Genomic DNA, 115,343 nt, shown 5'->3' with positions numbered 1-115,343 from the left:
GACGGCCGCATCAACACCGTCATGCAGGCCATCCGCGCCGGCGCCACCCCGGAGGAGGTCTTCGACGCCACGAAGATCGACCCCTGGTTCGTCGACCAGCTCTTCCTGATCAAGGAGATCGCCGACGAGCTGGCCGCCGCCGAGAAGCTCCACCCGGAGATCCTCGCCGAGGCCAAGCGCCACGGCTTCTCCGACGCCCAGATCGCCGAGATCCGCGGTCTGCGCGAGGACGTCGTCCGCGAGGTCCGGCACGCCCTGGGCGTCCGCCCGGTCTACAAGACGGTCGACACCTGCGCCGCCGAGTTCGCCGCCAAGACCCCGTACTTCTACTCCTCGTACGACGAGGAGACCGAGGTCGCGCCCCGCACCAAGCCCGCGGTGATCATCCTGGGCTCCGGCCCGAACCGCATCGGCCAGGGCATCGAGTTCGACTACTCCTGCGTCCACGCCTCCTTCGCCCTGAGCGACGCCGGCTACGAGACCGTGATGGTCAACTGCAACCCGGAGACCGTGTCCACGGACTACGACACCTCCGACCGCCTGTACTTCGAGCCGCTGACGCTCGAGGACGTGCTTGAGATCGTCCACGCGGAGACGCTGGCCGGCCCCGTCGCCGGTGTCGTCGTCCAGCTCGGCGGCCAGACCCCGCTGGGCCTGTCGCAGGCGCTCAAGGACAACGGCGTGCCGGTCGTCGGCACCTCCCCGGAGGCCATCCACGCCGCCGAGGACCGCGGCGCCTTCGGCCAGGTCCTCGCCGAGGCCGGCCTGCCCGCCCCCAAGCACGGCACCGCCACCACCTTCGCCGGCGCCAAGGCCATCGCCGACGAGATCGGCTACCCCGTCCTCGTACGCCCCTCGTACGTGCTCGGCGGGCGCGGCATGGAGATCGTGTACGACGAGGACCGGCTGTCCTCCTACATCGCCGAGTCCACCGAGATCAGCCCCACCCGGCCGGTCCTGGTCGACCGCTTCCTCGACGACGCCATCGAGATCGACGTCGACGCCCTCTACGACGGCACCGAGCTCTACCTCGGCGGCGTCATGGAGCACATCGAGGAGGCCGGCATCCACTCCGGCGACTCGGCCTGCGCCCTGCCCCCGATCACCCTCGGCGGCTACGACATCAAGCGGCTGCGCGCCTCCACCGAGGCCATCGCCAAGGGCGTCGGCGTGCGCGGTCTGATCAACATCCAGTTCGCGATGGCCGGCGACATCCTCTACGTCCTGGAGGCCAACCCGCGCGCCTCCCGGACCGTCCCCTTCACCTCGAAGGCGACCGCCGTCCCGCTCGCGAAGGCCGCCGCGCGCATCTCGCTCGGCGCCACCATCGCCGAGCTGCGCACCGAGGGCCTGCTGCCGAGGACCGGCGACGGCGGCACCCTGCCGCTCGACGCGCCGATCTCCGTCAAGGAGGCCGTGATGCCGTGGTCGCGCTTCCGCGACGTGCACGGCCGCGGCGTCGACACCGTCCTCGGCCCGGAGATGCGCTCCACCGGCGAGGTCATGGGCATCGACGCGGTCTTCGGCACGGCCTACGCCAAGTCGCAGGCCGGCGCCTACGGCCCGCTGCCCACCAAGGGCCGCGCGTTCATCTCGGTCGCCAACCGCGACAAGCGCTCGATGATCTTCCCGGCCCGCGAGCTCGTCGCCCACGGCTTCGAGCTGCTCGCCACCTCCGGCACCGCCGAGGTCCTCAAGCGCAACGGCATCAACGCCACGGTCGTCCGCAAGCTGAGCGAGGGCGAGGGCCCCAACGGCGAGAAGACGATCGTCCAGCTCATCCACGACGGCCAGGTCGACCTGATCGTCAACACCCCGTACGGCACCGGTGGCCGCCTCGACGGCTACGAGATCCGTACCGCCGCGGTGGCGCGCAGCGTCCCCTGCCTCACCACGGTCCAGGCGCTCGCCGCGGCCGTCCAGGGCATCGACGCGCTCAACCGGGGCGACGTGGGCGTCCGCTCGCTCCAGGAGCACGCGGAGCACCTGACCGCGGCCCGCGACTAGCAGCCCGTACGGAGAGGGGGGACACCGGCAGGATCTGCGGTGTCCCCCTCTTCATGACCTGGAGCCACTCAGCATGTACAAGTTCTTCTTCAACCTGGTCTTCAAGCGGATGGACCCCGAGAAGGCCCACTACCTGGCCTTCCGCTGGATCCGCCTCGCCGCCCGGACCCCCGTCCTGCGGACCTTCGTCGCCGCCGTCCTCGCGCCCCGGTACAAGGAGCTGCGCACCGAGGCCCTCGGCCTGCGCATGCACGGTCCCTTCGGGCTCGCCGCCGGCTTCGACAAGAACGCCGTCGCCATCGACGGCATGTCGATGCTCGGCTTCGACCACGTCGAGATCGGCACGGTCACCGGCGAGGCCCAGCCCGGCAACCCCAGGAAGCGCCTCTTCCGGCTGATCCCGGACCGCGCCCTGATCAACCGCATGGGCTTCAACAACGAGGGCTCCGCCGCCGTCGCGGAGCGTCTCGGCGCCCGCGAGGCGGTCTTCAGGACCACCGTCGGCGTCAACATCGGCAAGACCAAGGTCGTCCCCGAGGCCGAGGCCGCCGCCGACTACGTGAAGTCCACCGAGCGTCTCGCCGCGCACGCCGACTACCTGGTCGTGAACGTCTCCTCGCCGAACACCCCGGGGCTGCGCAACCTCCAGGCCACCGAGTCCCTGCGCCCGCTCCTCACGGCCGTACGGGAGGCCGCCGACCGCACGGTCACCGACCGCCGGGTCCCGCTGCTCGTCAAGATCGCCCCCGACCTGGCCGACGAGGACGTCGACGCGGTCGCCGACCTGGCCCTGGAGCTCGGTCTCGACGGCATCATCGCCACCAACACCACCATCGCGCGCGAGGGCCTCGGCCTGAAGTCCGACCCGGCGCTGGTCAAGGAGACCGGCGGGCTGTCCGGCGCGCCCGTCAAGGAGCGCTCCCTCGCGGTCCTCAGGCGGCTCCACGCGCGCGTGGGCGACCGCCTGGTCCTGGTGGGCGTCGGCGGCATCGAGAACGCCGAGGACGCCTGGCAGCGCATCCTCGCCGGTGCCACCCTGATCCAGGGGTACAGCGCCTTCATCTACGAGGGCCCGTTCTACGCCCGCGCGATCCACAAGGGCCTCGCCGCGCGCCTCGCCGCCTCCCCGTACGCCACCCTCGCCGAGGCCGTCGGCGCCGACAACCGAAAGGCCGCCAAGTGACCGCCCTCCCGTCGCCCGGCCACCGCCCCTCATCGACGCCCTCCGGGCGGCCCCTGGCCTTCGGCACCCGCCTGCGCTCCGCCATGGACGAACGCGGCCCGCTCTGTGTCGGCATCGACCCGCACGCCGCCCTGCTCGACTCCTGGGGTCTGGCCGGCGACATCGCCGGCCTGGAGCGGTTCACCTTCACGGTCGTGGAGGCGCTCGCCGAGACCGTCGCCGTCTTCAAGCCGCAGTCCGCCTTCTTCGAGCGCTTCGGCTCGCGGGGCATCGCCGTCCTGGAGCGCGCCACCGCCGATCTGCGCGCGGCCGGCGGCCTGGTCGTCATGGACGCCAAGCGCGGCGACATCGGCTCCACCATGGCCGCCTACGCGGAGACCTTCCTGCGCAAGGACTCCCCGCTCTTCTCCGACGCGCTCACGGTCTCCCCGTACCTCGGCTACGGCTCCCTGAAGCCGGCCGTCGACCTGGCCCGTGAGTCCGGCGCCGGGCTCTTCGTGCTGGCCCTCACCTCCAACCCGGAGGGCGCGGAGGTCCAGCGGGCGGTGCGTGAGGACGGGCGCACCATCGGCGCGACCATGCTCGCCCACCTCGCGGAGGAGAACGCGGGGGAGACCCCGATGGGCTCCTTCGGCGCGGTCGTGGGCGCCACCCTCGGCGACCTGTCCTCGTTCGACCTGGACATCAACGGCCCGCTCCTCGCCCCCGGCATCGGCGCGCAGGGCGCGACCCCGGCCGACCTCCCCGCCGTCTTCGGCGAAGCGGTCCGCAACGTCGTCCCGAACGTCAGTCGGGGAGTCCTGCGGCACGGTCCGGACACGGCCGCTCTGCGGGACTCCGCCCTCCGGTACGCGGACGAGATCCGCGTCGCGGTCGGCGGCTGAGCGACGTCCGCCCGGGTCCGCGGTCAATCCGCAGGTCGGAGCGGACGGGGTGTGATTTCCGAGGTGTTTCGGCCCGGTGAGACGAACCGTCCCACCGGGCCGTCTCACTCCTTGACGAAAACTTGGCCCAAAACCGGGTCGATTTGCCGGAAAAGTCCTGGTCGGTCGATGCTGACCAGGACTTTTCCGCTGTTCTCGCTGACTGGAGCGGCCTCGGCCGCTAGTCTCCGGGGCAGAGCAGGCGTTCAACGGCCACTCCGTTGAACGTTGCTCCACTGGTGTGGGGCGCTGGGTTCCTCACCGGTCCGTATCCGACAGATCGACATCCGAGGTGACGTAGGCGTGGCTCTTCCGCCCCTTACCCCTGAACAGCGCGCAGCCGCGCTCGAAAAGGCCGCCGCGGCTCGCCGGGAGCGGGCCGAGATCAAGAATCGACTCAAGCACTCCGGCGCCTCTCTCCACGAGGTCATCAAGACCGGACAGGAGAACGACGTCATCGGCAAGATGAAGGTCTCCGCACTGCTGGAGTCGCTGCCCGGCGTGGGCAAGGTCCGCGCCAAGCAGATCATGGAGCGCCTCGGCATCTCCGAGAGCCGCCGTGTGCGCGGTCTCGGTTCCAACCAGATCGCCTCCCTGGAGCGCGAGTTCGGCAGCACCGGCGCCTGATCCGGTGCCGGTCCGGCCGCCGGATCCGGGACACGCGTCCCGGGCACCCCGGTGAAGCTGGAATAATCGCTGCATGGCAGCAGAGGCACGTCCGCGGCTGACCGTGCTCTCCGGCCCCTCAGGGGTCGGCAAGAGCACGGTCGTCGCTCATATGCGCAAGGTCCACCCCGAGGTCTGGCTCTCGGTGTCGGCGACGACACGGAAGCCCCGCCCCGGCGAGAAGCACGGCGTCCACTACTTCTTCGTGACGGACGACGAGTTCGACAAGCTGATCGCCAACGGTGAGCTCCTCGAATGGGCCGAGTTCGCGGGCAACCGTTACGGCACCCCGCGCGGCGCGGTCCTCGACCGCCTGGACTCCGGGGAGCCGGTCCTCCTGGAGATCGACCTCCAGGGCGCCCGCCAGGTGAAGGACTCGATGCCCGAGTCCCAGCTGGTCTTCCTGGCCCCGCCGAGCTGGGACGAGCTGGTCCGCCGGCTCACCGGCCGCGGCACCGAGTCGCCCGAGGTCATCGAGCGCCGTCTCGCCGCCGCGAAGGTCGAGCTGGCCGCCGAGTCGGAGTTCGACACCACGCTTGTCAACACCTCCGTCGAGGACGTCGCACGTGAGCTGCTAACGTTGATGAACGTAGTCTGATTCTTTTTCCATCTTCGGAAGGTAGAGCGTGTCCTCTTCGATGACCGCGCCCGAGGGCATCATCAACCCGCCGATCGACGAGCTGCTCGAGGCCACGGACTCGAAGTACAGCCTCGTGATCTACGCCGCCAAGCGCGCCCGCCAGATCAACGCGTACTACTCCCAGCTGGGCGAGGGCCTCCTGGAGTACGTGGGCCCGCTCGTCGACACCCACGTCCACGAGAAGCCGCTCTCGATCGCGCTGCGCGAGATCAACGCGGGTCTGCTGACGTCGGAGGCCATCGAGGGCCCGGCTCAGTAAGCACGTCAACGTTCATCACCACAGGCCCGGCGGAACATCCGCCGGGCCTGTGGTGTCTCATGGAAGTCGTACGCATCCGAGCGCGGGGAGCAGCAGTGGGCGCAGCAGCCAAGCCGAAGGTCGTCCTGGGGGTCAGCGGGGGCATCGCCGCCTACAAGGCGTGCGAGCTGCTGCGCCGGCTCACCGAGTCGGGCCACGACGTCCGGGTCGTGCCCACCGACTCCGCCCTCCACTTCGTCGGCGCGGCCACCTGGTCCGCGCTCTCGGGACACCCCGTGTCGACCGAGGTGTGGGACTCCGTCCACGAGGTCCCACACGTCCGCATCGGCCAGGACGCCGACCTCGTCGTCGTCGCCCCCGCCACCGCCGACATGCTCGCCAAGGCCGCCCACGGCCTCGCCGACGACCTGCTCACCAACACGCTGCTCACCGCCCGCTGTCCCGTCGTCTTCGCCCCCGCCATGCACACCGAGATGTGGGAGCACCCGGCGACCCAGGAGAACGTGGCGACCCTGCGCCGCCGCGGCGCCGTCGTCATCGAGCCGGCCGTCGGCCGGCTCACCGGCGTCGACACCGGCAAGGGCCGGCTGCCCGACCCGGGCGAGATCTTCGAGGTCTGCCGACGGGTGCTGACCCGGGGCGCCGCCGCCCCCGACCTCGCCGGCCGCCATGTCGTGGTCAGCGCCGGAGGCACCCGCGAACCCCTCGACCCGGTCCGCTACCTGGGCAACCGTTCCTCGGGGAAGCAGGGGTACGCCCTCGCCAGGGCCGCCGCCGCCCGGGGCGCCCGGGTCACCCTCGTCGAGGCGAACACCGGCATCCCCGACCCGGCCGGCGTCGACGTCGTCCACGTCGGCACCGCCCTCCAGCTCCGCGAGGCCGTGCTCAAGGCCGTCGCCGACGCCGACGCGGTCGTGATGGCCGCCGCCGTCGCCGACTTCCGGCCCGCCGTCTACGCCTCGGGGAAGATCAAGAAGAAGGACGACGGCGGCGCGCCCACCGTCGAACTGGTCCGCAACCCCGACATCCTCGCCGAGCTGGCCGCCGAGCGCGCCCTGCCCGGACAGGTGGTCGTCGGCTTCGCCGCCGAGACCGACGACGTCCTCGCCAACGGACGCGAGAAGCTCCGCCGCAAGGGCTGCGACCTGCTCGTCGTCAACGAGGTGGGGGAGCGCAAGACCTTCGGCTCCGAGGAGAACGAGGCCGTGGTCCTCGCCTCGGACGGCGCCGAGACCCCCGTACCGTACGGTCCGAAGGAAGCCCTGGCCGAGACGGTCTGGGACCTGGTCCTGCCGCGGCTGCGCGCCACGACCTCCTGACACAGCGCGCTCCCCGGGGAGCGGTAACCCGGAGGGGCGCGTGTGATGTGCGCCCCATCGGGGGACGGACATCCTGTGACGGGGCGGGATTCACCCTCGCGGGGCATTCGCCAGGCGAGACACCTGGTCCATCCCCCGACCACGACCGATAGACTGTTCGTTGGAACGTCTTGGGGCGCAGCCCCCTGCCGGTCCGCTCAACGAATAGCCAGCAGCCGCTGCAACCCCAGGGAGCGTTGTGTCCCGTCGTCTGTTCACCTCGGAATCCGTCACCGAGGGACACCCCGACAAGATCGCTGACCAGATCAGCGACACCATCCTCGACGCACTGCTGCGGGAGGACCCCACCTCGCGCGTCGCCGTCGAGACGCTGATCACCACCGGCCTCGTGCACGTCGCCGGTGAGGTGACCACCAAGGCGTGGGCGGACATCCCGACCCTCGTCCGGAACAAGATCCTCGAGATCGGCTACGACTCCTCGAAGAAGGGCTTCGACGGCGCCTCCTGCGGCGTGTCGGTGTCCATCGGATCTCAGTCCCCGGACATCGCCCAGGGTGTGGACACCGCGTACGAGAAGCGGGTCGAGGGCGATGAGGACGAGCTCGACAAGCAGGGTGCCGGCGACCAGGGCCTGATGTTCGGCTACGCGTCGGACGAGACCCCCGAGCTGATGCCGCTGCCGATCCACATCGCGCACCGGCTCTCCCGCCGGCTCACCGAGGTCCGCAAGAACGGGACCATCCCGTACCTGCGCCCCGACGGCAAGACCCAGGTCACCATCGAGTACGACGGCGACAAGGCCGTCCGTCTCGACACGGTCGTCGTCTCCTCGCAGCACGCCTCCGACATCGACCTGGAGTCGCTGCTCGCGCCCGACATCCGCGAGTTCGTCGTCGAGCACGTGCTCAATCAGCTCGTCGAGGACGGCATCAAGCTCGACACCGACGGCTACCGCCTCCTGGTGAACCCGACCGGCCGCTTCGAGATCGGCGGCCCGATGGGCGACGCCGGCCTCACCGGCCGCAAGATCATCATCGACACCTACGGCGGCATGGCCCGCCACGGTGGCGGCGCCTTCTCCGGCAAGGACCCGTCCAAGGTCGACCGCTCGGCCGCCTACGCCATGCGCTGGGTCGCCAAGAACGTCGTCGCCGCGGGCCTCGCCTCGCGCTGCGAGGTCCAGGTCGCCTACGCGATCGGCAAGGCCGAGCCCGTCGGACTCTTCGTCGAGACCTTCGGCACCAACACCGTCGAGAACGAGAAGATCGAGAACGCCATCGCCGAGGTCTTCGACCTCCGCCCGGCCGCGATCATCCGCGACCTCGACCTGCTCCGCCCGATCTACTCCCAGACCGCCGCCTACGGCCACTTCGGCCGCGAGCTGCCGGACTTCACCTGGGAGCGCACCGACCGCGTCGACGCCCTCAGGCAGGCGGCCGGTCTGTAATCGCCCGTACACGACCGAAGCCCGGCATCCCGCGAGGGGGTGCCGGGCTTCGGCCGTGCCCGGCTGTCGGTGGCGTCTGGTAGGTATGGGGCTGTGAGCAGCGAGAACGAGAATGGCGACGCGCCCGAGGAGCCCGAGCAGCTCGCGCTCATCCGGGAGACCGTGCGCAAGGCGAAGGTGCCGCGGGCCAAGCCGCGCACCTGGCGGGGGGCCGCGCTGGCCAAGGAGCTGCCCGTGGCGCGGGTCGTCGTGAACAAGGGGGCGCTCCACCTCGACCAGTTCTTCGACTACGCCGTACCCGAGGAGCTGGACGCCGCCGCGCAGCCAGGGGTGCGTGTCCGGGTGCGCTTCGGCGCCGGATCGCACCAGGTCAAGAACGGGCGGCGGGAGGGCGGCCGGCTCATCGACGGGTTCCTCGTCGAGCGCCTGGCCGCCTCCGACTACTCCGGGCCGCTGGCCGCCCTCGCCGACGTCGTCTCACCCGAACCCGTACTCGGCCCCGAGCTGCTCGGGCTCGCCCGCGCCGTCGCCGACCGGTACGCCGGAAGCCTCGCCGACGTCCTCCAGCTCGCCGTCCCGCCGCGCAGCGCCCGCGCCGAGGGCCGCTCCTCGCCCGCACCGCTGCCGCCGCCCGCCGCGCCGGAGCCGGGGACCTGGACACGGTACGAGCGGGGGCCGGCCTTCCTGGACTCACTCGCGCGCGGCGGCGCCCCCCGGGCCGTGTGGAACGCGCTGCCCGGGCCGCACTGGGCCGAGGAGATCGCCCGCGCCGTCGCCGCGACCCTCGCCTCGGGCCGGGGCGCGCTCGTCGTCGTACCGGACGGACGGGCGGCGGGCCGGGTCGACGCCGCCCTCACCACCGTCCTCGGCGAGGGGCGGCACGCGCTGCTCACCGCCGAGGCGGGCCCCGAGAAGCGGTACGCCCAGTGGCTCGCGGTGCGGCGCGGGGCGGTGCGGGCCGTCGTCGGCACCCGCGCCGCGATGTTCGCACCCGTCCGCGACCTCGGGCTCGCCGTCATCTGGGACGACGGCGACGGCAGCCACAGCGAACCGCACGCCCCGCAGCCCCACGCGCGCGACGTGCTGCTGCTCCGCGCCGCCCACGACCGGTGCGCCTTCCTCCTCGGCAGCACCAGCTGCACCGTCGAGGCCGCCCAGCTCGTCGAGTCCGGCTGGGCCGGGCCGATCGGCGCCGGACGCGAGCAGGTCCGCAGGGCCGCCCCGCTGATCCGGACCGTCGGCGACGGCGAACTCGCCCGCGACGAGGCCGCGCGTGCCGCCCGGCTGCCCTCCCTCGCCTGGCAGGCCGTCCGTGAAGGCCTCAGGACAGGGCCGGTCCTGGTGCAGGTGCCCCGCCGGGGATACGTACCGAGGCTGGCCTGCGAGCGCTGCCGGACGCCCGCCCGCTGCCGCCACTGCGCCGGTCCCCTGGAGGCCCCCGAACAGCAGGAACTGCGGTGCGGCTGGTGCGGACGCGGCGCCCCCGACTGGACGTGCGTGGAATGCGGCTCGAACCGGCTGCGTGCCCAGGTGGTCGGCGCCCGGCGGACGGCGGAGGAACTGGGCCGGGCGTTCCCCGCCGTGCCGGTCCGCACCTCGGGCCGCGACCACGTCCTGGACAGCGTGCCAGGACGGCCCGCGCTCGTCGTGTCCACGCCCGGCGCCGAACCCGTCGCCGAGGGCGGCTACGCGGCGGCGCTGCTCCTCGACGGCTGGGCCATGCTCGGCCGGCCCGATCTGCGGGCGGGCGAGGAGGCGCTGCGCCGCTGGATCGACGCGGCCTCGCTGGTGCGGGGCCAGCCCGAGGGCGGCACGGTCGTCGTGGTGGCCGAGCCGACGCTCCGGCCGGTCCAGGCGCTGGTCCGCTGGGACCCGGTCGGACACGCCCAGCGGGAACTGGCCGAGCGGGCCGAACTGGGCTTCCCACCGGTCTCCCGGATGGCCGCGGTGACGGGCCCTCCGGAGGCCGTCGAAGGCTTCCTCGCGGGGGCCGGACTACCCGGCGACGCGGAGATCCTCGGTCCGGTGCCGCTGCCTGTCGTCCGCCCCGGCGGCCCGCGCAGACCCGGTGACCCGCCGCCCGGCGAGCAGTGGGACCGGGCCCTGGTCCGGGTCCCGCCGGGCAGCGGCGCGGCGCTGGCGGCGGCCCTCAAGCAGGCGCGTGCGGGGCGGCTCGCGCGGGGCGGCGGGGACCCGGTGCGGATCAGGGTCGATCCGCCGGACATCGGCTGAGGGGGTTCGCGCACATGAGGACCGCCCGCCCCGGGGAGGGGCGGGCGGTCTCGGGTTTCCGTCTCGGCTCTCTGTACGTCCCCGGAGGGCGGGCGGTCTTCGGAGTCCCGGACGGTCAGCCGTTGCGCGGGCCCGGGAAGGCCGTCGGGCGGGTCTCCTCGCGCAGGGAGGCGCTGCCCGAGGTGGGCTGCGGGGGCATCGAACGGGCGGCGGGAACGGTGGGGAGCGTACGGGTCGTGCCCGGCTCCACGATCGGTTCCTGGTCGGCGGCGACGCCCGGCTGGGGTGCGCGCCGGGAGCCGTAGCGGCGGTGGACGGCCTGCTTGGTGACACCGAGCGCGGAGCCCACGGCGTCCCAGGAGAAGCCGAGCGAACGGTCGAAGTCGACCGCGGCGGTCACCAGGGTCTCGACGCTGTCCCGCAGCTCCTGCGCGAGACGTACGGTCGGGGCGGGGGCCCGCCCGTAGACGACGAAGCCCGTCGAAGGACCGGAGCGGCGAGGGCGGTAGACATTGCCCAGCTGGGCCGTGAGCGTGCGCAGTGCGTCCACCTGCCGCCGGACCCGCTCGATGTCCCGCACCAACAGGTGCAGACTCGCCCGAGCCTGGGCGTCGTGGGTTGCGTGGTCGGCCATGTGAAAGCCTCTCGAACCGGCGTTTAAGGGGAAGGGCCGCTGGGGGGAACAGCGACCCGATTCGGTCAATCTCTCTTGACCAACGCGCCACCGGGAGTTGGGTCACGCTGCGGGGGCGTACACGCATATGCGCGGGGCGCTCGTCCTCCCGTACGCCCCCTCCGCGCGGGGCGCCTAGACTGGTGCGCTGCCCGCAAAGCCCCCGGAGAGACAGGCAGTCGCCACCCATGAAGCTCGTCTTCGCAGGCACCCCCGAGGTCGCCGTTCCCGCTCTGGACGCCCTGCTCGCCTCCGGGCGGCACGAGGTGGCCGCCGTGGTCACCCGGCCGGACGCGCCCGCGGGACGCGGCCGGCGGCTCGTCGCCAGCCCGGTGGCCCAGCGGGCGGAGGAGGCCGGGATCGAGATCCTCCGGCCGGCCAGGCCGCGGGACGAGGACTTCCTCGCCCGGCTGCGGGAGATCGCCCCGGACTGCTGCCCGGTCGTCGCGTACGGCGCGCTGCTGCCCAAGGCCGCCCTCGACATCCCCGCCCGGGGCTGGGTCAACCTGCACTTCTCGCTGCTGCCGGCCTGGCGGGGCGCGGCGCCCGTGCAGCACTCCCTGATGGCGGGCGACCAGGTGACGGGCGCGTCCACCTTCCTGATCGAGGAGGGCCTCGACTCGGGTCCGGTCTACGGCGTCGTCACCGAGGACGTCCGGCCGACGGACACCAGCGGCGACCTGCTCACCCGGCTCGCGTTCGCGGGCGCCGGGCTGCTCGCCGCGACCATGGACGGCATCGAGGACGGCGCCCTCCAGGCCGTCCCGCAGCCCGTCGAGGGCATCACCCTCGCCCCGAAGATCCAGGTCGAGGACGCCCACGTCGACTTCGCCGCCCCCGCCCTCCGGGTGGACCGGGTGGTACGCGGCTGCACCCCGGCCCCCGGCGCCTGGACCCTCTTCCGCGGCGAGCGCCTCAAGCTGATCCAGGTCACCCCGCTGCCCGACCACGACGACCTGACCCCCGGCGAGCTCGCGGCCGGCAAGAACAACGTCTACGCGGGCACCGGCTCGCACGCCGTGGAACTCCTCTGGGTCCAGCCCCAGGGCAAGAAGCCGATGAAGGCCGCGGACTGGGCCCGGGGCGTACGCATCGCGCCCGGGGAGCGGCTCGGCGCGTAGGCAGGACGGCCCCGGACGGGCCCGGGAACGGGTGGGGGCGCGGCGGACGTACGCTTGGGGGGTTCTACCTCTTCATTTCGTCACGCGGAGCACCTTTGAGCGAGCAGGCACGTCGTCGTCCCCACAAGCCCTACCGGCGGCCCCAGAAGGACCCCGTCCGGATGCTCGCCTTCGAGGCGCTAAGGGCGGTGGACGAGCGGGACGCCTACGCGAACCTGGTGCTCCCCCCGCTGCTCAAGAAGGCCCGCGAGAAGGGCGACTTCGACGGGCGTGACGCGGCCCTCGCGACCGAACTCGTCTACGGGACCCTGCGCCGCCAGGGCACGTACGACGCGATCATCTCCGCCTGCATCGACCGGCCGCTGCGCGAGGTCGACCCGCCCGTGCTCGATGTGCTCGCGCTCGGCGCGCACCAGCTGCTCGGGACCCGCATCCCCACCCACGCCGCCGTCTCCGCCAGCGTCGAGCTTGCCCGGGTGGTGCTGGGCGACGGGCGGGCCAAGTTCGTGAACGCCGTCCTGCGGAAGATCTCGGCGCAGGACCTCGACGCCTGGGTGGCGCAGGTCGCCCCGCCGTACGACAAGGACCCCGAGGACCACCTCGCCGTCGTCCACTCGCACCCCCGCTGGGTCGTCTCGGCGCTCTGGGACTCCCTCGGCGGCGGCCGGGCCGGCATCGAGGACCTCCTGGAGGCCGACAACGAGCGCCCCGAGGTCACCCTCGTCGCCCGCCCCGGCCGCTCCACCACCGACGAGCTCGCCGACGCCACCGAGAGCCTGCCGGGCCGCTGGTCGCCGTACGCCGTCCGGATGGCCGAGGGCGGCGAGCCCGGCGCCATCGAGGCCGTGAAGGACGGCCGGGCGGGCGTCCAGGACGAGGGCAGCCAGCTCGTCGCGATCGCCCTGGCCAACGCGCCGCTCGACGGCCCCGACACCCGCTGGCTGGACGGCTGCGCCGGCCCCGGCGGCAAGGCCGCGCTGCTCGCCGCCCTCGCCTCCCAGCGCGGCGCCGCCCTCCTCGCCTCCGAGAAGCAGCCGCACCGCGCCCGCCTGGTCGAGCGCGCCCTCGCCGGCAACCCCGGCCCGTACCAGGTGATCGCCGCCGACGGCACCCGCCCGCCGTGGCGCCCCGGCTCCTTCGACCGGGTCCTGATGGACGTGCCCTGCTCCGGCCTCGGCGCCCTGCGCCGTCGCCCCGAGGCCCGCTGGCGCCGTCGCCCCGAGGACCTGGACGGCTTCGCGCCGCTCCAGCGCGCCCTGCTGACGGAGGCGCTGAGCGCCGTCCGCGTCGGCGGGATCGTGGGGTACGCGACCTGCTCGCCGCACCTGGCCGAGACCCGGGTGGTCGTGGACGACGTCCTGAAGAAGGTGGGCGGCGCCGAGCTGATCGACGCCCGCCCGCTGCTGCCGGGCGTCCCCGCGATCGGCGAAGGCCCCGACGTCCAGCTGTGGCCGCATCTGCACGGTACGGACGCCATGTACCTGGCGCTGCTCCGCCGGACCGCGTGACCTTCGGGATCCCGGTCCCTTCGATCATCTGACCGCAATCTCCCGGTCCGTCCAGGTCCCGGGCTCGTCGGTTCGTACCGAAATTGGTCTGGACCGGATCCGAAACCGCTGAGCGGCAAAGAAGTGCCCAAGAACGTGGGAGGCTTGGCACATGGCGCAGATCAATCCCAGCATCCTGTCCGCGGACTTCGCCCGGCTCGCCGATGAGGCGAAGGCCGTCGACGGTGCCGACTGGCTGCACGTCGACGTGATGGACAACCACTTCGTGCCCAACCTGACCCTGGGCGTGCCGATCGTGGAGTCGCTCGCCCGGGCGACGGACACCCCCCTCGACTGCCATCTGATGATCGAGGACCCCGACCGCTGGGCGCCCCAGTACGTCGAGGCCGGTGCCGGGTCGGTCACCTTCCACATCGAGGCGGCCGCGGCGCCCGTCCGCCTCGCGCGGGAGATCCGGGCCAAGGGCGCGCGGGCCTCGATGGCCCTCAAGCCGGCCACCCCGATCGAGCCGTACGAGGACCTGCTCCCCGAGCTCGACATGCTGCTGATCATGACCGTCGAGCCCGGCTTCGGCGGCCAGGCCTTCCTCGACATCATGCTCCCCAAGATCCGCCGCACCCGTGAGCTGATCTCCAAGCACGGTCTGGAGCTCTGGCTCCAGGTCGACGGCGGGGTCGCCGAGTCCACGATCGAGCGGTGCGCGGAGGCCGGCGCCGATGTCTTCGTCGCGGGCTCCGCGGTCTACGGCGCGGCCGACCCGGCCGCCGCCGTCGCCTCGCTCAGGGCCCGCGCGGAGGCCGCCGCGGCGTCCGCCCCCTGGGCGTGTGGCCACTGAGCCTCCGGCGGATGAACGCGGTCCGTCGGGCCGCCGACAGGACTGATCAAGGCCCGCCGGATCTGACAGGATGAACGGCGAGTCCAGAGTGTGAACGACACCGGGTACGAGACACCGGTACGTGAACAGCGACAGCGGTACGTGAACGGCAGTGAGGAGATCGCGGTGGCGGGTATGTCGGCGGGACGATCAGCCCTGCGGATGGGCCCCGCGGAGCTGGTGCAGGCGGCGGCCATGGCCCGCCGCTTCTACCTGGAGGGCAAGTCCAAGATCCAGATCGCCGAGGAGTTCGGCGTGAGCCGCTTCAAGGTGGCCCGGGTCCTGGAGACCGCCCTGGAGCGCGACCTCGTACGGATCGAGATCCGCGTGCCGGCCGAGCTGGACGCCGAGCGCTCCGACGCGCTCCGCGCCCGCTACGGGCTCCGCCACGCCGTCGTCGTCGAGTCCCCGGCGGAGGGCGAGGACGAGTCGCCCGACCCGGAGAACCTCGGCGAGGTCGCGGCCGACCTGCTCGGCGAGCTGGTCACCGAGGGAGACGTGCTGGGCCTGGCCTGGGGCCGCTCCACCATCCACATGGCGGCCGCCCTCGACCGGCTGCCCCCGTGCACCGTCGTCCAGCTCACCGGGGTGTACGACGCGGGCACCGCCGAGCGCGGCTCCGTCGAGGCGGTCCGCCGCGCGGCCCAGGTCTCCGGCGGCGAGGCCCACCCGATCTACGCGCCCATGCTGCTGCCCGACCCGGCGACGGCCGCCGCGCTGCGCAGCCAGACCGGCATCGCGCGGGCCTTCGAGTACTTCGACAAGGTGACCGTCGCCTGCGTCTCCATCGGTTCCTGGGAGCCGGGCATCTCCACGGTCCACGACATGCTCTCGGACGAGGAGCGCGCCCACTACGCCTCGCTCGGCGTCGCCGCCGAGATGTCCGCGCACCTCTTCGACGCCGAGGGGCGCCGGGTCGGCCGTGACCTGGGCGAGCGCTGCATCACCGTCGAGGCGGACCGGCTGCGCCGGATCCCCGAGGTCGTGGCCATCGCCGGCGGCCAGCGCAAGGCGGCGGCGATCGGCGCGGTGCTCCGCTCCGGCCTCGTCACCAGCCTGGTCACCGACCGCGCCGCCGCGGACTACCTGCTCACCGATTCCAGCCCGGGTACGCACCCGGCGCTCGACCGGGCGGACCCGGACGGCAGCTGAACGCAGCCGCCGTCGCCGTCGGTCCACGCGACCGACACCATCGAGGGGCCGGAGCCATCCCGTAACGGTATGTTCGGGGCATGCTGCTCCGGCCCCTGCGCGTGCTCCTCGCGCTCGTCCTCTCCTTCTTCCTGGCCGGGTCCCTCGCCGGTTGTTCCACGGCGGGCGGCGACGCCCAGCCCGGACCCACGCGCGGAGCCACCCGTTCCGCCGCCGCGCCCACCGGCACCCCCGGCGTCCCCACCGGCACCTCGGGCCTTCCCGTCGTCCGGGCCGCCGACCTGCCGCCCGAGGCCCGGAAGACCCTCGGCCTGATCGCGCGCGGCGGGCCCTACCCGTACGCCAAGGACGGCACGGTCTTCTCGAACTTCGAGCGGGTCCTTCCACGGAAGGAGCGCGGCTACTACCACGAGTACACGGTGAAGACCCCCGGCGAACGCGACCGGGGCGCCCGCCGGATCGTCACCGGGCGCAGCGGTGAGGCCTACTGGACCGACGACCACTACGAGACCTTCCGGGAGGTGGTCGCGGATGGGCATTGACGACTCCGTCGTCCTCGATCTGAGCGGCGTCACCGACAAGGCCGCCCTGATGGACCGGTGCGCCGCCGCGCTCGCCCTGCCCTCGTGGTTCGGCCGCAACTGGGACGCCCTCGCCGACTCCCTCACCGACCTGCCCGAGCCGGTCGCCCTCGTGGTCACCGGCTGGCAGGAGTACGCGCGGGCCCGCCCGCGGGAGTGGCGTACCGCCCAGGAGGTCTTCGCCACGGCCGTCGACGAGCGCCCCACACGGCTCGCCGTCCTCCTCTCCCTCGGGGCATCTTCGGAGGATCCGACAAAGCACCTGTCGCGAGCCTCGGAGGATTAGCCCGGGACTGGTATTCGTACACCCGTGTGACAATGAACTACGTGCTTTTTCCCCTGGCTGAAATGCCTAGGGGCCGATCCGAACGACTGGGATGTCAGCACGTGCGTTTCCTCAATGACGTCAAGCCGCCCTACGACCTGACGTACGACGATGTGTTCATGGTGCCGAGTCGCTCGGCCGTCGGTTCCCGCCAGGCGGTGGACCTCTCCTCACCGGACGGGACCGGGACCACGATCCCGCTGGTCGTGGCCAACATGACCGCCGTCGCCGGCCGCCGCATGGCCGAGACCGTCGCCCGTCGCGGCGGAATGGTCGTCATTCCGCAGGACATCCCGATCGAGGTCGTCACCGACGTCATCGCCTGGGTCAAGAGCCGCCACCACGTGCTCGACACCCCGATCGTCCTGGAGCCCCACCAGACCGTCGCCGACGCGCTCTCCCTGCTGCCGAAGCGGGCCCACGACGCCGGTGTCGTCGTCGACGAGAACCGGCGCCCGATCGGTGTCGTCACCGACGCCGACCTGTCCGGTGTGGACCGCTTCACCCAGCTCTCCGAGATCATGTCCAAGGACCTGCTGCTCCTGGACGCGGACATCGACCCGCGCGAGGCGTTCAACACGCTCGACTCCGCCAACCGCCGTTACGCCCCCGCGGTCGACGCCGACGGCAAGCTGGTCGGCATCCTGACCCGCAAGGGCGCGCTGCGCGCGACCCTCTACACCCCCGCCGTCGACGCCAAGGGGCAGCTGCGCATCGCGGCCGCCGTCGGCATCAACGGCGATGTCGCGGGCAAGGCCAAGCAGCTGCTCGACGCGGGCGTGGACACGCTCGTCATCGACACCGCGCACGGCCACCAGGAGTCGATGATCAGCGCGATCCGGACCGTTCGGGGGCTCGACCCGCAGGTCCCGATCGTCGCGGGCAACATCGTCGCCGCCGAGGGCGTCAAGGACCTCGTCGAGGCGGGCGCCGACATCATCAAGGTCGGCGTCGGCCCCGGCGCCATGTGCACCACCCGCATGATGACCGGCGTCGGCCGCCCGCAGTTCTCGGCCGTCCTGGAGTGCGCCGCCGAGGCGAAGAAGTACGGCAAGCACGTCTGGGCCGACGGTGGCGTCCGCCACCCGCGCGACGTCGCCATGGCGCTCGCCGCCGGTGCCTCGAACGTGATGATCGGCTCCTGGTTCGCCGGTACGTACGAGTCCCCGGGCGACCTCCAGCAGGACGCCAAGGGGCGTGCGTACAAGGAGTCCTTCGGCATGGCCTCGGCCCGCGCCGTCCGCAACCGCACGAGCGACGAGTCCTCCTACGACCGCGCCCGCAAGGCGCTGTTCGAGGAGGGCATCTCCACCTCGCGCATGTTCCTCGACCCGGCCCGTCCGGGCGTCGAGGACCTGATCGACTCGATCATCGCGGGCGTCCGCTCCTCCTGCACCTACGCCGGTGCCGGCTCGCTCGCCGAGTTCGAGGAGAAGTCCGTCGTCGGCATCCAGTCCGCCGCGGGCTACGCCGAGGGCAAGCCGCTGCACGCCAGCTGGAGCTAGTCCCGTCACGTGGTGACGCCGTGGGCCCCCGGGAGAACCCTTTCCCGGGGGCCCACGGCGTTCCCGTACGTCGCCGCGTGGACCGTGGAGACCGTACGGGGATCAGGCCCGTCAGGTCCCTGACGGCGCCGGCCGGCCGGCGGGCACGTACGGCCGCAGGGCCTCCGCCACCGCCGTCGCGATCCTGGCGTGCCCCCGGTCGTCCGGGTGCAGCCCGTCCGCCAGGTGCTCCGGGCCCAGCAGCGGCCGTCCCGGGAGGACGTGGAGGCCCGTGTCGCCCTCGGCGGCCAGGTCCCGCCCCGCGCGCTCCATCGCCCCGCGCAGGTCCGTCAGGGTCGCGCCGAGGGCGTTGCGGGTGTGCTCCGCCTCCGGGCGCAGGACGGGCGAGACGATCAGCAGGGGCGTGTCCGGGTGGCCCCGGCGGACCAGGCCGACGAAGGCCCGGACGGTGGCGTACAGCCAGTCCGCCGTCGCGGGCACCGTGGACCAGCAGTTGGTGCCGAAGGCGAGGGTGATGAGCTCGCCGGAGAGCCGCGCCAGCTGCTCGGCGAGCGGGAGTTCGCCGCGTGCCCCGCCCGCGTACCCGAGGTTGACCGGGTCGAGGCCGAGGAGCCGTCCCGCCGTCGCGGGCCAGGAGTGGGCGGGCCTGGTCGACCACCAGCCCTCGGTGATCGAGTCGCCGTGGACGAGCCAGCGGGGCCGGGCCGGAGCGGGCGAGAGCGCCCCGCCGAGGGCCCGCAGGGCGAGCGGGACGGGCGCCTGGCCCTCCGGGAGGTGGACGGTGAAGACGCCGCCGCCCGGGGGCAGCGGGAGGGTGACGGTGGCCTCCGCCGCGGGGGCGGCGCAGGTCTCGCCCACGAGCCGGGTGCCGTTCCAGAGGGCGAAGCAGTGGCGCAGCCCGGCCAGCGGGTCGCCGGGTCCGGGAAGGTCCGCCCGGTAGCGCAGCAGTACCGCGCGCGTGCCGGGGGCCGCCGTGAACTCGACGCGTACGCCGATGGGCAGCGCGGCGCGCGCGGCGATGTCCCGGGGGAGCCGTTCCAGATCGGCGGGGTCGGCGCGCACGGGGCGGTTCCCGTGGAGCCAGGCCGTGCCGCGCAGGAAGGGTGCGGGGTCGAGCCAGCCCACCCGGGCCTCCGTTCGTGGGGTCGTCTCGTCGGGCGTCGAGGGCTCGCAGCGTGGGTCATGGGACACGAGGAGTCAATGCGCGCGCGTGGACCCGTTCACACCCCCAATGTGTGGATTCATGCGGGGGAGCGCAATGTTTCCCCGTCTGTGCGGCAAGTGCGCAATGATCATCCGGCACTGCGCAACAACCCTGCATTACGAGTGCGAACCCCCGCCCCTTAGGCTCATGCCCCGTACCAGGAGTGGCGGTGACCGCCTGCTCGGCGGTTCCCCCCATTCCCGCGTGGGCTGACTTGTCATGCCCGCGTACCGCCGCGGTCCCCGCTCCGCCTACAGGCAGCGATAAGGAGCCTCCGCAGTGCTGGATCACGGCGCAGCCCCACCGGTCGACGACACGGCCGCCCGCACGACCTCCCCCCTCGGCGCACTCACCCGGCGCAAGCCGGTGGAACGGCTGGTCACAGAGGGCGGGCAGGGCGAAGGCGGCAGCCTCCGTCGCTCGCTCTCCATGTGGCAGCTGACCATGATCAGCATCGGCGCCACGCTCGGCACCGGCATCTTCGTGGTCCTCGGCGACGCCGTCCCGAAGGCCGGCCCCGCGGTCACCATCGCCTTTGTGATCGCCGGCCTCACGGCCCTCTTCTCCGCCCTCTCGTACGCCGAACTGGCCGGCTCCATACCGGTCGCCGGCTCCTCGTACTCGTATGCGTACGCAACGATGGGTGAACTCGTCGCCTGGGTCTGCGGCTGGTGTCTGGTCCTGGAGTACGGCGTCTCCGTCGCCGCCGTGGCCGTCGGCTGGGGCGAGTACCTCAACGAACTGCTCGACGGGACCATCGGCGTCACCATCCCCGAGGTGCTGTCGTCGGCGCCCGGCGAGGGCGGGGTCATCAACCTGCCCGGCCTGATCGTCGTGATGCTCGCCATGGTGTTCCTGCTCGGCGGCGCCCGCGAGTCCGCCGTCGTCAACACGATCATGGTCGCGGTGAAGATCGTCACCCTCGTGATCTTCTGCGCGATCGGTTTCATGGGGTTCAAGTCCGGCAACTACAAGGACTTCATGCCGCTCGGCATGACCGGTGTCGGCGCCGCGAGCGCCACCCTCTTCTTCTCCTACATCGGATTCGACGCCGCCTCCACGGCCGGCGAGGAGGCGAAGAACCCCAAGCGCGACCTGCCCCGCGCGATCATGCTCTCGCTGCTCATCGTCACCGTCCTCTACGTCCTGGTCGCCGCCGTCGCGGTCGGGGCGTGGGACTGGAAGGCGTTCGAGGGCTCCGAGGCCACGCTCGCGGCGATCATGAACGACGTCACCGGGCAGACCTTCTGGGGCACCATGCTCGCCGCCGGTGCGGTCATCTCCATCGCCAGCGTCGTCCTCACCGTCCTCTACGGCCAGACCCGGGTGCTCTTCGCGATGTCCCGCGACGGCCTCGTGCCCAAGGTCTTCGGCAGGGTCAGCCGCAAGACCGGCACCCCGCGCGTGAACACCGTCATCGTGTCGCTCTTCTGCGGCCTGCTCGCCTCGCTCATCCCGCTGGGCAAGCTCGTCGACGCCACCAGCATCGGCACCCTCTTCGCCTTCGGCCTGGTGAACATCGCGGTCATCGTGCTCCGCTACACCCGCCCCGACCTGCCGCGCACCTTCAAGGTGGCGCTCGGGCCGGTCTTCCCGGTCCTCGGCTTCATCTTCTGCGCCTACAACATGTTCAGCCTCGACGCCATCACCTGGGTGGTCTTCGGTTGCTGGATGGCCGCCGGGCTCGTGTTCTACTTCCTGTACGGAATGCGCCGCTCCCGACTGGCCACGGCGGCGCCCGCGGAACCAGCGGTATCGACAGAGAAGTGATCCACCCGTAGTGCGACTCAACGACCTCGACGAACGCATCGTCCACGCCCTCGCGGAGGACGCCCGCCGCAGCTACGCCGACATCGGCTCGCTCGTCGGACTCTCCGCGCCCGCCGTGAAACGGCGCGTGGACCGGCTCCGGGCCGAGGGCGCCATCACCGGATTCACCGTACGGGTGGACCCGGCGGCGCTCGGCTGGGAGACCGAGGGCTTCGTCGAGATCTACTGCCGCCACAACACCTCGCCGGACGACATCCGGCGGGGTCTGGAGCGGTACCCCGAGGTGGTGTCCGCGTCGACCGTCACCGGTGACGCGGACGCCGTCGTCCAGGTCTTCGCCTCGGACATGCGCCACTTCGAACGCGTCCTGGAGCGGATCGCGGGCGAGCCGTTCGTGGAGCGCACCAAGTCCGTCCTGGTGCTCTCGCCGCTGCTGCGGCGTTTCTCCTCGGGCTCGCCCGCGTAAGCCCTCACAGGGGCCGTGGGCCGGGGCGGTGCGGGCCGTGGTTCCCGCACCGCCCTTCGCCCGCCCACCCCCGTGGGGCGGTCTGTCCGGGACTATTCGGTCGGGTACTCCAGCTTCCACGGCAGCACGTGGAAGTCGCCCGTTCCGGCCTGCACCTGCTCGAAGGGGGCGGAGCTGAGGCACGGCGGAACCTCCAGGTTCGTATCGCGCCCGACCCAGCTGTAGCCGAGACGGTCCCGCTTGCCGTCGTCGTGCACGGAGATCCCGACCCGCTTGTTCCGGAAGGCGTCCACGTCGGTCTCGGTGACGACACCCGTCACCACCGCCACCTTGCCCCCCGTGGTGAGGCAGTCGACCTTCGCCACCGCGTAGCCGCCCTTCCCGTCCTTGTAGTGGCTGAACCGGAAGGTGCCGGTCGCGGCCTGCGGATCCTTGTTGTCCTTCGCCGCCAGATGAGCGTCGAAGCTGAACGTGATGTCGTCCCCGGCCGGGCGGTACAGCTTGGCCGTCCCGGTCAGCGCGGCGGCCTCCCGGACCCCGCCGTCCCCGTGCCCGGTGTCTCCCCCCGCCGCGGCGGCGATGCCCCCGGCCCCCAGGGTCAGCAGCACGGCGGCGGCGACGGCGACGGTCTTCGTACGACGGTTCATCGTGGTCCCTTTCGGCAGGTCGTCCGGCAGGTCTTCCGGACGAGGACCACTCTTCCGCGCGGCCCCCGCCGGGTCGTCGCGCCGGAGAACGGTCCTCGTCTCCGCCGCGCGGCGGGGGAGCCGTACACCCCCGGGCGGAGCCCCGCGCAACGAATCGCCGCCGTCCCGGCCGATCGCGCAACGGTTCGACGGTCGGTCCGCAACGCTGCCTCCTTGTCCCGAAGGAGTGCGAAACCGTACCGTTTTTGACGTCTTCCCCCTCCGCTCCGACCTCCGAGGACCGCTCATGCCCGCGCTGCGCACCGCCCTGCTCCAGAGCTCCGGTGAGCTCGGTGACGTGGCCGCCAACCTCAAGATCCTCGACGAGGCCGCCGCCCGCGCCGCCGCCGCCGGAGCGGGCCTGCTGCTCGCCCCCGAGCTCTTCCTCACCGGATACGCCATCGGCGACGACATGGCCCGCCTGGCCGAGCCCGCCGACGGCCCCTCCGCCCGCGCCGTCGCGGCCGTCGCCGTGCGCCACGGCCTGGCCGTCGGCTACGGCTACCCGGAGCGGAACACCGAGCGCCACGGGGTCCTCCACAACTCCGCCCAGCTCATCGGCGCCGACGGCGTCCCGCTGGCGAACTACCGCAAGACCCACCTCTTCGGGGACTTCGAGTCGAAGTGGTTCACCCCCGGTGACCGGGCGGTCGTCCAGGCGGAGATCGAGGGCCTCACCGTCGGCATGATGATCTGCTACGACGTCGAGTTCCCCGAGAACGTGCGGGCCCACGCGCTGGCCGGCACGGAACTCCTCCTCGTACCGACCGCGCTCATGCACCCCGCCGAGATCGTGCCGCTGTCCGTGGTGCCGGTCCGCGCCTTCGAGAACCAGCTCTACATCGCGTACGCCAACCGCACCGGCCCCGAGGGCGGCTTCGAGTTCGTCGGCCTCTCCACCCTGGCCGGGCCCGACGGCACCGCCCGCGCCCGCGCCGGTCGCGGCGACGACCTGGTCCTCGGCGATGTCGACACGGCCTTCCTCGCCGCCTCCCGCGCGGAGAACCCCTACCTCCGCGACCGGCGGCCCGCCCTCTACGGCCCCCTCGTCTGAGCCGTCTCCCGAGCCTTCCCGACCTGCCTCTCTCTTTTTTGCGTGCAAGGAGTCCGTACCCCATGACGTCCACGGTGCCCACGACCGCCGTCCCCCACAGCGACGGCCAGCCGCCGATCACCATGTTCGGTCCGGACTTCCCGTACGCCTACGACGACTTCCTGGCCCACCCGGCCGGACTCGGCCAGATACCGGCCACCGAGCACGGCACCGAGGTCGCCGTCATCGGCGGCGGGCTCTCCGGCATCATCGCCGCGTACGAGCTGATGAAGATGGGCCTCAAGCCCGTCGTCTACGAGGCCGACCAGATCGGCGGCCGGCTGCGCACCGTCGGCTTCGAGGGCACCGCCGCCGAGGGCCTCACCGCCGAGATGGGCGCCATGCGCTTCCCGCCCTCGTCGACCGCCCTCCAGCACTACATCGACCTGGTCGGCCTGGAGACCACGCCGTTCCCGAACCCGCTGGCCGAGTCGACCCCGTCGACCGTCGTCGACCTCAAGGGCGAGTCGCACTACGCCACCACCGTCGACGACCTCCCGCAGGTCTACCGCGATGTGATGAACGCCTGGAACGCCTGTCTGGACGAGGGCGCCGACTTCTCCGACATGAATCAGGCCATGCGCGAGCGCGACGTCCCGCGCATCCGCGAGATCTGGGCGAAGCTCGTCGAGAAGCTCGACAACCAGACCTTCTACGGCTTCCTCTGCGAGTCGGAGTCCTTCAAGTCCTTCCGGCACCGCGAGATCTTCGGCCAGGTCGGCTTCGGCACCGGCGGCTGGGACACCGACTTCCCCAACTCCATCCTGGAGATCCTCCGCGTCGTCTACACCGAGGCGGACGACCACCACCGCGGCATCGTCGGCGGCTCGCAGCAGCTGCCGGTACGCCTCTGGGAGCGCGAGCCGGAGAAGATCGTCCACTGGGCGCAGGGCACCTCCCTCAGCTCCCTCCACGAGGGCGCCCCGAGGCCGGCCGTGACCCGGCTCAACCGGACCGCCGGCAACCGGATCACCGTCACGGACGCCTCCGGCGACATCCGTACCTTCCCGGCGGCGATCTTCACCGCGCAGTCCTGGATGCTGCTCTCCAAGATCGCCTGTGACGACTCGCTCTTCCCGATCGACCACTGGACGGCGATCGAGCGGACCCACTACATGGAGTCGTCGAAGCTGTTCGTGCCCGTCGACCGGCCGTTCTGGCTGGACGAGGCCGTCGACGACAGGGGAAATCCGACCGGCCGGGACGTCATGTCGATGACGCTCACCGACCGGATGACCCGCGGCACCTACCTCCTGGACGACGGCCCGGACAAGCCGGCCACGATCTGCCTCTCGTACACCTGGTGCGACGACAGCCTGAAGTGGCTGCCGCTGTCCGCGAACGAGCGGATGGAGGTCATGCTGAAGTCGCTCGGCGAGATCTACCCGAAGGTCGACATCCGGAAGCACATCATCGGCAACCCGGTGACGGTCTCCTGGGAGAACGAGCCCTACTTCATGGGCGCCTTCAAGGCGAACCTGCCCGGTCACTACCGCTACCAGCGGCGCCTGTTCACCCACTTCATGCAGGACCGGCTGCCCGAGGACAAGCGGGGCATCTTCCTCGCGGGCGACGACATCTCCTGGACGGCCGGCTGGGCCGAGGGCGCGGTGCAGACGGCGCTCAACGCGGTCTGGGGCGTGATGCACCACTTCGGCGGCGGCACCGACGCCACCAACCCGGGCCCGGGCGACCTGTACGACGAGATCGCCCCGGTCGAGCTGCCGGAGGACTGATCCCGGCCACCGGCTCCCGGCCGCTGCCGGGAGCCGAGCGGTATCAGGGCCTGGTCAGGGGTGTGAGCAGCATCCGCCCCACCAGGCCCACCGACCGGTCGAGGCGTTCCGTGAACTCCTCGGCCAGTTCGGGAAGCCCGCGCAGCTGCCACAGCGAGCGCGCCGCGAGCCAGGCCCCGTCCCTGGCCCGGTCCAGGCTCCAGCAGCCGAGCAGATGGGTGAGCGGGTCCGCGATCTCCAGGAGGTCCGGGCCCGGCATCAGTTCCTCCCGGATGCGCTCCTCCAGGAGGACCAGGATGTCGCCGACCCGGTCGAACTCGTCCTCCAGGGCGGCGGGCGCGCACTCCAGGTCGTGACAGGCGTCGACGACCGCGAGCGCCAGGTCGTGGCCGATGTGGGCGTTGATCCCGGCGAGCGCGAACTGCAGCGGCCGTACGCCGGGGTGGCGCCGGTAGCGGAAGAGGGGCCGCCAGCAGGCGGGGGCGGGGCCGCCGCTCGCGACGGCGTCGACCGCGGACAGGTAGCGCTGGGCGAACCGTACGTCCAGGGTGGTGGCGGCCCGCCGGTCGGCGAAGCCGCCCGCCTCGATGGCGTGGCCGATCTCCTCGGTCACGGTCAGATAGACCCGGTTGAAGACGGCGACCCCGTCGGCCGGATGCCAGGCGGAGCGCAGCGCCCGCAACCGGTCCACGACGGGGTCGACCGCCAGGAACGGCCCGAGCTGCTGCCCGATCCGCTCGTTCCTCGCGAGCCGCTGTCCGATCTGCTGGGTCTGCGCCATGGGGGCAGGCTCCCAGCAGCCGGGCCACCGGGGGAACGTTCCGGGTCCGGCTTCCCCAGAACGGGCGAATCACTCAGTTCTTCGACGCCGGGTCCTCGCCGGACGTGCTCTCGTACGAGCTGGTGCCGGAGTCGAGCAGCGGCTCCTGCTGCTTGAGGTGGGCCGGGGCGAAGGCGCGCAGCACGTGGTAGCCGGTGATGACGACGATCGTGCCGAGGGCGATGCCGCCCAGCTCGAAGCTGTCGGTGAAGGTCAGCTTCACCCCGCCGACGCCGATGATGATGCCCGCGGCGGCCGGGACCAGGTTGAGCGGGTTGCGCAGGTCGACCTTGGCGGTGATCCAGATCTGGGCGCCCAGCAGGCCGATCATGCCGTAGAGGATCACGGTGATGCCGCCCAGGACACCGCCGGGGATGGCGGCGACGACCGCGCCGAACTTCGGGCAGAGGCCGAAGAGCAGGGCGAAGCCTGCGGCGGCCCAGTAGGCGGCCGTCGAGTAGACACGGGTGGCGGCCATGACGCCGATGTTCTCGGAGTACGTGGTGTTCGGCGGGCCGCCGACGGCCGTCGACAGCATCGAGGCGGCCCCGTCGGCGGCGATGGCGGTGCCGAGCTGGTCGTCCAGGTTGTCACCGGTCATCTCGCCGACGGCCTTCACGTGCCCGGCGTTCTCGGCGATCAGGGCGATGACGACGGGCAGCGCGACCAGGATCGCGGACCACTCGAAGCTCGGGCCGTGGAACGACGGCAGACCTATCCAGTCGGCCTTGGACACACCGGAGAGGTCGAGCCGCCAGTGGTCGGTGACCTGGCCGCCCGGGGACACCGAGTGGATCTTGCCGAAGACGAGGTCGAACACCCAGGAGATGCCGTAGCCGAAGACCAGGCCGAGGAAGATCGCGATCCGCGACCAGAAGCCGCGCAGACAGACGACGGCGAGACCCGTGAACAGCATCACGAGGAGGGCCGTCCACTGGTCCTGCGGCCAGTACGTCGACGCGGTGACCGGGGCCAGGTTGAAGCCGATCAGCATGACCACGGCGCCGGTCACCACCGGCGGCATCGCCGCGTGGATGATCCGCGCGCCGAACTTCCGTACCGCGAAACCGGCGAGGAAGAGCACCGCGCCGACGACGAGGACCGCGCCGGTCACGGTGGCGCTGGTGCCGCCGGAGGCGCGGATCGCGGCGGCGACGCCGACGAAGGAGAGCGAGCAGCCCAGATAGGAGGGGACGGTGCCACGGGTCGCGAGAAGGAAGATCGCGGTCGCGACGCCCGACATCATGATCGCCAGGTTCGGGTCAAGGCCCATGAGGACCGGGGCGACGAAGGACGCCCCGAACATCGCGACCACGTGCTGGGCGCCGAGGCCGACCGTACGGGGCCAGGTGAGCCGTTCGTCCGGGCGGACGACGGCTCCGGGAGCGGGTGTCTTCCCGTCGCCGTGCAAGGTCCAGCGCACGCCGAGGTTCATGAGGTCGCTCCCGTTCTACGGTTCCGGCGGCCGTGTCATGACCGCAAAAGATCAGCCATATGGTATGCGCCGCCGGAGGGTGCGCGGACGCGACCGCCTCCCCCCTCGGTCTACGCGACCGGACCCGAGGCCTTCTCGGGCGCGGGCGCCGTCGGCGACGTCTCCCGCCCGCCGGACCTGAGCACCCCCGCGCCGAGCACCAGCCCCAGGGTGAGCAGCGTGACCAGGCCGAACGAGAGGACCAGGGAGGTCGCGTCGGCGATGCCGCCGATCGCCGAGGGCGCGATGAGTCCCGAGGTGTACGTGATGGTGGCGACGCCCGCGATGGCCTGGCTGGGGTTCGGGCCGCTGCGCCCGGCCGCGGCGAAGGCGAGCGGGACGACGACCGCGACCCCGAGCCCGATCAGACCGAATCCGGCCATGGCGACGGCGGCGTGCGGGGCGAGGACGACCATGACCCCGCCGAGGGTGGCGACGGCGCCCCCGACCCGTACGGTACGGACCGCGCCGAAGCGGTCCACCACCCGGTCGCCGGCCAGCCGCGCCACGGTCATCGTCAGCGCGAAGGCGGTCGTGGAGGCGGCCGCGACACCGGCGGAGCCGCCCAGCTCGTCCCGGAGGTAGACAGCGGACCAGTCGAGGCTGGCGCCCTCGGCGAACACCGCGCAGAAGCCGACCGCGCCGATGATCAGCGCGGACTTCGGCGGCAGCGAGAAGCGCGGCGGCGGCTCCTCGTCGGGGGTGCTGTGGATGTCGAGCACGCCCTGGCAGAAGAGCAGTCCGAGCGCGGTGAGGACCAGGGCGGCGATCAGGTGGTGGATACGGGCGTCGCCGCCGAGGTGGGCGGCGACCGTGCCGGCGGCGGAGCCGATGAGGGCGCCCGCGCTCCACATGCCGTGCAGGCTGGACATGATGGACCTGCCGAGCCGGTTCTCGGTCTCGACCCCGAGGGCGTTCATCGCGACGTCGGACATGCCCGCGGTGGCGCCGTACACGAAGAGCGCGCCGCACAGGCCCCAGATGTTCGGGGCGAGCGAGGGCAGGGTCAGTGCGAGCGTCCACAGGGCGAGCAGTCCGCGCAGCGCCGTGCGGGCGCCGAAGCGGTGGGAGACGGCCCCGGCGAGCGGCATCGCCAGGGAGGCGCCGAGCGCGGGGAAGGCGAGCGCGAGCCCGAGCTGTCCGGCGCTGACGCCCGCGTGCTCCTGGATCCAGGGGATGCGGGTGGCGAAGCTGCCGGTGACCGCGCCGTGGACGCAGAAGACGGCGGCGACGGCGAAGCGCGCCCGCCGCAGGCGTTCGGTGCTGGTGACGGTCTCCGCCGCCATGGGGCCTCCCCGGGTCGTGGTGTGGCGCGTAAACTATCAGGAACCCTGCCTGATAAATAGCCCATAGGGTGGGGCCCCCGCCGGGACGCGTCTGAGAGGATCGCCGCATGGCCGCATCCCCGAGCACCGCACGAGCCATCAACGACCGGTTCGCCCTGCGACTGCTCCAGGACGAGGGCCCGTTGACGGCCACTCAGCTCAAGACCCTCACCGGACTCTCCCGCCCCACCGTCGCCGATCTCGTCGAACGGCTCCAGGGCTCCGGGCTCGTCCATGTCGTCGGGGAGTCCGGAGCCGAGCGGCGCGGCCCCAACGCCAAGCTGTACGGGCTCGTCGCCGACCGCGCGCACCTCGCCGCCGTCGACGTCCGTACCCGCTCGGTCTCCGTCACCGTCGCCGATCTGCTGGGCACCACCCTCGCCGAGGCCTCCGTGCCCGTCGGGGACGGCAGCGGCACCGGAGCCGCCGTCGAGAAAGCGGTCACCCTTCTGGAGCGGACCGTCAAGGAGGCCGGCGCCGACCGGCTGCACAGCGTCGCCGTCGGCGCGCCCGGCCTCATCGACCCGGCCACCGGCGAACTGCGCGACTCCTCGGGGCTGCCCGCCTGGCACCGACGCCTCGTCGGCGTCCTCCAGGAACGGCTGCCCGCCCACGTCCTCGTCGAGAACGAGACCAACCTCGCCGCCGTCGCCGAACTGCGCGAGGGCGCGGCCCGCGACCGCGAGGACTTCGTCCTGCTCTGGCTCGGCCAGGGCGTCGGCGCCGCCGTGGTCCTCGACGGGCGGCTCCGCCGCGGCGCCTCGGGCGGCGCGGGCGAGATCGGCTTCCTGCCGGTCCCCGGCACCTCGGGGCTGCCCTCGGCCACCGGCTGCGACGGCGGCTTCCACGAGCTGGCCTGTTCGGCCGCCGTCCACGCCCTCGCCGCCGCGCACGGCCTCGACCCGGCCGGGGCGCTCGCCTCGGGCCACGGCCCCTTCCTCGACGCGCTCGCCCACCGCCTCGCCGTCGGCACGGCCGCGGTCGTCTCCGTCCTGGACCCCGGCTGCGTGGTCCTCGGCGGCGAGACCGGCCACCAGGGCGGCGCCGAACTCGCCGCCCGCGTCGAGTCGGCACTCGCGAGCCTGTCGCCGCTCCGCACCCAGGTCCGGGCGACCGAGCTCGGCGACGCGGCGGTCCGGCGCGGCGCACTGCTGCGCGCCAGGGACGCGGCACAGGAGGCGCTGTTCCCGTAGGCCATGTTCACGCCGTGCACGGTGACCACCCGGCCCTGGCCGTCGGTGAGCCAGCGGCCCGCGTGTCCCGGTTCGGCCGCCGTCTCCTCCGCCCGGCCGAGCCGCTACGCGCCCGCCGTCTTCTCCGGCCCGCCGAACCGGCGTGCCAGGAACTCGTCGAAGGTCACCCGGCCCACCGCGCGGTCCGGTGCCAGGTGCCCGCCGCGCCGCAGCCCCCGGTACGCCCCGCCCGGCAGCGGCACCTCCACGAGGCGGCGCCGGCGTCCGCTCGCCCGCAGATAGGAGCGGGCCAGCTCGGCGAAGGTGCGGATCTCCGGGCCGCCCATGTCCTCCACCCGGCCCGCCGGAGGCCGCGCGGCCAGCTCGGCGAGGCGCGCTGCCGCCTCCGTCACCTCCAGCGGCTGGTCCCGGACGTCCCTGGGGAGCAGCATGACGGGCGGCTTGGCGAGGCCCTGGAGCAGCCGCAGGACCAGGTTGTGGAACTGGGTGGTCCGCAGCAGCGTCCAGCCGATGCCCGAACCCTGGATCATGCGCTCCACGGCGTACTTGGTCCGGTAGTGGCCGAGCGGCACCCGGTCGACGCCGACGATCGAGATGTACAGCAGGTGCGGCACGTCGGCCCGCCGGGCGGCCTCGATCAGGAGGCGGGCGGCCTCCTTGTCCCCGCGCGGGATGTTGCTGCAGTGGACGACCGCGTCCACCCCGTCGACGGCCCGGTCCAGGAGCGGTCCGCCGCGGCGCAGGTCGACCGCGTACGGCGGTGAGTGCCTGCTGAGGACCCGTACCTCGTGGCCGTCCGCGCGCAGCAGCTCGCAGACGGGCCGGCCGAGGGTGCCGGTGCCACCGGTCACCAGGATCGTCCCCATGCCTCCAGCCTGCCGCCACGGGCGCGGGAACGCGACCGCGCCGCGCCCCGGACAGGGAAGCGCGGCGCGGCGGGGGCCCGGCGGCGGCAAGGGCCGTGAGTGTCCGCCGCCGGGGGTCTTCATCGGGGGTGCGTCAGCGTGTCCCGGTGGTCGCTCAGCAGGTGCCGAGGTCCTTCCAGACGCCCCAGTCGCCGGTCGTGCCCGGCTCCTCGTTCTGCGTCCACCACTGGGCCTTCCACTTGTGGCCCTTGTGGGAGACCTCGTTGCCCGCGTTGTAGACCGAGCCGGCCACGTACGCCGGTGCGGTGCAGCCCGTGGGCGGCGTCGTCGGAGGCGTGGTCGGGGGAGTCGTCGGCGGGGTCGTGGGCGGGGTGGTCGGAGGCGTCGTCGGCGGGGTGGTCGGCGGGGTCGTGGAGCCCGGCTCCACCACCGTCGTGCCGCGCGCCAGGTCACCGGCGAGGGCGTACGCCGTGCCGTTGATGTTCACCGTCCAGTTGGAGGGGGTGGACACCGGCAGGTAGTAGTTGAACGCCAGGTCGACCGTCGCGCCCGGGGCCAGCGACTGCCAGGCCGGGAGCTTCAGGGAGACGCGGTGGAAGTCGCCCTTCAGTCCGCCCACGTTGCTGCCCGTGTGGTCGCTGCTGATCACTTTGGTGCCGAAGCCCGACTGGTCGGAGGCGTTCGCCGGGGCCGAGGTCCCGTAGTCGAACTGGAACTCCGTGCCGCCCGGCAGCGCCGTCGCCGTGTTGTTGGTGATCTTGATCTTCGGGGTGATCGGGTAGTTCGAGTCGCCCAGCTTGAACTCGGTGAACTGGGCGTCGATCTTCACGGCCTGCGTCGGCAGCGTCGCGTTGGACTTCTTCGCGCCGTACGGGGTGGCCGCCTTGAACTTGTCGTACATCAGCGAGGTGAGCGTCGAGCCCATCTCGTACTGGCCCTTGGCGGCGTTCCAGGCGTAGTCACCGGCCATCTCCCAGACCATGGTGCCGCCGATTCCCTTGTTCACCACGTAGTCGGCCTTGGCGGCCACCGACTGCTCGTCCTCGGTGGAGAGGAAGACCTTCTTCTGCGCGTTCCACAGCCACGGCGCGACCAGCGTCGAGTCGTACTTGCGGGCGTAGGTGCCGGTCAGGGTGGTGTTCGCCGGGAAGCCGTACCGCGTGACGTAGTCGCCGACGATCCCCTTCTCGAGGTTCTTGGCGTGCCACATCGGGTTGGAGCCGGCGGGCGACTCGACACCGTTGGTGTCGCTGTCGTGCCAGAGGTTGTCGATGCCGGTGGCGCCGTCACCGCACTTGGTCAGGCCCGCGCCGGCGGGGCAGGTGGTCGCGGAGGCCTTGCCCCACAGGCCGTCGGTGCCGCCCTGCACGTTCTTGTGACCGCGGGTGTAGTACGGCAGGCCGATGTTGATACGGCCGGCCGGCATCGAGCCGCGGAAGTAGTGGTAGGCCCAGTCGGTGTTGAGGTAACCGATGTTGCCGTACTGCGCCGATCCGTAGACGTTGGCCGCGGCGAGCTCGCCGTCCTTGCCGTCGTCGAAGAGGGAGGCGTTGGGACCGACGTACTCGTTCCAGGCGCCGTGCAGGTCGTAGGACATGATGTTGACGTAGTCCAGATACTTCTGCATCTGGAAGGTCTCCATGCCCCGCAGCAGGTAGCCGGAGGAGGGGGCGGCGACGGTCAGCAGGTAGTGCTTGCCGTCGGCGGCGCCGGCCACGTCCAGCTTCTCGCGCAGCGACTTCATGAGGGCGGCGTAGCCCTGGACGAGTCCGGCCCGGCGCGCGTTGGCGAGCTGCCAGTCGAGCGGGTTTCCGGCGTCCTTCATGGTCGTCGGGTACTCGTAGTCGATGTCGACGCCGTTGAAGCCGTACTTGCGGATGAAGTCGACGGACGACGCGGCGAAGGTGTCGATCCCGGCCTGGTTGACCGAACCGTCGGCGTTGGTGGCCATCGAGTAGAAGCCGCCGGAGTTCACCCGGTCACCGTTGTCCGCGAAGTAGCCGCCGGTCTCGGCCCAGCCGCCGACCGAGATCAGCGTCTTCACGTTCGGGTGCTGCTTCTTGAACTTGTTGAGCAGGTTGAAGTGGCCCTTGTAGGCGTACGAGGGGTCCATCTCGGCGCCCGCGACACCGGGCCAGGTCATCCCGGTGGCGGCGTTGTCCGGGCCGTCCGTGCCGACGGAGAGCTTGTTGTCGGAGCCGATGTGGCCGAAGGCGTAGTTGATGTGGGTGATCTTCTCCCACGGGATGTCCTTGGCCAGGTACGCGGGCTGGCCGTTCTTGCCGTCGCGCCAGCCGGTGAAGTAGCCGATGACCCGGCGCTGGTGGTCCGCGCCCATCTTCTCGCGGCCCTCGGTGTCGTAGACCGAGCAGTAGGGGACGTCGACGCCCGGGGTCTTGTAGAGCCCGTCGGGGCGACAGGACTCGTTGTCGGCGGCGTACGAGACGCCGCCGGCGAGCGAGCTGAGGAGCAGTCCGGCGACGGCCGCGCCGGACGCGAGCAGCGAGGCTCTTTTCGTGGTGGGGGACAACACGATCGGGTCCTCCTGGGGAGGTCGTAATACACAACGAACAAGGGGGTGGGTCGTGTTGGGCCCGTGGAGTGCGCACCCCGCCGGACCGTTCCTCGGAGGTGACACGGAGATTAAGAGGACTAGACCAGTGCGTCAATAGGTCTGGACCAAAGAGGAATCCTGTGCGAGCCTGTGAGCCAGGCCACAGGAACTCGGTCACGTCGCCCCACGCGGGCCGTGGCACACTGGCCCTGTATCAGCAGCAGCGCACTCCGGGGTCGGTGTAATTCCGAACCGGCGGTATAGTCCGCGACCCGTCCGCAAGCCAGCGGCCGGTTGACCAGGTGAGATTCCTGGACCGACGGTGAAAGTCCGGATGGGAGGCAGTGCGCGGCGGGCGACCCCAGTCAGGGGTGTGCCGGCCGTACGTCCGCTGGTCCGCCGTATCGACCCTTCGATCGGCGTACCCGGAGGACGCGGCCTCGGCGCACCCTGCGCGAGGCGTCTTCCCGCTCTCTGTCGTCATCGACAGGCCCCGGAGTCCGTGCCCGAAGAGGCAGGAGGACCCGGTGGCCCAGCAGGCCGACATCACCGCCATGCGACGCGCCGTCGAACTCGCCGCACGCGGTCTCGGCGCCACCAGCCCCAACCCCGTCGTCGGATGCGTCATCACCGACGCCTCGGGCCACCCGGTCGGCGAAGGCTTCCACCGGCGCGCCGGCGGCCCGCACGCCGAGGTCCACGCCCTGCGCGAGGCCGGTGTCCTCGCCCGCGGCGGCACCGCCTACGTCACCCTCGAACCCTGCAACCACACCGGCCGCACCGGCCCCTGTGCCCAAGCCCTGATCGAGGCCGGGGTCAGCCGGGTGGTCTACGCGGTCGGGGACCCGAACCCGCAGGCCACCGGCGGCGCCGACACCCTGCGCGCGGCCGGCGTCACCGTCGGGCAGGGCCTCCTGGCGGACGAGGCCGAGGCGGTCAACATCGCCTGGCTCACCTCCGTACGCCACGGCCGCCCCTTCGTCCGCTGGAAGTACGCCGCCACCCTCGACGGCCGGATCGCCGCCGCCGACGGCACCTCCCGCTGGATCACCTCCGCCGAGTCCCGCGCCGACGTCCACCGGCTGCGCGCCGAGGCCGACGCCGTCGTCGTGGGCTCCGGCACCGCCCGCACCGACGACCCTCACCTGGCCGTACGCGGGATCGAAGGCGTCGTGCAGCCGCTGCGCGTCGTCGTCGACACCGAAGCGACCGCCGTGAAGCCCGGCGCCCGGGTCCTTGACGACGCCGCGCCCACCCTGATCGCCGTCGCCGAGGACGCCGAGACCACCCTCACGGACGTCGTACGCCTCCCCAGGGCCGAGCGCGGCCTCTCCGTACCCGCCCTCCTGGACGCCCTCCACGCGCGCGGTGTCCGCTCCCTACTCCTCGAAGGCGGCCCCACCCTCGCGGGCGCCTTCGTCGCCGCGGGCGCCGTCGACCAGGTCGTCGGCTACCTCGCCCCCGTCCTCCTGGGCGCGGGCCCCGCGGCCCTCGTCGACGCGGGAATCAGCACCATCACCGACGCGTTGCGGCTCGACATCACCGAGACCACCCGCATCGGAACCGACCTCCGCATCACCGCCACCCTCAAGGGAGCCTGACCGTGTTCACCGGAATCGTCGAAGAACTGGGCGAGGTCGTCGCCGTCGAGCAGCTGGAGGACGCCTCCCGCTTCCGGCTGCGCGGCCCCCTGGTCACGGAAGGCGCCCAGCACGGCGACTCCATCGCCGTCAACGGTGTCTGTCTCACGGTCGTCGAGTTCGGCGACGGCGAGTTCACCGCCGACGTCATGGCCGAGACCCTCAAGCGGTCCAGCCTCGGCGCCCTCGGAGTCGGCTCCCGCGTCAACCTGGAGCGGCCCATGGCCCTCGGCGGCCGGCTCGGCGGACACATCGTCCAGGGCCACGTCGACGGCACCGGCACCATCCTGGAGCGGACCCCGTCCGAGCACTGGGAACTGGTCAGGGTCGGCCTGCCCGCCCACCTCTCCCGGTATGTCGTCGAGAAGGGCTCGATCACGGTCGACGGCGTCAGCCTCACCGTCGTCGAGGTCGCCGACGACTGGTTCACCATCAGCCTCATCCCCACCACGCTCGACCTGACCACGCTCGGCATCAAGCAGTCCGGCGACCCGGTCAACCTCGAAGTGGACGTCATCGCCAAGTACGTCGAGCGACTGCTCGGCACCGACGCGGGCCCCACCGCCGGCACCGACGCCAAGGAGAACGAGAAGTGAACTGGCTCAACTCCGAGGCGTTCACCGTCTTCGACCAGCACATCAAGTGGTCCGACATGATCGGCAACACGATCGGGCTGCTCGCCCTCGCGCTCGGCTGGCGCCGGTCCATATGGACCTGGCCCGCCCAGTTCCTCTCGGGCGTCATCCTCTTCGTCGCCTTCGCCGCCGGACACCTCACGGGAAGCGCCGGCAAGCAGGTCGTCGTCATGCTCGTCGCCTCCTGGGGCTGGTGGCAGTGGAACCGCGGCCGTCAGAACGCCCAGGACGGCTCCATCGCGGTCCGCTTCGCCACCTGGCGCGAGCGCGGCCTCCTGGTCGGCGCCGCCGCCCTCGGCACCGTCGCCGTCGCGCTGCTCTTCACCGCCTTCCCGGAGCTGTCCTGGGACCCGTGGCCCGACGCGTACATCTTCGTCGGCACCGTCGTCGCGATGTACGCCCAGTCGCGCGGCATGGTCGAGTTCTGGTTCGCCTGGCTGCTCGTCGACCTGGTCGGCGTCCCGCTGAACTTCGCCAACGGCTACGCCTTCTCCGGCTTCGTGTACGTCATCTACGGCGCGCTCGTCCTGTGGGGCATGCGCGACTGGTGGCTGCGCTCCCGCGCCACCACCGTCCTGGAAGGAGCCCACGCATGAACGCGCATCCCCTCTGGGACGCCACCGACCTCGCCCTCGACCCCGTCGAACAGGCCGTCAGGGACATCGCGGCCGGCCGCCCCGTCGTCGTCGTCGACGACGAGGACCGCGAGAACGAGGGCGACCTCGTCATCGCCGCCGAGAAGGCCACCCCCGAGGTCGTCGCCTTCATGATGAGCGAGTGCCGCGGCCTGATCTGCGCCCCCATGGAGGGCGAGGAACTGGAGCGCCTCCAGCTCCCGCAGATGGTCGAGCACAACACCGAGTCGATGCGCACGGCCTTCACCGTCTCCGTCGACGCGGCCCCCTCCCACGGTGTCACCACCGGCATCTCCGCCGCCGACCGCGCCACCACCCTGCGGATGCTGGCGAGCGGCCGCCACGAGCCCGCCGACTTCGTCCGCCCCGGCCACATCTTCCCGCTCCGCGCCAAGACCGGCGGCGTCCTCGTCCGCCCCGGCCACACCGAGGCCGCCGTCGACCTCGCCCGCCTCGCGGGCCTCCGCCCGGCCGGCGCGATCGTCGAGATCGCCGGCGAGGACGGCGTCATGCTGCGCCTGCCCGAACTGGTCCCCTTCGCCCGCAAGCACGGCCTCACGATCATCTCCATCGAGGACCTGATCGCCTACCGGCGCTCCGCCGAACCGACCGTCCGCCGCGAGGCCGAGGTCCACCTGCCCACCGCGCACGGAGACTTCACCGCGTACGGCTACCGCTCCACCGTCGACGGCGTCGAGCACGTCGCCCTTGTCCACGGCGAGGTCGGCGACGGCGACGACGTCCTGGTCCGGGTCCACTCCGAGTGCCTCACCGGCGACATCTTCCACTCGCTGCGCTGCGACTGCGGCCCCCAGCTCCAGGCCTCCATGGACCGGATCACCGAGGCCGGCCGCGGCGTCGTCGTCTACCTCCGGGGCCACGAGGGCCGCGGCATCGGTCTGCTGTCCAAGCTCCGCGCGTACGAGCTCCAGGAGCAGGGCCGCGACACCCTCGACGCCAACCTGGAACTCGGGCTCCCCGCCGACGCCCGCGACTACGCGGCCGGCGCGCAGATCCTCGTCGACCTCGGCGTCCGCAGCCTGCGCCTGATGACCAACAACCCCGACAAGATCGACGCCCTGACCCGGCACGGCCTGACGGTCGAGGGCCGCGAGCCCATGCCGGTCACCGCCGGCGAGCACAACCTCCGCTATCTGCGCACCAAGCGGGACCGGATGGGCCACGACCTGCCCTGGCTCGACGGCTCCCCGGCCTCCACCTGCGGCAACCAGTAATCCCGTACGTACGAATCGTCTAGGAGAGACATGAGCGGCAAGGGCGCACCCGTCCTCAGCGTGAAGAACTGCGGCGACCTCCGGGTCGCGGTCATCGCGTCGCAGTGGCACGAGAAGATCATGGACGGCCTCGTCGACGGCGCCCTGCGCGCCCTGAGCGAGCTGGGCATCGACGAGCCGACCCTGCTCCGCGTCCCCGGCAGCTTCGAGCTCCCGGTCGTGGCGAAGGTCCTCGCCGGGCGCGGCTACGATGCCATCGTGGCCCTCGGCGTCGTCATCCGCGGCGGAACCCCGCACTTCGAGTACGTGTGCCAGGGCGTCACCCACGGCCTCACCCAGGTCTCGATCGACACCGGCGTACCCGTCGGATTCGGCGTCCTCACCGTCGACAACGAGGAACAGGCCCTCGACCGGGCCGGCCTCGAAGGCTCCTCCGAGGACAAGGGCCACGAGGCCGTCACCGCCGCCGTCGCCACCGCCACCACGCTGCGCACGGTCAGCGAACCCTGGCGCTAGGCCCACCCGTCGCCCGACCACCACCCCTCATACGAGGCGCTGCGCGCCCGCCTTTTTGCACCCCGTACTCTTAGGACCATCATGGCGAACAAACCCTCAAAGAGTTTCGAAGAGCTCTTCGCCGAGCTCAAGCTCAAGGCCGAGACCGGCGACCCGGCCACCTCCCGCACCGCGGAACTGGTGGACAAGGGCGTCCATGCCATCGGCAAGAAGGTCGTCGAAGAGGCCGCCGAGGTCTGGATGGCCGCCGAGTACGAGGGCAAGGAAGCCGCCGCCGAGGAGATCTCGCAGCTGCTGTACCACGTCCAGGTGATGATGGTCGCCCGCGGGATCTCGCTCGACGACGTCTACGCCCACCTCTGAGCACGACTTCTCGTCTCCCCACCACTCCCAGGCAAAGGAAGCTCACCCCATGCTGCGCATCGCCGTCCCCAACAAGGGTTCCCTCTCCGGACCTGCGTCGGCAATGCTCCATGAGGCCGGCTACCGGCAGCGCAAGGAGTCCAAGGAACTGGTGGTCATCGACCCCGACAACGAGGTCGAGTTCTTCTACCTGCGCCCCAAGGACATCGCGATCTACGTCGCCTCCGGGAAGCTGGACATCGGCATCACCGGCCGTGACCTGCTCCTGGACTCCGGCGCCAGCGCCGAGGAGATCCTCGCGCTGAACTTCGGCCGCTCCACCTTCCGCTACGCCACCCGGCCCGGCACCGCGAACGGCCCCGAGGACTTCGGCGGCATGACGATCGCCACCTCCTACGAGGGCATCGTCGCCAAGCACCTCGCCGACCAGGGCATCGACGCCTCCGTCGTCCACCTCGACGGCGCCGTCGAGACCGCGATCCAGCTGGGCGTCGCCCAGGTCATCGCGGACGTCGTCGAGACCGGCACCAGCCTGCGCAACGCCGGCCTCGAAGTCATCGGCGAGCCGATCCTGACCTCCGAGGCCGTCGTCGTCCGCCGCCACGGCGCCCCGGACGACCACCCGCAGGTCCAGCAGTTCCTGCGCCGCCTGCAGGGCGTCCTCGTGGCCCGCTCGTACGTGATGATGGACTACGACTGCCGCGCCGAGCACCTGGAGCAGGCCGTCGCCCTCACCCCGGGCCTGGAGTCGCCGACCGTCTCCCCGCTGCACAACGAGGGCTGGGTCGCCGTCCGCGCGATGGTCCCCGCCAAGGAGGCGCAGCGGATCATGGACGACCTGTACGAGATCGGCGCCCGCGCCATCCTCACCACCGCCATCCACGCCTGCCGCCTCTGACGGCACGGTCCGCACGCCCCGAGGCCCCGAGGAACCCTGATGTCCACCGCACAGCCCCCCGCCCTTCCGGTCACCTTCCGTCCCGGGCGCACCCGGGCGATCCTGCTGACCATGGGCACCGCGATGTTCGTCGTCATCACAGCCGTGGCGCTGATGCTGGAGCGGCTCGGACCGGGGGAGCGCGTCAGCTTCGTCTTCACCGCCGCGCTGCTCTCCGGGGTCCTCGTCCTCCTGAGCCGACCCAAGGTCGTCGCCGACGACGAGGGCGTCACGGTCGTCAACATCACCCGGACGCGACGGCTGGCCTGGGCGGAGATCCTCAAGGTCAACCTGCGCCCCGGCGACCCCTGGGTCTTCCTCGACCTGAGCGACGGCACCAGCCTGCCGGTGCTCGGCATCCAGCCCGGCATCGCCAAGGAGTCGGCCATCCGGGACGCCCGCGCCCTGCGGGCCCTGGCCGACAGCCGCGGGACGGGCGCGGAGGACTGAACCCGGAGCTTCGGAGTGCGGGACCCGGCCGGGAGAACCCCGATCCGTCCCCCATCCGGGGCCGACCCCCTGCCCTTCGGGGCGTTCGCGTGACTACTCTGGAGACGGTGGTGCCGAGCGGCACCACCGTCTCGCGTGTGCAGGGCCGCAGCCGCGGCCCGCGAGACCACCCTTCGACCCGAGGAGTGACTCCCTCCAGCAATGGACGGATCGTCCGGTAGTACCTGCGCCGCCCCCTCCCAGGAGGCGGCGGCATGATCGTCTCCCTTCTGCTGCTCTTCGCGGCTTTCGTCCTCATCCTCGCCAACGGCTTCTTCGTGGCCGCCGAGTTCGGTCTCGTGACCGTCGAGCGCGCTGAGGCCGAGCGGGCCGCCGCCGCCGGCGACCGGCGCGCCCGCACTGTCGTCACCGCCCTGCGCGAGCTGTCCTTCCAGCTCTCCGGCACCCAGCTCGGCATCACCATCACCTCGCTCGTCGTCGGCATGCTCGCCGAGCCCGCGCTCGCCGGACTGCTGCACGGACCGCTCACCGCGACCGGACTGCCCGAAGGGGCCGTCTCCGGGATCGCCGTGGTGATCGGGATGCTGCTCGCCTCCGCCGTCCAGATGGTGGTCGGCGAACTCGTGCCGAAGAACTGGGCGGTCTCCCGGCCGCTCCAGGTCGCCCGCTTCGTGGCCACCCCGCAGCGCCGCTTCTCCGCCGCCTTCCGGCCGGTGATCGCCGTGCTCAACCGGGTCGCCAACCGACTCGTCCGGCTCCTGGGCGTCGAGCCCACCGACGAGCTGGACTCGGTCCGCACCCCCGGCGAGCTGGTCTCCCTGGCCCGCCACTCGGCCCTGGCCGGCGCGCTCGAACAGGACACCGCCGACCTCTTCGTACGGACCCTGTCCCTCGGCGGCCTCACCGCCGAGCAGGTCATGACCCCGCGCGTGAAGGTCAGCGCCCTCCAGTGGGACGCCACCGCGGCCGACGTCCTCAATCTCACCCGGGCCACCGGCCTCTCGCGCTTCCCGGTCTACCGCGACCGCATCGACGAGATCGTCGGGATGGTCCACCTCAAGGACGCCCTGGCCGTCGCCCCGCACGCCCGGCTGCGCACCCCCGTCGGCCGGATCGCGGTCCCTCCGCTCCTGGTGCCCGAGACGCTGCCCGCCCAGACCCTTCTGGAGCGACTGCGCAGGGAGCAGCCGATCGCGGTGGTCGTCGACGAGTACGGCGGCACGGCCGGGGTCGTCACCCTGGAGGACATCGTCGAGGAACTCGTCGGCGAGGTCCGCGACGAGCACGACACGGTGGCCGACGGCCGCCCCGAGCTGGCCGCCGCCCCCGCCGAGGACGGCCGCCCCGCCTGGGAGGCCGACGGCTCCTGCCGGGTCCACACCCTGCGCCGGATAGGCCTCGACGTGCCCGACGGGCCGTACGAGACCGTGGCCGGGCTCGTCGCCGACCTCCTCGGGCGCATCCCCGCCCCCGGCGACCGGGCCGAGCTGCCCGGCTGGCGGCTCTCGGTGCGACAGGTCGACCGCTACCGCGCCGAGCGCGTCCGGATCGTACGGAAGGACCCGGCCGATCAGGCTTCGGGCCCGAGCCCGGACCACGCGGCGGACCAGGGCGCGTTCCGGGCCGCGGGCGAGGCCCCCGGCCAGGCCGTCGTCCCCGTACCCGTGGCGGCGGAGGCGGCCCGATGAGCACCCTTCCCCTTCTCTTCGCCGTCCTCCTCGTGCTGGCGAACGGCTTCTTCGTCGGGGCCGAGTTCGCGCTCGTCTCCGTCCGCCGCAGCCAGATCGAGCCGCTGGGCGGCGCCCGTGCCAAGCAGGTCCTGCACGGCCTGGAGAACCTGCCGCAGATGATGGCGGCCGCGCAGTTCGGCATCACGATCTGCTCGCTGACGCTCGGCGCGGTCGCCGAGCCGACCGTCGCGCATCTCCTCGAACCCGTCTTCCACGCGGTCGGGGTCCCGGACGGCCTGATCCATCCGCTCGGCTATGTCATCGCCCTCGCCGCGGTCGTCTTCCTCCACCTCGTCATCGGCGAGATGGTCCCGAAGAACCTCGCGATGGCCGCGCCCGAGCGGACCGCGCTCTGGCTCGCCCCCGGCCTGGTCGGCTTCGCCCGGCTCTGCCGGCCGGTGACGGCCGCGCTCGGCGCCTGCGCCCGGCTGGTCCTGCGGGCGTTCAAGGTCGAGCCTAAGGACGAGGTGGAGGCGGTCTTCACCAGCGCCCAGCTCGGCCGGCTCGTCGAGGACGCGGGCCAGGCCGGACTGCTCGACCCGGCCGAGCAGGAGCGCCTGGAGGACGCCCTCGAACTGGGCACCCGCCCGGTCACGGACGTCCTCATCGCCCCCGCCTCCCTGGTCACGGTCCCGTCGACGGTCACGCCGCGCGAGATCGAGGAGCTGACCGTACGCACCGGGTACTCGCGCTTCCCGGTCCGCGCCGAGGAGGGCGCCGCCTTCACGGGCTTCGTGCACGTGAAGGACGTCCTCGATCTGGAGGAGCGGGAGCGGGCGGTGCCCCAGCGGCTGTGGCGGCCGATGGCGACGGTCCGCGCCGAACTGCCCCTCGACGACGCCCTGACCGTGATGCGCCGGGCCGCGACCCATCTGGCGCAGGTCGCGGACGGCTCTGGCCGGGTGCTCGGCCTGGTCGCCCTGGAAGACGTACTGGAGATGCTGGTGGGCGAGGTCCGGGACCCCGCGCACCGCATGCCGACGACGCCGGTCGGGGCAGCCCGGCCGACGGCGGGCCGGGGCGTGTCCTAGTACCCCGGAGGCTCCTGCTGGGGGCCGCGGTCGACCGGACCGCGGCCCGACAGGACCTCGCCGTACGCCTGCATGAGGTCGGCGAGCCGGAGGGTCGCGAGGTCCTCGCGGGTCGGAGTGTCCGGGTAGCCCGAGAGCCGCAGATCGCGATACGCGCAGGACTTCTCGTACAGGGTGCGCAGGAAGCGGCCGTTGCCCAGTTCGTCGATCCACCCCTGCTCGACGACGTGCCCGCTGATCGAGCCCAGCTCCTCGCGCGCCTCCTCGTCCCAGCCGTCCCCGTTGGCCGCCGCGAGCACCTCGCCGATGGCGGTCAGTTCCAGCGGCCGGTACGAGGGGAAGTCGACCCGGGTGGTGAACCGGGAGGACAGCCCGGGGTTGGTGCTGAGCAGCCGGTCCATGCCCTCGGGGTACCCGGCGAGGATGACTACGAGGTGGTCGCGGTTGTCCTCGGCCCGCTTGAGGAGCACCTGGAGGGCCTCGTCGCCGTAGGCGTCCCCCTTGCTGTAGCCGGTGTTCGAGAGCGCGTACGCCTCGTCGACGAAGAGCACCCCGCCGACCGCCGAGTCGATCAGCTCGTTGGCCTTGACCGCCGTCTGCCCGAGGAACTCGCCCACCATGTCGGCCCGTTGGGCCTCCACCAGATGGTCGCCGCCGAGCAGCCCGAGGGCGTAGAACACCCGGCCGAGGATCCGGGCGACGGTGGTCTTCCCGGTGCCCGAAGGCCCGGAGAAGACGAAGTGGCGTTTGGGCGGCTGGACCGGAAGCCCCTGCCCGGCGCGCAGCCGGGCCATCTCCAGCTGCGCCGACAGCGCCTTGACCTGGCGCTTCACCGGCTCCAGGCCGACCATGCCCTCCAGCTCGGCGAGCGCCTCCGCGAGCAGCAGCGGATCGGTGGGACCCGCGGGGAAGCGCGGGGGCGCCGGCTGGGACGGCAGCGGGGCCTTCTGCCGTACGGTCTCCGGCGGCGGGGCCGCGACCGGGGGTACGGGTTCGGGCGCGAGCCGCAAGCCGTCGCCGAGCGGACCGCCGGCGTCGGCCTCGGTGCCCGGCGCGGTGTCCACCGCGTCCTGGCCGAGGCCTCCGCCGAGCGTGCCGAGGGCGACCGTCGCGAGTCCGGTCGGGTCGTCCAGGCCGTCGTACCCCTCGAACCCGTCGTACTCGGTGATCGCCGCGAGCCGCGCGGCCGTGTCCATGAACGTCGGGTCGACCCGGTGCACGGCCCGGTAGAGGGGCAGGGCGGCGGCGCTGCGCCCGGTGCCCTCGTGGGCGCGGGCCAGCCAGTAGCGCAGCTCCTTGCGCTGGGGCTGTTCGCTGCGGCACCGCATCAGCGAGGCCGAGAGCAGCGGCTCGGCCTGCCCGTACATCTCCAGGCGGACCCGGGCCATGCCGCCGAAGAGCCCGGCCTCGATGCCGAGCAGCGGATCGTCGACGAGGGTCTCGGTGTGCCGGACGAGCTGGTCCCAGTCCTTGACGAGATAGGCGCGGCAGGCGTGCAGGAAGCGCACCTGGGGGTCGGTGTCGACCGGGGGGAGCCCGGCGAGGGCCCGGTCGAGCTCCGGTACGTGGCGGCCGTCGAGCCAGTGGGAGGCGTGCGCGAGCAGCAGGTCGCGCGGGCTCTCCAGGACGGGCTGCACCCACCAGCCCAGCCAGTACCAGGAGTTGAGGGTGCGCCGGTACCGGGAGCGCTGCTCGCCGAAGCGGTCGCGGTTGCGGTACATGCGCAGCAGCGCGGTCGTGGTGTCGACCCTGAGCGCGTGCAGCCCGAGCCAGGCGTCCGCCATTCCGGGGTCGATCCGTACCGCCGTCCGGAACTCGTCCTCCGCCTGCGGATAGGCGCCCATCGTGTAGGCGTCGACTCCGCGCAGCCAGGCGAGTTCGGCGGGGGCCTGCGCGCCCTGCGTGCCGATGTCCATCGGGTCCCCCACAACCGTCTTCGCATGGACGGGATTTGACCGCACCTGGGGGCATCGTACCTGCGCAGGGGGTGCGGGCTTAAGGAGAAGCGCATGATCCGGAAGCGGTGACCCTGGGTAAGCGTGAAGGGTCGCGAAGGGGGCGCGAAGGGGTCGCGAAAGGCCCCGGAGGAGGCCCTCGGGGGCAGAACGAAGCCCCCGATCACGGGGGAACAACCGGGGGCTTCGCGTCTGCGGCGACTCCGAAAAGCCGCACAATCAGAACGTAAGACCTGTACGGCCCTTGGGTCAAGCGGAGTTGAGGCACTTGCGGAAGCGGATGAGGGGCCCCTCAGTTCACGGACATGAAGTCGTCACGGTGTGTGATTATCTGGTCCGCGACCGCTGTCACAGCGGGCCCGGGAAGGCAGTCGTAACCCTTCTGACACTCGCGTACCAGGGTGTCCGCGAAGGCTCGCGAGGGGTCCTCGGCGAAATGGCGAGTCTCCGCCACGGTCCATCCGTCCCAGAACGCGGCCTGCTCCGGCCCGTCCCGGTGCCGGCCCCGCGCCCACGACTCCTCCGGCCCTCGCTCCATCCACAGCAGCCACGACAGGAACGGCCGCACCTCCCGCCGGCCCGCCCCGACGCCCTCGACGAGCACCACGGGGGCCGACGGCAGCGCCCTCGGCTCTCCGAAGCGCCGGAGCCGCCAGTCGTACGGGCGGTAGGAGGCGTCCGCGCCGCTCGCGAGCGGCTCCAGGACCTGTTCGCGCAGCCGGCCGGTCCACGCGAACAGCTCCTCGTGCGTGGCGAGGTCGTCGAGGTGCAGCACGGGGGCGTCGCCGAGTGCGGCCGAGAGGCGGGCCGCGAGGGTGGACTTGCCGGAGCCCGCGTGGCCGTCGACCGCGACCAGCCGGACCGGTCCGCAGGAGGGCGGCAGCCGGAGCAGCGCGTGCGCGGCGCGGTCGAGGTCGTTCATGGCCCCAGGGTAGGGGAACGGGGGACCGCCGCAGGTCAACGAGGTACCGGCGCCAGTGGTCGAGACCAATATTGGTGCGGCGACGCGAGGCGAAGTGCTGGCGGAGGGCCGGAGGGACCGGCGATAGTGGGCGCGCGGCCCTGGCGGTACGGGGGCGGGGCCGCGTACCAGGGCCCGTACGTCAGGGTCCGCGTACCAGGGCCCGTACGTCATGGGTCCGCGTACCAGGGCCCGTACGCCAGCGGGTCCGCCCGCAGGTCCCTGGAGCCCGCCCGCACGCCCACCGTTCTCGACTGGGGGTCACGTCCATGACCAGCTCCACCCCGCGCAGAACCGTCCTCACCGCCGCCCTCGCCGCCGCCGCGGGAACGGCGGCCGCCGCGGCGCCCGCCACCGCGGCCCCGGCCGCCGCGTGCGCCGCCGACTGCCCCCCTGCGCCCGCGCCCGCCGCCGCAGCGGACGACGGAGACGGACGGGGCCACGCGCCCACCGCCCCCGGGCTCGTCGACAACCGGTTCTGGTCCTCCTACACGGACTGGCGGTGCGGCAGTGCGGCCGGGACGAAGGCGGTCGCGGGCCGCCGCCCCGGCCTGGAGATCGCCACCGCCGCCGGCCGTACCGACTACACGGACCCGCACACCGGCCGTACCAGTACCTGGGAGTACGCGAGCTGGACCTCGCCGACGCACACCCCGGCCGTGCCCGCGACCGAGGTGATCGCCTCCTGGAACGCCCACACCCCGCCCGGCACCTGGCTCCAGGTCGAACTGTCCGGCGGTTACGGCGACGGCGCGGCGACCCCCTGGTACGTCATGGGCCGCTGGGCCGCCGGTGACGCCGACATCCGGCGCACCTCGGTCGACGACCAGACCGACGGCCGGAGCACGGTGTGGACGGACACCTTCGCGATCGACGACGCGGCGAGCGGGCTGCGGCTGACCTCGTACCGGCTGCGCCTCACCCTGTACCGCACGCCGGGGAGCGGCCTCACGCCCACGGTGTGGCGGCTCGGCGCGATGGCCTCGGACATCCCGGACCGCTTCACGGTCCCGGCCTCCGCGCCGGACGTCGCCCGTGAACTGACCGTCCCCCGCTACTCGCAGAACACCCACGTCGGCCAGTACCCGGAGTACGACAACGGCGGCGAGGCCTGGTGCAGCCCGACCTCCTCCCAGATGATCGTCGAGTACTGGGGGCGGAGGCCCTCGGCCGAGGCGCTGTCCTGGGTGAACCCGGACTTCGCGGACCCCCAGGTCTGCCACGCGGCCCGCTTCACCTACGACCACCAGTACGAGGGCTGCGGCAACTGGCCCTTCAACGCCGCCTACGCCGCCACGTACCCCGGCATGAACGCCGTGGTCACCCGGCTGCGCTCGCTGACCGAACTGGAGACCCTGATCGGCGCCGGAATCCCGGCCATAACGTCCCAGTCGTTCCTGAAGGGCGAACTGACCGGCGCCGGATACGGCACCTCGGGCCACCTGATGACCGTCATCGGCTTCACCCCGGAAGGCGACGTCATCGCCAACGACCCCGCCTCCCCGAACAACGAGGCCGTCCGCCACGTCTACCGCAGACGCGAGTGGGAGAACATCTGGCTCCGCACGAAGCGCTACGACGCGAACGGCAAGGTCAGGGGCGGTACGGGCGGGGTCTGCTACCTCTACTGGCCCATGGAACCGACCCCGGGTCAGCACCGGGTGCTGCGGTCGCTCGGTCTGGTGTGAGCATGTACGGCCCCACGGCCGTCTCGACGACCTGACGGCAGCGATCCTGCCCGTCCTGCGCGAGGCGGCCGTCCCGGTCCACCGTGACCTTGGCCGAACGATGTCCGAGCCGGCGGAACGCCTCGTGAACGGGCACACCATTCGGCCGGGCCGCCGTGATCCGGCCCAAGTAACCGAACCGGCCGGCACCGTGATCAAGGGGCGGGAACGGCCTGGACGGTCGCCCCCTCACGCCAGTCAGAACTCCCGTTGCCGGATCGTGACCGCACGGGAGGGGCTTGTCCAGAAAGCCTGTACGAACGACCCGGCTCGCGAGCTACCGTCGGTAACGCAGGGGGCCGGGGGTCGTTGGACGACTCGTGCTCCGGGGACGTCCGGCGGTACGGGGGCTCTTTGATGACTGTCCAGCGCGTGGTCCGCGGCCGGACGGGCGTGACCATCATCCTGGCCATGGTGCTCACCATGTCCGGGCTGACCTCGCCCGGGCTGCTGCGCAGCGCCGCCGCGACGGTGCCGGACGCCGGGTCGGCGGTCACCGGGCCGGAGGGGCCGGAGGGCACGTCGTTCAACCCGAACCAGATCAAGGACATCAAGGCGGCCGACCCCGGCTCCGGGGTGAACCTGGTCGAGGCGCCCTCGGCGAACAGCAGCGGTGACGCGCGACTGTCGTACCCGCTGGAGGTGCCCAAGGGCCGCGCGGGCCTGGAGCCGAATCTGGCCGTCACCTACAACTCGTCGGGGACGAACGGGTGGCTCGGCGTCGGGTGGGACCTCGCCACCCCGATGGTCACGGTCGACACACGGTGGGGTGTGCCGCGCTACGACGCCGGACTGGAGACCGAGACCTACCAGCTCAACGGTGAGCAGTTGACCCCGGTGGCGCACCGGAGCGCGTTGCAGGCGCGCACTGCGGAGAAGGTGTTCCACTCCCGGGTGGAGGGCGGCCGGTTCGACCGGATCGTGCGCCACGGCGACAGCCCCACGAACTACTGGTGGGAGGTCACCGACAAGCAGGGTGTCCGCACGCTCTTCGGCGGCACGGCCGACAGCACGCTGGCCGACGGCAAGGGTCGCGTCGCCACCTGGGCGGCGCGGGAGGTCCGCGACGGCAACGACAACGTCCTGCGCTTCCGGTACGCCAAGGTGGCTGACGGCGGCACGGCGGGCTCCGCGGTGCCGGGCAGCGACCTGTACCCGCAGAAGATCACCTACACCGGCCGCGGCGACACCGACGGCAGGTACTCGGTGACGTTCATCCGGGACCGTGAGCGCGGCGAGCCCCGCCGGTCGGACGTGCGGATCGACGCCAAGTACGGGTTCAAGAAGGTCACCGCCGACCTGCTGCGGCGCGTCGAGGTCAAACTGGACGACCAGCTGATCCGAGCCTACGAGCTGAACTACCGGACCGGCGCGTTCGCCAAGACGCTGCTCACCTCGGTGTCGCAGTTCGGCGAGAACAACCAGCTGTTCAACACCCACACGTTCGACTACTTCGACGATGTGCGCGACCAGTCGGGCGACTACAACGCCTTCGCCACCGCCGCGGGTTGGGCGGTGCCGGATGACGACCTGGGGGTGAACATCCGCGAAGGCGAGGCCAGCGCGATCTCGGCGAACACGTCGGCCGGCTTCGGCGCGCACCTGTTCGCGGGCTACAACCTGCAGGGGCTGACGACCAAGGAGGGTGCCGTCGGGTTGAAGGTCGGGTTCAGCGCGGGCCAGTCCGACGGCCTGTCGACACTGACCGATGTGAACGGCGACAACCTGCCGGACAAGGTGTTCCGCAAGAACAACGACGTGTTCTACCGGCCCAATCTGGCCAGACCAGGGGGTGAGCCGAAGTTCGGCGACACGCCGATCAAGCTCACCGATCTTCCGGGAATCTCGACCGAGCGCACGCTGTCCGGCACCATCGGCGTCGAGTCGTACGTCCTCACCACCTCGGCCCAGCTGGACTTCGTGGGCACCACGACCACCTCGGACCGGTTCTTCAGCGACGTCAACGGCGACGGCATAGCCGACCTGGTGAACAACGGCGGCGTGCTGTTCGGTTACCTGGACGCGAAGGGGCAACCCGCCTACAGCGCGGACTCCACCCGCACCCCGGTGCCGATCGGGGGCGGCGCGGTGACCGGCGAGATCGTCGGCGATCAGACCGCGCAGTTCAACCAGCAGGTGGACAACTCGCCACTGCTGGACACGGTGCGCCGCTGGGTCGCGCCGTTCGACGGCAACGTCCGCGTGGACGGCCGCGTCCAGCTGACCCAGGATCCCTCCCCGGCGCGGGCTGCCTACACCAAGGCCGACGGCGTGCGGGTCACCATCCAGCACAAGGACGCCGAACTCTGGGCGCAGCGGATCGGCCCCGATGACCACACCGAGTTCACTCCGGGCAATGTGGCGTCGATTCCGGTGAAGAAGGGCGACGCACTCTACTTCCGCACCCAGTCCGTTCTGGACGGCAAGTACGACACCGTGGCGTGGGACCCGGCGATCACCTACACCAACCTGCCGGCCGGCACGGACGCGAACGGGCTGGCGGACACCGTCTTCCGCGCGTCGGCCGACTTCAGCTTCGGTGGCAGGCCGTCCTTGGTGACCGTGCCGGTGAACGGCACGTTGCGGCTGACCGGTGACGTGGTCAAGTCCAAGGCGACCTCGGACGACGTGACCGTCGTGATCGAGAAGGGCAACGGCGTCCACCCCGGCACGGAGGTGTTCCGCAAGGTCCTGCCCGCCGGGTCGACCGGCACCACCGCGATCGACGTGAGCATTCCGGTCAGCACGTTCGAGAAGATGTCGTGGAAGCTGAAGACCGACTCCCCGATCGACGCCTCGGCGGTGAGCTGGGCGCCGAAGGCGCACTACACGGCCGCCCAGGGGGTCGAGTCGGTCGTCGACGCCGCCGGCGATCCCACGATGGTGATCACCCCGCCGTACGACATGACCATGTACCCGGCGGACACCCTCACCGCGCCGCAGCAGTCCTACAAGGCCACCACGACCGGCCAGTTGAAGGTGCGGCCGAAGATCTCCCTCAACTTCGGGCTCCTCGGTGACGCCAAGATCGCGTTCACGGTGAAGAAGCGCGGCGGGCAGCTGCTCGGCAAACGGATCTTCCAGGCCAAGGACACCTTCTTCGGCGGCCCGAACCTGGACCTGACCGTGCCGGTCACCGCCGGCGACGAGCTCTACATCGACTACTCCACGACGGAGACCGGACTGCTCGCCATGCTCACCGGGCAGTCCGCGTCGGTCACCTACGACGTGACCTCCAGCTGGCCGGCCTTCACCCCGGCGCCCAGCGCCATGCACGGCTCCGTCGGGCAGGGCGCCTTCGCCCAGCCCTACCGCGGCTGGGGTGTGATCGGCTACCAGGGCAACCGCGACCGCGCCACCCAACCGCTCAAGCAGGCCGAACTCACGCTGGACCAGAGCTTCAAGGACGCGCTTCCCAAGGAGCCCAAGGAAGCGGACGTCGCGCCCTTCGCCGCGAATCCCCGGCTCACCATGCCGCGGCTCGCGGTGTTCGCCCCCGTACCCGCCAAGGGCGGCTGGGCCGCTCAGGACGAGTCCTCCTGGGTCACCGCCGCGATGGCGACCAGTTCCCGCCTCGGCGCGGACACCATCGACATCGTCACCGACGCCGACGTGGCGGGTGACCGGGCGGTGATGCGCCGCGGTGTCACCGGCCAGGTGTCGGCCACCCTCGCGGCGGGCCCGTTCGGCGGCACCGTGGTCGGCGGGATCACCGCGGGTTCGGTCGACTACCTCGACCTCAACGGCGACGGCTATCCCGACGTCGTGGGCGCCAAGGAGATCCAGTTCTCCGACATGACCGGCGCGCTCGGCGCCACGCGCGGCACCCTCGGCGGCAACGTCCGCGAGGCGGACAACGTCTCCGGCAACGTGTCGCTCTCCGCGGGCAGCGAGACCGCCACCATCGCCAGCGCACTGGGCATGGCCGCGCCCGACGCGGGCACCAGCGCCAACACCGCCACCACCGGCGCGGTCCAACCGTCGCTGGGCATCGGCGGCAGCCTCGGCGGCGGCGAGTCCGACGTCCGTCTCGACCTGATCGACATCAACGGGGACGGGCTGCCGGACAAGGTGTTCGGCAACGGCGACGTCCAGTTGAACCTCGGCTACTCCTTCGCCGCCCGCGAACCCTGGTCGGCCGGACCGATCAACGACGCGTCCAGCCGCAACGTCGGCGTCAACCTCGGGTTCAACGTCGACCGCTACGGCTTCGCGGGCGGTGTCTCCGCCGAGCTGGGAACCTCGTTCACCAACGCGAGCATGACGGACGTCAACGGCGACGGCCTCACCGACCGGGTCTTCACCGACGGGGCCAACCCGATCAAGGTCGCGGTCAACACCGGCACCGGCTTCACCGCGCCCGCCCCTTTCCGCGGCAGCTTCCCCGAGATCGCCGTCGACAAGAACGCCAGTCTCGGCGCGGGCGTCTACTTCACCGTCGGCCTGCCCACTCCCGTCGGCGTCTTCGTCTTCAACCCCGGCGTCAACGCGTCCACCGGCATCAGCCGGGCCGAAACCAGCCTGCGGGACGTGAACGGCGACGGCCTGGCCGACCACGTCAAGTCCACCCGGGACAACGAACTCCTGGTCGCGGTCAACAAGACCGGTCGCACCAACCTGCTCCGCTCGGTCAGCCGGCCGATGGGCGCCCGTATCGACCTGGACTACACCCGATCGGGCAACACCGCTGACATGCAGGAGAGCCGCTGGGTGCTGTCCCGCACCTCGGTGTTCGACGGGCTCGCGGGTGATGGTGCCGACACGCGTCTGACCACCTTCCGCTACGAACAGGGCCGCTACGACCGGCTGGAGCGAGAGTTCCTCGGCTTCGGCCGCGTGGTCACCGAGGACCGCGGCACCGGCACGGACGACCCCGTTCGCCGCACGCTGACCGACGAGTACCGCACCGACGGATACGTGAGCCGCGGCCTGCTCACCCGCACGCTGACCGAGGACGGCGCCGGCCACCCGTACCGCGAGACACTCAACACCTACCGGCTGCTCGACACCTCCACGGGCCAGGAGGCCGACCCGAAGAGCCGGACCGCCACCGTCTTCCCTCAGCTCACCCGTATCGAGGAAAAGCACTACGAAGGCGCGGCCGCCGCGGAGAAGTCCACATTCACCGACCTTTCCTACGACGAGTACGGCAACGTCATCCGCACCTTCGACGCGGGTGACGAGGGCACCGCGGACGACCTGGAGACCGTCTTCGCCTACAGCGGCTCCGACACGCAGTGCCGCGACCGGTACCTCGTCGGCATCGCCCACGTGATCCGGCAGAAGGCCGCGGCCACCGGCGCACTCCTGCGCCACCGCGAATCCACCGTCGACTGCGTGACCGGCGTAGTGCGCCAGACACGCGAGTACCTCGACGACGACACCCCGGCCGTCTCCGACCTGACGTACCACCTGGACGGGAACCTGAAATCGGTGACCGGTCCGGCGAACGCGAAGGGGCAGCGCTACAAGCTGGAGTACGGCTACGACACCACCGTCGGCGTACACGTCGAGTCCGTCGAGGACAGCTTCGGCTACCGCTCGTCCACGGCGTACAACCTCAAGTACGGGCAGCCCGAGAGGAACACCGACCACAACGGCCAGCCGCTCCGGATGTCCTACGACAGCGTCGGCCGACTCGACACGGTGACCGGGCCCTACGAGAAGGACGGCGACCGGGCCACGATCACCTTCGGCTATCACCCCGAGGCGACCGTCCCGTACGCCACGACCAAACACCTCGACCGTGCCTCCTCGGGCGTACGCGACGACACCATCGACACCGTCACCTTCAGCGACGGCCTCAAGCGTGTCCTGCAGACCAAGAAGGACGCCTCGGTGTCCGCCTCGCCGGGGGCCACGCCCACCCAGGTGATGACGGTCTCCGGCCGGCTGAAGTTCGACTCCCTCGGCCGCGCCGTGGAGAAGTACTACCCGGTGACCGAGGACAAGGGAGCCGCGAACACCGCGTTCAACCTCTCCTTCGACTCCGTGGCACCCACGAAGGAAACCTTCGACGTCCTGGACCGGTCGGTCAGGACCGTCCAGCCGGACGGCGTCACCACCAGCACCGGATACGGCTTCGGCAAGGACCGGGCGGGCACGACCCGCTTCGAGCGGACGGTGACCGACGGCAACGGCAAGGAGCGCCGCACCTACACCGACCTTCGAGGTGCCGTCACCTCGGTGAAGGAGTTCGACGGCTCCTCGGAGATCTGGACCAGCTACGCGTACGACCCCACCGGCCAGGTCACGACGATCACCGACGACAAGAACAACGTCACGCGCGCCGGCTACGACGCGCTGGGACGCCGCACTTCGTTCGACAGCCCGGACGCCGGGCGCTCCGAGACCCGCTACGACCTCGCCGGGAACGTCACGTCGAAGATCACCGCGAACCTGCGGGCAGCGGACAAGGCCGTCGAGTACGACTACGAGTACTCGCGGCTGAAGGCCATCCGCTACCCGACGTTCCCGGGCAACAACGTCTCCTACGAGTACGGAGCCCCCGGCGCACCGGACAACGCGGCCTCGCGCGTCACCGAGGTCCACGACGCGGCGGGAACGGTGAAGCGCACCTACGGGGCGCTGGGCGAGGTGATCCAGGAGACCCGCACGATCACCGCGGTCCGCGACGCCCCGCGCACCTACACCACCGCCTGGCGCTACGACGCCTTCAACCGTGTGCTGCAGATGACCTATCCCGACGGCGAGGTCCTGACCTACGACTACGACTCGGGTGGCCAGGTCGGCCGGGCCACCGGATCCAAGAACGGCACCGGCTACACGTACCTGGACCGGATCGACTACGACAAGTTCGGGCAGAAGATCCTCCAGCAGACCGGCAACGGGGTGCGTACCACCTATGCCTACGACGCCGAGGACCGCCGACTCGGAGCACTGAAGTCCGTGGCGCCGGGCGGGACCGCGTTCCAGAACCTGGGCTACACGTACGACAAGATCGGCAACATCACCTCGCTGGTGAACAGCGCGCCGCAGGGCGGCGACATCGGCGGTCCGAGCAGCCAGACCTACGGATACGACGACCAGTACCGGCTCACCTCCGCGTCCGGCCAGTACACGGACAAGAACAACGCGGTCAACAAGTACACACTGAGCCTGGGCTACGACTCGATCCACAACACCACGAGCAAGTCGCAGACCCACGAGGTCACCGGCGGCACCCCGGCCTTCCCGGTCGGAGGCGGCGGGGCCGGGCCGATCGAACCGGTCGAGGACCCGTCCAACCCGGGCGACGTCCAGGACCGGACCACCTACGACTACACGTACGCCTACGACGGCGCCAAGCCGCATGCCCCGAACAAGGTCGGTCCGATCAGCCATGCCTACGACGCCAACGGCAACCTGACAGGCACGGTCAACACCGCCGTCGCCGACAAGCGCCGGCAGTACGTGTGGGACGAGGAGAACCGCCTCGTCTGCAACCAGGACACGGCGACCGGCACCCTCACGCAGGACCCGAGCGGCTGCGCCGGCGCCACCGTCTCCTACGTCTACGACGACAAGGGCGACCGCCTCGTCAAGCGGAGCGAGGACGGGCTCTCGCTGTACCCGAACCGCTACTACAGCGAACGCGACACCACCGGCTACAAGCACGTCTTCGTCGGCGACAGCCGCGTGACGACCAAAACCGTCGAGACCACCGGTCCCGAGGACGCCCAGCAGTTCTTCCACGCCGACCACATCGGCTCCTCCGGCTATGTCACCGACAAGCAGGGCAGGGTCATCGAGCACCTGGAGTACTTCCCGTACGGGGAGACCTGGGTGGAGGAACGGACCGGACAGGCGGACACGCCCTACCAGTTCACCGGCAAGGAACTCGACGCGGAGACCGGCCTCTACTACTACGGAGCCCGCTACTACAACCCACGGACACAGCTCTGGGCGAGCACCGACCCGGCGCTGCCCGACTACCTCGACGGGGACATGGCGGGCGGCATCGCCGAGCCGCGCAACCTCGCCGCCTACACCTACACCCACAACAACCCGGTCAAGCTCACCGACCCGACCGGCAAGTGGCCGAGGATGCCGTCGTGGAAGACGATCGGCCACACCACCCTCGACGTCGTCGGCATGGTCCCGGTCGTCGGTGAGGTCGGCGACCTGGCCAACGCGGGCTGGTACGCCGCGGAAGGCGACTACGTCAACGCCGGCCTCTCCGCCGCCTCGGCCATCCCGGGCGCGGGCTACGCGGCGAACGCCGCCAAGTACGGCAACAAGGCACTCGACGCCGCACAGGCCGCCAAGACCGCCAACAACGCCGCCGACGCGGCGAAGACCGCCAAAGCGGCCGACACCGCACCCGTCCCGAAGGCGGCGGACAGCCCTCCCGCACCGAAACCGGCCGACACCGGGGCAGGGGGCTGTGGCACCGGCAACAGCTTCACCCCGGACACCATGGTCGTGATGGCCGACGGCAGCAACAAGGCCATAGAGCAGGTGCGTGTCGGCGACAAGGTCACCGCCACCGACCCGGTGACCGGAGAAACCGGCCCTCGCACGGTCACCGCGCTCATCACCGGTGAGGGCCAGAAGAACCTGGTCGAGATCACCGTCACCAACCCCGTCGGAAATTCGGGCAAGGTCGTCGCGACGGACAATCACCCGTTCTGGGCGCCCGAACTCGGCAAGTGGGTGTACGCCAAGGAAATCGTCCCCGGAATGCTGCTGCGGACCGGCAACGGCTCTTACACCCAGGTGAGCGCCGTGCGCGCGTGGACCCAGCACAAGCGGGTCCACAACCTCACGGTCGATGACCTGCACACGTACTATGTGCTGGCGGGGGCCACGCCGGTCCTGGTTCACAATGCAACGCCAGGCCAGAAGTGCGATCTGACGCTGGGCGCCGGCCCGAACGCCCGAGAGGGAGTAGCCCTGGAGAATGGCGATATCGAGGCAGCCGGTGTTCGAGATCTGATCAATGACTCAGGAAATGCGCATGGCTGCCACACTTGTGGTGCCACAACGCCTGGCACCAAGGACGGGGACTGGATTCCGGACCACCAGCCGCCGTCTAGTCTCGTCGGTCCCGGGTCTCCTCAGACGGCGTATCCTCACTGTCTGCCTTGCGCCAGGAGGCAGGGTGGAGTCGTCTCACAACTTTCACAAGGAAGGAGCGAGAAGGAATGGTAGCTGATAGCCCTGTGGTTTCATTCCTGGCAAAAATCGAGCACGGATGCCTGATCTTGCGAGATGCGGGAAGTGACGATGACGTCAGCGACTGGGATCCGGCGTCGAACAGCTGGTATCAAGAGGGCAGTTCACTCATCTTCGGCGTTCAGGCCAGTGTCGATGGTCCTGTTGAATGCGAGGTATGGAAGTCGATTCCACCTGTGATGCTTCCTGCGAGCCTCTTCGTGACGTCACTCCCATGTTCGTCCGGGTGGCTCGTATTGCACGACCCGAACGAATACGCCCGCATGCAATTCACGGGATTCCGTGGCTCTGTGGCCTGTTCGGTAATGGTCGATGATCTGCAATTTCCGTCAAAAATTCAGATCTTGCTGAGGGCGGAAGCTAATTAGCTTCTTGATGCTTGCAGGGCCGTGCGAGGCTCCAATCGGGGGTCCCGCCTGCTTCTCGCATGCGGCGTCCTTCTGCGATCCGCTCGACGCCCGCGTGATGCCCCGTACCCGAACGGGCATACTCCCCGCGACCCGCGCGCGGCACGTCCGCGCCCGGCAGGGAGGAGCGTCCCGCCATGGATGACACCACCGCCGACGGCGTGGAACGTCGGCTGCCCACCGACGAGGCTCGTGAGCTGCTCGCCCTGACGCGGGACATCGCCCGGCGGGAGATCGCTCCCCGCGCCGCCGAGGAGGAGACCGCCGGGACCTTTCCCCGTGAGCTGTTCGCCCTGCTCTCGCGCTCCGGGCTGCTCGGACTGCCGTACGACCCCCAGTACGGCGGGGGCGGCCAGCCCTACGAGGTGTACCTCCAGGTGCTGGAAGAACTCGCCGCCGCCCGGCTCACCGTGGGCCTCGGGGTGAGCGTCCACAGTCTCTCCTGCCACGCGCTCGCCCGCTACGGGACCGAGGAACAGCGGGCCGCCCACCTGCCCGCCATGCTCGGCGGCGGCCTCCTCGGCGCGTACTGCCTCTCCGAACCCTCCGCCGGGTCGGACGCGGCGGCGCTGCGCACCCGCGCCGTCCGGCAGACGGCGGACGGTGCGGACACCGGGGGCGGCGACTGGGTCATCGACGGCACCAAGGCCTGGATCACCCACGGCGGTATCGCCGACTTCTGCACCGTGCTGGCCCGTACCGGCGGCCCCGGCGCCCGTGGCATCACCGCCTTCCTCGTCCCCGGCGACGCGCCCGGACTGACCGCGGCCGCTCCCGAGCGGAAGATGGGGATGAAGGGCTCGCCGACGGCGCAGCTCCACTTCGACGGGGTACGGGTCTCCGACGCGCGCCGCCTCGGCGCGGAGGGGCAGGGCTTCGCCATCGCGCTCGACGCCCTCGACTCGGGGCGCCTGGGCATCGCCGCCTGCGCGGTGGGCCTCGCTCAGGCGGCCCTGGACGTGGCCGTGTCCTACGCGAGGGAGCGGCGGCAGTTCGGCCGGCCCATCGCCGACTTCCAGGGGCTCCGCTTCCTCCTCGCGGACATGGCGACCCTGATCGAGGCGGGCAGGGCGCTGTACCTGGAGGCGGCGCGCCTCCGGGACGAGGGGCGGGCGTTCGGCTGGTGCGCGGCGATGGCCAAACTCTTCTGCACGGACGCCGCCATGCAGGTCACGACGGACGCGGTGCAGGTCCTCGGCGGGTACGGCTACACGGCGGACTTCCCCGTGGAGCGGTATCTGCGCGAGGCCAAGATGCTGCAGATCGTCGAGGGGACCAATCAGATCCAGCGCGTGGTCATCGCCCGTCACCTGGTCGGACCAGAGTCCCGCTGACCCGTACCGTCCGGTCCGCCCAGACCGGTCCGGCCGCCAGCCTCGCCCACTCCTGGTCGCGGTGGCCCGGCAGAGCACGGCCCTGGCTCGCCCAGAGGGACAGCACGGCCTTGTAGATGGGTGGGTCCTGGGGCAGGTGGGGGTTGGGATGGGGGTGGGGGTGGACTTGCGGGTGGGGCTGGCCGTGGGCCGTCGCCGGTGCGGGGACAGGTGCGGGGACAGGTGCGGGAGCGGAGACGCTCTTCGGTACGGGGGCCGGCACCGCCACGGGCACGGGCACGGGCGCTGAGACCGTCGTCGGCGCAGGCGTGGCCACCGACATGGTCCCCAGCCGTGGGGCCGCGACCGATACCGGTACCGCGACCGGGACCGGGACCGACTCCGACACCGGCATCTGCGCCGGCAGTGCCGTCTGCCCGGGGGACTGAGGCCGCGACGAGGCCTGCGTCTCCGCCCGCGTCAGGTGGTGAACCGATTCTTCAACGGGCGGTTCCGTCTGCCGGTGCCGGCCGACTCCGCTGGGGGTGGTGTACAGCGTGGTCATGCCTGGACCAACGCGCTTCGGCGGCCGTGGTCACCCCCGAACGGATTCGAGCGGCAGTTCGCCCGGTACCCGCTGCACGACTCTGGCCCCTCGGCGCCGAACTGACGTACCGTCAGCTTCCCGCGTGGAAGCGCTCGCCGACCAGGAGGTCAGCCATGTCCGTGCACCGGAACGACGACCGGCCCGTCGCCCTCGACGAATACCCCGTGCACCAGGCGCCGCTCTCCATGAAGCACCACGTCAGCGGCGACCGGAACGCCTACGACCGGTGCATCTTCCACGTCTTCGACCACACCGGCCGCGCCCTGCTCATCGCCGGCCTCGGCGTCTACCCCAACACCGGCGTCATCGACGCCTACGCCACCCTCCACGTCGGCGACCGCCTGCACGCCGTGCGGGCCTCCGACGCGCTCGGCGACGACCGCATGAACCTCTCCGTCGGCCCGTTCACCCTCACCGTCGACGAACCCCTCAAGCGCCTCACCCTGCGCTGCGCTGCCGACCCCGACGACCCCGAGGGGCTCTCGTACGACCTCAGCTGGACCGGCGACTTCCCCGCAGTCTGGGAACCCCACCACACCCAGCGCCACGGCGGCCGGCTCACGCTCGAAGGCCGCCGTTTCGTCCAGGCCGGGCACTGCGCGGGCACGATCACGGCCGGTGGCGAGGAGTTCACCGTCACGCCGGGGGAGTGGACCGGCACCCGCGACCGCAGCTGGGGAGTCCGTCCCATCCCCGGCGAGGAGCCAGGCAGGGCCGCCGAGTTCCGGCCCGAGGGCTTCCACTGGCTCTGGATCCCGATGCGCTTCGAGGACCGCTTCCTCATGGTCATCGCCCAGGAGGACGCGGACGGCTACCGCACCCTCAACGAGGCCCTGCTGGTACGGAACGGCCACCGTGACGGCCAACTCGGCTGGCCGCGCACCGAGATCACGTACCGCACGGGCACCCGCCACCCCGAACGGGCCGTCGTCCACCTCACCGACCCGACCGGGAAGCCCCTGGAGGTCGGGGTCGAGATCCTCGCCTCCTCGCCGCTGGCCGTCGGCGCCGGCTACCCGCCCGCCACCGACTGGCAGCACGGTACCTGGCAGGGCCGCAACTGGACCGACCGACGGGTCTACGACCTCTCCGACCCGGCCGCCCACCCCATGGCGGCCTACGGCGTCACCGACCACGCCGCCCGCTTCACCCTCGACGGCCACACCGGCTACGGCATCTTCGAGCACGGCTCCTTCGGCCGCCACGACCCCAGCGGCTTCGCCGACCACACGTCAACGGCCCTCTGAGGAGGCCCGCCGACCACACGTCAACGGCCCTCTGAGGAGGCCCCCTTGGCCACCGCGCCCCGCCCCCGCACCAGCACCCGCGACCCCGAGGAGCTGGGCAGACGGCTCACCGCCTGGCTGGACCGGCACCTGCCCGGGGCCCGCGTCACCGGTCTCGCCGTCCCCGGCTCCAACGGCATGTCCAGCGAGACCCTGCTCTTCGACCTCGACCACCCGGACGCCCCGGTCCGCGGCTGCGCCCTGCGGCTCGCCGCCGACCCCGACGCGTACACCGTCTTCCCCGTCTACGACATGGCACGGCAGTACCGGGTCATGGAACTGGTCGGCGCGCACACCGACGTACCCGTGCCGCGCGTGCTGTGGCTGGAGGAGGACCCGGGGCCGCTGGGCGCCCCGTTCTTCGTGATGACCCGCGCCGAGGGGCGCGTACCGCCGGACGTCATGCCCTACACGTACGAGGGAAACTGGCTCCACGCCGCCACCGACGCCGAACGCGCCCTCCTGGAGGCCGAGTCCGTCTCCGTACTCGCCCGGCTGCACGACCAGTTCCCGGCGAAGGAGGCCGAGTTCCTGCTGCCGGACGCCGCCGGGACCCCGCTGCGCCGCCATGTCGACGCCCAACGCGCCTACTACGCCTGGGTGGTGGAGGGCCTCGCCCCCTCGCCGCTCATCGAGTCGGCCTTCGACTGGCTGGAGGCGCACTGGCCCGCCGACGAGGGGCCGGCCGTCCTCGGCTGGGGCGACGCGCGCATCGGGAACATCGTCTACGACGGCTTCACCCCCGCCGCCGTCCTCGACTGGGAGATGGCGGCCTGCGTCCCGCGCGAGGTCGACCTCGGCTGGACGGTCTACCTCCACCGCTTCTTCCAGGACCTGACCGTGGGCTTCGGCCAGCCCGGACTGCCGGACCTCCTGCGCCGCGACGCGATCGAGCGGCGCTACGCCGAGCTGACCGGACACACCCCGCGCGCCATGGAGTTCCACACCCTGTACGCGGCACTGCGGCACGCGATCGTGATGCTGAGGATCGCGTACCGGCAGGCCCACTTCGGCGAGGTCGAGGTACCCGCGGACCCCGACGGCCTGATCCTGCATCACGCCACGCTCGCGGCGATGGTGCGGGGAAGCTACTGGTGAGCGGGGAGGCTCAGGCCGCGCGCCGCATCTGAGGCACCCGGATCGGGCGCGAGCCCGGACCGCCGACGTGCGAGAACGGCTGCGTGCGCCAGTCGAGACCCTGGGGGAGCGTCAGGAGCAGTGCCGTGTCCTGCTCCTGGACCTCCAGGGTGTCGTCGGCCGGACGGGCCGCGGACGCCGACAGGCCCGTACCCGGGCAGACCGTCAGGACGAAGGGGTTCCACGGCGTGGGGCAGAGCGCGTGCTCCGGCAGCACGTCCTCGTCCGCGAGCAGCGCGATGGGCTGCACGCACTCCGGGCAGACGACCCGGAACATCTCAAAGGTGTCGTACGCGTCGAGCTCGTCGGACGTGTCGACCGAATCAACAGGCTCCTGCATGGAGAATCTCCCCCTCGGGTGGGTCGGCCGGATCTGTGCGGCCTCGACCACAGCAAGCACTTCCCATGCGGTCGTCCGCATAACCGTGTGGCAGTACCTCAGGGCAGACGCAAACCTGTGGCGTTCGTCACATGCCCGTCGCAGGTGCCCCGTGGCGGCCCATACCCCCCGATAGCGGTCGACCCCGTCGCTGCCGCGCGCGTCCGGGAGCAATAGGGTCACCGCATGGAGGAGCTGGATCGTCAGATCGTCGAGTTGCTCGTCAAGGACGGGCGCATGAGCTACACCGACCTGGGCAAGGCCACCGGCCTGTCCACGTCGGCGGTGCATCAGCGCGTCCGCCGCCTCGAGCAGCGCGGAGTCATCCGCGGCTACGCCGCAGTGGTCGACCCGGAGGCCGTGGGGCTGCCCCTGACCGCCTTCATCTCGGTCAAACCCTTCGACCCCAGCTCCCCCGACGACACCCCGGACCGGCTCGCCGACATCCCGGAGATCGAGGCCTGCCACAGCGTCGCGGGTGACGAGAACTACATCCTCAAGGTCCGCGTCGCCACACCGCTGGAGCTGGAGCACCTGCTCAGCCGCATCCGCTCGCAGGCCGGCGTCTCCAGCCGCACCACCGTCGTCCTGTCCACCCCGTACGAGGCCAGACCGCCCCGCGTGTGACGCCGGGCGACCGGGCGGGTGCCCGTGACCCGGCCGGAATCCGGCGCCGGCCGACCCGGCCTGTGACGCGGCCGACCCCGCCGAGGGGGACCTGCCGGACAAACCGGGTCCCGGCAGGTCCTAGCCTGGTCGCATGAGTGAGTCCATGCCTGCCGCATCTCCCGCCGAACACCGCACCGTGCTGCTGCGCGGCGGGGAAGTCCACAGCCCCGCCGACCCCTTCGCCACCGCCATGGTCGTGGAGCGCGGGCACGTCGCCTGGGTGGGCTCGGAGGGCGCGGCCGACGCGTTCGCCTCCGGCGTGGACGAGGTGGTCGACCTGGAGGGCGCGCTCGTCACCCCGGCGTTCGTCGACGCGCACGTGCACACCACCGCCACCGGTTTCGCCCTCACCGGGCTCGACCTGTCCTCGGCCGCCTCGCTCACCGAGGCGGCGGAGATGATCCGCGCCCACGCCGCCGCCCGCCCCGAGGACCGCATTCTCGTCGGCCACGGCTGGGACGCCTCCCGGTGGCCCGAGCGCCGACCTCTCACCCGTACCGAACTCGACGGACTCGCCGGCGGCCGGCCGCTCTATCTCACCCGGATCGACGTCCACTCGGCCGTCGTCACCACCGCCCTCCTCGACCTGGTCCCCGGCGTCCGCGACCTCGACGGCTTCCACGACGGAGAGCGGCCGCTGACCGGGGACGCCCACCACGCCGTGCGCGCCGCGGCCTTCGGCGCCGTCTCCGCCCGCCAGCGCACCGAGGCCCAGCGCGCCGCCCGAGGCCGCGCCGCCTCCCTGGGCATCGGCACCCTGCACGAGTGCGGCGGCCCGCAGATCTCCTCCGAGGAGGACTTCACCGGCCTCCTGGACCTGGCCCGCGAGGAGGCCGGGCCCCGCGTCGTCGGCTACTGGGCCGACCTCGACGTCGAGCGGGCGCGCGCCCTCGGGGCCCTCGGCGCCGCCGGGGACCTGTTCGCCGACGGCTCCCTCGGCTCCCACACGGCCTGCCTCCACGAGCCGTACGCGGACCACGCCGACGCCGCCCACACGGGCGCCGCCCATCTGGACGCGACCGCCGTCGCCCTCCATGTCGTGGCCTGCACCGAGGCCGGCCTCCAGGCGGGCTTCCACGCCATCGGGGACGCCGCCGTGACCGCCGTCGTCGAGGGCGTCAGGGCCGCCGCGGAGAAGCTCGGCCTGGCCAGGATCCGGGCGGCCCGGCACCGCGTCGAGCACGTCGAGATGCTCACCCCGGAGACGATCGCCGCCTTCGCCGAGCTGGGTCTCACCGCCTCGGTGCAGCCCGCCTTCGACGCGCTCTGGGGCGGCGACGAGGGCATGTACGCCGACCGGCTCGGCGTCGAGCGGGCCCGCACCCTCAACCCGTACGCGGCCCTGCTGCGCGCCGGTGTGCCGCTGGCCTTCGGCTCCGACAGCCCGGTGACCCCGCTCGACCCCTGGGGCACCGTCCGGGCCGCCGCCTTCCACCGCACCCCCGAGCACCGGATCTCCGCCCGGGCCGCCTTCACCGCCCACACCAGGGGCGGCTGGCGGGCGGTGGGCCGGGACGACGCCGGGACGCTGGTCCCCGGCGCCCCCGCCGACTACGCGGTCTGGCGCACCGAGGAACTCGTCGTCCAGGCACCCGACGACCGGGTGGCCCGCTGGTCCACCGACCCGCGCTCCGGTACGCCCGGTCTGCCCGATCTGTCGCCCGGCGCCGATCTCCCGGTCTGCCTCCGCACGGTCGTGCACGGGCAGACGGTGTTCGTACGGCCGAACGAGTGATGTAGGGATATGTCCCACCCGTGACGCCTGTTCCGCACGCTTGTCCCCGACCTGCGGATCTTCCCCTCCGGCCTGGGGTTTTGCTACGTATCCGCAGGTCAAGCGGGTGTTGACAGTCGCCCGTCAGGGGCGGGTAGGTTCTCCGCGTCCACCAAAGGACGTCCGACCGGACCGCACTCCCCGCACAGTCGCCGTACGCCGCCCGCGCCTCGGCCGCGAGGGAAGGTTTCTCCGGAGGAAGGTGCGACCCGGGTGGGGCCCGGACGTTCAGTAGACAACGGCTCTCGGTCGACCCGCAGCCAGCGGATCCCAGGTCGGACCGAAGGACGACGGGCCCCGCACCGCACGCGATCTGTCCCTGTGGTCCGTTCCGCCCCACCGTGTCACCCGTCCCACCCGACCCGCCGCGCCGGAGCACGCCGAGGACCTCGCTATGGTGGGGGCCCTGTGTATGTATCCGAAGGGGCAGTAGTGAACGACGGTGGCCAGAGGCGTTACGGCCCGCTCGGCAAGGCCTTGGTGATCATTCCGACCTACAACGAGGCGGAGAACATCAAGCCGATCGTCGCGCGGGTACGGGAATCCGTACCCGAGGCGCACGTTCTCGTCGCCGACGACAACAGCCCCGACGGCACGGGCAAGTTCGCGGACGAGATCGCGTCCGAGGACGACCATGTGCACGTCCTGCACCGCAAGGGCAAGGAGGGGCTCGGCGCGGCCTACCTCGCCGGCTTCCGCTGGGGCATCGAGCACGGCTACGGCGTGCTCGTCGAGATGGACGCCGACGGCTCCCACCAGCCCGAGGAGCTGCCGCGGCTGCTCACCGCCCTCAAGGGCGCGGACCTCGTCCTCGGCTCCCGCTGGGTGCCGGGCGGGCGGATCGTGAACTGGCCGAAGTCCCGCCAGTTCATCTCCCGCGGCGGCAGCCTCTACTCGCGCGTGATGCTCGACGTGCCGATCCGCGACGTCACCGGCGGCTACCGGGCCTTCCGCAAGGAGACCCTGGAGGGCCTGGGCCTGGACGACGTGGCATCGGCCGGCTACTGCTTCCAGGTCGACCTGGCCCGCCGCGCGATCGGCGCCGGCTTCCATGTCGTCGAGGTCCCGATCACCTTCGTGGAGCGGGAGATCGGCGACTCGAAGATGAGCCGGAACATCGTCGTCGAGGCGCTGTGGCGGGTCACCGGCTGGGGTCTGACGGCGCGCGCGGAGAAGGTCGGCAAGCTGCTCGGCCGCAAGTCCTCCTGAGCCCCTTCTGATCTTCCCTTTACGACGTTCCGGCGGGGCGCCAGGCACACTGGGCAGCATGACGACCGGCGCACCGCCTCCCCTCGCCCCCAAGCGCTCACGCGCGCGCAAGTACCTTCCGCTCGGCATCGCCGCCTGGCTGGTCCTGGAGATCTGGCTGCTCACGGTGGTGGCGAACGCGGCGGGCGGGCTCACCGTCCTCGCCCTGCTCGTCGGCGGCGCCGTACTCGGTGCCGCCGTCGTCAAGCGGGCCGGCCGGCGTGCCTTCGCCAACCTCACCTCGACCTTCCAGCAGGCCCAGGCCGCGGCGCAGACGGGCGCGATGCCCGGCGCACCGGAGCGCACCGGCGCCGAGGACCGCAACGGCTTCCTGATGCTCGGCGGTCTGCTCCTGATGATCCCCGGGCTGCTCTCGGACGCGGTCGGTCTGCTCCTGCTCGTCCCGCCGGTCCGCTCCTTCCTCGGGCGGTACGCCGAGAGGGCCGTCGAGCGCCGGATGAGCGCCGCGCCGCCCGGCAGCCTCCAGGACGCCTTTCAGCAGGCCCGGATGCACCGGCCGGACGGAAAGGTCGTGCAGGGCGAGGTCGTTCGCGAGGACGGCGCCCAGGGCCCCCGCCGGGCCGACGAGCCCCGGCCGCCGCTGATGCCCTGATGCCCTGATGTTCTGAACTTCCGAGGTTCACTGCCACGGTGCCCCTGCTCCTCCCCGGGAGCGGGGGCACCGTGGCGTCGTGGTGGCGCACGAACGCCGCGGGGCCCGGTACACAGATCGTGTACCGGGCCCCGCGGCGTTGTTCGTGCCGGGTCCGCTAGGCGGACTTGCGGCTGTCTCGCGGATGCACGGCGATGTTCATGGCGCCGGAACGCAGGACGGCCAGCCTTTCGGCGAGGACCTCCTCCAGCTCCTCGCGGGTGCGTCGCTCCATGAGCATGTCCCAGTGCGTACGCGCAGGCTTGCCCTTCTTCTCCTCAGGTCCGTCCCCGTCCACCAGGAGTGCCTGGATTCCGCAGACCTTGCATTCCCACTCCGGCGGAATTTCCGCTTCCACCGAGAAGGGCATCTCAAAACGATGGCCCTTCTCGCATGCGTACTCCACGGCCTGGCGCGGGGCCAGATCGATGCCGCGGTCGGTCTCGTAGCTCGTCACCACGAGGCGCGTGCCGCGAAGAGCTCGCTCACTCATGAATCGTGCCTCCCGGGCTTGTCGCCCACAGGACAGATGTCGCTGTCGTCGTTATCCGGTCAACGTCCGGTCGGCGGTAAAGATTCCCGTGCCGGGTCATGCGTCGCCCGTCGTGCCGCCCCTTGTTGTACCCACCAGTGCCCGTTTTGTCACATCTGACGGCAGAAGTAACCCGGTGTCTTCACCAAAGCAGCACGCAGTAACGGTCCGCCTGGCAGGCCAAACGCGTACACTACCGCCCTTTCGGTTCCACGTCTAAAAACGGTCCGGTATCGGGTTCCCCGCGGCCTCCACCGCGCGCCGCACCGGGACCCGGGCGAGCAGGACGAAGCCGACCACGAAGAAGATCACCAGGGAGATGATCGCATCCCGGTAGCTCCCGGTCAGCTGATACGCGAGACCGAACACGAGCGGCCCCAGCCAGCTGAGCCCCCGATCGCTCATCTCGTACGCCGAGAAGTACTCCGCCTCCTTGCCGCGCGGCACCAGATGCGAGAACAGCGAACGCGACAACGCCTGGCTCCCGCCGAGCACCAGGCCGATCGCGGCCGCCAGACAGTAGAAGAACACCGGCGCGTCGGCGGGCAGGGAGTACCCCGCCACCAGGATCAGCGTCCACACCGCGAGCGATCCCAGAATCGTCCGCTTGGCGCCGTACGACCGGGCGAGTCGTCCCATCCCGAGCGCCCCCGCCACCGCCAGCACCTGGACCAGCAGGACCGCCGTGATGAGCGTCGTCTGGTCGAGGCCCAGCTCCTCCGAGCCGAACACCGAGGCCTGCGAGATCACCGTCTGCACGCCGTCGTTGTAGACCAGATAGGCGAGCAGGAACGACAGCGTCAGCGGATGCCGGCGCATGTCCTTCAGGGTCTCCCGGAGCTGGCGCCAGCCGCTGCCGACCGAGCCCCCTCCGGACCGCTCCCGGCCCTCCGGGCCGATCCGCCGGTCACGCAGCCGCCGCAGCGGCACCAGGGTGAAGGCGCCCCACCACACACCGGCCGAGGCCAGGCAGATCCGCACCGCCTCGCCCTCCGTGAGGCCGAAGGAGTCGTGGCCCGTGTAGAGCACCAGGTTCAGTACGAGGACGAGGGCGCCGGACGTGTAGCCGAAGGCCCAGCCGCGCGAGGACACCGCGTCCCGTTCGTCCGGCTCGGAGATCTGCGGCAGATAGGCGTTGTAGAGCACCATCGAGACCGACAGTGAGGCGTTCGCCACGATGAGCAGGAAGGCGCCGAGCAGATACCGGTCGCCGTCCAGGAAGAACATCCCCACCGTGGCCGTCGCGCCCAGGTACGCCGACGCGGCGAGCAGCGGCTTCTTCCGTCCCGTACGGTCGGCCACCGCGCCCACCAGCGGCATCACCAGCACCGCGACCACGATCGAGGCCGACACGGCGTACGCGAAGAGCGAGCCCGCCCGCACCGGGATCCCCAGCGGGTGCACGAAGCCCTCGGCGTCGGCCGCCGCCCGCGCCACCGAGGTCAGGTACGGCCCCAGGAACACGGTCAGCACGCTCGTCGAGTACACCGAGCACGCGAAGTCGTAGAAGTACCAGCCCCGCTGCTCCCGCCGGCGCTCGGCGGGCCCGATGGCGTACTCCTCCGGTTCTGTGGTCTCTGCGGTCAAGGCCGCCCCCTCGTTCATCCCCGTGGACCGGCCCGGTGATCCCGGAACGGTGTCACCGGCACGCGCGCTCAGACCCACACACCCCGCTCGGTCAGCACCGAGCGCAGCGTCTCCAGTTGATCGGTCATGATGCCATCCACGCCCAGGTCGAGGAGAGAGTGCATCCGGGCCGGATCGTTGACCGTCCACACATGGACCTGGAGCCCGCGCGCGTGCGCCTCCCGGACGAACCGCCGGTCCACGACCGGGATGCCGCCCTGCCGCTCCGGCACCTGCGCCGCCACGGCCCCGGCCCGCAGCGCCGCCGGGATGCCGAGCGAACGCAGCCGCAGCCCGATCACCCCGCGCACCCCGTACGAGGTGGCGAGCCGGGGGCCGGCGAGGCGCTGAGCCCGCGCCACCCGGGCCTCGGTGAAGGAGCCCACGCAGACCCGGTCCCAGGCGTTGGTCCTCCGGATCAGGTCGATCAGCGGGAGCAGGGCCGACTCGGCCTTGAGGTCCACGTTCCAGCGGGCCTCGGGGAACTCCTCCAGGAGGTCCGCGAAGAGCGGCAGCGGTTCCTCACCCGCCACACGGGCCTCCCGCACCGCGTCCCAGGGCAGGTCGCGGATCCGGCCCGAGACGTCCGTCACGCGGTCGAGGGTCGCGTCGTGGAAGGCCACGAGCGCCCCGTCCGAGGTCGTGTGCACATCGGTCTCGAAGTAGCGGTAGCCCGCGGCGGCGGCCCGGCGGAAGGCGGCCGCGGTGTTCTCCAGGCCGTTCGCCGTGCCGCCGCGGTGGGCGAACGGGAGGGGTGAGGGATGGTCGAGATAGGGGTGGCGTACGCGAGTCACGGCCGCAGTATGGCCTGTTCCGGTGTCCCCGGGGCGACGGCGGTGCTGCCGGAGTCCGGCTCGGGCACGGCGAACCGGCGCAGGAAGAACTGGGCGAGCGGCCCGATGGCCAGGGCGTACAGCACCGTGCCGACGCCGACCGAGCCGCCGAGCAGGAAGCCGGTGGCGACCACCGCCACCTCGATCGCCGTCCGCACCAGACGGATGGACCAGCCGGTCAGCCGGTGCAGCCCGGTCATGAGGCCGTCGCGCGGGCCGGGGCCGAAGCGGGCCGCGATGTACAGACCGGTCGCGACCCCGTTGAGGACGATCCCGGCGGCGAGCAGCGGGATCCGCCCGGCCAGGGGGTGGACGTCCGGCACCAGGGCCAGGGTGCCGTCCATCGCCAGGCCGACCACGAACACGTTGGAGACGGTCCCCAGACCGGGGCGCTGCCGGATCGGTATCCACAGCAGCAGCACCGCCGCCCCCACGATGATCGACACCACGCCGATGGTCAGACCGGTCCGCTCGGCCAGGCCCTCGTGGAGGACGTTCCAGGGTTCGAGGCCGAGACCGCTGCGCACCAGCAGTGCCGAGCTGACCCCGTACAGCGTCAGCCCGACGTAGAGCTGGACGAGCCGGCGGCCCAGGTGCCGGCCGTGGCGGCCGGAGGCGATGGACAAGGAACTTTCCCCCAGGGTGGTGTCGGTGGACTGGCTCATGACACTCTGTGGCGGTGGAACGGGTGCCAACCATGGCCAATTCGCGGAAGGTGGACTGATTTCGATGGCCCAGTGGACTTCGGCGGTAGGACCGGCTCAGCTCGCCCGGCAGCTCCAGGCACAGCAGCCCAGGCCCGCCGGACCCGGCGCCCGCAAGCCCCCCGCCTACCGGGCCCTCGCCGACGGCATCCGTCTGCTCGTCCTGGAGGGCCGGGTCCCGGTCGCCGCCCGGCTGCCCGCCGAGCGGGAACTTGCCGTCGCCCTCACGGTCAGCCGTACGACGGTGGCCGCCGCCTACGAGGCGCTCCGCTCCGAGGGCTTCCTGGAGTCACGGCGGGGAGCCGGCAGCTGGACCGCCGTCCCGGCCGGGAACCCGCTTCCCGCGCGCGGACTCGAACCGCTGCCCCCGGAGGCCCTCGGCTCGATGATCGACCTGGGCTGCGCCGCGCTGCCCGCGCCCGAACCCTGGCTCACCCGGGGCGTCCAGGGCGCCCTGGAGGAGCTGCCGCCCTACGCCCACACGCACGGGGACTACCCGGCGGGACTGCCCGCGCTGCGGCAGATGCTCGCCGACCGCTACACGGCGCGGGGCATCCCCACCATGCCCGAGCAGATCATGGTCACGACCGGGGCGATGGGCGCCATGGACGCCATCTGTCATCTCTTCGCCGGACGCGGTGAGCGGATCGCCGTCGAGTCCCCCTCGTACGCGAACATCCTCCAGCTGATGCGGGAGGCCGGTGCCCGGCTCGTCCCCGTCGCCATGTCCGAGGGCCTCGGGAGCTGGGACCTGGGCCGCTGGCGCCAGGTGCTGCGGGACGCGGCACCCCGCCTCGCGTACGTGGTGGCCGACTTCCACAACCCGACCGGCGCGCTCGCCGACGAGGACCAGCGCCGGCAGCTGGTGGAGGCGGCCCGCTCGGCCGGGACGGTCCTCGTCGTCGACGAGACCATGACCGAGCTGCATCTCGACGACGACGTGGACATGCCCCGCCCGGTCTGCGCCTTCGACCCGGCGGGCTCCACCGTCCTGACGGTCGGCTCGGCCAGCAAGGCCTTCTGGGCCGGCATGCGCATCGGCTGGGTCAGGGCGGCGCCCGACGTGATCCGTTCCCTGGTGGCCGCGCGCGCGTACGCGGACCTCGGCACCCCCGTCCTGGAGCAGCTGGGCGTGAACTGGCTGATGCGGACGGGCGGCTGGGAGGAGGCGGTGGCCCTCCGCCGCGACCAGGCGAGGGAGAACCGGGACGCGCTCGTCACGGCGGTGCGCAGGGAGCTGCCCGAGTGGGAGTTCTCGGTGCCGCGCGGCGGTCTGACCCTCTGGGTCCGCACCGGCGGCCTCTCCGGCTCCCGGCTGGCCGAGGCGGGGGAGCGGGTCGGCGTCCGTGTCCCCTCGGGCCCGCGCTTCGGCGTGGACGGGGCCTTCGAGGGCTTCGTGCGGCTGCCCTTCACGGTCGGCGGCCCGGTCGCGGACGAGGCCGCCGCCCGACTGGCCGCAGCGGCCCGGCTGGTCGAGTCGGGCGCGGGCGGTGGGGCCGAACCGCCTCGGTCCTTCGTGGCGTAGGCGCAGGGCGTGATGCGCGCGTGGGCGTTCCCACGCGCGCGTGGAGCGGCCCGTACGCGCGCGTGGAGCCGCCCGTACGCGAAGAGGCCGGTAGGGACCTGGGGTCCGTACCGGCCTCTTCGGGTTCTCCGGGGCTCAGCCCTCCGCCGGGACCGGCGTGTGGAGCGGCGCCGGGCCGGGGTCCGGCTCGGTGCGCGGGGCCGGAGCCGGTTCGATGGCCGAGCCGGGGACGGTCTCGACCGCCTTGGTGGTGACCGTCCGGCGCTCCGGGAGCAGTTCGAGCACGGCCTTGCGGTGGGCCTCGCTGGTCGCGTCGTCGTACGGGTCGGGCGTGGCCGGCACCTGGAGCCGCAGGACGGGGCCGGTGCCCAGGCGCGCGTACCCGCGGCCGGCGGGGACCTCCGGCGTGGGGGTGGTGTGCGGCGCGGCGCCCAGGACCGCCGCGATCTGCTCCGGCGCGGCCGGACCGAGCACGATGCGGGCCCTGGTGTGGGCGCGTACCGCCTCGCTCAGCGTGTCCGCGCTGTCGAACTGCTCGGCGACCACCACGGTGACCTGCGCGGCGCGCCCGTGCCGCAGCGGGACCTGGAGCAGCTCCTGCGGGTCGGGACGGCCGTCGGCGGCGGCCAGGTGCCCCAGGACGCTCGGACGGTCGAGGAGGATCCACAGCGGGCGCCGGGTGTCCTCGGGCACCGCGTGGCCCGCCTGGCGGGCCCGGTTGGCGGCGATCAGCCGGCGCTCCGTCTCGTGCGCCGCCCATTCCAGGGTGGTCAGGGCGCCGGAGAGGCCGCACTCGACGGCCAGGACGCCGTCCCGGCCGGTGAGGCACGCGTACTCGCCCGTGCCGCCGCCCTCGACGATCAGGACGTCGCCGTGGGGGAGGGCCTGGAGCACGATCGAACGCAGCAGGGACGTGGTGCCGCTGCCCGGCTGGCCGACGACGAGCAGATGCGGCTCGGTGGAGCGGGGGCCGGTGCGCCAGACCACGGCCGGGGCGTCCTCGGTGCCGTCCGCCGCGACCACGGGCACGGTCCGCTGGACGGCGTCCGCGTCGGTGAAGCCGAGCACCGTCTCGCCCGGCACGGTCACGAAGCGCTGGGCGGCGATCGTGGTGGACAGGGCGGGCAGCACGCTCATGACGAGCCGGTTGCCCTCCTCGTCCCAGTCGAAGCGGTACTCCCGGCCGCGCCCGGACTTCGCGTGCAGCAGCTGCTCGATGCGCGCGCGTGCGGCGGGCTCGCCGTCGGTGAAGTACGGGGGGTAGGCGATCCTCAGCCGGGTGAGCCGCCCGTCCTCGTCGAAGGCGTACTCGTCGAAGGCGTCGCTCCAGTCGCCGCCGTGGGCGAACAGCGGGGCGGGGTCCTCGGCCACGGAGAAGTACGGCACGAGGGCCTCGTAGAGCCCCTTGAGCCGGGCGATCTCCGCGTCGTCGGGCCCGGTCTTCACGACCGGGCGCTCGCGTCCCTTCCACGCGGCCGCGCCCATGAGCGTGACGAGCGCGAGGAGCGGCCCGTACGGCACGAGGGCGATGACCAGGACGCAGGCCGCGACCAGGAGCAGCGTGGGACCACGCCGCTCCTTGGGGGTCGCGGCCCACTTGGCGCGCGCGGTCGCGGCCAGCTTCCGCAGACCGCGGGAGACCGTGATCAGCGGATGGAGCACGTCGGTGGCGCTGTCGGCGGCCGTACGCGCGATCTCTCGGCTACGAGCGATCTGTGCGCTGCCGCTGCTCAGAATGCGGGGGAGTGGTCGCCGGGCCACGAAGTACTCCTGAAGTGGTGGAAGGGACGGAAGGGCGTCAGAACTTGATCCCGCCCAGCAGGCCGGCGAGGCTCTGGCCGCCCGCCGTGATGCTCGGGGCGATGGCGGTACCCGCGAGGTAGAAGCCGAACAGCGCGCTGACGAGGGCGTGCGAGGCCTTCATCCCGTCCTTCTTGAAGAACAGGAAGCAGATGATGCCGAGCAGGACCACGCCTGAGATGGACAGGATCATTGGTTGTTCTCCTGGTTGAGGGGACAGTCACCATGAGTCCTTCCAAGTTCACAGCAAGTATCTATGTGACTAAAGGTGCATTCGAGTGAAAAGCGGGCTATTTCACTTGACCGGCGGACGTCGAACAGGCCTCCGAGTGGCGAAATGCCCGGCGTGCGTTAGAGGAGGGTTCCGGCGGCGGACTGCCGTGATCTTTGCCTCGGTCGGGCGAGGTCATGTCACCGAACGGGCAGTACCCTGTCGATTCACTCGTACGGCGGCGCTCGCCGTGCGCGGCCCGACACAGCAGGAGAGGCGGTCCCACCCGATGAGCGAGACTCCGGACCCCGAGGTCATCGAGCTGGCGGCCAAGGTCTTCGGCCTCGCCCGCACCGGGGACGCCGACGCGCTGGCCGCCTACGTCGACGCGGGCGTGCCCGCGAACCTCACCAACGACAAGGGCGACTCCCTCGTCATGCTCGCCGCCTACCACGGCCACGCCGCCGCCGTCGCCGCCCTCCTCGCGCGCGGTGCCGACGCCGACCGCGCCAACGACCGCGGCCAGACCCCGCTCGCCGGTGCCGTCTTCAAGGGCGAGGACGCCGTCGTCCGCGCCCTCCTTACCGGCGGTGCGAATCCGGAAGCCGGGACTCCGTCCGCCGTGGACACCGCCAGGATGTTCGGCAAGACCGAACTCCTGGAGCTGTTCGGAGTCCGGTGAACGGACACTGAACCCCAGGTGAGAGCGGCGTCGTAAATGTGGTCGCGGTGGCGAAATGGGTGGGTCATCATGACGTCGGGCCCGGCAAAACGGGCCACCGACGAGAGGCTGAGGAAGATGGTCACTGGCAGGCGAAACACGACGAGCGGCCCGACATGTTGCCGCGCGGCCTAGGCGTACGGGCGATGTACCGCCCGACCCGGGTCATCCCGGTCTCCCCCGGTCGTGTCGACAGCTTGATGTGAGGCGTCTTCCCATGTTCGATCCAGTCATAGCGCCGAGCGGCACCCTGCTCGGCCTGCTGCAGCGGGGCCGCGGCGACGGCACCCTGCACGCCCTTGCCGCGCCACGCGCCGAGGCCCTCGCGGCCCTGAACCACTGCGTTCTCGACGACCCCCGCCACGACTGGCAGGTCGAGAACCGCTCCCTGTACTACGCCCGTCTCTACCTGGACCTCCACGGCGGTCTCGACGAGATCGAGGCGCACCTCTTCGGCGCCGAGGACCACCTCGACACCGAGGAGTCCCGGACCGGGCTCGCGCTGTCCGTCCTCGGGCACCTCGCGTCCTACGGCCGCCAGGACGCCCTGCTCCTGCTCCGTCGCTACGCCGCGACCGGCACGAACTGGGCCTGGGCCCTCGACGAGCTGGCGCTCCGCGACGACGACGCCGGACTCCGCTCGCTCGCCCTGCCCGTACTCGCCCGCTTCCCGGCCGACGCCGAGGGCGACGCCGAACTGGCCGGGGTCGTGCGCGACGCCTACGAGCCCCGCCCGTGGCGTCTGTGGGCCGAGGACCGGCGCGACACCGTCGGCGCCCGGATCAGGGCCGCCCGCGAGCAGGGCTCCTTCGACCGCTGGCAGCGCCAGATGCGCCCCGCCGGGCCCCGTCCCGGCTGGAGCGTGCGCGCCGTCCTCGACTGGGCGCAGGAGGGGTACGAACGCGGAGCCGTGCTGTACGGTCCCGCCGCCCGCTGCCTCACCGCCGTCGCGGGACCCGAGGACCGGCCCGAACTCCTCGCCGCCGCCCGGCACGGCGCGGTGGGAGCCCGGGGCGCCGCCCTGCACCACCTCGCCCAGTCACAGGACCCCGCCGTCCTGGACCTGGTCGAGGCCGCCGCCGACGGAGACTCCCGCGAGGTCGCCGAAGCCGCCGTCGCCGCCTACCGGCGGATGTGCGGCCAGGACGCCGTCGCCCGCGCCCGCGCGTGGGTCCGCAGGACCGACGCCCTCGGCGCCGCCGCCGCCGATGTACTCGCCTGCCGCGGCACCGCCCAGGACTCCCCCTCCGTCCTCGGCGCGCTCCGTGACACCGTCCGCTCCGAAGGCCCCGACGCTCCCGTCCTCGCCGGTCTCGTGGACGGCGCCGGACGCCTCGGCATCGCCTGTGCAGCGCCCGTACTGCGCCACGTCTACCGAGAGACGGCCTCCTCCCAGCTCCGCGGCCGTGTGGCCCGCGCCCTCGCGGCCACCGACCCCACCTTCGCGACGGGCTTCGCCGTCGAATGCCTCTGGGACTGCGAGGAGACCACCCGCGAGGTGGCGGCCCAGCACGCCGAGACCGGGGACGTACGCGTCGCCGAACGATTGCGCCGCCTCGCCGCGGACCCGGCCGAGGAAGTCGAGGTCCAGACGGCGGTGCGCAACCGGATAGGGCCGGACCTCCAGGTCTGACCAGGTCACCCCGTCACCCGGCTCCGGGGCGGCGCGGCCCCCGGCGGAGAACCCGCCGAGCGTGGCCCCGCCCCGGAGCACGGGGGCGGCGGGGGACCTGCCGGGCCTCCCGGCCGCGCGTGCGCACGTTCCACGGCCGTACGCTCCCGGCCGCAGGTTCCCGACCGTACGCTCCCGGCCGCAGGTTCCCGACCGCACGTTCCCGGCCGCAGGTTCCCGGCCGCAGGTTCCCGGCCCGGTTCGCGACCGGCGCCGCCCCCGGACCCACCGCCCCGGAGCCGGTCCCGCCGGGCCGGGACGGGCACCGCGCGAAACGCTCATGGGACGTTTCCTCCCCGTCCAGATCGACGTTGACGGGGACACGCCGGACGCGACGACAACACCCGTATGCGTGTCGTCATCGTCACCGAATCCTTCCCTCCCGACGTCAACGGTGTGGCGCACTGCGCCCTGCAGACCGCGCGCCACCTCGTCCGGCGGGGCCACACCCCGCTCGTCATCGCCCCCGCCGTCGCCGACCAGGCGGCCGACGCCGAAGCGCCGTGCGCCGTCGTCCGGGTGCCCTCCCTCCCCCTGCCCGGCTATCCGCAGGTACGGGTCGCCCTGCCCAGCCGCCGGGTCGCCGCTGCCATCGCCGCCCTCTGCCAGACCGTCCAGGAGGCCATGGCGAGCGGCGTCCCGGTGATCGCCCCGGCCGCCGGCGGACCCCTGGACCTGGTCGACCACGGGCGCACCGGAATCCTCGTACCCCCGGGCGACCCGAGCGCGCTGCGCACGGCGGTCGCCTCCCTCGCCGCCTCGCCCGAGCTGCGCGCGGCGTACGGCCTGGCGGGGCGGGCGGCAGTCGAGGGCCGCACCTGGGAGGCCCTCGGCGACGAGCTGATCGGCCACTACCTGGAGGTCCTGCGCGAGCGGACGGCGGTGGCGGCGTGAACGGCCACGGAGGTGTGAACCGCTACGAGGGTGTGAACGGGGACGGCGGTGTGAACAGCCGGGGCGGCGGGCTGCGGATCGTCCGGCTCGCGAACTTCGTGACGCCCACCTCCGGTGGCCTCCGGACCGCCCTCGACCAGCTCGGCCGCGGCTATCTGGCGGCCGGGCACGAACCCGTCCTCGTCGTCCCCGGCGACGTCGCCAGTGACGTCCGTACCGAGCAGGGGCGGGTCATCACCCTGCCCGGCCCGGTCCTGCCCGGCACCGGCGGCTACCGGGTGCTCGCCGACCGGCGCCGGGTGCGCCGGCTCCTGGACGACCTCGCACCCGACCGGATCGAGGTCTCGGACCGTACGACCCTGCGATGGACGGGGGAGTGGGCACGACGTGCGCGCGTGCCGTCGGTGATGGTCTCCCACGAGACGGCGGACGGGGTGCTGCGCACCTGGGGCGCGCCGCCGGCCCTCGCGGCCCGCGCGGCGGACCGGCTCAACCGCCGTACCGCCTGGGCGTTCGCCAGGATCGTCTGCACGACGGAGTGGGCGGAACGCGAGTTCGTGCGGATCGGCGCCCGCAATGTCGTCCGGGCCCCGCTCGGCGTGGACCTGGACCGCTGCCGGCCCGGCCGGCGCAGCACCGTCCTCCGGGCCCGGTACGCGGACGGGGATCGGGTGCTGCTGTTGCTCTGCTCGCGCCTCTCGGTCGAGAAGCGGCCCGGCACGGCCCTGGACGCCCTCGCCGAGCTGCGGGACGCGGGCGTGGCGGCGGCCCTGGTGGTCGCGGGCGACGGGCCGCTGCGGGGCGCCCTGGAGCGGCGCGCGAGGGAACGGCGGCTACCGGTGCGCTTTCTGGGGCACGTCGCCGACCGGGAGGCCCTGGCGGACCTCCAGGCGGCGGCCGACGTGTGTCTCGCCCCCGGACCGGCGGCACCGGAACCGCCCCGCTCGACACCCGCGCCGATGACGCCCTCGCCGCCGCGCTCGCGGCCACAATGGGGAGATGAACGGGCGCTGGGAGTTCTGGATCGACCGGGGCGGCACCTTCACCGACGTCGTGGGAAGGCGGCCCGACGGGCGGCTCGTCACCCGCAAGCTGCTCTCCCACGACCCGGCCCGCCGTACCGACGCGGCCGTCGCCGGAATCCGTCTCCTCCTGGGCCTCGGGCCCGACGACCCCGTCCCCGCCGACCGGATCGCCGTCGTCAAGATGGGCACCACCGTCGCCACCAACGCGCTCCTCGAGCGGCGTGGCGAGCCGACCGTCCTCCTCGTCACCGAGGGCTTCCGGGACGCCCTGCGCATCGCCTACCAGAACCGGCCCCGGCTCTTCGACCGGCACATCGTGCTCCCCGAATCGGTCTACGCGCGCGTGATCGAGGTACCCGAACGCGTCGACGCCCACGGGCGGCTCGTCCGGCCCCTGGACGAGCGGGCCGTCACCGAGGCACTTGCCGCCGCCCACCGCGACGGACTCCGTTCCGCCGCCGTCGTCCTTCTGCACGGCTACCGGCACCCGGACCACGAGGCCAGGACCGCGGCCCTCGCCACCGCCGCGGGCTTCACCCAGGTCAGCTGTTCGCACGAGGTCAGCCCGCTCATCAAACTCGTCCCGCGCGGTGACACCACCGTCGTCGACGCCTATCTGTCGCCGATCCTGCGCCGGTACGTCGACGAGGTGGCCCGCGAACTCGCCGGGGTCCGCCTCATGTTCATGCAGTCCAACGGCGGACTGCGCGAGGCGGCCCACTTCCGGGGCAAGGACGCCGTCCTGTCCGGACCGGCCGGCGGCGTCGTGGGCATGGTGCGCACCTCCGCGCAGGCAGGGCACGACCGGGTCATCGGCTTCGACATGGGCGGCACCTCGACCGATGTGTCGCACTACGCCGGCGTCTTCGAGCGGGAACTCGGCACCCAGGTCGCCGGGGTGCGGATGCGGGCGCCGATGATGAGCATCCACACCGTCGCGGCGGGCGGCGGATCCGTCCTCCACTACGACGGGCGCCGCTACCGGGTGGGCCCCGACTCGGCGGGCGCCGTACCCGGGCCCGCCTGCTACCGCCGGGGCGGACCCCTCACCGTCACCGACGCCAACGTCATGCTCGGCCGCGTCCAGCCCGCCCACTTCCCCGCCGTGTTCGGGGAGAACGGCGACCTGCCCCTGGACGCCGCCGTCGTACGGGAGCGGTTCACCGCCCTCGCCGAGGAGGTCGGCGGCGACCGCACCCCCGAGGAGGTCGCCGCGGGGTTCCTGGAGATCGCCGTCCTCAACATGGCCAACGCCGTCAGGAAGATCTCCGTCCAGCGCGGACACGACGTCACCCGGTACGCCCTCACCAGCTTCGGCGGCGCCGGTGGCCAGCACGCCTGCGCCGTGGCCGACGCCCTGGGCATCGACACCGTCCTCGTACCGCCGCTGGCCGGTGTCCTCTCCGCCTACGGCATCGGGCTCGCCGACGCCACCGCGATGCGGGAGCGGTCCGTAGAGGCCGAACTCGACGCCCCCGGCACCCACGCGCGCGTGACGGCCCTGTGCGAGGAACTCGCCGAGCGGACGCGCGCGGAGCTGCGCGCCGACGGCCTGCCGGACCGGGCGATCACCACGCACGCACGCGTACTCCTGCGATACGCCGGAACGGACGCGAGCCTGCCCGTCGACCTCGCCCCCGCAGAACAGCTGAAAACCGAGTTCACGGACGTACACCGTGCACGGTACGCATTCACCATGGACCGGCCGCTCGTCGTCGAGGCCGTCACCATGGAAGCCGTCGGCAGCGCCGGCCCGCACGGCCCCGTCCACGTCGAGCCGACGGCACCGGACGAACGGGCCGGCAGCACCGGACCGTCCCGCGCCACCGTCCGGATGCACAGCGCCGGCACACCCCACGACGCGCCCCTCCACCGCCGGGACGACCTGCGGCCGGGCGACACCGTGGACGGACCCGCGCTCCTCGCCGAGGCCGACGCCACCACCGTCGTCGACAGCGGCTGGCGGGCCACCGCCACCGACACCGGACACCTCGTCCTGCGCCGCGTCACCCCCCGCCCCGCGCGCGTGGCGGCCGGAACGGACGTGGACCCCGTCCTCCTGGAGGTCTTCAACAACCTCTTCATGGCCATCGCCGAGCAGATGGGCGTCCGACTGGAGAACACCGCCCAGTCCGTCAACATCAAGGAACGCCTCGACTTCTCCTGCGCGCTCTTCGACGCCGAGGGCAACCTCATCGCCAACGCGCCCCACATCCCCGTCCACCTCGGCTCCATGGGCGAATCCATCAAGGAGGTACTGCGCCGACGCGGCGACGACCTGCGCCCCGGCGACGTCTACGCGATCAACGACCCCTACCACGGCGGCACCCATCTGCCCGATGTCACCGTCGTGACCCCGGTCTTCGACGACACGGGGCACGAACTCCGCTTCCTGGTCGCCTCACGCGGCCACCACGCCGAGATCGGCGGGATCACCCCCGGCTCCATGCCCGCCTTCAGCCGGACGGTGGACGAGGAAGGCGTCCTCTTCGACAACTGGCTCCTCGTACGGGACGGGCGAATGCGCGAGACCGAGACACGGGCCCTGCTCACCGGCGCCGAGTACCCCTCCCGCGACCCCGACACGAACCTCGCCGACCTGCGCGCCCAGATCGCCGCCAACGAGAAGGGCATCGAGGAGCTGCGCCGGACGGTGGAGGAGTTCGGGCTCGACGTCGTCCGGGCCTACATGCGGCACGTCCGCGCCAACGCCGAGGAGTCCGTACGCCGGCTCGTCGCCCGCCTGGACGACGGCGCCTACCGCTACGAGACCGACGGCGGCGCGGTCGTCCGGGTCGCCGTCCGCGTGGACCGCGAACGGCGCTCCGCCGTCCTCGACTTCGCCGGGACCTCGCCCCAGCTCCCCGGCAACGCCAACGCGCCCACGGCCGTCGTCACGGCCGCCGTCCTGTACGTCTTCCGCACCCTCGTCGACGAGGACATCCCGCTCAACAGCGGCTGCCTGGAACCCCTGGAGATCCGCGTCCCGCCCGGCTCCATGCTCGCGCCCGTGCACCCCGCCGCCACCGTCGCGGGGAACGTCGAGACCTCCCAGGCCGTCACCGGGGCCCTCTACGCCGCCCTCGGCGTCCAGGCCGAGGGCTCCGGCACCATGAACAACGTCACCTTCGGCAACGCGCGCGTGCAGTACTACGAGACGGTCGCGAGCGGCTCGGGCGCGGGCGACGGCTTCGACGGCGCCGACGCCGTCCAGACCCATATGACCAACTCCCGGCTCACCGACCCCGAGATCCTGGAATGGCGCCACCCGGTGCGGGTCGACTCCTTCGCGGTACGGCAGGACGCCGGCGGGCGCGGACGCTGGCACGGCGGACACGGGGTGGAGCGCCGCATCCGCTTCCTGGAAGCGATGACCGTGGCCCTCCTCACCGGACACCGCAGGGTCCCCCCGTACGGAATGGCGGGCGGCGAACCCGGCGCCCTCGGCGAGAACCTGGTGGAACGCGCCGACGGCACCGTGGAACACCTCGGCGGATCCGCCACCACGGAGGTGGGCCCCGGCGACGTCCTCGTCCTGCGCACCCCCGGCGGCGGGGGCTACGGACCGCCGCCCCAGGAGGACGTCAGCGCACCGGAATGAACCGCACCGGCGTCCCCGGCACCGCCTGCGCCACCGCCCCCAGATCGGCCTCACGCACCACCCCGACCACCGGATAGCCCCCCGTCGTCGGATGGTCCGCGAGGAACACCACCGGGCGCCCGTCCGGCGGCACCTGGACCGCACCGAGGACCATGCCCTCGCTATCCAACTCTCCGGAAACGGCCCGCTCCAGAGCGGGGCCTTCGAGGCGCAGCCCGATGCGGTTGCTCGCCGGGGACACCCGCCACGCGCGCGTGGCGAAGGCGCGGAGCGCCCCGGCGGTGAACCAGTCGTCGCGGGGCCCGAACCGCACCCGGAGGGCGAGCGTGTCCGGCGGCCCCGGCCAGGGCGGCGTGTCCACCGGCGGACGCACGGCCGGGTCGGGCCCCAGCGGCAGCACCGCCTCCGACACCAGCGGCGCCGGACCCAGTCCGGACAGCAGGTCGGTGGAGCGGCTGCCGAGCACCGGCTCGACGTCGATCCCCCCGCCGAACGCCACGTACGCGCGCAGGCCGCGCACCGCCGCGCCGATCTCCAGCACGCACCCGGCGCCCACCCGGACCGAGGTGCCCCAGGCGGCCGGGCGCCCGTCGACCCGGACCGGACAGGGGGCGCCGCCCACCGCCACCGTCACCGCGCAGCGGGGACGCAGGGCGCAGCCGTCGACGGTGGTCTCCAGGACGGCCGCCGTTCCGGGATTGCCGACGAGCCGGTTGGCGAGCCGTACGGCCGCCGGGTCGAGGGCCCCCGAACGAGGCACTCCCAGGTGCGCGTACCCGCCGCGCCCCAGGTCCTGGACCGTGGTCAGCGCCCCGGCCCGCACGACGGCGACGGCCCGGTCACTCATCGCCCGCCCTCCGCCCCGGAATCCCGAACAGGACGCCCCTGTCCCGGAAGACCCGCATCGGTGAACCGGACACGGGTGCCGGGGGCGAGGAGCGCGGCCGGTTCCCGGCCGGTGTCCCACAGCACCACGTCCGTGGTGCCGATCAGCTGCCAGCCACCGGGGGAGGAGCGCGGGTACACGCCCGTGTACGGGCCCGCCAGGGCGACCGAGCCGGCCGGGACGGCGGTGCGCGGAGTGCTCAGGCGCGGCACCTCGTACCGCTCGTCGAGACCCGTCAGATAGCCGAAGCCCGGCGCGAAGCCGCAGAAGGCGACCCGGAACTCGGCCGCCGTGTGGATGCGTACCGCCGCCTCGACCGACACCCCCCACCGCTCGGCCACCTCCGGCAGATCCGGGCCGTCGTAGCGGACCGGTATCCCGACGGCCTCGCCCACGCGCGCGTGCGGCGGCCCCGGCCGCCAGCCGGTCATCTCCGCCGCGAGCCGCTCCGGGTCCGCCACCCCGTCGAGCAGGACCGTCCGTGCCGCCGGCACGATCTCCCGTACGGCAGGCAGGGTGCCGTCCTTCCGTCGCCTCAGCAGCTCGGCGTGGAACGCCTCCGTCTCCTGGCCGCCGCCCAGCTCCACCAGGAGGGCCCGCTCGCCCACCCGCAGCACGCGCACGGCGGAGGCCGTCACGCGAAGGCCTCCACCCGTACCCCGGAGGCCTCCAGACGCTCCCGCACCCGGCGGGCGAGGTCCACCGCGCCCGGGGTGTCGCCGTGCAGGCAGAGCGACCGGGCCCGGACGGGGACGGAACTCCCGCAGTGGGCCGTGACCACCCCGGACCGGGCCATGGCCACCGACCGTTCCACGACCGCCTCGGGATCGCTGACGACCGCGCCCGCCTGCCCGCGCGGCAGCAGGGAGCCGTCCGCCCGGTAGGCGCGGTCGCCGAAGGCCTCGGGCACGGCCGGGAGCCCGGCCGCCGTCGCCGCCTCGTGCAGCCGCGAGCCCGGCAGCCCCAGGACCGGCAGGGTCCGGTCCGCGAGCAGGACGCCCTCGACGACGGCGGCGGCCTGCTCCTCGTCGCGGACCACCCGGTTGTAGAGCGCGCCGTGCGGCTTCACGTACGCCACGCGCGCGCCCGCCGCGCGGGCGAACACCTCAAGTGCCCCGATCTGGTACGCCACCTCGGCCGCGAGTTCCGCCGCCGGGACGTCCATGGAGCGCCGCCCGAAGCCGGCCAGGTCGCGGTACGAGACCTGGGCCCCGATGCGCACCCCGCGCCCGGCCGCGAGTTCGCACACCCGCCGCATGGTGGCCGCGTCCCCGGCGTGGAAGCCGCAGGCCACGTTGGCGCTGGTCACCACGGAGAGGAGCTGTTCGTCGTCGGTGAGCGTCCAGCGGCCGAAGCCCTCGCCGAGATCGGCGTTGAGGTCGATCGAGGCCCCTTGCTCGACGGTGTCCGGGCTCGGGGCCGGGGCTGTGCGCGGCATCTGCACCTCGCGGGGGAGGAGGGGGTGCCGGGGCGGCACGGGGACCGTACGGTGCGGTCAACGTAGAGGATCGTTGAACGATCCGACAAGATGACGGTTGCCGGTCCCCGGGCCGTGCGGTTGACTCGCCGCGCACGCCCGGGGGACGGGAGGTGCCGTGCGGGACGGCGTACGAGAGGGAGAGCCGTGGCAGCGAGCGAAGCCGGGGACCTGGCCGACGACCGTGCGCTGCTCGGGCGCACCGGCACGGCGGAGCGGGTCGCGGACATCCTGCGCACCCGGGTCGCGGAGGGCTGCTTCCCGCCCGGCACCCGGCTCTCCGAGGACAGCATCGGCGGCGCCCTCGGCGTCTCCCGCAACACCCTGCGCGAGGCCTTCCGGCTCCTCACCCACGAACGTCTGCTCGTCCACGAACTCAACCGCGGGGTCTTCGTCCGGGTCCTGACCGCCGACGACGTGGAAGACATCCACCGCACCCGGCGCCTCGTCGAGTGCGCCGTCGTGCGCGGCCTCGGGCAGCCGCCGTACCCCCTCGACGGTCTCGCCGCCGCCGTCCTGGCCGGTGAGACCGCCGCCCACGCGGGCGCGTGGCGGGAGGTCTCCACGGCCAACATCCACTTCCACCGCGAACTCGTCGCCCTCGCGGGCAGCGCCCGTACCGACGAGCTGATGCGGGGCGTCCTCGCCGAACTCCGCCTCGCCTTCCACGTCGTCGGCGACCCCCGCGTGCTCCACGAGCCCTACCTCGCCCGCAACAGGGAGATCCTGGACGCGCTGCGCGCCGGCGAGCGGACCACCGCCGAACGACTCCTCGCCCGCTACCTCGACGACTCCCGCACCCGCGTCGCCGCCGCCTACGCAAGGGCGGTCGACGCCCCGGCGGGCCGGGCGGGCTGACGCCCCGGGGTTCGCCCGAGGCGCCCTCGGGCCGGGCTCCGGACCCACGCCGGGGCCACGCCAGGGTCACGTCCGGACGCTCTCAAGGCACCGCCCGGACCCGCGTCGGACGCCTCCGTACCCCCTCCGCGAGCCCGGTCGCATCTGCGCCGTTTCGACCGTTGTCAGTTCGAGGACCTAATCTGTGCACCGTGACTTCGCCTGCCTCGACGGACCTCGCTCCGCCCCAGCTCAGCGCGGGGCCGCGGCCCGCGCAGGGTCCGGCCGCCGACGAAGGGCTCGCGCGGCGCCTGCGCGCGCTCGCGTGCACCGCCCCGCTCCATGACCTCGACGCCCGCAAGGCGAACCTGGCCGGCGAGTACACGGTCTACGCGATGGCCGAGGTGGCCCTCTCCGCGATCGACCTCATCACGCTGAACATGGACTTCGACACCGGCGCCGACCACGAGCAGATCGTCGCCCGCCTGCTGCCCCGCGTCGCCGCCCAGGCCCCCACCCGCCCCGCCGCCGAGCACGAGCGCGTGGCCCGCTGGGTCCTGGAGAACCTGATCAACGTCGGCAGCGTCGACCGCGGTTTCCGCGCCGTCTACGGCACCTTCGGGCCCGACGGCGTGTACGTCCGCAGGGACTACGACTTCAAGCTCATCGAGGAGGTCCCGGGGTACGGCGGCGGTGTGTACCTCCGGACGACCGACGAAGCGGTCAACGTCCTCGTCGGCGCACTCGACACCGACGTCACCAGCGCCCAGATCGCCGCCGAGGTGAAGCTGGAGGTGCTCATCAACCGGGGCCGCCTCGCCGACGCCCAGCTCGCCGCCGAGCAGGCGCGCTACCGGACCGTGCAGTATGCCGAGACCCTCCGCAAGACCCTGGAGGCCACCCGGCGCAACGTGCGCGCGGTGGACTGGCTGAACGCGGTTCCCGACATGATCGCGGAGGCGCTCGACCACGTCGCCGACCGCTACCGCCACGAGAACGCCATCCTCACCAACATCCGCCGGGCCCGCGACGAGGCCGAGGCCGCGTCCGACGCCAAGACGGCCGAGCACAAGCGGCGCGCCGCCGAGCTCGTCGACATAGTGAAGGACTGCATCCGGCGCCACACCCAGCTCCAGTCCCGCCTGCTGGACGCCGGCCCCCTGTTCCGCGCCGAGCAGGACCGGCAGGCGTTCGCCGCGCCCACCGCGTACACCGGACTCGACCTGTACGGGCAGCTCGTCGCGCCGACCCTGCCGCTCCCCGTGGAGCAGGCCGCCCGGGTCACCGACGCCTTCTTCGCCAAGGGCACCGGACTGCGAACCCCCGCCTCCGTACGCCTCGGCGACCTCGTCGACCTGCTCCTCACCCCGCCCGTCGAGCGCGAGCACCTCGGCGCGGAGATGCCCGAGCCCGACCTCATCGCCACCCCCGACGACTCCCGTTTCAGCGAGGAGCAGCTCGCGAGCGCCCTGCGCCTGCTCGACCTGGAGCACGACGCCCCGCGCCGCCTCTCCGGACTCCTCGCGGAGGCCCGCGGCCTCGACGCCGACCTGCCGTACCTCGTCGCCCTGCTCGCCGTCCACGCGGCGAGCCCGCCGGTCGGCACGGCCTACCGGCAGGGCGAGGAGCGCCTGCTGTTCGCCGTCGACGACGGGACCCCGCTCGACGACCCCGAGTTCGGCGGCGCGGACCTCATCGTCGGTACGGCCCTGCTCGACGCGGCGGGCATGGCCGCCGACCGCACGGAGGCCTCGTGACCCTCGTCCCGACGACCGTGACGGCGGACCCGACGGAATCCGGCACACACGCGACCACGTCGGCCCAAGAGCCCCGCACCACGAGCCGGCACCCCGAGCGGCCGTCCGTGCCCGAGCCGCAGCGGGCGACCGTTCCGACGCCGACGCGCGCGCGTGTACGGGTGCCGGAGAGCGAGCCCGAGCCGACGCCGGTGCCCGAGGCGGTAGCGGCCCCTGACACCGAGGCCGCGCCGACGCCCGCGCCCACGCCCGTAGCGGCGCCCAAGCCCGTACCGGCGCAGGTACCCGCCCCCGGCCCCCGTCTCCACCCCGTCCTCGTCGACCCGCCCGCCCCCGCGTCGGCGGCCCGCGGCGACGATCCGCCCCGGCCCGCCGTGCCCGGTGGCCCGCCCCGGTTCGGTGTCGTGGCCGTGCCGGAGCCCTCCCGCGCGGTGCCCGCCCGACGGAGGGGCCTCCCGTCCGTACGCGCCGTGCGCCTCATGGACGGCCCTGCCGTACCCGCCCCGCGCCCAGTGCCGACGACCGTCACCCCGGTCCCGCTGCCCGTACCCCGCCCCGAGGCGACGCCGACGCGGCCAACACCCCCGCCGCCCGGATCATCCCTGCCCCCGGCGCCGCCCGCGCCCGCGTCACCCACGACCCCGTCACCGACCGAGAGCCGTACCGAGGAGCCCCAGCCGTGAGCGAAACCCACGCCGAGTACGCCGACGCGTGGGGCGAGCCGGAGCCCCCGCAGCCCCCGGCCGCCTCACCGATCGGCGCCGCCACCGCGCCCGCCGTGACCCCCGCCGACGCGTCCGACGCGGCCCGGCTCGTGTCCTTCGGGCTCCAGCCCAAGCTGCTCCCGGCCCGCGACGCCGAGTACGGCGAACTGCTCCGCCGCTACCGCGAGAACCCCGCCTTCGCGCGCCTGGCCGACGCCGTCGCCACCGGCCTGGGCCTCGTCGTCCTGGAGGTCTCCCCGCGCGCGGGGATGGCCGTGACCGCGGGCGAGGACTCCGTCTTCGCCGTCCGGATGGGCGACTACGCCCGCCGTGCGTCCACGGACTCCGCCGACCGGTTCCTGCACGGCCTGGCCCACCTCGCCGTCGCGGCCATGGCGTTCCCCCGCCCCGAGGACCTCGCGGACGACGCGTACATCGGCCGACTCACCGTCAACGGCGTCGACGCGTTCGTACGTCAGGCCTGTCTGCGGCTCGAACAGCGCGCCGAGGAGCAGGGCGAGAACACCGACCCCGCCTCCGATGCCCCCGGCCTGGAAGCCGCCTGGCGGATCTACGCCCGCCGCAGCGCGACCGGCGCCACCAAGGACGCCCGCCGTCTCGCCGGATCGACCACCGGCATCGTCGGCAAGGCCGCCGCCTTCCTCACCGACTCCGGCTTCCTCCAGCGCACCGGCGACGAGGGCGGCGGTTCCTACCGCACCACCGCCCGCTACCAGCTCCAGGTCCGTGACATGGCCGGCTCCGCCGCCATGGCCGAACTCCTCGAACTCGGCGTCGTCCCCGTAAGCGACGGCTCCGCGACCCTCCTCCCGCCGCCCGAGGGCGACGACCTGGAACTCGCGGCCGACGCCGCCCTGCCCTTCCACCCGTAACACCCGCGCACCACCCGAACGAGACGACGAGAGTCCGCCGCATGTACGAGCTGTCCCGGGTCCGCCTCTACTCCATCGGCCCCGCCGGTGCGCGTTACGCCGACACCGTCCTGGACCTGCGCGGGGTCGGCGCGCCCGTGCCCCACCCCGCCCCCACCCAGGCGGAGTTCTTCGAGGAGGAGCCGGTCGGCCCGCCGCGCCGCCCAGCCCCCGCGGGTGTGCTCTTCCTGGAGAACGGCGGCGGCAAGTCCGTCCTCCTCAAGCTGATCTTCTCGGTCATGCTCCCCGGCCACCGCAACACCCTCGGCGGCGCCAGTTCCGGCGTCCTGCGCAAGTTCCTCCTCGCCGACGACTGCGGACACGTCGCCCTGGAATGGCAGCACACCCTCACCGGAGAGCTCGTCGTCGTCGGCAAGGCCAGCGAGTGGCGCGGACGGCAGGTCTCCTCCGACCCGCGGAAGTTCGCCGAGGGCTGGTACTCCTTCCGGCCCGGCCCCGGGCTGAGCCTGGACAACCTCCCCGTCGCCGAGGCGACCTCCGTCCGTCCGCCCGTCGAGGGCGCCTCCGGCGCGACCGGCCGCCGCCGCACGATGAAGGGCTTCCGCGACGCGATCACGGAGGCCGGCAAGGCGTACCCGCACCTGGAGGTCTACTGGGAGGAGATCCACGACCGCTGGAACGAGCACCTCGGAGAGCTGGGCCTCGACCCCGAACTCTTCCGCTACCAGCGCGAGATGAACGCCGACGAGGGCGAGGCCGCCGGCCTCTTCGCGGTCAAGAAGGACTCCGACTTCACCGACCTGCTGCTGCGCGCGGTCACCGACACCCGGGACACCGACGGCCTCGCGGACCTCGTCGGCGGTTTCGGCAACAAGCTGGGCCGCCGCGCCGAGCTGACCGCCGAGCGCGAGTTCACCGCCGGTTCCGTCGACCTCCTCAACCGGATCGTCGAGGCCGCCGAAACCCGCTCCCACGCGCGCGAGATCCACACGGCGGCCGAGCGCCGCACCCGCACCCTGGCCCGCCGGCTCTCCGCCCGGGCCGCCGTGGAGCGGGCGCGCGGGGCCGAACTCGCCCAGCAGGTCACCTCCGCCGCCCATGCCGTCGCCGAGGCCGAGACCGGGCGCGGGCGCGGCGCCCTCATCGCCGCCGAACTCGCCTACCGGCACGCCTCCCTCGCGCTGGCCGTCGCGGAGAAGGGCGCGGCCTCCCAGCGCCGCGAACTCACCGACGCCCGCACGATGCACTCCGCGTGGCAGGCCGCCGAGGTCGTCCTCCGGCACCGCGCCGCGGGCGACCGCTCCGCGCGCGTGGCCGCCGCCATCCGCGAGGCCGAGCGGGACGCCGCACCGGCCCTCGCCGCCCGCGCCGAGGCAGCCGCCGATCTCGTACGGGCCCTGGCCGCCGCCGCCGAGGAGGGCGAGCGGCACGCGACGGAGGAGGAAGAACGCTCCACCGCCCTCCAGGAGGCCGGCGAGACCGCCCACCGGGACGCGACGGCCGCCGCGACCGAGGCCCAGCGGGCCCGCAGTGAGGCCGGGCACCTGCGCCAGCGGCTCGCCGAGGTCGAGCAGGAGACCGCCGAGGCGGTACGGGCGGGCTGGCTCGACGACACCGCCCCCGACGCCGACCCGGCCCGCGCCGCGCTCGCCGCGAGCGACGCCGAGAAGACCACGGTCGCCGCCTGGGACACCGCCCGCGACATCGCGCGCGTGGCGGCGGACCGGGCGCGTGAGGCCGCGGGCGCCGAGTCCCGCGCCGAACTCGCCGCCGCCCGCGCCGCGGACGCGGCCGAGGCCGCCGGCAACGCCTACGAGGCGGAGCGCAGGGCCGCCGAATTCCTCGCCGGCGAGGAACGCCTCGCGGAACTCCTGAGCCTCCCGGCCACCGGCTCGCCCCTGCCCGGGCAGCGCGCGGCCGTCACCTCCGGCACCGGAGCCGACACCGAGGACGCGCCCGAGGAGGACGCCGGCTCCGGCTCCGCGGCCCAGGGCCCGCTCACCGTCACCGAGTTCGACCGGTACGCCGACGACCTGCGCGGCATGCTCGACCAGGCCGTCACCTCCGCCGAGCGCCAGCTCTTCGAACTGCGCACCGCCGCCGCCGACGACTCCCGCATCCTCGGCGCGCTCGGCGACGGCGGCCTGCTGCCGCCGGGCCCCGACGTCCTCGCCACCGTCGAGTACCTCGGCGAGCACGGCATCCCGGCCCTCCCCGGCTGGCGCTACCTCGCGCAGGCCGTGGACCCGGCCGACCACGCCCGCGTCCTCGCCGCGCGCCCGGAGCTCGTCGACGGCGTCGTGATCACCGACCCCGTCTCGTACGGGCGCGCCCGCGAGGTCCTCGGCGGCGCGGCCCTGCTGCCCCGCTCCGCCGTGGCCGTCGGCACCGCCGCCGCGCTGCTCGCCCCCGTGCCCGCGCAGGACCCGACGGACGACACCGGTGTCTTCCTCGTCCCGCCGAACCCGGCCATGCACGACGAGCACGCCGCCGACGAGGAACGCCACGCGCTGCGCGCGCGTGCCACCGCCCGCGACGAGGAGATCCGCACCCTCGCCGCCCGGCTCGCCGGAGACCGCTCCCTCGCCTCCCGCATCGGCGCCTGGCGCGCCGACTGCCCGCCGGGAATGCTCGCCGAGCTCGCCGCCGTCGCCGCGACCGCACGCCAGACCGCGGAGGCCGCCGCGGCGACCCTGGACGAGGCCCGTTCGGCACGTACGGAGGCCGACGAGGCCGCCGCCGAGGCCGCCCAGGTACGGGACGAGCGCCAGGACGCCGCCCAGCGCGCCCGCCGGGTGGCCGACGCCCTCGCGGGCCTGGCGTTCCGGCTGCGCGAGCGGTCCGCCTGGCAGGCCAAGCTCCGTGAACTCGCCGACGACGCCGCCGAGGCCGAGGCCCGCGCCCAGACCTGTCTGGAACGCGCGCGTGCCGCCGACGAGGACCGCCGCGCGATCCAGCGCTCCGCCGACGACGCCCACCGCACCGCCCGCGCCCTGCGGGCCGAGCGCGCCGAGATCGCGGGCGCCCCGGAGATCCTCCCCGAGGGAGACGCCACCGCGCCGCGCGCCGCGCTCCCCACCCTGCGCGAGGCCTACCGGGCCGCGTCCCAGCTGTACGAGAAGGTCGGCGTCGGCGCCGACCTGCGCGCCGAGCAGGCCCGCGCCGAGAGCGACGAGTCCGCCGCCGTGGCCGAGCTGGACCGGCTCACCAACAAGGTCCGCACCCGCGCCGAACAGCTCCTGGAGTCCACCGACGGCGCCGACGGCCCGTCCCGGCAGGCGGCGGCGGCCCGCGCCGAGGCCCTGGTCCAGATGCTGGAGACCCGCGCGTCGGAGGCGAGCGAGAAGCTCGGCCGGCTGCGCGGCGAGGCCGAACGGCTGGCACCCGAGGACGGCGAGGCGCACACCGAGCTGCCCGACGACCAGGTGCCCTCCGACGCAGAACGCGCGCAGGCCCTGCTGCGTACCGCCACCACCGAACTCGCCTCCCGCACCGACGCCCTCGAAGCGGCCCGGGCCGCCCACGCCGGACTCCTGCGGGACCACCGGGCCGCCGAGGACGCCGCCGGCGGCTTCGACGAGACGGCGGCCCTCCTGCGCGACCTGCTCCGCGACCACACCGACGAGGAGCGGGAGGAGGCCGAGGCCTACCCCGGGACCCTGGAGGAGGCCCGTACGACGGCCTCCGAGGCCCGCCGCACGCTGCGCGGCTGCACGGCCGAGCTGTCCTCCGCCGACGCCGCCGTGCGCGAGGCGAGCGACATCCTCGTACGGCACGCCAACTCCACCCGATACGAGCAGGTACGCACCCCGGCCCGCCAGCAGATCCGCGAACTCCCGGCGTCCGCGCTGCCCGAGCACGCCGCCAAGTGGGCCGAGGCCTTCGCGCCCCGGCTGCGGGTCCTCACCGACGAGCTGGAGCAGCTGGAGCGCAACCGGGACTCGATCGTGGACCGGCTGCGGGGCCTCGTGGAGTCCTCGCTCGCCACGCTCCGCTCCGCCCAGCGGCTCTCCCGGCTCCCCGAGGGCCTCGGCGAGTGGTCCGGTCAGGAGTTTCTGCGGATCCGCTTCGAGGAGCCCGATCAGGCCACCCTCGCGGAGCGGCTCGGCGAGGTCGTCGACGAGGCCACCCGCGCCGCCGTCAAGAAGAACTCCGACCTGCGCCGCGACGGCATGTCCCTGCTGCTGCGCGGGGTACAGGCGGCGCTCGAACCCAAGGGCGTCTCCGTGGAGATCCTCAAGCCGGACGCGGTGCTGCGCGCCGAGCGGGTTCCCGTCGGGCAGATGGGCGACGTGTTCTCCGGCGGCCAGCTGCTCACCGCGGCCATCGCCCTGTACTGCACGATGGCGGCGCTCCGCTCCAACGACCGGGGCCGCGACAAGCACCGGCACGCGGGCACGTTGTTCCTCGACAACCCGATCGGCCGCGCCAACGCCACGTACCTCCTGGAGCTCCAGCGGGCCGTGTCGGACGCGCTGGGCGTCCAGCTGCTGTACACGACGGGCCTGTTCGACACGACGGCGCTCGCCGAGTTCCCGCTCGTCATCCGGCTCCGGAACGACGCGGACCTGCGGGCCGGCCTGAAGTACATCAGCGTGGAGGAGCACCTGCGTCCGGGCCTGCCGCAGTCCGGCGGGGAGGGCGAGGCGATCCACGGGGAGATCACGGCGACGCGGATGTTCCGCCGCCACGCCTCCGACGAACCGGCACGGACGCCGGCGCCCGTGGAATCCCGCTAGCGAGACGGCGAGCGGCCCGGCACCCCTTCCGGGTGCCGGGCCGCTCGCCGTTCCTCGCGGTTACTGCTCCTGGTACCGCCACCGCCGGTTCCGAGTACGCCTCAGGCGGCCTCGGACAGCGGCGTCCTCTCCGTCCGGTCCGCTCCGCGCTTGGCGCGCAGCGGCGGACGCGCGGTGCTGCTCGGCTCGGACACGACGCCGTTGCGCTGGCGCCACACCTGACGGGTGATCCACACGTCGAGGACGCTCCAGGTGGCCACGACGGTCGAGGCCACCGCCGTGACGGTGATCGGGAACGCCAGCCATGAGCCGGCGACGCTGCTGAAGAAGGCCACCACGGCCTGGATCAGCGTCACCGACGTGATCATCACCGCGCGCACCGCGGCATTGCGCACGGGATCGGGCATCCGCTGTGTGCCCCGCTCGTCCTCCACCCACAACTGCCGGGCGGACCGCGCCTCGTGTTCCATTGTCCTGTCACTCCCCACCACTGAACGACTCCAGGGGTGGCTGCCCGTCTTGAGCGCGTTTACGCGGACAGAGCCCTCCCCGTACTTATTGACGCACGCCGGAGGGAAAAGGTTTCGCCCGGCCCCCGGATGAACGGGGACGCAGACGACCGGAACGAACAGTTCCAGCCATCTCCCCCAGGTAGAAGAAATGGCACACCACCAGGTGTCCTGCGCCACAGTGGCCGATCCCAACTCCCTGAATACCAGGACATCTCATGATCAAGGCTCACTCGACAGGCTGAAAATAGCCCGGACACGCCTTCGAGATGGCCTCGATGCAGTAGTAGGCTCACGCCGCCGTTTGTTGAAACTCAAGGTTGACGCCGCGTGTTGACGCCGGACGTCACGAACGTGAAGGACCTCCGTGGCGCACGGGGGCCGAGCTGGGGGAGGCCATGCGCTTTCGCGGGAAGTCCATCCGCCGGAAGATCGTGGCGTTGCTGCTCGTGCCGCTCGTCTCCCTCACCGGCCTGTGGGGGTTCGCCACGGTCCTGACCGGCCGCGAGGCCAACCAACTCCTCGACGTCCGCTACGTCGTCGAGAAGATCGGCTACCCCCTGGAGGACACCGCCAGGGTCATCCAGCTCGAACGCCGGCAGTCCCTCATCTACCTCGCCGACCCGCGGGGCTCCGAGGCCCTGGACTCCCTGCACCGGACCCGCGAGGCCACCGACCGCCAGATCGCCCGCCTCCGCGCCAACGCCGCCGACCCCGGCGTACGCGAGGAGATGCGGCCCGTCACCGCCCAACGGCTGGCCTCCCTCCTCGAAGCGCTCGACGGCCTCGGCTCGCTGCGCCGCTCCGTGGAGAAACGGGACATCGGCCGGATGCAGGCCCTCGACTTCTACAACCGGCTCGTCGACCCCTGCTACAGCTTCCTCCTCACCCTCGACGCCCTCGAGAACGTGGAGTTGGACAAGCAGGGCCGCGCGCTCGTCGGCGTCACGCGCGCGCGTGAGCTGCTTTCCCGGGAGGACGCCCTCGTCCTCTCCGCGCTCGTCGCGGGCCGCGTCACCACCGAGGAGATCCGCGCGATCTCCGACCTGGTCGCCAACCGCACCCAGTTCTACGAGGTCAACCTCGAACTCCTGCCCTCCGCCGAACGCGACCACTTCGAGAAGTACTGGCGCAGCCCCGACACCCGGCCGCTGCGCACCGCCGAGAACGCGATCATCGAAGAGGGCCCCACCGACAGCCCGAACGCCGTCACCGCCGCCTACTGGCAGGACCAGGCGGGACCCGTCCTCGACGACCTCGCCCGTGAGAACACCGCGGCGGGCGACCGCTACCAGGACCGGGTCCAGCCCGCCGCGTACAGCGTCCTCCTCAAGGTCGGCGTCGCCGGCGTCCTCGGCTTCCTCGCCCTGCTCGCCTCGATCGTCATCTCCGTCCGCATCGGCCGCGTACTCGTCCGCGACCTGCGCCGCCTCCAGAAGGAGGCCCAGGAGGTCTCCGGCGTCCGCCTGCCCAGCGTGATGCGGAGGCTCGCCGCCGGCGAGCAGGTCGACGTCGGCACCGAGGTTCCCCACCTGGCGTACGGGGAGGACGAGGTCGGCCGGGTCGGCCAGGCTCTCAACACCCTCCAGCGCGCCGCCGTCGAGGCGGCGGTCAAGCAGTCCGAGCTGCGCCGCGGCGTCTCCGAGGTGTTCGTCAACCTCGCCCGCCGCAACCAGGTCCTGCTGCACCGCCAGCTCACCCTGCTCGACACCATGGAACGGCGCACCGAGGACACCGACGAGCTGGCCGACCTGTTCCGGCTCGACCACCTCACCACCCGTATGCGCCGCCACGCCGAGGGGCTCGTCATCCTCTCCGGCGCGGCCCCGTCCCGCCAGTGGCGCAAGCCGGTCCAGCTCATGGACGTGGTCCGGGCCGCCGTCGCCGAGGTCGAGGACTACGAGCGGATCGAGGTGCGCAGGCTCCCGCGCCTGGGCGTCGGCGGCCCCGCCGTCGCGGACCTCACCCACCTCATCGCGGAACTCCTCGAGAACGCCACGGTGTTCTCGCCCCCGCACACCGCCGTCCAGGTCCTCGGCGAGCGCGTCGCCAACGGCTTCACCCTGGAGATCCACGACCGCGGCCTCGGCATGAACCCCGACGCCCTGCTGGACGCCAACCTCCGGCTCGCCGAAACCCCCGAGTTCGAGCTCTCGGACACCGACCGCCTCGGCCTCTTCGTGGTCAGCCGGCTCGCCCAGCGCCAGAACGTCCGGGTCTCGCTCCAGACCTCGCCGTACGGAGGGACCACCGCGGTCGTCTTCATCCCGGCCGCGCTGCTCACCGACGCACCCGAGACCCAGGGCGCCGGATTCCGCCTCGACCGCAAGACCCTGGAGCGCACCGGCCCGGCCGACGACGACGCGGCCGACACCGGCGTACTGCCCAGCCGGCGCCCCGCGCTCGCCAGGGTCCCCGACGTCACCCGGGCGCCCGGCCCGCTGGACGGTCCCGTCGAACTCGAGGGGCCGATCGGCACCGAGGACTTCGACGTGCTCCTCGACCGCTCCGCGGACCTCCTCGACAGCGACAGCGAGCGCGGCGGCCTCTTCCGGCCCCGCAGCCGGCGCCGTGCCGGGCTCGCGCCCGCCGAGGAGCAGCGGGGCCAGGCCCGGGACCGGACGGACGGCACGGGCGAGGAGGAATCCGCGGACGGCGGGGTCCTCGGTCCGGTGCCGCTGCCGCGCCGCCGCACGCCGACGCTCGTGGTGGACCACGGCCGTCGCGTCGACGAGCCGGAACGCGAGCACCACCTGCCCGACCGTGACCACCACGTCCAGGACCGGGACCGCGACCACCACCTCCAGGACCGCGACCAGCCCCTCACCGGCCGGGCGCATCCCGCCCCGGGCCGGCTCACCGACGGGCCCATGACCTCCAGGAGCACCGGCCCCACCCTCGTACCCGTACCGCCGGAAGCCTCGCTCCCGCCGGAGATCCCGCTTCCGCCGGAGGCCGGGCTGCCACGGGAATCCCGGCCGGCGCCGGAGGGTTCCGGACCGCCGGGGAGCCCCGAGGCGTTCGGCGGGCTGCCCCGCCGCGTCCGGCAGGCCAGCCTCGCGCCGCAGCTGCGCGCCTCCGAAGGCCCGGCCGGCGGTGGTACGGGAGCCCGCGCCGACGCCCGTACGAGCGGCGCTGCGGACCCCGACTCCTTCGAACGCGACGCCGAGGAGGTACGCGCGCGCATGGCCGCCATGCAGCGCGGCTGGCAGCGCGGCCGGCGGCACAACGCCGCTCCGGACGAACCGACAGCACCAGGAACGACACCCGAGGGGGACGGTCGATGACCGCACCGAACGCCGCAGCACCCAGCACCACGTCCGGCCACGCTCACGGAAACGGCGAGCTGAACTGGCTCCTGGACGAGCTCGTCCAGCGCGTCGGCTCCATCCGGAAGGCCCTGGTGCTCTCCAGCGACGGCCTCCCCACCGGCGCCTCCCAGGATCTGACCCGCGAGGACGGCGAGCACCTGGCCGCCGTGGCCTCCGGCTTCCACAGCCTCGCCAAGGGCGTCGGCCGCCACTTCGAGGCGGGAAAGGTACGGCAGACGGTCGTCGAGCTGGAGGACGCCTTCCTGTTCGTGACGGCCGCCGGTGACGGCAGCTGCCTGGCCGTGCTCGCCGACGCGGACTCCGACGTCGGCCAGGTCGCCTACGAGATGACGCTGATGGTGAAGCGGGTCGGGGCCCACCTCACGACGGCCCCCCGGTCCGGTCTGCCCTCGGGAGGGTGAGCCGGACGGTATGACTGACGCAGCCGAGCGGAACCAGCTGAACCAGGGCCACACCCCCGGCCACCACCACTGGTTCGACGACGAAGCCGGGCCGGTGGTCCGTCCGTACGCGATGACCCGCGGACGGACGAGCGCCGCCACCCGTCACCGACTCGACCTGATCGCGGTGGTCGTTCCCGAACCCGCCGCGGACGACCCCGGCCGGGACCAGTCGCTCTCCCCGGAACACGTGGAGATCGTCGAACGCTGCTTCGAGCAGCCCCAGTCGATCGCCGAGCTCGCCGCCGGACTCGACCTCCCCGTAGGGGTGGTCCGGGTTCTCGTCGGTGATCTCGTCGAGGACGAACTCGTCCATGTGACCCGCCCCGTTCCGCCGGCCGAGCTGCCGGACGTGAGCATTCTCCGCGAGGTGATCAATGGCCTTCGGGCGCTCTAGCCGCAAGCAGTCGTACGTCGAGCCGACAACCCTGAAGATCCTCGTCGCGGGCGGGTTCGGGGTCGGCAAGACGACACTGGTCGGCGCGGTCAGCGAGATCCGTCCCCTGCGGACCGAGGAGATCCTCAGCGAGGCGGGGCGGCCCGTCGACGACCTGCACGGGGTCGAGGCCAAGAAGACCACCACGGTCGCCATGGACTTCGGCCGGATCACCCTCCGCGAGGACCTCGTCCTGTATCTGTTCGGCACCCCCGGCCAGGACCGTTTCTGGTTCCTGTGGGACGAGCTGGCGCAGGGCGCGCTCGGCGCGGTCGTCCTCGCGGACACCCGCCGCCTGGAGGACAGCTTCGCGGCGATCGACTACTTCGAGCGGCGCGGCATCCCGTTCACGGTGGCCGTCAACTGCTTCGAGGGCTCGCGGCGGTTCCCCGCCGAGAGCGTGCGCGGGGCGCTCGACCTCGACCCGGAGGTCGAGCTGCTGATGTGCGACGCGCGCGACCGCGAGTCCGTGAAGAACATCCTGGTGGCGGTCGTCGAGCACGCCCTCGTCCTCGCGGACAGGAGCCACGCGAAGGCGGCGACCCGAGGGACGTGACGGCCGGGGCCTCAGCCCTTACGGGCCGGGTGGCGAGGCCCCCGGCCCGTAAGGGCCTCACCGGACGGCCACCACCGCGGACCCGTGCCCGAACAGGCCCTGGTTCGCCGTGATGCCGACCCTGGCCCCCGGCACCTGCCGGTCGCCCGCCGTGCCCCGCAGCTGCCAGGTCAGCTCGCAGACCTGCGCGATGGCCTGCGCGGGCACCGCCTCCCCGAACGAGGCCAGCCCACCGCTGGTGTTGACGGGCAGCCGCCCGCCGAGGGCCGTGGCCCCGTCCCTGAGCAGCTTGGCGCCCTCGCCCGCCGCGCAGAGGCCGATGTCCTCGTACCACTCCAGCTCCAGGGCCGTGGACAGGTCGTACACCTCCGCGAGGGACAGGTCCTCGGGCCCGATCCCCGCCTCCTCGTACGCGGCGCGCGCGATGGAGGCGCGGAAGCCGTGCGCGGCGGGGGAGACGGCCACCGCCGAGTCCGTCGCGATGTCGGGGAGGTCGAGCACGGCCTTGGGGTACGTGGGGGAGACCGTCGACACGGCCCTGACCCTGACGGGGTCGGGGTGCCCGTGGCGGCGTGCGAAGTCCATGCTGGACAGGACGAGCGCGGCGCCCCCGTCCGAGGTGGCGCAGATGTCGAGGAGCCGCAGCGGATCGGCGACGACGGCGGAGGCCGCGACCTCCTCGGCGGTCACCCGGGCCCGGTAGCGGGCCCTGGGATTGAGCGCTCCGGCCGCCGCGTTCTTCACCTTCACCTGGGCGAAGTCCTCGGGGGTGTCCCCGTAGAGGGCCATCCTGCGGCGCGCGTACATGGCGAAGTAGGCGGGGTTGGTGGCCCCGAGCACCCGGAACCGCAGCCAGTCGGGGTCGTCGGGGCGTTCGCCGCCGGCCGGCGCGAAGAAGCCCTTGGGCGTCGAGTCCGCACCGACCACCAGGACCACGTCCGCGAGCCCGGCCAGGATCTGCGCCCGCGCGGTCCCGATCGCCTGGGCGCCCGACGCGCAGGCCGCGTACACGCTGGTGACCCGCGCCCCCTGCCACCCGAGGGCCTGGGCGAAGGTCGCCCCGGCGACGTATCCCGGGTAGCCGCACCGCATGGTGTCGGCGCCGACGACCGACCCGACATCGGTCCAGTCGAGCCCCGCGTCGGCCAGCGCGGCCCGGGCGGCGGCCGTCCCGTAGGTGACGAAGCCGCGGCCCCACTTGCCCCAGGGGTGCATGCCCGCACCGAGCACGGCGATGTCGTTCACGACCGCTCCTCCCGCTCCGCCGCGACGGTCCGCTCCGGCCGCGTGACCGGCCGCCAGTTCCAGGTGGTCCAGATGTGCCGGTCGTCCTCGTTCAGGACCCCGGGCACCACCTCGACCTCCGCCCCGACCGCGAGGTCGGCCGTCGTGACGCCCGGAGCGGCCTGCCCGAGCACCACCATCTCCTCCGCCGCCAGCTCGACGGCGACAAGGGTGTACGGCTCCCAGGGCGCGTCGGGGTCGGACACGTAGGGGGCGGGCGGCCGGTAGCGCCCGTCGGTGTACGACCAGACCCGGCCGCGCGGTGAGAGCGGGACCTCGGCGAGTTCGCCGCCGCCCGCGCAGACCGGATTGCGGCAGGCGTCGTCCTCGCGCGGGAAGAACACCGACGTGCAGGCCGTGCACCGGGTGCCGAGCAGCCGGAACTCCCCCTCCGGCACGGTGTCGTCGGTGAACCAGCCGGCCACCACCGGTCTGCGCGTCCGTGCCATCGAGGCCTCCCGTGCCACCGCTCACAAATAACTGACGAACCGTCAGGAGTGTGCCACGGGAGCCCCCGGACGCGGAAGGCTCAGTGACCGGCCACCGACCGCCGGGCCACCGGGAAGTCGAAGAACGTGCCCGGGAACGGCTCCGGCTTGAACGTGAAGTGCCACCACTCCTCCGGCAGGTTCACGAACCCCTGCTCACCGAGCGCCCCCTTCAGGAGCTGCCGGTTGGCCCGCTGCACGCCCTGGATGCGCGGGTCGTCGGTGTGCGAGCGCGTGTCGAAGCAGTCGTACCCGGTCCCCATGTCCACGGAGTTGTCCGGGAACCGCTCCGCCTGCGGGGCGTAGCACTCCACCAGCCGCTCACCGGGTACGTACGCGCGCGTGGGCGCGGCCGGCAGCCGTACGACGGTCAGGTCCACCGTCGAGCCCCGGCTGTGCCCGGACTTCTCCGCGATGTATCCGTCCGCGAACAGCCTCGACTTGTCGACGAGCGGATAGAACTCCTCCCGCATCCGCTCGTCCGCCAGGTCCTCGGCCCAGCGCACGAAGTGGTCCACGGCCCGCTGCGGGCGGTAGCAGTCGTACACCTTGAGCGTGTACCCCCGGGCGAGCAGCCGGACCTGCGCGCGGTGCAGAGCCTCGGCGGCGGGGCGGGTCAGGATGCACAGCGGCTGCCGGTAGCCGTCCACCGGTTCGCCCACGAAGTTGTGCGCCGTCGTGTAGCGCATCTCCTGGACGATCGTCCGGTCGACCGCGCTCAGGGCCACGAACTCCCTCGGCGCCTTCGGCTCCGGCGCGGCCGACGCCGGGGGAGCGGGGGCGGCGAGGGTGCCCGTGGCGGCGAGCAGTCCGGCCGCGGCAGTGACGGCGAGGGTACGGAGAGCGGAAGCGAGTCCTGTCATGCGCACCGTCTATCAGTTCCGGCAGCGCCGGGAAAGGGTGATCGCATACGGTCGGCCCGTGAAGGACACCCGCGATTCCCACTGCTCCTCCTGCGGCGCCGCGTACCCGGCCGACGCGGGCTGGCCCCGCACCTGCCGGGCCTGCGGCGCGACCGCCTACCGCAACCCGCTGCCCGTCGCCGTCGCCCTGCTCCCCGTCACGGACGGAACGGGCACGGGCCTCGTCGTCATCACCCGCACCATCGAACCCGCGCGGGGCGGAGTGGCCCTGCCGGGCGGCTTCATCGACCACGGCGAGGACTGGCGCACCGCCGTCGCCCGCGAACTGCGCGAGGAGACCGGCATCCGGACCTCCGCCGAAGAGGTCCGCCTCGCCGACGCGCTGAGCTCCCCGGCCGGCCACCTCCTCCTCTTCGGCCTCCTCCCGTCCCGCCGGGCGGCCGAACTCCCGCCGTCGACGCCGACGGACGAGACGAGCGGCCACCACGTGCTCCACGCACCGGAGGAACTGGCCTTCCCGCTCCACACGGAGGCGGTACGGAAGTGGTTCGCGGGGGAGTACGGCTGAGTCGCGGGCGTGGGCGGGGTGCGCCCGCGAACGCGGGCCACCCGCGCGTGCGGGCCACGCACGCGCGTGGGCCCTCAGAGCCCCCGCACCCGCACCGGCAGCTCCACCTCCGCCACCCCGTCGTCCGTCACCCGCTCCACGAACACCCGGCCGTCCACCAGCCGTGACTGGTACCGCTCGATCTCGGCCGGCTCCCAGCCGTCCCCCGTGTCCCGTACGACGAGTCCGCCGCCCGTCCGCCCGGCGGCGGGCGCCCACACCTCCAGGGCCGGCCCGCCCCCCTCACCCAGCACAGGGAGCACCGCCCCGGCCCGCGCCAGCACCGGCACCCGGGAGAGCGGCGCGTCGAGCAGCACCTGCCCGGGCCCCTCGTACGCCTGCCCCGTCGCCGTGTCGTACCAGCGCCCGCGCGGCAGCCGTACCGCCCGCCGGTCCGCGCCCCCGGTCAGGACCGGCGCCACCAGCAGCGCGTCACCCAGCAGGAACGCGTCCTCGCAGTCCCGCAGCGCCCGGTCCTCGGGCGTCCCCCACCAGACCGGCCGGACGTACGGCGCGCCGGTCATCCGGGCGAGCCGGGCGAGCGTGGTGAAGTACGGCCGCAACCGCTCCCGCTCGGCCAGCGCCACGCGCGCGTGCTCCAGGACCTCCGGCCCGAACTCCCAGGGTTCGCGCCGCCCCGCGTCGATAGCCGCGTGGGTACGGAACAGCGGCAGCCACGCCCCCAGCTGATACCAGCGCAGGAACAGCTCCGGCGTCGGGCTGCCGTCGAAACCGCCCACGTCGGGACCCGAGTACGGCACCCCGCAGAGCCCGAGCCCCAGCACCAGGGCGAGCGAGGCCCGCAGCCCCGGCCACCCCGTGGACACGTCACCCGACCAGGTGCCGCCGTACCGCTGCATACCGGCCCAGCCGGACCGCGAGAAGAGGAACGGCCGCTCGTCGGGCCGCAGCCGGCGCAGCCCCTCGTATCCGGCGCGAGCCATCGTGAGGCCGTACACGTTGTGCGCCTCGCGGTGGTCGCCGCCGCGCCCGTCCAGCGCGTGCCGCGCCGAGCGCGGCAGGGTCGAGTCGCCGAAGGGCGCGAAGGACACCGGCTCGTTCATGTCGTGCCACACCCCGGAGAAGCCCTGCCGCAGCCGCTCCTCGTAGAGGCCGCCCCACCACTCCCGTACCGCCGGATCGGTGAAGTCCGGGTAGGCGCACTCGCCCGGCCACACCACCCCGTGGACCTCCCGGCCCCGGGCGTCCCGCACGAACGCGTCCGCCGCACGCCCGCTGTCGTACACCGCGTCCCCGGGTTCGGCCTTCACCGCCGGGTCCACGATCGAGACCAGCCGCACGCCCTGCTCCCGCAGTTCCGCCGCGAGCCCCGGCAGGTCGGGGAACCGCTCCCGGTCGACCGTGAACACCCGGTGCCCGTCGTAGTGGTCGATGTCCAGGTGCACGGCGGACAGCGCGAGGCCCCGCTCCCGGTACCCGGCCACGATCCGCCGTACCTCCCGGGCGCTGCCGAAGCCCCAGCGCGCGTGCTGCGGCCCGAGCGCCCAGTCCGGCGGCAGTGCGGGCGCGCCGGTCAGCGCCGCCCAACCGTGGAGCACGCGCGCGGGGGTGCCGACCACCACCCAGCAGCGCAGCGGCCCGCCGTCCGTCCGCACCTCGCTGGTCCCCGGCCGGTCGTGCCCGGAACCCGCTCCCTCCTCGCCCTCGGCCAGGGTCACCCGGCCGTCCCAGGAGTTGTCGTGGAAGGCCAGGTGCGTACCGGCGTCCGAGACGACGAACTGCACCGGCATCGTGATGTGGAGCGGGTCGTCCCCGGGGCCGAAACTCCCCTTCGGGTCGGTGTTCCACAGCCGGTACGTGCCGTCCCGCAGCCGCGGCCCCGCGGACCGCCCGCCCAGCCCGAAGAACCGCGCGTCCGCGGGCACCTCGCTGCGCTGCACCCAGCGCGCCCCGCCCGCGCCGTCCTCGGCCACCGGCTCCCACCACCGCGGCGGCAGGTCCCTGCGCAGCATCACCCCGCCCGGCGTCCGGATCTCCACCGCGCCATGACGGGAGACCGCCACCGTCACCCGCTCCGACACGATCCGCCAGCCGCCGTCCGTGTCCGGCTCCAGGGAGGCCCGGGGGTCCGGATCGGGCGCCTCGCCGGCCAGGGCGTACGAGGGAAGCGGCTCGGCCCCGTCCCACCCCCAGAAGACGGTCCCGCCCGCCGACACGGAGACCCGCAGAGAGGAGCGCGCGAACCTGACGGTCCCCCCGCCCGGCGCGGCCTCCGCCCCTGCCGCGAGCCCGGGAACCCTGGCCCGCTCCGGACCCCTCGCCGGCAGGCCCCGCGCATCCGTACGGCGCTGCCGCCACGCCACCCGCACCGTGCGCAACCCCCGCACCGAACCGAACACCTTGATCGAACGCACCAGTCCACGACCGTCCATGCAGCTCAGCCTGCCACCCGTCCGGGGCGGAACAGGCTCCGTTCAACTGCCGTTCACCCGTGGTGGGAGCACATATTCAACTGTCTGACCATGGGCGGGCAGCCCTGGTGCGAAAGACGATCACATGGCATCGTCCTGTCAGCCGCGTCGCGCGCACACCCCAGCACGTGCGCGGGACACACGCCGACCCCGTGTACAGCCAGGGAGCCGCCCCAATGACATCCGCGCAGACCGAGCCGCTCTGGCAGCCGGACGAGGAACGCATCGCCTCGGCCGCCGTCACCCGCTTCCAGGCCTGGGCCGCCGAACACCACGGCGCCCCCGCCGAGGGCGGGTACCCGGCGCTCCACCGCTGGTCGGTCGACGAGCTCGAAGCCTTCTGGAAGGCGGTCGTCGAGTGGTTCGACGTCCGCTTCTCCACCCCGTACGAGCGGGTGCTCGGCGACCGTTCCATGCCCGGTGCCGAGTGGTTCCCCGGCGCCACCCTCAACTACGCCGAGCACGCCCTGCGCGCCGCCGACGAGCGCCCCCATGACACGGCACTGCTTCATGTGGACGAGACACATGAGCCGATGCCGACCACCTGGTCGGAGCTGCGCCGCCAGGTCGGCTCCCTCGCCGCGGAGCTCCGCGCCCTCGGCGTACGGCCGGGCGACCGCGTCAGCGGCTACCTGCCCAACGTCCCGCAGTCCGTCGTGGCCCTCCTCGCCACCGCGGCCGTCGGCGGGGTGTGGACCTCCTGCGCCCCCGACTTCGGCGCCCGCAGCGTCCTCGACCGCTTCCAGCAGGTCGAGCCGGTCGTCCTCTTCACCGTCGACGGCTACCGCTACGGCGGCAAGGAGCACGACCGCCGCGACACCGTCGCCGAACTCCGCGCCGAGCTGCCCACCCTGCGCGCCGTCGTCCACATCCCGCTGCTCGGCACCCCGGCCCCGGAGGGAACCCTCGCCTGGGCCGACCTCGTCGCCGCCGACGTCGAGCCGGTCTACGAGCAGGTCCCGTTCTCGCACCCGCTGTGGGTGCTGTACTCCTCCGGCACGACCGGGCTGCCGAAGGCGATCGTCCAGTCCCAGGGCGGCATCCTCGTCGAGCACGTCAAGCAGCTGGGGCTGCACTGCGACCTCGGCCCCGAGGACGTGTTCTTCTGGTACACCTCCACCGGCTGGATGATGTGGAACTTCCTCGTCTCCGGTCTCCTCACCGGTACGACCGTCGTCCTGTACGACGGGAGCCCCGGCTATCCGGACACCGCCGCCCAGTGGCGCGTCGCCGAGCGCACCCGCGCCACCCTGTACGGCACCTCCGCCGCGTACGTCATGGCCTGCGCCAAGGCGGATGTGCACCCGGGCCGGGACTTCGACCTGTCCTCCGTGAAGTGCGTGGCCACCACCGGCTCCCCGCTGCCCCCCGACGGTTTCCGCTGGCTGCACGACGAGGTCCGCGAGAACCTCTGGATCGCGTCGGTCAGCGGCGGCACCGACGTCTGCTCCTGCTTCGCCGGGGCCGTCCCCACCCTCCCGGTCCACATCGGCGAGCTCCAGGCCGCGGGCCTCGGCACCGACCTCCAGTCCTGGGACCCCTCCGGCAAGCCCGTCATCGGCGAGGTCGGCGAACTCGTCGTCACCAACCCCATGCCGTCCATGCCGATCCACTTCTGGAACGACCCCGACGGCAGCCGCTACCGCGACAGCTACTTCGAGATGTTCCCGGGCGTCTGGCGCCACGGCGACTGGATCACGATCACCGACCACGGCTCGGTCGTCATCCACGGCCGCTCCGACTCCACCCTGAACCGACAGGGCGTGCGGATGGGTAGCGCCGATATCTATGAGGCGGTCGAGCGTCTCCCGGAGATCCGCGAGTCCCTCGTGATCGGCCTGGAGGAGCCGGACGGCGGCTACTGGATGCCGCTCTTCGTCCACCTCGTGGAGGGCGCCACCCTCGACGACGAGCTGATCGCCCGCATCAAGCGCACGATTCGCGCGGAACTGTCCCCGCGTCACGTCCCCGACGAGATCATCGAGGTCCCGGGCGTCCCGCACACCCTCACCGGCAAGCGCATCGAGGTCCCGGTCAAGCGCCTGCTCCAGGGCACCCCCCTGGCCAAGGCGGTCAACGCGGGCTCGGTCGACGACCTCGGCCTCCTGCACTTCTACGAGACGCTGGCCGCCAGCCGCCGCGGCTAGGGCCTGTCGTCACACTCCCGCCTGCCCCACGACGCCTGGCACGCGCTCTCGCCGCACCGGGCGAAAGCCCGAGTACGTCCAGTACGAGGGCTTCCGCCCGGCACGCCGAGAGCACGCACCAGACGCCGCGGGGCCGCCCTTCGGGCGACGACGGGAGTGTGACGGCAGGCCCTAGGCCCCAGGCCGTGTCCGTATGACACAGTCCCGTGCACGGCCATACGGCATCCCCGTGCACGGGACTGTTCATCCGCACCCCCAGGCCCCACCATGCTCCTGACTACTCGCGCGTAACACGTCGTAGGGGGATGTGTGTTGAAGCCCGGTTCCAGGCTCGGCGCCAGGATCGCCGTACCGCTGCTCGCCGCCGTCGCGGCCCTGCTCCTGCCGACCGCGACGGTCAGTGCCCAGGCACCCGCACGCGGCGCCGCCGCCCGCATCCCGGTCGTCTTCGTCCACGGCTACAACGCCGACCCCGGCGTATGGGGCGGCCTGCGCGCGGACTTCAAGGCCGACGGATACACGGACGCCGAGCTGTTCTCCTTCGGCTACGACACGCACCGGTCCGTGAACGAGGCCCTGTCCGGCGAACTCGCCGCGTACGTCGAGGGAGTGAAGCGGCAGACCGGCGCGAGCCGCGTCGACCTCGTCGCCCACTCCTTCGGCAGCCTCGTCACTCGCTGGTACGTCAAGTTCGACCCCGCCGGACAGGCATCGGTCGCCCACTGGGTCTCCCTCGCCGGCCCCAACCACGGGACCAGCATCGCCTGGGCCTGCGCCCTGTGGGACCAGGCGTGCCGCGACATGAGTCCCGGCTCCTACGTCCAGAAGAACCTGGCGGCGGGCGACGAGACACCCGGGGCCGTGCGCTACGCGACCTGGTGGTCGAACTGCGACGAGGTCATCAACCCCGACAACAGCGTCCCCCTGACCGGCGCGACCAACAACGCCGCCGGCTGCCTCGACCACAACGAACTCCTGGGCGACGACGCGGTCTCCCTGGGAGTCCGCACCTTCCTCCGCCCCTAGGGGGCTGTCGGCCCGCCGTACTCCCGGCGGGCCGACAAGGCGCCCTCGGTCACCCCTTCGGCAGCTCCCCGGGCGCCGCCGCCACGGCCTTGGCGAGCACCGCCGACACACCGAGCACAGTGCCCTTCCGCCCGGCCGCCGTCGTCTCGGTGAGCACGGTGCGCTCCCCGAGGAACGCCGACGTCGTCCGGTCGAAGATCCACTGGGTCTGCTCGCCATGGGAGGTACGGGCCACCGCGACCCCCTCACGACCTGCCGCGTCGGTCGCGGCCGGCAGGACGGTCACACCGGGAATCCGCCCGGCGGCCTCGTACAGCGCGGCGGTGACCTTCGGCGGCGCCCAGGTCTCGGCGAGCAGTGTCCCGATCGCGGTGAACGCCCGCTGATCGGCGTCGCCCTCCGTACCCCGGGTCTGCTCCCGGACGAGACGCAGCAGCGCGTCCGGGTCGGTCGGAAGCGTCGCCACGTACGCGTGGTTCGGGTTGGTGACGGAGGCGGGCGCCGCCCCGGTGGTGGTCTTCCGGGGCGTGGCGCCGCGGTGGTCCAGCTCGTACACGGGAAGGCGGGCGCCGAGCTCCGTATCGGCGGCACCGGGCTCGCGCAGCAGACCGGGACGGCTGCCGTCGGCGGAGAGCCACACCTCGCGCCGGTGGGCGGCCGGCAGCACGGCCTGGCCGCCGTCCGCGCCCCGCCCCGCATGGGCGACCAGGCTCCTGACGTAGACGTACTCCTCGGGCCGCGCGTCCGGAGCCGGAGCGGAGGCCGCCGCCAGCGCCGCGTGGGACAGGATCCGTACGGCCTCGGGCGACGCGGTCCGCCCGGCCGAGATCCGGTCCGGCGACCCGGCCGGCACGTCCTGGGGCGCGAGTACGGCGACACCGGCGACGATCGCGCAGGCCGTCACCGGCGCGGCGATCCAGCCGATCCGGAACCCCGGACGCGAGCGGGCGGTACGGGCCGGGCGGGCGGCGGCGCCGTCGGAGGCGAGGGCGGTCCGCAGCACGGCGTGCCGCAGGGCGACGTTCCGCTCGGGCGTCAGGTCGGGCACCGGGGCCGGGGGCAGCAACTCGGTGAGGTCGGCGCGCAGGCGGTCGTCCGCGTCGGTGTGCGGGTGGCCCTGGGCGTGGGGAGGGCGGGGGGCGGAGGCGTTCATGCCTGGTTCTCCGGGATCGATCGGGGCACGAGGGCGGTACGGACGGGGGAGTGGGCGGCGGGCCTGGCGCCCACGACTTCGACGGAGCCTCCGGCGGGGGCCACGGGGGTGCCCCCGGCCGGGCCTGAGGTGGTCCCGACGGTGTCGCCCCCGGGACTTCCTTCGGAGGCCGTACGGGCATGGGCACGCGCGGCGACCGGCCCACCGGCCGCCCGCGCGGCGGCGGCAGCGGCGCGGTCCTTCCGCCGCAGCGCCCGAAGCTCTGCCTCGGCGAGCTTCCTGAGCCGCTCACGGGCCCGGGACAGCCGGGACCGGACCGTGCCGACCGGGATCCCCAACGCCTCCCCGGCGGCGGCGTAGTCGAGCCCGGCCCACACCACCAAGGTGAAGACCTCACTCTCACGCCGCCGGAGCTTCCCCAGGGCGGCCCGGGCGGCCCGTACCTGCTCCCCGTCCGTCATCCGGGCGAGGACCTCGTCGGCGAAGTCCGGCAGCACACCCCGCTCGGGGATACGGGCGAGCGCCGCGTCGCGCCGTCGCGCCTCCCGCGCGGCGCCGCGCATGATGTTGGTCGCGATGCCGAGCAGCCACGGACGGAGGCTCCCGCCGTCGGCGTGCACCTTCCCGCGACAGCGCCAGGCCTCCAGGAACGCGGAGGACACGACGTCCTCCGCCGCCGCGCGGTCCCCGCACACCCGGTAGGCGTAGTGGTACAGCACGCGTGCGTGCTCGTCGTACGCCTCCCCGAGCGCCGAGGGGTCTCCGGCGCGGAAACGATCTCTCATAGGTGATTCCACATCTGGCACTGGGCGGTGGTTCGCCCGGGTTCCAGTGACCTGGACCACACCCCCGCGGGATGTGTCCCAGGTCACTGGAACGCCCGGCCCGCGATGCGCAGTGCTGGGCATGAACGATTCCTCGACACACAGCACCACGGCCGGCACCCCTCCCTACGCGACGGGACGCGGAACCACCCGCCGGACCGCCCTCCGCGCCCTCGCCCTGGCGACGGTCCTGGCCGGTACCTCCCTCTCGACCTCACTCCCGCCCGCCGTCGCCGCCGACGGGGCCGAGACGTACACCCTGACCATCCGTCACCTCGACCGCGCCGGATCCGCCACCGGCGGCTACCAGACCCACGTCACCGGCATCTCGGGCGCGGGCGCGTCCGAGGAGGCGACGCCGTACGACGCGTCCGGGACGGTCACCGTCCGCCTGCCCAAGGGCCGTTACCTGCTGGACTCCACCCTGACGGGCGCCGACGCGGGAGCCGGGACCGACTGGATCGTCCAGCCCCGACTGGACCTGAACGGCGACACCACGGTCACCGTCGACGCCCGCACCACCGCCCCGGTGGACGTCCGCCCGCCCGAGTCGGGTGCCCGCTACCTGAACAGCCTCGGGTTCGTCGAGGTCACCCACGAGGGAACGACCCGCTCCGCCAACATCCTGGTGGCCAGCCCCGGCCTGCGCGTGGCCCACCTCGGCCCCGCCGCCGAGTCCGGCTCCGTCAAGGAGTGGTTCGACACCTACTGGTCGGGCGCGAAGAACGACTACGCACTCGGCTACACCTTCACCTCCGGGCGCGCCCTGACCGGCCTCGTCCGGCACCCCTCGGCCGCCTCGCTGGCCACCGTCAAGATCCGGGGAGCCGCCCCCCAGGGCGCCGCCGCAACCGGTTTCGTCTCCATCCAGCCCAGCGCCGGCCCCACCGTCGGACTCGTCCAGCCCCTCCAACTGCCCGGCACCGCCACCGTCCTCGTGACGCCCGAGCGAGGCCTGTGGGACATCGGCTTCTCGGGTCCCGCCGCCCCGGAGACCCCGCCCAACCGGTACGCCGCCGACGGCGTCCCGGTGCGCGCGGGCGCCACCACCACCCACACCTTCGACAACGCCGTCTTCGGCCCGGCCATCGACCGCTCGCCCGGCGCCCGGCCGGCCGGGGTCCGCGAAGGCGACACCCTCGCCCTCGAGATCCCGCTGCTCGCCGACGGCGACGGCCACGTGCCGACCGCGCCCCGCTTCCACGGCGCCACCACCACACTCCACCGCGACGGCGTGCTGGTCGGCACCCGGCAGGGCGACCCGGGCCGCGCCTCGTTCACCACCACCCCCGGATCCGCTTCGTACCGGCTGACGGCCTCCGCCACGCGCGGCGACGGCACCTCCTCGCGCGGTCGCGTCACGGCGGCCTGGACCTTCACCTCGGCCGCCGCCGCCCGCCCGGCGACGCTGCCCCTCAGCGCCGTCCGCTTCGCCCCGGCGCTCGCCCTCGACGGCACCGCTCCGGCGGGAGTCCCGGTCCGTGTGCCCGTCACCGTCGAGGGAGCCGCCGCGGAGAACGGCGTTCGGTCCCTCACCGTGTCCCTGTCCACGGACGACGGCTCCACCTGGGCCCGCGTCCCCGTCCTCGACGGCCAGGCGGTCTTCCGCACCCCGGCCCCCGGCCGGTCCGTCTCGCTCCGCGCCGAACTGACCGACGCCCAGGGCAACACCCTCACCCAGACCCTGACCGACGCCTACCGGACCCGCTGAACCACCCGACCGCGCACCCCGCGGCGAAACGCTCCGGGAAGGGCCACCGCCCTTCCCGGAGCGTTCCCGTACCCGCTCCGCGCCGGGCGCGCACGGCCCGGCCCTCACCCGCCGTACGTGGCCTGGGCGTCCCCGAGCACCTCGGCGAAGTCCGCCGCGAGGCGCGGCGCCCGGTCCACGTCGAGCGTCGCCGTCGTGATCCGTACCGCGGGCGGCGCCGCGATGCGGAACCGCGCCCCCGCCGCGACCCACCAGCCTTGCGTACGCAGCCCGTTGACCACCGCCGACTCGTCGCGCACCGGGACCCACACGTTCAGACCGCTGGCCCCGACGGCCCGGATCCCGTGCGCCCGGAGCGCGCCGATCAGCGCCGCACGCCGTTCCGCGTACGCCTCCTCGCCCGCCGCCACGAGCGCGCGTACCGCCCCGTCACCGAACAGGCCTGCCACGGTGTCCTGGAGTACGTGACTCACCCAGCCCGAAGTCATCAGCATCCGCCCGTCGTGCCGCGCGAGCGTCACCGCGTCGCACGCGACCCCGGCCCAGCGCAGGTCGATCCCGAGGTGCTTGGACACGGTCCGCACCTGCGCCCACCGGTCGAGCCCGGCCGCCGCCAGCGTATGGGCGGCCGTCCCGCCGACCTCGGCGTTGTGGTCGTCCTCGATGACGAGCACCTCGGGGAAGTCCCTTAGTACCGCGACCAGTTCGTCCCTTCGCGACCGGGTGAAGAACGCGCCGGTCGGACACTGCCCCCGAGGGCTGCACACCACCGCGCGGACCCCGCCCCGGAGGGCCGTCCGCAGTGCGTCCGGTACGAGCCCCTCGCCGTCCACCGCCACCGGGACCATCCGCAGCCCCAGCGCGGGGACCAGGTCGAGCAGGTGGTGGAACCCGGGATCCTCCACGGCCACCGCGTCACCGGGCCGCAGCTCCGTCGAGAGGAGCCGCGCGATGCAGTCGAGCGCCCCGTGCGCGAACGTCACGTGCCGCGCGGGCACCCCGTCCCGCCCGAACCACTGCCGGGTCATCTCCTCAAGAGCCGCGAGACGGGGCGAGGCGCGGTGGGAGCCGTACACGGGGGTGACCGTCGAGGGCGGTCGCAGTACGGGGAGGAAGGCCGGGTCCGGATGGCCGCCGGCCAGGTCCACCAGGCCCTGCGGCACGCGCGGCGGGCGCCTGGACGCCACGGAGGGCACCTCGGCGACGACAGTTCCGCCCCGCCCCCGCGTGACGATCAGCCCCCGCTGGCGCAGCTCCTTGTAGGCCGTCGCGACAGTCCCTGGACTCACCCCCAGTGTGTCGGCGAGCCGCCGCACGGGGGGCAGGGCGTCGCCGGGGGAGAGCCCGCCGTCGCTCACGCCCCGCTCGACGGACGCGGCGATCCCCTTGGCTGTCGTACCTTCGATCGCATATTGTGCTGCCACGTAATCAATTATGTATCGATACAAAGCAGTTGGCAAGGGGGACCCATGAGCCGCTCCACCCGCTCCGCCCGAACAGCCCTGAAGGACCGCATCCCCGGAGGCCCCGACGGCCGCCGCATGCTCGTCATCGGCTTCATCGACAAGTGCGGCACCGGACTCTGGTCCACGGCCATGGCCCTCTACTTCACCTACGTCACCGGACTCGGACTCGGCCAGGTGGGCCTCCTCATCGCCGTCTCCGGCGCCGCGGGCATCGCCGGAGCGCCCCTCGGAGGCCGCCTCGCCGACCGCTTCCCCCTCGTCCGCGTCCTCATCTGCACCCAACTGTTCCGGTCCGCGGCCCTCCTCGCCCTCCTCACCACCGACGACTACCTGCTCCTCGTCCTCTTCTCCGCCGCCGGCGCCCTCCCCGACCGCGCCACCAACGTCCTCACCAAGCTCTACGCCGCCCGGGTCGCCGGCCCCGACCGCGTCCGCTACCAGGCCATCAACCGCACCACCTCCAACATCGGCTGGACCTTCGGCGGCCTCGGCGCCGCGGCGGCCCTCGCCGTCGGCACCTCCACCGCCTTCCACCTCCTGTTGATCGGAGACGCCCTCTCCTACCTCGTGATGGCGGCCCTCACCCTCCGCTGCGCCGAACCCCCGGCCCCCGCCGCCTCCCGGATCGCCGCCGCCTCCACCGACACCGCCCCCACGGCCAAGCCCTCCAACCCGTGGCGCGACCGGGGGTTCCTCGCCTTCACCGCCGGAGAGTCGGTCTTCTTCCTCCACGACTCGATCCTCCAAGTGGCCCTGCCCCTCTGGATCGTCCACGCCACCGACGCCCCCGTCGGCCTCGCACCGCTCCTGATGGTCGTCAACAGCGCCCTCGTCGTGATCTTCCAGGTCCCGCTCTCCCGCTTCGGCGCCACCACCGAAGCCGCCCGCCGCCTGCTCCGCCCCCTCGCGGGCCTCTTCGCCGTCGGGACGCTGGCCCTCGCCGTCTCCGCCCTCGGCGGACGCACCCTCGCCGTCACCGCCCTGATCACCGCGGCCGTCGTCCTCACCTTCGCCGAGATGATCCACACCATCGCCTCCTGGGAGATCTCCGTCGCCCTCGCCCCCGACGACGCCCAGGGCGCCTACCTCGGAGTGCACGGCCTCGCCCAGTCCACCCAGCGCTTCGCCGGCCCGCTCCTCATGACCGGCCTCGTCGCCGCGGGCCCCTTCGCCTGGCCGGCCCTCGGCGCCGCCCTCGTCGCGACCAGCGCCGCACAGGACCGTCTGGTCCGCCGACGCCTCCCCCGAACGTCACTGTCAGTGGCGAAGGTTACGGTGAGTGAGCACTGATCGGACCGTAACCAGGGGGAGACATGACACGGACCGGCACCACCTCGGCACACCTCCGACGCGCATTGCGCCGCGAGGTCCCCAGCACCGTCGGCCTCCTCGCCGACGAGCACGACTTCAGCGCGATGCGCCGCTACCGCACCTTCGTCTTCGACGACCACACCACCTACCTCCGGCAGGTCGAAGCCCTCCTCAGGACCCTCGCCACCCAGGGCGGCCACACCACCGTCACCCTCTTCGACCCCGAGGAGTTCGCGGCCTACTGCGCCGAGACCGCCATCGACCCCGACCACCCGGACAGCCGCAGCCGCTTCACCGCCCATCTCGCCACCACGGGCGCCCGCGTCACCTATACCGGACAGCCCCTCGCGACCCTCCTGCCCGAGCTCGTCGACACCGCCGTCCGCCAGGCCACCTGGGAGTACGCCACCACGGTCCTCGCGACCACCGGCGACTGCGCCACCTGTGGCAAGGACATCGGCAGGGCCGCCTTCGAGCGGGCCGCCCGGCTCCTCGCCCGGCTGCTCGACACCGCCGGACCCGGCACCCACCACCTGGTCTGCAGCGTCCCGGCGGCCGACGACCAACTCCTCGCCGTCCTCCACGTCGACGGCACCGCACTACCGGCGGTCGTGGCCGAGGAGCCCGCCGCCGAGTTCACCGCCGTCCTCGCCGCCGGCATCGCCCTCGGAGCCCCCGGGGGACTCGTCCTGCGCACCACCACCCCCGACGCCCCCGACCGGCTCCACGGCTGGCGCCTCACCGGCGGCACCCTCACGCCCCTCACGGAGGCCGAGGTCTTCTCCGCCTACTGCACCGACGCCCGCACCGGCGAACCTCTCCCACCGGAACCGGGCGTCGAACACCGCGCGGGCTTCCCCCTCGTCCCCGACCCCGACGACGACTGGGCCACCCACCACTGACCCCACCCACGCCGAAGGGGCTCCCCGTCACCTCGGTGACGGGGAGCCCCTTCGGCGGACAACGCCGGGGATCACTCCCCGGACAGCACCGCCTGCGCGGCCAGCCGCGCCTCGTGCGCCGTGTCCGCGGCCCGCGCCGCGGCCGCGGCACGCTCGCACTGCGCCAGCGTGTACTTGGCCAGCGTCGCCCGCACGTACGGGATCGACGCGGCACCCATGGAGAGGGAGGTGACACCCAGACCCGTCAGCACACACGCGAGCAGCGGATCCGAAGCGGCCTCGCCACAGACACCACAGCTCTTGCCCTCGGCCTTGGCCGCGTCGGCGGACATCGCCACCAGGTCGAGCAGCGCCGGCTGCCACGGGTCCTGGAGCCGGGATACCGCACCGACCTGACGGTCGGCGGCGAAGGTGTACTGCGCCAGGTCGTTGGTGCCCAGCGACAGGAACTCGACCTCCTGGAGGATCGAGCGCGCCCGCAGCGCGGCCGAGGGGATCTCGACCATCGCACCGAACTTCGCCCGCAGCCCGGCCTCACGGCACGCGTCGGCGAAGGCCTTCGCGTCCGTACGGTCGGCCACCATCGGCGCCATGACCTCCAGGTACACGGGCAGACCCTCGACCGCCTTCGCCAGCGCGGTGAGCTGCGTCCGCAGTACCTCCGGGTGGTCGAGCAGCGACCGCAGGCCACGCACACCGAGCGCCGGGTTCGGCTCGTCCGTCGGCGTCAGGAAGTCCAGCGGCTTGTCGGCACCCGCGTCCAGCACCCGCACGACCACACGGCCCTCGGGGAAGGCCTCCAGCACCTTGCGATACGCCTCGACCTGCTTCTCCTCGGACGGAGCCTTCTTGCTGTCGTCCAGGAAGAGGAACTCCGTACGGAAGAGACCGACGCCCTCCGCACCCGCCTCGACCGCCGCCGGCACGTCCGAAGGACCACCGACGTTGGCGAGCAGCGGCACCTTGTGCCCGTCAGAGGTGGCGCCGGGACCGCTGGACGTGGCCAGCGCGGCCCTGCGCGCGGCGGCGGCCTCGGTCAGCTCCGCCTTCTTCTCCTCGCTCGGGTCCACGAAGAGCTCACCGGTGGAACCGTCGACGGCGATGAGCGTGCCCTCGGCGATCTCACCCGCGCCCGGCAGCGCCACGATGGCCGGCACACCCAGCGCCCGCGCCAGGATCGCGCTGTGGCTGGTCGGCCCGCCCTCCTCCGTCACGAACCCGAGGACCAGCGTCGGGTCGAGCAGCGCCGTGTCGGCGGGCGCCAGGTCCCGCGCGATCAGGACGTACGGCTCGTCGCTGTCCGGCACGCCGGGCATCGGTACACCGAGGAGGCGCGCGACGATCCGGTTCCGC

90 protein-coding genes, 1 pseudogene and 1 riboswitch (2 of these 92 cut by a window edge) are annotated in these 115,343 nt (G+C 72.7%); of the genes and pseudogenes, 62 read left to right on the top strand and 29 right to left on the bottom strand.

The genetic code is table 11. The features are described from left to right. The 9 genes from carB to V4Y03_RS04855 all read left to right on the top strand — a co-directional run. Positions 1–2,007, top strand: the 3' portion of a protein-coding gene (carB, locus tag V4Y03_RS04895; protein WP_317875001.1) for a carbamoyl-phosphate synthase large subunit. 1,302 nt of this gene lie to the left of the window's left edge; only the last 2,007 of its 3,309 coding nucleotides appear in the window; its start codon lies beyond the left edge, outside the window; it ends in the stop codon at positions 2,005–2,007. A 73-nt stretch (positions 2,008–2,080) separates the two neighbouring features. Continuing rightward, positions 2,081–3,190, top strand: a complete 1,110-nt coding sequence (locus tag V4Y03_RS04890; RefSeq protein WP_332434134.1) for a quinone-dependent dihydroorotate dehydrogenase — start codon at positions 2,081–2,083, stop codon at positions 3,188–3,190. Between the two features lie 53 nt (positions 3,191–3,243). Further along, complete coding sequence (gene pyrF, locus V4Y03_RS04885) at positions 3,244–4,074, top strand: orotidine-5'-phosphate decarboxylase (RefSeq protein ID WP_332437110.1); 831 nt, start codon at positions 3,244–3,246, stop codon at positions 4,072–4,074. Between the two features lie 342 nt (positions 4,075–4,416). After that, positions 4,417–4,740, top strand: a complete 324-nt coding sequence (locus tag V4Y03_RS04880; RefSeq protein WP_017242220.1) for an integration host factor — start codon at positions 4,417–4,419, stop codon at positions 4,738–4,740. 73 nt (positions 4,741–4,813) lie between these two features. Next, the gene (gmk, locus tag V4Y03_RS04875; RefSeq protein WP_317875003.1) at positions 4,814–5,377 is read left to right on the top strand and encodes a guanylate kinase; all 564 of its coding nucleotides are present in this window, start codon (positions 4,814–4,816) and stop codon (positions 5,375–5,377) included. 28 nt (positions 5,378–5,405) lie between these two features. Next, positions 5,406–5,678, top strand: coding sequence for a DNA-directed RNA polymerase subunit omega (gene rpoZ / locus V4Y03_RS04870; RefSeq protein ID WP_017242218.1), 273 nt, complete (start codon positions 5,406–5,408; stop codon positions 5,676–5,678). Between the two features lie 59 nt (positions 5,679–5,737). Continuing rightward, the gene (gene coaBC, locus V4Y03_RS04865; RefSeq protein WP_332434129.1) at positions 5,738–6,997 is read left to right on the top strand and encodes a bifunctional phosphopantothenoylcysteine decarboxylase/phosphopantothenate--cysteine ligase CoaBC; all 1,260 of its coding nucleotides are present in this window, start codon (positions 5,738–5,740) and stop codon (positions 6,995–6,997) included. Positions 6,998–7,235: 238 nt separating this feature from the next. Beyond that, positions 7,236–8,444 carry a methionine adenosyltransferase gene (gene metK, locus V4Y03_RS04860; RefSeq protein ID WP_332434128.1) on the top strand — a complete coding sequence of 403 codons (1,209 nt, stop codon included), beginning with the start codon at positions 7,236–7,238 and terminating at the stop codon, positions 8,442–8,444. Positions 8,445–8,537: 93 nt separating this feature from the next. Next, on the top strand, positions 8,538–10,676 hold the full coding sequence (locus tag V4Y03_RS04855) for a primosomal protein N' (RefSeq protein WP_332434127.1): 2,139 nt from the start codon (positions 8,538–8,540) through the stop codon (positions 10,674–10,676). A 115-nt stretch (positions 10,677–10,791) separates the two neighbouring features. On the opposite strand, the gene V4Y03_RS04850 is transcribed toward V4Y03_RS04855, so the two are convergent. After that, positions 10,792–11,310, bottom strand: a complete 519-nt coding sequence (locus V4Y03_RS04850; RefSeq protein ID WP_332434126.1) for a hypothetical protein — start codon at positions 11,308–11,310, stop codon at positions 10,792–10,794. A gap of 227 nt (positions 11,311–11,537) precedes the next feature. Here V4Y03_RS04850 and fmt point away from each other — a divergent pair, with 227 nt between their 5' ends. From fmt to V4Y03_RS04815, 7 genes are all read left to right on the top strand, one after another. After that, positions 11,538–12,470 (top strand): methionyl-tRNA formyltransferase, encoded by a 933-nt coding sequence (gene fmt / locus V4Y03_RS04845; protein WP_332434125.1) that lies wholly within the window; start codon positions 11,538–11,540, stop codon positions 12,468–12,470. Positions 12,471–12,565: 95 nt separating this feature from the next. Beyond that, positions 12,566–13,978, top strand: coding sequence for an RsmB/NOP family class I SAM-dependent RNA methyltransferase (locus V4Y03_RS04840; RefSeq protein ID WP_332434124.1), 1,413 nt, complete (start codon positions 12,566–12,568; stop codon positions 13,976–13,978). A 151-nt stretch (positions 13,979–14,129) separates the two neighbouring features. After that, positions 14,130–14,813, top strand: a complete 684-nt coding sequence (gene rpe / locus V4Y03_RS04835; protein ID WP_332434123.1) for a ribulose-phosphate 3-epimerase — start codon at positions 14,130–14,132, stop codon at positions 14,811–14,813. A 174-nt stretch (positions 14,814–14,987) separates the two neighbouring features. Then, positions 14,988–16,004, top strand: a complete 1,017-nt coding sequence (locus tag V4Y03_RS04830; RefSeq protein WP_442809832.1) for a sugar-binding transcriptional regulator — start codon at positions 14,988–14,990, stop codon at positions 16,002–16,004. Positions 16,005–16,084: 80 nt separating this feature from the next. Beyond that, the gene (locus tag V4Y03_RS04825) at positions 16,085–16,546 is read left to right on the top strand and encodes a ribonuclease domain-containing protein (protein ID WP_332434122.1); all 462 of its coding nucleotides are present in this window, start codon (positions 16,085–16,087) and stop codon (positions 16,544–16,546) included. Continuing rightward, positions 16,536–16,871 (top strand): barstar family protein, encoded by a 336-nt coding sequence (locus tag V4Y03_RS04820; protein ID WP_332434121.1) that lies wholly within the window; start codon positions 16,536–16,538, stop codon positions 16,869–16,871. The genes V4Y03_RS04825 and V4Y03_RS04820 overlap by 11 nt, the downstream gene beginning before the upstream one ends. A 101-nt stretch (positions 16,872–16,972) precedes the next feature. After that, positions 16,973–18,415 carry a GuaB1 family IMP dehydrogenase-related protein gene (locus V4Y03_RS04815; RefSeq protein ID WP_332434120.1) on the top strand — a complete coding sequence of 481 codons (1,443 nt, stop codon included), beginning with the start codon at positions 16,973–16,975 and terminating at the stop codon, positions 18,413–18,415. A gap of 111 nt (positions 18,416–18,526) precedes the next feature. On the opposite strand, the gene V4Y03_RS04810 is transcribed toward V4Y03_RS04815, so the two are convergent. Next, positions 18,527–19,540: a GDSL-type esterase/lipase family protein gene (locus V4Y03_RS04810; protein WP_332434119.1), complete on the bottom strand. Its 1,014-nt coding sequence runs from the start codon at positions 19,538–19,540 to the stop codon at positions 18,527–18,529. Between the two features lie 358 nt (positions 19,541–19,898). Here V4Y03_RS04810 and V4Y03_RS04805 point away from each other — a divergent pair, with 358 nt between their 5' ends. Next, on the top strand, positions 19,899–21,389 hold the full coding sequence (locus tag V4Y03_RS04805; protein ID WP_332434118.1) for an amino acid permease: 1,491 nt from the start codon (positions 19,899–19,901) through the stop codon (positions 21,387–21,389). Between the two features lie 10 nt (positions 21,390–21,399). Beyond that, positions 21,400–21,855 (top strand): Lrp/AsnC family transcriptional regulator, encoded by a 456-nt coding sequence (locus V4Y03_RS04800; RefSeq protein WP_015032260.1) that lies wholly within the window; start codon positions 21,400–21,402, stop codon positions 21,853–21,855. Between the two features lie 92 nt (positions 21,856–21,947). On the opposite strand, the gene V4Y03_RS04795 is transcribed toward V4Y03_RS04800, so the two are convergent. Then, entirely contained in the window at positions 21,948–22,502 is a 555-nt protein-coding gene (locus tag V4Y03_RS04795) for a Repetin (protein ID WP_332434117.1), read from the bottom strand. A 286-nt stretch (positions 22,503–22,788) separates the two neighbouring features. Here V4Y03_RS04795 and V4Y03_RS04790 point away from each other — a divergent pair, with 286 nt between their 5' ends. Both V4Y03_RS04790 and V4Y03_RS04785 read left to right on the top strand, forming a co-directional pair. Beyond that, a complete protein-coding gene (locus V4Y03_RS04790; protein WP_332434116.1) occupies positions 22,789–23,595 on the top strand; it encodes a carbon-nitrogen hydrolase family protein in 807 nt (268 codons plus the stop codon). 62 nt (positions 23,596–23,657) lie between these two features. Continuing rightward, a complete protein-coding gene (locus tag V4Y03_RS04785) occupies positions 23,658–25,370 on the top strand; it encodes a flavin monoamine oxidase family protein (protein WP_317876896.1) in 1,713 nt (570 codons plus the stop codon). 43 nt (positions 25,371–25,413) lie between these two features. Here V4Y03_RS04785 and V4Y03_RS04780 read toward each other — a convergent pair whose 3' ends face one another. The 3 genes from V4Y03_RS04780 to V4Y03_RS04770 form a co-directional block, all read right to left on the bottom strand. Beyond that, positions 25,414–26,151 carry a DUF5995 family protein gene (locus V4Y03_RS04780; RefSeq protein ID WP_317876895.1) on the bottom strand — a complete coding sequence of 246 codons (738 nt, stop codon included), beginning with the start codon at positions 26,149–26,151 and terminating at the stop codon, positions 25,414–25,416. Between the two features lie 73 nt (positions 26,152–26,224). Beyond that, complete coding sequence (locus V4Y03_RS04775; RefSeq protein WP_332434115.1) at positions 26,225–27,625, bottom strand: uracil-xanthine permease family protein; 1,401 nt, start codon at positions 27,623–27,625, stop codon at positions 26,225–26,227. A gap of 110 nt (positions 27,626–27,735) precedes the next feature. Then, a complete protein-coding gene (locus tag V4Y03_RS04770; RefSeq protein WP_317876893.1) occupies positions 27,736–28,950 on the bottom strand; it encodes an MFS transporter in 1,215 nt (404 codons plus the stop codon). Positions 28,951–29,057: 107 nt separating this feature from the next. Between V4Y03_RS04770 and V4Y03_RS04765 the strand changes: the two genes are divergently transcribed. Beyond that, complete coding sequence (locus V4Y03_RS04765) at positions 29,058–30,182, top strand: ROK family transcriptional regulator (protein WP_332434114.1); 1,125 nt, start codon at positions 29,058–29,060, stop codon at positions 30,180–30,182. A gap of 104 nt (positions 30,183–30,286) precedes the next feature. Here V4Y03_RS04765 and V4Y03_RS04760 read toward each other — a convergent pair whose 3' ends face one another. Beyond that, positions 30,287–31,048, bottom strand: coding sequence for an SDR family oxidoreductase (locus V4Y03_RS04760; protein ID WP_332434113.1), 762 nt, complete (start codon positions 31,046–31,048; stop codon positions 30,287–30,289). Between the two features lie 154 nt (positions 31,049–31,202). Continuing rightward, entirely contained in the window at positions 31,203–33,581 is a 2,379-nt protein-coding gene (locus V4Y03_RS04755) for a chitinase C-terminal domain-containing protein (protein ID WP_332434112.1), read from the bottom strand. Between the two features lie 242 nt (positions 33,582–33,823). Further along, positions 33,824–33,954, top strand: a riboswitch (FMN riboswitch). Positions 33,955–34,129: 175 nt separating this feature from the next. Between V4Y03_RS04755 and ribD the strand changes: the two genes are divergently transcribed. The 10 genes from ribD (at position 34,130) to V4Y03_RS04705 (ending at position 42,774) form a co-directional block, all read left to right on the top strand. Then, the gene (gene ribD / locus V4Y03_RS04750) at positions 34,130–35,203 is read left to right on the top strand and encodes a bifunctional diaminohydroxyphosphoribosylaminopyrimidine deaminase/5-amino-6-(5-phosphoribosylamino)uracil reductase RibD (protein WP_332434111.1); all 1,074 of its coding nucleotides are present in this window, start codon (positions 34,130–34,132) and stop codon (positions 35,201–35,203) included. A 2-nt stretch (positions 35,204–35,205) separates the two neighbouring features. Further along, positions 35,206–35,838: a riboflavin synthase gene (locus tag V4Y03_RS04745; RefSeq protein ID WP_317875549.1), complete on the top strand. Its 633-nt coding sequence runs from the start codon at positions 35,206–35,208 to the stop codon at positions 35,836–35,838. After that, positions 35,835–36,473, top strand: a complete 639-nt coding sequence (locus V4Y03_RS04740) for a nicotinamide mononucleotide transporter family protein (RefSeq protein WP_332434110.1) — start codon at positions 35,835–35,837, stop codon at positions 36,471–36,473. The genes V4Y03_RS04745 and V4Y03_RS04740 overlap by 4 nt, the downstream gene beginning before the upstream one ends. Then, entirely contained in the window at positions 36,470–37,747 is a 1,278-nt protein-coding gene (locus V4Y03_RS04735) for a bifunctional 3,4-dihydroxy-2-butanone-4-phosphate synthase/GTP cyclohydrolase II (protein WP_332434109.1), read from the top strand. Before V4Y03_RS04740 ends, V4Y03_RS04735 begins: the two co-directional genes overlap by 4 nt. 30 nt (positions 37,748–37,777) lie before the next feature. Beyond that, on the top strand, positions 37,778–38,263 hold the full coding sequence (ribH, locus tag V4Y03_RS04730; RefSeq protein WP_317875546.1) for a 6,7-dimethyl-8-ribityllumazine synthase: 486 nt from the start codon (positions 37,778–37,780) through the stop codon (positions 38,261–38,263). Positions 38,264–38,344: 81 nt separating this feature from the next. After that, on the top strand, positions 38,345–38,626 hold the full coding sequence (locus V4Y03_RS04725) for a phosphoribosyl-ATP diphosphatase (RefSeq protein ID WP_056566882.1): 282 nt from the start codon (positions 38,345–38,347) through the stop codon (positions 38,624–38,626). Between the two features lie 49 nt (positions 38,627–38,675). After that, positions 38,676–39,524 carry an ATP phosphoribosyltransferase gene (hisG, locus tag V4Y03_RS04720; RefSeq protein ID WP_030551962.1) on the top strand — a complete coding sequence of 283 codons (849 nt, stop codon included), beginning with the start codon at positions 38,676–38,678 and terminating at the stop codon, positions 39,522–39,524. A gap of 39 nt (positions 39,525–39,563) precedes the next feature. After that, a complete protein-coding gene (locus V4Y03_RS04715; RefSeq protein WP_317875545.1) occupies positions 39,564–40,013 on the top strand; it encodes a PH domain-containing protein in 450 nt (149 codons plus the stop codon). Between the two features lie 254 nt (positions 40,014–40,267). Beyond that, positions 40,268–41,701, top strand: a complete 1,434-nt coding sequence (locus V4Y03_RS04710) for a hemolysin family protein (RefSeq protein WP_332434106.1) — start codon at positions 40,268–40,270, stop codon at positions 41,699–41,701. Continuing rightward, the gene (locus V4Y03_RS04705; protein WP_317875543.1) at positions 41,698–42,774 is read left to right on the top strand and encodes a hemolysin family protein; all 1,077 of its coding nucleotides are present in this window, start codon (positions 41,698–41,700) and stop codon (positions 42,772–42,774) included. The genes V4Y03_RS04710 and V4Y03_RS04705 overlap by 4 nt, the downstream gene beginning before the upstream one ends. Here V4Y03_RS04705 and V4Y03_RS04700 read toward each other — a convergent pair. Together V4Y03_RS04700 and V4Y03_RS04695 are read right to left on the bottom strand one after the other, a co-directional pair. Continuing rightward, positions 42,771–44,690: an AAA family ATPase gene (locus V4Y03_RS04700; RefSeq protein ID WP_317875542.1), complete on the bottom strand. Its 1,920-nt coding sequence runs from the start codon at positions 44,688–44,690 to the stop codon at positions 42,771–42,773. The genes V4Y03_RS04705 and V4Y03_RS04700 overlap by 4 nt on opposite strands. Before the next feature lie 331 nt (positions 44,691–45,021). Continuing rightward, a complete protein-coding gene (locus V4Y03_RS04695) occupies positions 45,022–45,651 on the bottom strand; it encodes a uridine kinase family protein (protein WP_332434105.1) in 630 nt (209 codons plus the stop codon). Positions 45,652–45,959: 308 nt separating this feature from the next. Between V4Y03_RS04695 and V4Y03_RS04690 the strand changes: the two genes are divergently transcribed. From V4Y03_RS04690 to V4Y03_RS04665, 6 genes are all read left to right on the top strand, one after another. Further along, complete coding sequence (locus tag V4Y03_RS04690) at positions 45,960–47,378, top strand: peptidase C39 family protein (protein WP_332434104.1); 1,419 nt, start codon at positions 45,960–45,962, stop codon at positions 47,376–47,378. 396 nt (positions 47,379–47,774) lie between these two features. Then, a complete protein-coding gene (locus V4Y03_RS04685) occupies positions 47,775–56,570 on the top strand; it encodes a polymorphic toxin-type HINT domain-containing protein (protein ID WP_332434102.1) in 8,796 nt (2,931 codons plus the stop codon). After that, complete coding sequence (locus V4Y03_RS04680) at positions 56,564–56,962, top strand: hypothetical protein (RefSeq protein WP_332434101.1); 399 nt, start codon at positions 56,564–56,566, stop codon at positions 56,960–56,962. The genes V4Y03_RS04685 and V4Y03_RS04680 overlap by 7 nt, the downstream gene beginning before the upstream one ends. A gap of 176 nt (positions 56,963–57,138) precedes the next feature. Beyond that, positions 57,139–58,335 (top strand): acyl-CoA dehydrogenase family protein, encoded by a 1,197-nt coding sequence (locus V4Y03_RS04675; protein WP_332434099.1) that lies wholly within the window; start codon positions 57,139–57,141, stop codon positions 58,333–58,335. A gap of 699 nt (positions 58,336–59,034) precedes the next feature. Continuing rightward, on the top strand, positions 59,035–60,168 hold the full coding sequence (locus tag V4Y03_RS04670) for a hypothetical protein (protein WP_332434098.1): 1,134 nt from the start codon (positions 59,035–59,037) through the stop codon (positions 60,166–60,168). A 45-nt stretch (positions 60,169–60,213) separates the two neighbouring features. Then, positions 60,214–61,305 (top strand): phosphotransferase family protein, encoded by a 1,092-nt coding sequence (locus V4Y03_RS04665; RefSeq protein WP_332434097.1) that lies wholly within the window; start codon positions 60,214–60,216, stop codon positions 61,303–61,305. Between the two features lie 10 nt (positions 61,306–61,315). Here the strand turns inward: V4Y03_RS04665 and V4Y03_RS04660 are convergent, their stop codons facing one another. Further along, positions 61,316–61,684 (bottom strand): hypothetical protein, encoded by a 369-nt coding sequence (locus tag V4Y03_RS04660; RefSeq protein ID WP_317875389.1) that lies wholly within the window; start codon positions 61,682–61,684, stop codon positions 61,316–61,318. A 225-nt stretch (positions 61,685–61,909) separates the two neighbouring features. Here V4Y03_RS04660 and V4Y03_RS04655 point away from each other — a divergent pair, with 225 nt between their 5' ends. The 4 genes from V4Y03_RS04655 (at position 61,910) to fxsA (ending at position 66,027) form a co-directional block, all read left to right on the top strand. Then, the gene (locus V4Y03_RS04655) at positions 61,910–62,350 is read left to right on the top strand and encodes an Lrp/AsnC family transcriptional regulator (RefSeq protein ID WP_317875390.1); all 441 of its coding nucleotides are present in this window, start codon (positions 61,910–61,912) and stop codon (positions 62,348–62,350) included. 133 nt (positions 62,351–62,483) lie between these two features. After that, the gene (locus tag V4Y03_RS04650) at positions 62,484–64,127 is read left to right on the top strand and encodes an amidohydrolase (protein ID WP_332434096.1); all 1,644 of its coding nucleotides are present in this window, start codon (positions 62,484–62,486) and stop codon (positions 64,125–64,127) included. Positions 64,128–64,598: 471 nt separating this feature from the next. After that, positions 64,599–65,375 carry a polyprenol monophosphomannose synthase gene (locus tag V4Y03_RS04645; RefSeq protein ID WP_317877465.1) on the top strand — a complete coding sequence of 259 codons (777 nt, stop codon included), beginning with the start codon at positions 64,599–64,601 and terminating at the stop codon, positions 65,373–65,375. A 58-nt stretch (positions 65,376–65,433) separates the two neighbouring features. Beyond that, positions 65,434–66,027, top strand: a complete 594-nt coding sequence (fxsA, locus tag V4Y03_RS04640; RefSeq protein ID WP_332434095.1) for an FxsA family membrane protein — start codon at positions 65,434–65,436, stop codon at positions 66,025–66,027. 157 nt (positions 66,028–66,184) lie between these two features. Here fxsA and V4Y03_RS04635 read toward each other — a convergent pair whose 3' ends face one another. From V4Y03_RS04635 to yczE, 4 genes are all read right to left on the bottom strand, one after another. Next, a complete protein-coding gene (locus tag V4Y03_RS04635) occupies positions 66,185–66,559 on the bottom strand; it encodes an RNA polymerase-binding protein RbpA (protein ID WP_015032218.1) in 375 nt (124 codons plus the stop codon). A 255-nt stretch (positions 66,560–66,814) separates the two neighbouring features. Continuing rightward, a complete protein-coding gene (locus tag V4Y03_RS04630) occupies positions 66,815–68,203 on the bottom strand; it encodes an MFS transporter (protein ID WP_317877463.1) in 1,389 nt (462 codons plus the stop codon). 50 nt (positions 68,204–68,253) lie between these two features. Beyond that, positions 68,254–69,018, bottom strand: a complete 765-nt coding sequence (locus V4Y03_RS04625; RefSeq protein WP_332434092.1) for a glycerophosphodiester phosphodiesterase — start codon at positions 69,016–69,018, stop codon at positions 68,254–68,256. After that, positions 69,015–69,722 (bottom strand): membrane protein YczE, encoded by a 708-nt coding sequence (gene yczE / locus V4Y03_RS04620; protein ID WP_317877461.1) that lies wholly within the window; start codon positions 69,720–69,722, stop codon positions 69,015–69,017. The genes V4Y03_RS04625 and yczE overlap by 4 nt, the downstream gene beginning before the upstream one ends. A gap of 64 nt (positions 69,723–69,786) precedes the next feature. On the opposite strand from yczE, the gene V4Y03_RS04615 reads away from it, so the two are divergent. After that, a complete protein-coding gene (locus tag V4Y03_RS04615; protein WP_332434091.1) occupies positions 69,787–71,286 on the top strand; it encodes an SCO1417 family MocR-like transcription factor in 1,500 nt (499 codons plus the stop codon). 135 nt (positions 71,287–71,421) lie between these two features. Here the strand turns inward: V4Y03_RS04615 and V4Y03_RS04610 are convergent, their stop codons facing one another. After that, positions 71,422–73,047, bottom strand: a complete 1,626-nt coding sequence (locus V4Y03_RS04610; protein WP_332434090.1) for a hypothetical protein — start codon at positions 73,045–73,047, stop codon at positions 71,422–71,424. A gap of 37 nt (positions 73,048–73,084) precedes the next feature. Then, entirely contained in the window at positions 73,085–73,279 is a 195-nt protein-coding gene (locus tag V4Y03_RS04605) for a hypothetical protein (protein WP_015032212.1), read from the bottom strand. 307 nt (positions 73,280–73,586) lie between these two features. On the opposite strand from V4Y03_RS04605, the gene V4Y03_RS04600 reads away from it, so the two are divergent. The 5 genes and pseudogenes from V4Y03_RS04600 to V4Y03_RS04580 all read left to right on the top strand — a co-directional run bounded on the left by V4Y03_RS04600 (position 73,587) and on the right by V4Y03_RS04580 (position 81,210). Continuing rightward, complete coding sequence (locus V4Y03_RS04600) at positions 73,587–73,979, top strand: ankyrin repeat domain-containing protein (protein WP_317878811.1); 393 nt, start codon at positions 73,587–73,589, stop codon at positions 73,977–73,979. 256 nt (positions 73,980–74,235) lie between these two features. Next, the gene (locus V4Y03_RS04595; RefSeq protein ID WP_332434088.1) at positions 74,236–75,651 is read left to right on the top strand and encodes a HEAT repeat domain-containing protein; all 1,416 of its coding nucleotides are present in this window, start codon (positions 74,236–74,238) and stop codon (positions 75,649–75,651) included. Positions 75,652–76,038: 387 nt separating this feature from the next. Further along, on the top strand, positions 76,039–76,584 hold the full coding sequence (locus V4Y03_RS04590) for a glycosyltransferase (RefSeq protein WP_332434087.1): 546 nt from the start codon (positions 76,039–76,041) through the stop codon (positions 76,582–76,584). A 14-nt stretch (positions 76,585–76,598) separates the two neighbouring features. After that, a pseudogene (locus V4Y03_RS04585) lies at positions 76,599–77,514 on the top strand (glycosyltransferase); the annotation flags it as partial. Between the two features lie 69 nt (positions 77,515–77,583). Next, positions 77,584–81,210, top strand: coding sequence for a hydantoinase B/oxoprolinase family protein (locus V4Y03_RS04580; protein WP_332434086.1), 3,627 nt, complete (start codon positions 77,584–77,586; stop codon positions 81,208–81,210). Here the strand turns inward: V4Y03_RS04580 and V4Y03_RS04575 are convergent. Genes V4Y03_RS04575 through V4Y03_RS04565 form a run of 3 tightly spaced genes read right to left on the bottom strand, consistent with a single transcriptional unit; the run spans position 81,194 to position 83,534 of the window. Then, complete coding sequence (locus V4Y03_RS04575) at positions 81,194–82,057, bottom strand: biotin-dependent carboxyltransferase family protein (protein ID WP_332434085.1); 864 nt, start codon at positions 82,055–82,057, stop codon at positions 81,194–81,196. The two genes, V4Y03_RS04580 and V4Y03_RS04575, sit on opposite strands and share 17 nt — an antisense overlap. After that, positions 82,054–82,734 carry a 5-oxoprolinase subunit B family protein gene (locus V4Y03_RS04570; protein ID WP_332434084.1) on the bottom strand — a complete coding sequence of 227 codons (681 nt, stop codon included), beginning with the start codon at positions 82,732–82,734 and terminating at the stop codon, positions 82,054–82,056. Before V4Y03_RS04570 ends, V4Y03_RS04575 begins: the two co-directional genes overlap by 4 nt. Further along, on the bottom strand, positions 82,731–83,534 hold the full coding sequence (locus V4Y03_RS04565) for a LamB/YcsF family protein (RefSeq protein WP_317877244.1): 804 nt from the start codon (positions 83,532–83,534) through the stop codon (positions 82,731–82,733). The genes V4Y03_RS04570 and V4Y03_RS04565 overlap by 4 nt, the downstream gene beginning before the upstream one ends. Positions 83,535–83,720: 186 nt before the next feature. Here V4Y03_RS04565 and V4Y03_RS04560 point away from each other — a divergent pair, with 186 nt between their 5' ends. The 5 genes from V4Y03_RS04560 to V4Y03_RS04540 all read left to right on the top strand — a co-directional run bounded on the left by V4Y03_RS04560 (position 83,721) and on the right by V4Y03_RS04540 (position 92,503). Next, positions 83,721–84,431, top strand: a complete 711-nt coding sequence (locus V4Y03_RS04560; RefSeq protein ID WP_332434083.1) for a GntR family transcriptional regulator — start codon at positions 83,721–83,723, stop codon at positions 84,429–84,431. A gap of 191 nt (positions 84,432–84,622) precedes the next feature. Next, positions 84,623–86,167, top strand: coding sequence for a hypothetical protein (locus tag V4Y03_RS04555; RefSeq protein ID WP_317877246.1), 1,545 nt, complete (start codon positions 84,623–84,625; stop codon positions 86,165–86,167). Further along, positions 86,164–86,850, top strand: coding sequence for a hypothetical protein (locus tag V4Y03_RS04550; protein WP_332434082.1), 687 nt, complete (start codon positions 86,164–86,166; stop codon positions 86,848–86,850). The genes V4Y03_RS04555 and V4Y03_RS04550 overlap by 4 nt, the downstream gene beginning before the upstream one ends. Continuing rightward, positions 86,847–87,764, top strand: coding sequence for a hypothetical protein (locus tag V4Y03_RS04545; RefSeq protein WP_332434081.1), 918 nt, complete (start codon positions 86,847–86,849; stop codon positions 87,762–87,764). Before V4Y03_RS04550 ends, V4Y03_RS04545 begins: the two co-directional genes overlap by 4 nt. A gap of 41 nt (positions 87,765–87,805) precedes the next feature. Then, complete coding sequence (locus tag V4Y03_RS04540) at positions 87,806–92,503, top strand: hypothetical protein (RefSeq protein ID WP_332434080.1); 4,698 nt, start codon at positions 87,806–87,808, stop codon at positions 92,501–92,503. Between the two features lie 101 nt (positions 92,504–92,604). On the opposite strand, the gene V4Y03_RS04535 is transcribed toward V4Y03_RS04540, so the two are convergent. Beyond that, positions 92,605–92,973, bottom strand: coding sequence for a hypothetical protein (locus V4Y03_RS04535; RefSeq protein ID WP_317878198.1), 369 nt, complete (start codon positions 92,971–92,973; stop codon positions 92,605–92,607). 437 nt (positions 92,974–93,410) lie between these two features. Between V4Y03_RS04535 and V4Y03_RS04530 the strand changes: the two genes are divergently transcribed. From V4Y03_RS04530 to V4Y03_RS04515, 4 genes are read left to right on the top strand one after another with little or no spacing between them, the layout of a single operon-like run. Further along, positions 93,411–96,299: a sensor histidine kinase gene (locus tag V4Y03_RS04530; RefSeq protein ID WP_332434079.1), complete on the top strand. Its 2,889-nt coding sequence runs from the start codon at positions 93,411–93,413 to the stop codon at positions 96,297–96,299. Further along, on the top strand, positions 96,296–96,745 hold the full coding sequence (locus V4Y03_RS04525) for a roadblock/LC7 domain-containing protein (protein WP_317877829.1): 450 nt from the start codon (positions 96,296–96,298) through the stop codon (positions 96,743–96,745). The genes V4Y03_RS04530 and V4Y03_RS04525 overlap by 4 nt, the downstream gene beginning before the upstream one ends. 10 nt (positions 96,746–96,755) lie before the next feature. Beyond that, positions 96,756–97,181, top strand: coding sequence for a DUF742 domain-containing protein (locus V4Y03_RS04520; protein ID WP_317877830.1), 426 nt, complete (start codon positions 96,756–96,758; stop codon positions 97,179–97,181). Beyond that, positions 97,162–97,776 (top strand): GTP-binding protein, encoded by a 615-nt coding sequence (locus V4Y03_RS04515; RefSeq protein WP_317877831.1) that lies wholly within the window; start codon positions 97,162–97,164, stop codon positions 97,774–97,776. The genes V4Y03_RS04520 and V4Y03_RS04515 overlap by 20 nt, the downstream gene beginning before the upstream one ends. 57 nt (positions 97,777–97,833) lie before the next feature. Here V4Y03_RS04515 and V4Y03_RS04510 read toward each other — a convergent pair whose 3' ends face one another. The 3 genes from V4Y03_RS04510 to V4Y03_RS04500 form a co-directional block, all read right to left on the bottom strand. Then, the gene (locus tag V4Y03_RS04510) at positions 97,834–98,991 is read right to left on the bottom strand and encodes a lipid-transfer protein (protein WP_317877835.1); all 1,158 of its coding nucleotides are present in this window, start codon (positions 98,989–98,991) and stop codon (positions 97,834–97,836) included. A 26-nt stretch (positions 98,992–99,017) separates the two neighbouring features. Further along, positions 99,018–99,509 (bottom strand): Zn-ribbon domain-containing OB-fold protein, encoded by a 492-nt coding sequence (locus tag V4Y03_RS04505; protein ID WP_317877832.1) that lies wholly within the window; start codon positions 99,507–99,509, stop codon positions 99,018–99,020. Between the two features lie 80 nt (positions 99,510–99,589). Further along, positions 99,590–100,411, bottom strand: coding sequence for a M15 family metallopeptidase (locus V4Y03_RS04500; RefSeq protein ID WP_317877833.1), 822 nt, complete (start codon positions 100,409–100,411; stop codon positions 99,590–99,592). Here V4Y03_RS04500 and V4Y03_RS04495 point away from each other — a divergent pair. Next, entirely contained in the window at positions 100,410–100,979 is a 570-nt protein-coding gene (locus tag V4Y03_RS04495) for an NUDIX domain-containing protein (RefSeq protein WP_332434078.1), read from the top strand. The two genes, V4Y03_RS04500 and V4Y03_RS04495, sit on opposite strands and share 2 nt — an antisense overlap. A gap of 74 nt (positions 100,980–101,053) precedes the next feature. Here V4Y03_RS04495 and V4Y03_RS04490 read toward each other — a convergent pair whose 3' ends face one another. Then, complete coding sequence (locus tag V4Y03_RS04490; RefSeq protein ID WP_332434077.1) at positions 101,054–103,411, bottom strand: glycoside hydrolase family 31 protein; 2,358 nt, start codon at positions 103,409–103,411, stop codon at positions 101,054–101,056. A 215-nt stretch (positions 103,412–103,626) separates the two neighbouring features. Here V4Y03_RS04490 and V4Y03_RS04485 point away from each other — a divergent pair, with 215 nt between their 5' ends. Continuing rightward, entirely contained in the window at positions 103,627–105,597 is a 1,971-nt protein-coding gene (locus tag V4Y03_RS04485; RefSeq protein WP_332434076.1) for an acetoacetate--CoA ligase, read from the top strand. A 309-nt stretch (positions 105,598–105,906) separates the two neighbouring features. Next, positions 105,907–106,623 (top strand): esterase/lipase family protein, encoded by a 717-nt coding sequence (locus V4Y03_RS04480; RefSeq protein ID WP_332434075.1) that lies wholly within the window; start codon positions 105,907–105,909, stop codon positions 106,621–106,623. Between the two features lie 49 nt (positions 106,624–106,672). Here the strand turns inward: V4Y03_RS04480 and V4Y03_RS04475 are convergent, their stop codons facing one another. After that, entirely contained in the window at positions 106,673–107,776 is a 1,104-nt protein-coding gene (locus V4Y03_RS04475; protein WP_332434074.1) for a CU044_5270 family protein, read from the bottom strand. Beyond that, complete coding sequence (locus V4Y03_RS04470; RefSeq protein ID WP_332434073.1) at positions 107,773–108,561, bottom strand: RNA polymerase sigma factor; 789 nt, start codon at positions 108,559–108,561, stop codon at positions 107,773–107,775. The genes V4Y03_RS04475 and V4Y03_RS04470 overlap by 4 nt, the downstream gene beginning before the upstream one ends. A 121-nt stretch (positions 108,562–108,682) precedes the next feature. On the opposite strand from V4Y03_RS04470, the gene V4Y03_RS04465 reads away from it, so the two are divergent. Next, a complete protein-coding gene (locus tag V4Y03_RS04465; protein ID WP_332434072.1) occupies positions 108,683–110,311 on the top strand; it encodes a serine protease in 1,629 nt (542 codons plus the stop codon). Between the two features lie 104 nt (positions 110,312–110,415). Here V4Y03_RS04465 and V4Y03_RS04460 read toward each other — a convergent pair whose 3' ends face one another. After that, complete coding sequence (locus V4Y03_RS04460) at positions 110,416–111,735, bottom strand: aminotransferase class I/II-fold pyridoxal phosphate-dependent enzyme (RefSeq protein ID WP_332434071.1); 1,320 nt, start codon at positions 111,733–111,735, stop codon at positions 110,416–110,418. A gap of 45 nt (positions 111,736–111,780) precedes the next feature. On the opposite strand from V4Y03_RS04460, the gene V4Y03_RS04455 reads away from it, so the two are divergent. Both V4Y03_RS04455 and V4Y03_RS04450 read left to right on the top strand, forming a co-directional pair. Continuing rightward, positions 111,781–113,067 (top strand): MFS transporter, encoded by a 1,287-nt coding sequence (locus V4Y03_RS04455; RefSeq protein WP_332434070.1) that lies wholly within the window; start codon positions 111,781–111,783, stop codon positions 113,065–113,067. 23 nt (positions 113,068–113,090) lie between these two features. Further along, positions 113,091–113,990, top strand: coding sequence for a hypothetical protein (locus tag V4Y03_RS04450; protein ID WP_332434069.1), 900 nt, complete (start codon positions 113,091–113,093; stop codon positions 113,988–113,990). A gap of 71 nt (positions 113,991–114,061) precedes the next feature. On the opposite strand, the gene ptsP is transcribed toward V4Y03_RS04450, so the two are convergent. Further along, positions 114,062–115,343, bottom strand: partial view of a phosphoenolpyruvate--protein phosphotransferase gene (gene ptsP, locus V4Y03_RS04445; protein WP_317875879.1) — the 3' portion only. It continues 389 nt past the right edge of the window; only the last 1,282 of its 1,671 coding nucleotides appear in the window; its start codon lies beyond the right edge, outside the window; the stop codon is at positions 114,062–114,064.

Source organism: Streptomyces sp. P9-A4, assembly GCF_036634195.1.
Classification (GTDB): Bacteria; Actinomycetota; Actinomycetes; order Streptomycetales; family Streptomycetaceae; genus Streptomyces.
The sequence above is the reverse complement of the archived record's forward strand: the minus strand, read 5'-3'. Positions and strand labels throughout refer to the sequence as shown.

Bases quoted from the DNA above. Each gene is read 5' to 3' on its own strand.
- V4Y03_RS04890 (WP_332434134.1), top strand. From the start codon at position 2,081: ATGTACAAGTTCTTCTTCAACCTGGTCTTCAAGCGGATGGACCCCGAG.
- gmk (WP_317875003.1), top strand. From the start codon at position 4,814: ATGGCAGCAGAGGCACGTCCGCGGCTGACCGTGCTCTCCGGCCCCTCA.
- coaBC (WP_332434129.1), top strand. From the start codon at position 5,738: ATGGAAGTCGTACGCATCCGAGCGCGGGGAGCAGCAGTGGGCGCAGCA.
- V4Y03_RS04850 (WP_332434126.1), bottom strand. From the start codon at position 11,310: ATGGCCGACCACGCAACCCACGACGCCCAGGCTCGGGCGAGTCTGCAC.
- fmt (WP_332434125.1), top strand. From the start codon at position 11,538: ATGAAGCTCGTCTTCGCAGGCACCCCCGAGGTCGCCGTTCCCGCTCTG.
- rpe (WP_332434123.1), top strand. From the start codon at position 14,130: ATGGCGCAGATCAATCCCAGCATCCTGTCCGCGGACTTCGCCCGGCTC.
- V4Y03_RS04830 (WP_442809832.1), top strand. From the start codon at position 14,988: ATGTCGGCGGGACGATCAGCCCTGCGGATGGGCCCCGCGGAGCTGGTG.
- V4Y03_RS04825 (WP_332434122.1), top strand. From the start codon at position 16,085: ATGCTGCTCCGGCCCCTGCGCGTGCTCCTCGCGCTCGTCCTCTCCTTC.
- V4Y03_RS04820 (WP_332434121.1), top strand. From the start codon at position 16,536: ATGGGCATTGACGACTCCGTCGTCCTCGATCTGAGCGGCGTCACCGAC.
- V4Y03_RS04795 (WP_332434117.1), bottom strand. From the start codon at position 22,502: ATGAACCGTCGTACGAAGACCGTCGCCGTCGCCGCCGCCGTGCTGCTG.
- V4Y03_RS04790 (WP_332434116.1), top strand. From the start codon at position 22,789: ATGCCCGCGCTGCGCACCGCCCTGCTCCAGAGCTCCGGTGAGCTCGGT.
- V4Y03_RS04785 (WP_317876896.1), top strand. From the start codon at position 23,658: ATGACGTCCACGGTGCCCACGACCGCCGTCCCCCACAGCGACGGCCAG.
- V4Y03_RS04780 (WP_317876895.1), bottom strand. From the start codon at position 26,151: ATGGCGCAGACCCAGCAGATCGGACAGCGGCTCGCGAGGAACGAGCGG.
- V4Y03_RS04775 (WP_332434115.1), bottom strand. From the start codon at position 27,625: ATGAACCTCGGCGTGCGCTGGACCTTGCACGGCGACGGGAAGACACCC.
- V4Y03_RS04770 (WP_317876893.1), bottom strand. From the start codon at position 28,950: ATGGCGGCGGAGACCGTCACCAGCACCGAACGCCTGCGGCGGGCGCGC.
- V4Y03_RS04765 (WP_332434114.1), top strand. From the start codon at position 29,058: ATGGCCGCATCCCCGAGCACCGCACGAGCCATCAACGACCGGTTCGCC.
- V4Y03_RS04760 (WP_332434113.1), bottom strand. From the start codon at position 31,048: ATGGGGACGATCCTGGTGACCGGTGGCACCGGCACCCTCGGCCGGCCC.
- V4Y03_RS04735 (WP_332434109.1), top strand. From the start codon at position 36,470: ATGAACGCGCATCCCCTCTGGGACGCCACCGACCTCGCCCTCGACCCC.
- ribH (WP_317875546.1), top strand. From the start codon at position 37,778: ATGAGCGGCAAGGGCGCACCCGTCCTCAGCGTGAAGAACTGCGGCGAC.
- V4Y03_RS04725 (WP_056566882.1), top strand. From the start codon at position 38,345: ATGGCGAACAAACCCTCAAAGAGTTTCGAAGAGCTCTTCGCCGAGCTC.
- hisG (WP_030551962.1), top strand. From the start codon at position 38,676: ATGCTGCGCATCGCCGTCCCCAACAAGGGTTCCCTCTCCGGACCTGCG.
- V4Y03_RS04715 (WP_317875545.1), top strand. From the start codon at position 39,564: ATGTCCACCGCACAGCCCCCCGCCCTTCCGGTCACCTTCCGTCCCGGG.
- V4Y03_RS04710 (WP_332434106.1), top strand. From the start codon at position 40,268: ATGATCGTCTCCCTTCTGCTGCTCTTCGCGGCTTTCGTCCTCATCCTC.
- V4Y03_RS04705 (WP_317875543.1), top strand. From the start codon at position 41,698: ATGAGCACCCTTCCCCTTCTCTTCGCCGTCCTCCTCGTGCTGGCGAAC.
- V4Y03_RS04700 (WP_317875542.1), bottom strand. From the start codon at position 44,690: ATGGACATCGGCACGCAGGGCGCGCAGGCCCCCGCCGAACTCGCCTGG.
- V4Y03_RS04695 (WP_332434105.1), bottom strand. From the start codon at position 45,651: ATGAACGACCTCGACCGCGCCGCGCACGCGCTGCTCCGGCTGCCGCCC.
- V4Y03_RS04690 (WP_332434104.1), top strand. From the start codon at position 45,960: ATGACCAGCTCCACCCCGCGCAGAACCGTCCTCACCGCCGCCCTCGCC.
- V4Y03_RS04685 (WP_332434102.1), top strand. From the start codon at position 47,775: ATGACTGTCCAGCGCGTGGTCCGCGGCCGGACGGGCGTGACCATCATC.
- V4Y03_RS04680 (WP_332434101.1), top strand. From the start codon at position 56,564: ATGGTAGCTGATAGCCCTGTGGTTTCATTCCTGGCAAAAATCGAGCAC.
- V4Y03_RS04675 (WP_332434099.1), top strand. From the start codon at position 57,139: ATGGATGACACCACCGCCGACGGCGTGGAACGTCGGCTGCCCACCGAC.
- V4Y03_RS04670 (WP_332434098.1), top strand. From the start codon at position 59,035: ATGTCCGTGCACCGGAACGACGACCGGCCCGTCGCCCTCGACGAATAC.
- V4Y03_RS04660 (WP_317875389.1), bottom strand. From the start codon at position 61,684: ATGCAGGAGCCTGTTGATTCGGTCGACACGTCCGACGAGCTCGACGCG.
- V4Y03_RS04655 (WP_317875390.1), top strand. From the start codon at position 61,910: ATGGAGGAGCTGGATCGTCAGATCGTCGAGTTGCTCGTCAAGGACGGG.
- V4Y03_RS04650 (WP_332434096.1), top strand. From the start codon at position 62,484: ATGAGTGAGTCCATGCCTGCCGCATCTCCCGCCGAACACCGCACCGTG.
- fxsA (WP_332434095.1), top strand. From the start codon at position 65,434: ATGACGACCGGCGCACCGCCTCCCCTCGCCCCCAAGCGCTCACGCGCG.
- V4Y03_RS04635 (WP_015032218.1), bottom strand. From the start codon at position 66,559: ATGAGTGAGCGAGCTCTTCGCGGCACGCGCCTCGTGGTGACGAGCTAC.
- V4Y03_RS04630 (WP_317877463.1), bottom strand. From the start codon at position 68,203: ATGAACGAGGGGGCGGCCTTGACCGCAGAGACCACAGAACCGGAGGAG.
- yczE (WP_317877461.1), bottom strand. From the start codon at position 69,722: ATGAGCCAGTCCACCGACACCACCCTGGGGGAAAGTTCCTTGTCCATC.
- V4Y03_RS04615 (WP_332434091.1), top strand. From the start codon at position 69,787: ATGGCCCAGTGGACTTCGGCGGTAGGACCGGCTCAGCTCGCCCGGCAG.
- V4Y03_RS04605 (WP_015032212.1), bottom strand. From the start codon at position 73,279: ATGATCCTGTCCATCTCAGGCGTGGTCCTGCTCGGCATCATCTGCTTC.
- V4Y03_RS04600 (WP_317878811.1), top strand. From the start codon at position 73,587: ATGAGCGAGACTCCGGACCCCGAGGTCATCGAGCTGGCGGCCAAGGTC.
- V4Y03_RS04595 (WP_332434088.1), top strand. From the start codon at position 74,236: ATGTTCGATCCAGTCATAGCGCCGAGCGGCACCCTGCTCGGCCTGCTG.
- V4Y03_RS04590 (WP_332434087.1), top strand. From the start codon at position 76,039: ATGCGTGTCGTCATCGTCACCGAATCCTTCCCTCCCGACGTCAACGGT.
- V4Y03_RS04580 (WP_332434086.1), top strand. From the start codon at position 77,584: ATGAACGGGCGCTGGGAGTTCTGGATCGACCGGGGCGGCACCTTCACC.
- V4Y03_RS04575 (WP_332434085.1), bottom strand. From the start codon at position 82,057: ATGAGTGACCGGGCCGTCGCCGTCGTGCGGGCCGGGGCGCTGACCACG.
- V4Y03_RS04565 (WP_317877244.1), bottom strand. From the start codon at position 83,534: ATGCCGCGCACAGCCCCGGCCCCGAGCCCGGACACCGTCGAGCAAGGG.
- V4Y03_RS04540 (WP_332434080.1), top strand. From the start codon at position 87,806: ATGTACGAGCTGTCCCGGGTCCGCCTCTACTCCATCGGCCCCGCCGGT.
- V4Y03_RS04535 (WP_317878198.1), bottom strand. From the start codon at position 92,973: ATGGAACACGAGGCGCGGTCCGCCCGGCAGTTGTGGGTGGAGGACGAG.
- V4Y03_RS04530 (WP_332434079.1), top strand. From the start codon at position 93,411: ATGCGCTTTCGCGGGAAGTCCATCCGCCGGAAGATCGTGGCGTTGCTG.
- V4Y03_RS04525 (WP_317877829.1), top strand. From the start codon at position 96,296: ATGACCGCACCGAACGCCGCAGCACCCAGCACCACGTCCGGCCACGCT.
- V4Y03_RS04520 (WP_317877830.1), top strand. From the start codon at position 96,756: ATGACTGACGCAGCCGAGCGGAACCAGCTGAACCAGGGCCACACCCCC.
- V4Y03_RS04515 (WP_317877831.1), top strand. From the start codon at position 97,162: ATGGCCTTCGGGCGCTCTAGCCGCAAGCAGTCGTACGTCGAGCCGACA.
- V4Y03_RS04510 (WP_317877835.1), bottom strand. From the start codon at position 98,991: ATGCACCCCTGGGGCAAGTGGGGCCGCGGCTTCGTCACCTACGGGACG.
- V4Y03_RS04505 (WP_317877832.1), bottom strand. From the start codon at position 99,509: ATGGCACGGACGCGCAGACCGGTGGTGGCCGGCTGGTTCACCGACGAC.
- V4Y03_RS04495 (WP_332434078.1), top strand. From the start codon at position 100,410: ATGCGCACCGTCTATCAGTTCCGGCAGCGCCGGGAAAGGGTGATCGCA.
- V4Y03_RS04500 (WP_317877833.1), bottom strand. From the start codon at position 100,411: ATGACAGGACTCGCTTCCGCTCTCCGTACCCTCGCCGTCACTGCCGCG.
- V4Y03_RS04490 (WP_332434077.1), bottom strand. From the start codon at position 103,411: ATGGACGGTCGTGGACTGGTGCGTTCGATCAAGGTGTTCGGTTCGGTG.
- V4Y03_RS04485 (WP_332434076.1), top strand. From the start codon at position 103,627: ATGACATCCGCGCAGACCGAGCCGCTCTGGCAGCCGGACGAGGAACGC.
- V4Y03_RS04475 (WP_332434074.1), bottom strand. From the start codon at position 107,776: ATGAACGCCTCCGCCCCCCGCCCTCCCCACGCCCAGGGCCACCCGCAC.
- V4Y03_RS04470 (WP_332434073.1), bottom strand. From the start codon at position 108,561: ATGAGAGATCGTTTCCGCGCCGGAGACCCCTCGGCGCTCGGGGAGGCG.
- V4Y03_RS04465 (WP_332434072.1), top strand. From the start codon at position 108,683: ATGAACGATTCCTCGACACACAGCACCACGGCCGGCACCCCTCCCTAC.
- V4Y03_RS04455 (WP_332434070.1), top strand. From the start codon at position 111,781: ATGAGCCGCTCCACCCGCTCCGCCCGAACAGCCCTGAAGGACCGCATC.
- V4Y03_RS04450 (WP_332434069.1), top strand. From the start codon at position 113,091: ATGACACGGACCGGCACCACCTCGGCACACCTCCGACGCGCATTGCGC.